Annotated in this window: 111 protein-coding genes and 1 tRNA gene (2 of these 112 only partly in view); 65 read left to right on the top strand and 47 right to left on the bottom strand. The window is 59.7% G+C overall.

Translation table 11 applies throughout. From position 1 onward, the window contains the following. From fabF to fabD, 4 genes are all read right to left on the bottom strand, one after another. Positions 1-1035: the 5' portion of a beta-ketoacyl-ACP synthase II gene (fabF, locus tag QD461_RS03890; RefSeq protein ID WP_414086549.1), read on the bottom strand. The gene continues 228 nt to the left of window position 1, outside the view; the window shows 1035 of its 1263 coding nt (coding positions 1-1035); the start codon lies at positions 1033-1035; its stop codon lies off the left edge, out of view. Positions 1036-1149: 114 nt separating this feature from the next. Next, positions 1150-1386 (bottom strand): acyl carrier protein, encoded by a 237-nt coding sequence (locus QD461_RS03885; RefSeq protein ID WP_004122114.1) that lies wholly within the window; start codon positions 1384-1386, stop codon positions 1150-1152. Between the two features lie 284 nt (positions 1387-1670). After that, positions 1671-2408, bottom strand: coding sequence for a 3-oxoacyl-[acyl-carrier-protein] reductase (gene fabG / locus QD461_RS03880; protein ID WP_184701529.1), 738 nt, complete (start codon positions 2406-2408; stop codon positions 1671-1673). Between the two features lie 23 nt (positions 2409-2431). Next, positions 2432-3376: an ACP S-malonyltransferase gene (gene fabD / locus QD461_RS03875; protein WP_414086548.1), complete on the bottom strand. Its 945-nt coding sequence runs from the start codon at positions 3374-3376 to the stop codon at positions 2432-2434. 195 nt (positions 3377-3571) lie between these two features. Here fabD and QD461_RS03870 point away from each other — a divergent pair, with 195 nt between their 5' ends. After that, positions 3572-4615 (top strand): aldo/keto reductase, encoded by a 1044-nt coding sequence (locus tag QD461_RS03870; RefSeq protein ID WP_184701525.1) that lies wholly within the window; start codon positions 3572-3574, stop codon positions 4613-4615. 81 nt (positions 4616-4696) lie between these two features. Here QD461_RS03870 and QD461_RS03865 read toward each other — a convergent pair whose 3' ends face one another. After that, positions 4697-5443 carry a histidine phosphatase family protein gene (locus QD461_RS03865; RefSeq protein WP_414086547.1) on the bottom strand — a complete coding sequence of 249 codons (747 nt, stop codon included), beginning with the start codon at positions 5441-5443 and terminating at the stop codon, positions 4697-4699. A gap of 239 nt (positions 5444-5682) precedes the next feature. Here QD461_RS03865 and QD461_RS03860 point away from each other — a divergent pair, with 239 nt between their 5' ends. From QD461_RS03860 to rplI, 5 genes are all read left to right on the top strand, one after another. Then, positions 5683-6771, top strand: a complete 1089-nt coding sequence (locus QD461_RS03860; protein WP_414086546.1) for a hypothetical protein — start codon at positions 5683-5685, stop codon at positions 6769-6771. Positions 6772-7075: 304 nt separating this feature from the next. Then, positions 7076-7522 (top strand): 30S ribosomal protein S6, encoded by a 447-nt coding sequence (gene rpsF, locus QD461_RS03855; RefSeq protein WP_028753379.1) that lies wholly within the window; start codon positions 7076-7078, stop codon positions 7520-7522. Between the two features lie 12 nt (positions 7523-7534). Then, a complete protein-coding gene (rpsR, locus tag QD461_RS03850; RefSeq protein ID WP_004122103.1) occupies positions 7535-7783 on the top strand; it encodes a 30S ribosomal protein S18 in 249 nt (82 codons plus the stop codon). A gap of 163 nt (positions 7784-7946) precedes the next feature. Continuing rightward, positions 7947-8927 carry a DUF2232 domain-containing protein gene (locus tag QD461_RS03845; RefSeq protein ID WP_414086545.1) on the top strand — a complete coding sequence of 327 codons (981 nt, stop codon included), beginning with the start codon at positions 7947-7949 and terminating at the stop codon, positions 8925-8927. A gap of 19 nt (positions 8928-8946) precedes the next feature. Beyond that, a complete protein-coding gene (gene rplI / locus QD461_RS03840) occupies positions 8947-9525 on the top strand; it encodes a 50S ribosomal protein L9 (RefSeq protein ID WP_184701516.1) in 579 nt (192 codons plus the stop codon). An 87-nt stretch (positions 9526-9612) separates the two neighbouring features. Here the strand turns inward: rplI and QD461_RS03835 are convergent, their stop codons facing one another. The 3 genes from QD461_RS03835 to QD461_RS03825 are packed head-to-tail and all read right to left on the bottom strand — an operon-like array spanning position 9613 to position 12796. After that, positions 9613-10680, bottom strand: a complete 1068-nt coding sequence (locus QD461_RS03835) for an HlyD family secretion protein (RefSeq protein WP_184701514.1) — start codon at positions 10678-10680, stop codon at positions 9613-9615. A gap of 17 nt (positions 10681-10697) precedes the next feature. Continuing rightward, the gene (locus QD461_RS03830) at positions 10698-12344 is read right to left on the bottom strand and encodes an MFS transporter (protein WP_414086544.1); all 1647 of its coding nucleotides are present in this window, start codon (positions 12342-12344) and stop codon (positions 10698-10700) included. An 8-nt stretch (positions 12345-12352) separates the two neighbouring features. Continuing rightward, the gene (locus QD461_RS03825) at positions 12353-12796 is read right to left on the bottom strand and encodes a MarR family winged helix-turn-helix transcriptional regulator (RefSeq protein ID WP_184702229.1); all 444 of its coding nucleotides are present in this window, start codon (positions 12794-12796) and stop codon (positions 12353-12355) included. Between the two features lie 349 nt (positions 12797-13145). Between QD461_RS03825 and QD461_RS03820 the strand changes: the two genes are divergently transcribed. Next, on the top strand, positions 13146-14642 hold the full coding sequence (locus QD461_RS03820; protein ID WP_184701510.1) for a replicative DNA helicase: 1497 nt from the start codon (positions 13146-13148) through the stop codon (positions 14640-14642). A gap of 112 nt (positions 14643-14754) precedes the next feature. Continuing rightward, on the top strand, positions 14755-15918 hold the full coding sequence (gene alr / locus QD461_RS03815; protein WP_414086543.1) for an alanine racemase: 1164 nt from the start codon (positions 14755-14757) through the stop codon (positions 15916-15918). A gap of 59 nt (positions 15919-15977) precedes the next feature. On the opposite strand, the gene QD461_RS03810 is transcribed toward alr, so the two are convergent. Then, positions 15978-16613 (bottom strand): LysE family translocator, encoded by a 636-nt coding sequence (locus tag QD461_RS03810; RefSeq protein ID WP_414086542.1) that lies wholly within the window; start codon positions 16611-16613, stop codon positions 15978-15980. Positions 16614-16767: 154 nt separating this feature from the next. Between QD461_RS03810 and radA the strand changes: the two genes are divergently transcribed. The 10 genes from radA (at position 16768) to rarD (ending at position 27295) form a co-directional block, all read left to right on the top strand. Beyond that, the gene (radA, locus tag QD461_RS03805; RefSeq protein ID WP_414086541.1) at positions 16768-18171 is read left to right on the top strand and encodes a DNA repair protein RadA; all 1404 of its coding nucleotides are present in this window, start codon (positions 16768-16770) and stop codon (positions 18169-18171) included. Positions 18172-18261: 90 nt separating this feature from the next. After that, entirely contained in the window at positions 18262-18885 is a 624-nt protein-coding gene (locus QD461_RS03800; protein ID WP_184701502.1) for a CvpA family protein, read from the top strand. Between the two features lie 177 nt (positions 18886-19062). Continuing rightward, complete coding sequence (gene purF / locus QD461_RS03795; protein ID WP_414086540.1) at positions 19063-20547, top strand: amidophosphoribosyltransferase; 1485 nt, start codon at positions 19063-19065, stop codon at positions 20545-20547. A gap of 81 nt (positions 20548-20628) precedes the next feature. Beyond that, positions 20629-21369 carry an SDR family NAD(P)-dependent oxidoreductase gene (locus QD461_RS03790; RefSeq protein ID WP_414086539.1) on the top strand — a complete coding sequence of 247 codons (741 nt, stop codon included), beginning with the start codon at positions 20629-20631 and terminating at the stop codon, positions 21367-21369. Positions 21370-21592: 223 nt separating this feature from the next. Further along, positions 21593-22984 carry a cysteine--tRNA ligase gene (gene cysS / locus QD461_RS03785; RefSeq protein WP_414086538.1) on the top strand — a complete coding sequence of 464 codons (1392 nt, stop codon included), beginning with the start codon at positions 21593-21595 and terminating at the stop codon, positions 22982-22984. Positions 22985-22986: 2 nt separating this feature from the next. Beyond that, entirely contained in the window at positions 22987-23460 is a 474-nt protein-coding gene (locus tag QD461_RS03780) for a GFA family protein (protein WP_414086700.1), read from the top strand. Then, a complete protein-coding gene (locus QD461_RS03775; protein ID WP_414086537.1) occupies positions 23457-23948 on the top strand; it encodes a GFA family protein in 492 nt (163 codons plus the stop codon). The genes QD461_RS03780 and QD461_RS03775 overlap by 4 nt, the downstream gene beginning before the upstream one ends. Continuing rightward, the gene (locus tag QD461_RS03770; RefSeq protein ID WP_184701492.1) at positions 23941-24417 is read left to right on the top strand and encodes a GFA family protein; all 477 of its coding nucleotides are present in this window, start codon (positions 23941-23943) and stop codon (positions 24415-24417) included. Before QD461_RS03775 ends, QD461_RS03770 begins: the two co-directional genes overlap by 8 nt. Before the next feature lie 137 nt (positions 24418-24554). Then, positions 24555-26171: a citramalate synthase gene (gene cimA, locus QD461_RS03765; RefSeq protein ID WP_414086536.1), complete on the top strand. Its 1617-nt coding sequence runs from the start codon at positions 24555-24557 to the stop codon at positions 26169-26171. Positions 26172-26383: 212 nt separating this feature from the next. Then, a complete protein-coding gene (gene rarD, locus QD461_RS03760) occupies positions 26384-27295 on the top strand; it encodes an EamA family transporter RarD (RefSeq protein ID WP_414086535.1) in 912 nt (303 codons plus the stop codon). Between the two features lie 137 nt (positions 27296-27432). On the opposite strand, the gene QD461_RS03755 is transcribed toward rarD, so the two are convergent. After that, positions 27433-28056, bottom strand: coding sequence for a TIGR00730 family Rossman fold protein (locus tag QD461_RS03755; RefSeq protein WP_414086534.1), 624 nt, complete (start codon positions 28054-28056; stop codon positions 27433-27435). A 155-nt stretch (positions 28057-28211) separates the two neighbouring features. On the opposite strand from QD461_RS03755, the gene QD461_RS03750 reads away from it, so the two are divergent. From QD461_RS03750 to QD461_RS03725, 6 genes are all read left to right on the top strand, one after another. Continuing rightward, positions 28212-30257, top strand: a complete 2046-nt coding sequence (locus QD461_RS03750; protein WP_414086699.1) for a LysM peptidoglycan-binding domain-containing protein — start codon at positions 28212-28214, stop codon at positions 30255-30257. A gap of 212 nt (positions 30258-30469) precedes the next feature. Further along, a complete protein-coding gene (locus QD461_RS03745) occupies positions 30470-32356 on the top strand; it encodes an ABCB family ABC transporter ATP-binding protein/permease (protein WP_414086533.1) in 1887 nt (628 codons plus the stop codon). 133 nt (positions 32357-32489) lie between these two features. Continuing rightward, positions 32490-33188, top strand: coding sequence for an acid phosphatase (locus QD461_RS03740; RefSeq protein ID WP_184701484.1), 699 nt, complete (start codon positions 32490-32492; stop codon positions 33186-33188). A gap of 307 nt (positions 33189-33495) precedes the next feature. Continuing rightward, positions 33496-34194, top strand: a complete 699-nt coding sequence (locus tag QD461_RS03735) for a phosphatidylserine decarboxylase (RefSeq protein ID WP_184701482.1) — start codon at positions 33496-33498, stop codon at positions 34192-34194. Between the two features lie 122 nt (positions 34195-34316). Beyond that, entirely contained in the window at positions 34317-35177 is an 861-nt protein-coding gene (gene pssA / locus QD461_RS03730; protein WP_414086532.1) for a CDP-diacylglycerol--serine O-phosphatidyltransferase, read from the top strand. A gap of 325 nt (positions 35178-35502) precedes the next feature. After that, positions 35503-35643, top strand: coding sequence for a hypothetical protein (locus tag QD461_RS03725; RefSeq protein WP_184701477.1), 141 nt, complete (start codon positions 35503-35505; stop codon positions 35641-35643). Between the two features lie 82 nt (positions 35644-35725). Here QD461_RS03725 and QD461_RS03720 read toward each other — a convergent pair whose 3' ends face one another. Continuing rightward, the gene (locus QD461_RS03720) at positions 35726-36490 is read right to left on the bottom strand and encodes an SOS response-associated peptidase (protein WP_414086531.1); all 765 of its coding nucleotides are present in this window, start codon (positions 36488-36490) and stop codon (positions 35726-35728) included. A 43-nt stretch (positions 36491-36533) separates the two neighbouring features. Continuing rightward, entirely contained in the window at positions 36534-36854 is a 321-nt protein-coding gene (locus tag QD461_RS03715; RefSeq protein ID WP_414086530.1) for a YnfA family protein, read from the bottom strand. A gap of 161 nt (positions 36855-37015) precedes the next feature. Between QD461_RS03715 and QD461_RS03710 the strand changes: the two genes are divergently transcribed. The 7 genes from QD461_RS03710 (at position 37016) to QD461_RS03680 (ending at position 41255) form a co-directional block, all read left to right on the top strand. Next, the gene (locus QD461_RS03710; RefSeq protein WP_414086529.1) at positions 37016-37450 is read left to right on the top strand and encodes an NUDIX hydrolase; all 435 of its coding nucleotides are present in this window, start codon (positions 37016-37018) and stop codon (positions 37448-37450) included. A gap of 77 nt (positions 37451-37527) precedes the next feature. Continuing rightward, positions 37528-37962: a TIGR02301 family protein gene (locus QD461_RS03705; protein ID WP_414086528.1), complete on the top strand. Its 435-nt coding sequence runs from the start codon at positions 37528-37530 to the stop codon at positions 37960-37962. Between the two features lie 104 nt (positions 37963-38066). Then, positions 38067-38324 (top strand): hypothetical protein, encoded by a 258-nt coding sequence (locus tag QD461_RS03700; RefSeq protein ID WP_034507811.1) that lies wholly within the window; start codon positions 38067-38069, stop codon positions 38322-38324. A 16-nt stretch (positions 38325-38340) separates the two neighbouring features. Next, positions 38341-39099, top strand: a complete 759-nt coding sequence (locus QD461_RS03695) for a hypothetical protein (protein WP_414086527.1) — start codon at positions 38341-38343, stop codon at positions 39097-39099. A 178-nt stretch (positions 39100-39277) separates the two neighbouring features. Beyond that, on the top strand, positions 39278-40117 hold the full coding sequence (locus QD461_RS03690; protein ID WP_414086698.1) for a YgfZ/GcvT domain-containing protein: 840 nt from the start codon (positions 39278-39280) through the stop codon (positions 40115-40117). Next, positions 40114-40731, top strand: coding sequence for a YfbR-like 5'-deoxynucleotidase (locus tag QD461_RS03685; RefSeq protein ID WP_414086526.1), 618 nt, complete (start codon positions 40114-40116; stop codon positions 40729-40731). Before QD461_RS03690 ends, QD461_RS03685 begins: the two co-directional genes overlap by 4 nt. Then, on the top strand, positions 40728-41255 hold the full coding sequence (locus tag QD461_RS03680) for a tyrosine phosphatase family protein (RefSeq protein ID WP_414086525.1): 528 nt from the start codon (positions 40728-40730) through the stop codon (positions 41253-41255). Before QD461_RS03685 ends, QD461_RS03680 begins: the two co-directional genes overlap by 4 nt. A 60-nt stretch (positions 41256-41315) precedes the next feature. Here the strand turns inward: QD461_RS03680 and QD461_RS03675 are convergent, their stop codons facing one another. The 4 genes from QD461_RS03675 to QD461_RS03660 all read right to left on the bottom strand — a co-directional run bounded on the left by QD461_RS03675 (position 41316) and on the right by QD461_RS03660 (position 43309). Then, entirely contained in the window at positions 41316-41969 is a 654-nt protein-coding gene (locus tag QD461_RS03675) for an EF-hand domain-containing protein (RefSeq protein WP_414086524.1), read from the bottom strand. A gap of 124 nt (positions 41970-42093) precedes the next feature. Further along, positions 42094-42237, bottom strand: coding sequence for a hypothetical protein (locus QD461_RS03670; RefSeq protein ID WP_414086523.1), 144 nt, complete (start codon positions 42235-42237; stop codon positions 42094-42096). A gap of 88 nt (positions 42238-42325) precedes the next feature. Next, positions 42326-42835 (bottom strand): superoxide dismutase family protein, encoded by a 510-nt coding sequence (locus QD461_RS03665; protein ID WP_184701454.1) that lies wholly within the window; start codon positions 42833-42835, stop codon positions 42326-42328. Positions 42836-42982: 147 nt separating this feature from the next. Beyond that, a complete protein-coding gene (locus tag QD461_RS03660; protein ID WP_414086522.1) occupies positions 42983-43309 on the bottom strand; it encodes a hypothetical protein in 327 nt (108 codons plus the stop codon). A gap of 293 nt (positions 43310-43602) precedes the next feature. On the opposite strand from QD461_RS03660, the gene QD461_RS03655 reads away from it, so the two are divergent. The 5 genes from QD461_RS03655 (at position 43603) to QD461_RS03635 (ending at position 52086) form a co-directional block, all read left to right on the top strand. Continuing rightward, positions 43603-46371, top strand: a complete 2769-nt coding sequence (locus QD461_RS03655; RefSeq protein ID WP_414086521.1) for a DUF2339 domain-containing protein — start codon at positions 43603-43605, stop codon at positions 46369-46371. A 69-nt stretch (positions 46372-46440) separates the two neighbouring features. Beyond that, positions 46441-47094 carry an HD domain-containing protein gene (locus QD461_RS03650; protein ID WP_414086520.1) on the top strand — a complete coding sequence of 218 codons (654 nt, stop codon included), beginning with the start codon at positions 46441-46443 and terminating at the stop codon, positions 47092-47094. A 9-nt stretch (positions 47095-47103) separates the two neighbouring features. Further along, positions 47104-47952 carry an MOSC domain-containing protein gene (locus QD461_RS03645; protein WP_184701449.1) on the top strand — a complete coding sequence of 283 codons (849 nt, stop codon included), beginning with the start codon at positions 47104-47106 and terminating at the stop codon, positions 47950-47952. A gap of 122 nt (positions 47953-48074) precedes the next feature. Next, positions 48075-51332 carry an adenylate/guanylate cyclase domain-containing protein gene (locus QD461_RS03640; RefSeq protein WP_414086697.1) on the top strand — a complete coding sequence of 1086 codons (3258 nt, stop codon included), beginning with the start codon at positions 48075-48077 and terminating at the stop codon, positions 51330-51332. Between the two features lie 73 nt (positions 51333-51405). Next, a complete protein-coding gene (locus tag QD461_RS03635) occupies positions 51406-52086 on the top strand; it encodes a peroxiredoxin-like family protein (protein ID WP_414086519.1) in 681 nt (226 codons plus the stop codon). A gap of 70 nt (positions 52087-52156) precedes the next feature. Here QD461_RS03635 and recO read toward each other — a convergent pair whose 3' ends face one another. From recO to rpoZ, 11 genes are all read right to left on the bottom strand, one after another. Further along, complete coding sequence (recO, locus tag QD461_RS03630; RefSeq protein WP_414086518.1) at positions 52157-52936, bottom strand: DNA repair protein RecO; 780 nt, start codon at positions 52934-52936, stop codon at positions 52157-52159. 59 nt (positions 52937-52995) lie between these two features. Continuing rightward, positions 52996-53451: a response regulator gene (locus QD461_RS03625; RefSeq protein ID WP_414086517.1), complete on the bottom strand. Its 456-nt coding sequence runs from the start codon at positions 53449-53451 to the stop codon at positions 52996-52998. A 249-nt stretch (positions 53452-53700) separates the two neighbouring features. Next, complete coding sequence (locus QD461_RS03620; RefSeq protein WP_414086516.1) at positions 53701-54453, bottom strand: Crp/Fnr family transcriptional regulator; 753 nt, start codon at positions 54451-54453, stop codon at positions 53701-53703. A gap of 85 nt (positions 54454-54538) precedes the next feature. After that, the gene (gene era / locus QD461_RS03615) at positions 54539-55483 is read right to left on the bottom strand and encodes a GTPase Era (protein WP_414086515.1); all 945 of its coding nucleotides are present in this window, start codon (positions 55481-55483) and stop codon (positions 54539-54541) included. A 184-nt stretch (positions 55484-55667) separates the two neighbouring features. After that, positions 55668-56387 carry a ribonuclease III gene (gene rnc / locus QD461_RS03610; protein ID WP_414086513.1) on the bottom strand — a complete coding sequence of 240 codons (720 nt, stop codon included), beginning with the start codon at positions 56385-56387 and terminating at the stop codon, positions 55668-55670. Continuing rightward, positions 56384-57130 (bottom strand): signal peptidase I, encoded by a 747-nt coding sequence (gene lepB / locus QD461_RS03605; protein WP_414086512.1) that lies wholly within the window; start codon positions 57128-57130, stop codon positions 56384-56386. Before lepB ends, rnc begins: the two co-directional genes overlap by 4 nt. Before the next feature lie 115 nt (positions 57131-57245). Beyond that, positions 57246-57650, bottom strand: a complete 405-nt coding sequence (gene acpS / locus QD461_RS03600) for a holo-ACP synthase (RefSeq protein ID WP_184701432.1) — start codon at positions 57648-57650, stop codon at positions 57246-57248. Positions 57651-57707: 57 nt separating this feature from the next. After that, entirely contained in the window at positions 57708-58295 is a 588-nt protein-coding gene (locus tag QD461_RS03595; protein ID WP_414086511.1) for a DUF2062 domain-containing protein, read from the bottom strand. Positions 58296-58514: 219 nt separating this feature from the next. Further along, positions 58515-58664 carry a DUF3563 family protein gene (locus tag QD461_RS03590; RefSeq protein ID WP_081615336.1) on the bottom strand — a complete coding sequence of 50 codons (150 nt, stop codon included), beginning with the start codon at positions 58662-58664 and terminating at the stop codon, positions 58515-58517. Positions 58665-58856: 192 nt separating this feature from the next. After that, complete coding sequence (locus QD461_RS03585; RefSeq protein WP_184701428.1) at positions 58857-61073, bottom strand: RelA/SpoT family protein; 2217 nt, start codon at positions 61071-61073, stop codon at positions 58857-58859. 100 nt (positions 61074-61173) lie between these two features. After that, a complete protein-coding gene (gene rpoZ / locus QD461_RS03580) occupies positions 61174-61575 on the bottom strand; it encodes a DNA-directed RNA polymerase subunit omega (protein WP_414086510.1) in 402 nt (133 codons plus the stop codon). A gap of 312 nt (positions 61576-61887) precedes the next feature. On the opposite strand from rpoZ, the gene QD461_RS03575 reads away from it, so the two are divergent. After that, the gene (locus tag QD461_RS03575; RefSeq protein ID WP_184701424.1) at positions 61888-62472 is read left to right on the top strand and encodes an NYN domain-containing protein; all 585 of its coding nucleotides are present in this window, start codon (positions 61888-61890) and stop codon (positions 62470-62472) included. Between the two features lie 119 nt (positions 62473-62591). Here the strand turns inward: QD461_RS03575 and smpB are convergent, their stop codons facing one another. Then, on the bottom strand, positions 62592-63071 hold the full coding sequence (smpB, locus tag QD461_RS03570; protein WP_004121827.1) for an SsrA-binding protein SmpB: 480 nt from the start codon (positions 63069-63071) through the stop codon (positions 62592-62594). A gap of 140 nt (positions 63072-63211) precedes the next feature. After that, on the bottom strand, positions 63212-64096 hold the full coding sequence (gene dapA, locus QD461_RS03565; RefSeq protein ID WP_414086509.1) for a 4-hydroxy-tetrahydrodipicolinate synthase: 885 nt from the start codon (positions 64094-64096) through the stop codon (positions 63212-63214). Positions 64097-64313: 217 nt separating this feature from the next. Here dapA and QD461_RS03560 point away from each other — a divergent pair, with 217 nt between their 5' ends. Both QD461_RS03560 and QD461_RS03555 read left to right on the top strand, forming a co-directional pair. Then, the gene (locus QD461_RS03560) at positions 64314-66362 is read left to right on the top strand and encodes a lytic transglycosylase domain-containing protein (RefSeq protein WP_414086508.1); all 2049 of its coding nucleotides are present in this window, start codon (positions 64314-64316) and stop codon (positions 66360-66362) included. Between the two features lie 86 nt (positions 66363-66448). Beyond that, complete coding sequence (locus tag QD461_RS03555) at positions 66449-67342, top strand: alpha/beta fold hydrolase (RefSeq protein WP_414086507.1); 894 nt, start codon at positions 66449-66451, stop codon at positions 67340-67342. A gap of 129 nt (positions 67343-67471) precedes the next feature. Here the strand turns inward: QD461_RS03555 and QD461_RS03550 are convergent, their stop codons facing one another. From QD461_RS03550 to QD461_RS03530, 5 genes are all read right to left on the bottom strand, one after another. Beyond that, on the bottom strand, positions 67472-68560 hold the full coding sequence (locus QD461_RS03550; protein WP_414086506.1) for a porin: 1089 nt from the start codon (positions 68558-68560) through the stop codon (positions 67472-67474). Between the two features lie 452 nt (positions 68561-69012). Further along, entirely contained in the window at positions 69013-70089 is a 1077-nt protein-coding gene (locus QD461_RS03545) for a porin (RefSeq protein ID WP_414086505.1), read from the bottom strand. Positions 70090-70719: 630 nt separating this feature from the next. After that, positions 70720-70809: transfer RNA gene (locus tag QD461_RS03540), tRNA-Ser, on the bottom strand. A gap of 125 nt (positions 70810-70934) precedes the next feature. Further along, on the bottom strand, positions 70935-72152 hold the full coding sequence (locus QD461_RS03535) for an NAD(P)/FAD-dependent oxidoreductase (RefSeq protein WP_414086504.1): 1218 nt from the start codon (positions 72150-72152) through the stop codon (positions 70935-70937). A 243-nt stretch (positions 72153-72395) separates the two neighbouring features. Beyond that, entirely contained in the window at positions 72396-73514 is a 1119-nt protein-coding gene (locus QD461_RS03530) for a Gfo/Idh/MocA family protein (RefSeq protein ID WP_414086503.1), read from the bottom strand. A 228-nt stretch (positions 73515-73742) separates the two neighbouring features. Here QD461_RS03530 and QD461_RS03525 point away from each other — a divergent pair, with 228 nt between their 5' ends. The 5 genes from QD461_RS03525 (at position 73743) to iolB (ending at position 80669) form a co-directional block, all read left to right on the top strand. Continuing rightward, the gene (locus tag QD461_RS03525; protein WP_414086502.1) at positions 73743-74615 is read left to right on the top strand and encodes a MurR/RpiR family transcriptional regulator; all 873 of its coding nucleotides are present in this window, start codon (positions 73743-73745) and stop codon (positions 74613-74615) included. Positions 74616-74793: 178 nt separating this feature from the next. Further along, entirely contained in the window at positions 74794-76728 is a 1935-nt protein-coding gene (locus tag QD461_RS03520) for a bifunctional 5-dehydro-2-deoxygluconokinase/5-dehydro-2-deoxyphosphogluconate aldolase (RefSeq protein ID WP_414086501.1), read from the top strand. Positions 76729-76854: 126 nt separating this feature from the next. Next, the gene (gene iolD / locus QD461_RS03515; protein ID WP_414086500.1) at positions 76855-78705 is read left to right on the top strand and encodes a 3D-(3,5/4)-trihydroxycyclohexane-1,2-dione acylhydrolase (decyclizing); all 1851 of its coding nucleotides are present in this window, start codon (positions 76855-76857) and stop codon (positions 78703-78705) included. A gap of 176 nt (positions 78706-78881) precedes the next feature. Next, positions 78882-79799, top strand: coding sequence for a myo-inosose-2 dehydratase (iolE, locus tag QD461_RS03510; RefSeq protein ID WP_414086499.1), 918 nt, complete (start codon positions 78882-78884; stop codon positions 79797-79799). 72 nt (positions 79800-79871) lie between these two features. Next, a complete protein-coding gene (gene iolB / locus QD461_RS03505; protein WP_414086498.1) occupies positions 79872-80669 on the top strand; it encodes a 5-deoxy-glucuronate isomerase in 798 nt (265 codons plus the stop codon). Positions 80670-80729: 60 nt separating this feature from the next. On the opposite strand, the gene QD461_RS03500 is transcribed toward iolB, so the two are convergent. Together QD461_RS03500 and QD461_RS03495 are read right to left on the bottom strand one after the other, a co-directional pair. After that, positions 80730-82097, bottom strand: coding sequence for an MATE family efflux transporter (locus tag QD461_RS03500; RefSeq protein ID WP_414086497.1), 1368 nt, complete (start codon positions 82095-82097; stop codon positions 80730-80732). A 65-nt stretch (positions 82098-82162) separates the two neighbouring features. Further along, a complete protein-coding gene (locus tag QD461_RS03495) occupies positions 82163-82597 on the bottom strand; it encodes a glyoxalase superfamily protein (RefSeq protein WP_414086496.1) in 435 nt (144 codons plus the stop codon). A gap of 310 nt (positions 82598-82907) precedes the next feature. On the opposite strand from QD461_RS03495, the gene QD461_RS03490 reads away from it, so the two are divergent. Then, positions 82908-83300 (top strand): PilZ domain-containing protein, encoded by a 393-nt coding sequence (locus QD461_RS03490; protein ID WP_414086495.1) that lies wholly within the window; start codon positions 82908-82910, stop codon positions 83298-83300. Between the two features lie 77 nt (positions 83301-83377). On the opposite strand, the gene QD461_RS03485 is transcribed toward QD461_RS03490, so the two are convergent. Next, complete coding sequence (locus QD461_RS03485) at positions 83378-83698, bottom strand: DoxX family protein (protein ID WP_414086494.1); 321 nt, start codon at positions 83696-83698, stop codon at positions 83378-83380. 1 nt (position 83699) lies between these two features. Continuing rightward, positions 83700-84080, bottom strand: coding sequence for a DUF4267 domain-containing protein (locus QD461_RS03480; RefSeq protein WP_414086493.1), 381 nt, complete (start codon positions 84078-84080; stop codon positions 83700-83702). 123 nt (positions 84081-84203) lie between these two features. Here QD461_RS03480 and QD461_RS03475 point away from each other — a divergent pair, with 123 nt between their 5' ends. Continuing rightward, positions 84204-84791 carry a TetR-like C-terminal domain-containing protein gene (locus QD461_RS03475; protein ID WP_414086492.1) on the top strand — a complete coding sequence of 196 codons (588 nt, stop codon included), beginning with the start codon at positions 84204-84206 and terminating at the stop codon, positions 84789-84791. A gap of 131 nt (positions 84792-84922) precedes the next feature. Further along, complete coding sequence (locus QD461_RS03470) at positions 84923-86035, top strand: pyridoxal phosphate-dependent aminotransferase (RefSeq protein WP_414086491.1); 1113 nt, start codon at positions 84923-84925, stop codon at positions 86033-86035. Between the two features lie 37 nt (positions 86036-86072). Here QD461_RS03470 and QD461_RS03465 read toward each other — a convergent pair whose 3' ends face one another. Then, the gene (locus QD461_RS03465) at positions 86073-86378 is read right to left on the bottom strand and encodes a hypothetical protein (protein ID WP_414086490.1); all 306 of its coding nucleotides are present in this window, start codon (positions 86376-86378) and stop codon (positions 86073-86075) included. Positions 86379-86659: 281 nt separating this feature from the next. Beyond that, the gene (locus QD461_RS03460) at positions 86660-86923 is read right to left on the bottom strand and encodes a sel1 repeat family protein (RefSeq protein WP_004121770.1); all 264 of its coding nucleotides are present in this window, start codon (positions 86921-86923) and stop codon (positions 86660-86662) included. A 461-nt stretch (positions 86924-87384) separates the two neighbouring features. Here QD461_RS03460 and QD461_RS03455 point away from each other — a divergent pair, with 461 nt between their 5' ends. From QD461_RS03455 to QD461_RS03445, 3 genes are all read left to right on the top strand, one after another. Next, positions 87385-87723, top strand: coding sequence for a DUF2147 domain-containing protein (locus QD461_RS03455; RefSeq protein ID WP_414086489.1), 339 nt, complete (start codon positions 87385-87387; stop codon positions 87721-87723). A 202-nt stretch (positions 87724-87925) separates the two neighbouring features. After that, complete coding sequence (locus QD461_RS03450; RefSeq protein ID WP_414086488.1) at positions 87926-88102, top strand: hypothetical protein; 177 nt, start codon at positions 87926-87928, stop codon at positions 88100-88102. Between the two features lie 124 nt (positions 88103-88226). Next, positions 88227-89729, top strand: a complete 1503-nt coding sequence (locus tag QD461_RS03445; protein WP_184701386.1) for an AMP nucleosidase — start codon at positions 88227-88229, stop codon at positions 89727-89729. 16 nt (positions 89730-89745) lie between these two features. Here QD461_RS03445 and QD461_RS03440 read toward each other — a convergent pair whose 3' ends face one another. Continuing rightward, entirely contained in the window at positions 89746-89976 is a 231-nt protein-coding gene (locus tag QD461_RS03440; protein ID WP_414086487.1) for a hypothetical protein, read from the bottom strand. A gap of 156 nt (positions 89977-90132) precedes the next feature. Between QD461_RS03440 and QD461_RS03435 the strand changes: the two genes are divergently transcribed. The 6 genes from QD461_RS03435 (at position 90133) to QD461_RS03410 (ending at position 95517) form a co-directional block, all read left to right on the top strand. Then, positions 90133-90492 (top strand): YciI family protein, encoded by a 360-nt coding sequence (locus QD461_RS03435; protein WP_414086486.1) that lies wholly within the window; start codon positions 90133-90135, stop codon positions 90490-90492. 80 nt (positions 90493-90572) lie between these two features. Beyond that, positions 90573-91733, top strand: coding sequence for an IS110 family transposase (locus QD461_RS03430; RefSeq protein WP_414086485.1), 1161 nt, complete (start codon positions 90573-90575; stop codon positions 91731-91733). A gap of 435 nt (positions 91734-92168) precedes the next feature. Further along, the gene (locus QD461_RS03425; RefSeq protein WP_414086484.1) at positions 92169-93236 is read left to right on the top strand and encodes an IS110 family transposase; all 1068 of its coding nucleotides are present in this window, start codon (positions 92169-92171) and stop codon (positions 93234-93236) included. Between the two features lie 275 nt (positions 93237-93511). Then, positions 93512-93874: a YciI family protein gene (locus QD461_RS03420; RefSeq protein WP_414086483.1), complete on the top strand. Its 363-nt coding sequence runs from the start codon at positions 93512-93514 to the stop codon at positions 93872-93874. Positions 93875-93890: 16 nt separating this feature from the next. Beyond that, a complete protein-coding gene (locus tag QD461_RS03415) occupies positions 93891-94268 on the top strand; it encodes a YciI family protein (protein WP_414086482.1) in 378 nt (125 codons plus the stop codon). Between the two features lie 4 nt (positions 94269-94272). After that, the gene (locus QD461_RS03410) at positions 94273-95517 is read left to right on the top strand and encodes an RNA polymerase sigma factor (protein WP_414086481.1); all 1245 of its coding nucleotides are present in this window, start codon (positions 94273-94275) and stop codon (positions 95515-95517) included. Between the two features lie 8 nt (positions 95518-95525). Here QD461_RS03410 and QD461_RS03405 read toward each other — a convergent pair whose 3' ends face one another. Continuing rightward, positions 95526-96485, bottom strand: a complete 960-nt coding sequence (locus QD461_RS03405; protein WP_414086480.1) for a lysylphosphatidylglycerol synthase domain-containing protein — start codon at positions 96483-96485, stop codon at positions 95526-95528. A 96-nt stretch (positions 96486-96581) separates the two neighbouring features. On the opposite strand from QD461_RS03405, the gene QD461_RS03400 reads away from it, so the two are divergent. Then, positions 96582-97601, top strand: coding sequence for a glycosyltransferase family 2 protein (locus QD461_RS03400; protein WP_414086479.1), 1020 nt, complete (start codon positions 96582-96584; stop codon positions 97599-97601). Between the two features lie 92 nt (positions 97602-97693). Here the strand turns inward: QD461_RS03400 and QD461_RS03395 are convergent, their stop codons facing one another. Further along, positions 97694-99061: an aspartate aminotransferase family protein gene (locus QD461_RS03395; RefSeq protein WP_414086478.1), complete on the bottom strand. Its 1368-nt coding sequence runs from the start codon at positions 99059-99061 to the stop codon at positions 97694-97696. Positions 99062-99140: 79 nt separating this feature from the next. On the opposite strand from QD461_RS03395, the gene QD461_RS03390 reads away from it, so the two are divergent. Then, positions 99141-100481 carry a glutamine synthetase family protein gene (locus tag QD461_RS03390; protein ID WP_414086477.1) on the top strand — a complete coding sequence of 447 codons (1341 nt, stop codon included), beginning with the start codon at positions 99141-99143 and terminating at the stop codon, positions 100479-100481. A 5-nt stretch (positions 100482-100486) separates the two neighbouring features. Here the strand turns inward: QD461_RS03390 and QD461_RS03385 are convergent, their stop codons facing one another. After that, a complete protein-coding gene (locus QD461_RS03385) occupies positions 100487-101434 on the bottom strand; it encodes a diacylglycerol kinase family protein (protein ID WP_184701364.1) in 948 nt (315 codons plus the stop codon). A gap of 328 nt (positions 101435-101762) precedes the next feature. Here QD461_RS03385 and QD461_RS03380 point away from each other — a divergent pair, with 328 nt between their 5' ends. Then, positions 101763-102980, top strand: coding sequence for an MFS transporter (locus tag QD461_RS03380; RefSeq protein WP_414086476.1), 1218 nt, complete (start codon positions 101763-101765; stop codon positions 102978-102980). Here the strand turns inward: QD461_RS03380 and QD461_RS03375 are convergent. After that, entirely contained in the window at positions 102945-103337 is a 393-nt protein-coding gene (locus QD461_RS03375; RefSeq protein WP_414086475.1) for a winged helix-turn-helix transcriptional regulator, read from the bottom strand. The genes QD461_RS03380 and QD461_RS03375 overlap by 36 nt on opposite strands. 104 nt (positions 103338-103441) lie before the next feature. Here QD461_RS03375 and QD461_RS03370 point away from each other — a divergent pair, with 104 nt between their 5' ends. Both QD461_RS03370 and mgtE read left to right on the top strand, forming a co-directional pair. Then, a complete protein-coding gene (locus QD461_RS03370) occupies positions 103442-104455 on the top strand; it encodes a zinc-binding alcohol dehydrogenase family protein (RefSeq protein WP_414086474.1) in 1014 nt (337 codons plus the stop codon). A gap of 355 nt (positions 104456-104810) precedes the next feature. Next, complete coding sequence (gene mgtE / locus QD461_RS03365) at positions 104811-106184, top strand: magnesium transporter (RefSeq protein WP_414086473.1); 1374 nt, start codon at positions 104811-104813, stop codon at positions 106182-106184. A 48-nt stretch (positions 106185-106232) separates the two neighbouring features. On the opposite strand, the gene QD461_RS03360 is transcribed toward mgtE, so the two are convergent. After that, entirely contained in the window at positions 106233-106706 is a 474-nt protein-coding gene (locus tag QD461_RS03360; protein WP_184701353.1) for an Lrp/AsnC family transcriptional regulator, read from the bottom strand. A 144-nt stretch (positions 106707-106850) separates the two neighbouring features. Between QD461_RS03360 and QD461_RS03355 the strand changes: the two genes are divergently transcribed. Next, on the top strand, positions 106851-107765 hold the full coding sequence (locus QD461_RS03355; protein WP_414086472.1) for a DMT family transporter: 915 nt from the start codon (positions 106851-106853) through the stop codon (positions 107763-107765). An 80-nt stretch (positions 107766-107845) separates the two neighbouring features. On the opposite strand, the gene QD461_RS03350 is transcribed toward QD461_RS03355, so the two are convergent. Then, positions 107846-109510, bottom strand: a complete 1665-nt coding sequence (locus QD461_RS03350) for a 4Fe-4S dicluster domain-containing protein (protein WP_414086471.1) — start codon at positions 109508-109510, stop codon at positions 107846-107848. A 293-nt stretch (positions 109511-109803) separates the two neighbouring features. On the opposite strand from QD461_RS03350, the gene QD461_RS03345 reads away from it, so the two are divergent. From QD461_RS03345 to QD461_RS03335, 3 genes are all read left to right on the top strand, one after another. Further along, on the top strand, positions 109804-110592 hold the full coding sequence (locus QD461_RS03345; protein WP_414086470.1) for an SDR family oxidoreductase: 789 nt from the start codon (positions 109804-109806) through the stop codon (positions 110590-110592). A gap of 431 nt (positions 110593-111023) precedes the next feature. Continuing rightward, on the top strand, positions 111024-112265 hold the full coding sequence (locus QD461_RS03340) for an efflux RND transporter periplasmic adaptor subunit (RefSeq protein WP_414086469.1): 1242 nt from the start codon (positions 111024-111026) through the stop codon (positions 112263-112265). Further along, positions 112262-113284, top strand: the beginning of a protein-coding gene (locus tag QD461_RS03335; RefSeq protein WP_414086468.1) for an efflux RND transporter permease subunit. 2097 nt of this gene lie beyond the right edge of the window; only the first 1023 of its 3120 coding nucleotides appear in the window; the start codon lies at positions 112262-112264; its stop codon lies off the right edge, out of view. The genes QD461_RS03340 and QD461_RS03335 overlap by 4 nt, the downstream gene beginning before the upstream one ends.

Here is a 113284-nt window from a genome sequence, read left to right as displayed (position 1 = left end):
CGTCGCCGACTTGGTGGACGACATCGAAATCCGCGATGCGGCATCGCCGACCAGCCGCTCGACGGCGCCGAGTTCGATCGTGTCGGCCATGGTGGAAGTGCCGTGGGCATTGATATAGTCGATATCAGCCGCGGCCAATCCAGCGCGCTTCAACGCCGAGGTCATGCAGCGGAATGCGCCTTCGCCATCTTCCGACGGAGCGGTGATGTGGTGGGCATCGCCGGAAAGGCCGTAGCCGACGACTTCGGCATAGATCTTTGCGCCGCGCGCCTTGGCATGCTCCAGTTCTTCCAGCACGACGATGCCAGCGCCCTCGCCCATAACGAAACCATCGCGGTCACGATCATAGGGGCGCGAAGCCTTCTGCGGCGTATCGTTGAAGTCCGTCGACAGGGCCTTGCAGGCGGCAAAGCCGGCGAGCGAGATGCGGCAGACCGGAGCTTCGGCACCGCCTGCCACCATGACATCGGCATCGCCAAGCATGATCAGACGGGCAGCGTCGCCGATCGCATGTGCGCCAGTCGAGCATGCGGTGACGACCGCATGGTTCGGACCGCGCAGCTTGTGGCGGATCGAGACCTGGCCGGAAACGAGATTGATGAGGCGCCCCGGAATGAAGAAGGGCGAGATGCGGCGCGGGCCCTTGTCGCGCAATGTGTAGCCGGCTTCGACAATGCCTTCGAGGCCGCCGATGCCCGAGCCGATCATGACGCCCGTGGCGATCTGATCTTCATCCGTTTGGGGATGCCAACCGGCGTCAGCCAGCGCCATGTCGGCGGCTGCCATGCCATAGATGATGAAAGGGTCGACCTTGCGCTGCTCTTTCGGCTCCATCCAATCGTCAGCATTGAAGGTGCCATCGGTGCCATCGCCGACCGGAATGCGGCAGGCGATCTTTGCGGCGAGATCTTCGACCTCGAATTCGGTTACGAGGCGAGCACCATTGTAGCCGGCAAGCAAGCGCGACCAAGACACTTCGGTGCCGCAGCCCAAAGGTGATACCATGCCGGTACCCGTGATAACGACACGTCTCATCGCCCGCAGACCCCCGTCTTTTTATGATGATATGCGTGTAAAAATGCTTCGTGCGGCTTTGCCGGACGAAATAGGGCGGACTCTTCAGCCCGCCCCTTCAAAAAGCGCAGAAGATTAGGCCTGAGCCTTCTCAATGAACTTTACCGCGTCACCGACCGTCAGGATCGAGTCAGCAGCGTCGTCCGGAATTTCAACGCCGAATTCTTCTTCGAAAGCCATGACCAGTTCGACCGTGTCGAGCGAGTCCGCACCCAGATCGTCGATGAAGCTTGCGCTTTCAACAACCTTGTCGGCGTCAACGCCAAGATGATCAACAACAATTTTCTTTACGCGTTCTGCGATATCGCTCATGTCGGTTTCCTCGACCTTATATCCTGATCAGAATGCCCTGTGACATCCCTACCTATTCAAACCTGCAGCATCTGTCCTGACGCCGCTGGCAAACCCGTTCAACCCGGCATTGAGATCCGGTCCAGCGCCTTGAATGCGGCCCAGTCCGTCTGCATTTTCCGGACGACTGTTCACAGTCATGGCCCGCTTAACACGGTTTAAGTCCGTCGCAAAGCCAGAAAATAGCCGGCTCCGGGTTGCTCAACATGCTATTGGAGGGAAAGTTCCCTCCAATAGCAATTCCTTTAGATCATCGCCATGCCGCCATTGACGTGGATCGTCTGACCCGTGACGTAGCTGGCTTCCGAGGAAGCGAGATAGGCGACGGCGGAAGCAACTTCCTGACCTGTGCCCATGCGCTTCATGGGAATGGCTCCCATGATGGCTTCCTTCTGCTTATCGTTCAGCTTGCCCGTCATCGCGCTTTCGATGAAGCCTGGAGCAACGCAGTTGACCGTGACGTTGCGGGTGGCGATTTCCTGCGCCAGCGACTTGGTGAAGCCGATCATGCCGGCCTTGGAGGCGCAGTAATTCGCCTGGCCGGGGTTACCCGTGACACCGACAACCGACGTGATGTTGATGATACGGCCATAGCGGCGGCGCATCATCGGATGGGTAAGTTCCCGCGTCAGGCGGAAGACGGCCGTCAGGTTGACTTCGAGAACCGCATCCCAGTCCTCGTCGCTCATGCGCACGAAGAGGCCGTCCTTGGTGATACCGGCATTGTTGACGAGGATATCGACGCCGCCGAGTTCCTCTTCCGCCTTGACGCCAAGCGCCTTCACCTCGTCGCGATCCGACAGGTTGGCCGGGAAGATCTTGACGCGATCGCCCAGTTCTGACGCCAGCGTTTCCAGCTTTTCGACGCGCGTGCCGTGCAAGCCGACAATGGCGCCCTGCTTGTGCAGGAGCCGGGCGATTTCTTCGCCGATGCCGCCGGATGCGCCGGTTACCAGGGCCTTGCGGCCGGTCAAATCAAGCATGTGTTTCCCTCGCTTCTAGATTTTCAGCCGAGCAGTGCTGCAAGCGCCGTGTCGATATCGGCAGCATTGTTGACGACAATACCGTTGACCGACTTGTCGATGCGGCGGGCCAGACCCGTCAGCACCTTGCCGGCGCCGATCTCATACAATGTCGTGACATTGTTGGCAGCGAACCATTCCACCGTCTCGCGCCAACGCACCTGGCCTGTGACCTGTTCGACCAGCAGCCTGGCGATCTCGTCGGCATCCATCACCGGAGCCGCCTTGACGTTGGCAATAACAGGCACGACCGGATTGGCCTTGGCGACGCCGGCAAGCGCTTCGCGCATGGCTTCGGCGGCCGGCGCCATCAGCGCCGAATGGAAGGGTGCGGAGACCGGCAGCAAGATGGCGCGCTTGGCGCCCTTGGCGGTCGCAAGCTCGGCCGCCTTTTCGACGGGAGCCTTCTCGCCGGAGATGACGATCTGGCCGCCACCATTGTCGTTGGCGATCTGGCAGGCGCCTAGCGCAGATGCTTCCGCACAGACGGCGATAACGTCAGCTTGTTCGAGGCCGATGATCGCGGCCATCGCGCCAACGCCGACCGGAACAGCCGCCTGCATGGCGTTGCCGCGGATGCGTAGCAGCCGCGCCGTGTCACCAAGCGAGAAGGTGCCGGCGGCACAGAGAGCGGAATATTCGCCAAGCGAATGACCGGCCACATAGGCGACCTTGCTCTTCAGATCGAGACCACGTGCCTGCAGAACGCGGATAACAGCCATCGAGACGGCCATCAGCGCCGGCTGTGCATTGGCCGTCAGCGTCAGCCTATCTTCCGGGCCGTTGAAGATGACTTCGGAGAGCTTTTCACCGAGCGCTTCATCGACTTCTTCGAAGACGGCACGCGCCTCGGCGAAATTGTCGGCAAGGTCTTTGCCCATGCCGACGGCTTGGCTGCCCTGGCCGGGAAATGTGAAAGCAACAGTCATTATAAAGCGTCCTTTTGGGGGTCGTTTTGCTTCCCAATGACATTGTTTGCGGTGGAGTCAATAGCGCAAGTCCCGGAGCCACAAGCTTTTGCGCATGCGAAACAGCGTGATTTTCTTCTTGCACTTGCTCAATTCGAGCCTAAATTCCCGCTATCCCCTCCCTCAGGTTTTTCCTTCGTCTTCCAAGGTTTTCTCATGAAATATAAGAATTTAGGCCGCACCGATATTTCCGTCTCGCAGATTTGTCTGGGCACAATGACCTGGGGAACGCAGAACAGCGAAGCCGAAGCGCATGAGCAGATGGATTACGCCATCAGCAAAGGCATCAATTTCTTCGATACGGCCGAAATGTACCCGACGACACCCGTGGGCCCGGAGACGCAAGGGCGCACGGAAGAGTACATCGGCACCTGGTTTGAGAAGACGGGCAAGCGGAAGGACGTGGTGCTCGCCACCAAGGTCGCCGGCCCCGGTCGCGAATATTTGCGCGGCGGACAAGGCCCCGACGCCGCCAATATCAATGCGGCTGTTGACGCCAGCCTGAAACGGTTGAAGACCGATTATATCGACCTCTATCAGGTTCACTGGCCGAACCGCGGACATTTCCATTTCCGCCAAAACTGGCGATATAATCCTTTCAATCAGGATCGCGCGAAGGCGGTCGCCGACATCACCGAGATCCTCGAAACGATGGGCGCATTGGTGAAGGCCGGCAAGATCCGCGCCATCGGCCTGTCAAACGAGACGACCTGGGGCATTCAGAAATATCTGACGATTGCCGAGCAGAAGAGCCTGCCGCGCGTGGCGACCACGCAGAACGAGTACAACCTGCTCTACCGGCATTTCGACCTCGATCTGGCCGAGCTATCGCATCACGAAGATGTCGGGCTGCTCGCTTACTCGCCGCTGGCCGGCGGTATCCTTACCGGCAAATATGTCGGCGGCGCACGGCCGGCCGGCTCGCGCGGCTCGATCAACCAGGATATCGGCGGCCGCCTGCAGCCGCTGCAGGAACCGCCGGTCAAGGCCTATCTGGAAATCGCCGCCAAGTACGGCATCGATCCTTCCAAGCAGGCGCTCGCTTACTGCCTCACCAAACCCTTCATGACGTCGGTCATCATCGGCGCGACAACGATGGCGCAGCTGGAGACCGATGTGGCCGCTGCTTATGTGACGCTGCCGACCGAGGCCTTGGCGGAGATCGAGCAGGTTCACCGGAAGTATCCGATGCCGATGTAAAGCTGGAGAGGCGCCCCCAATTTATCGCAGGGCGCCGCAGCCTATCTAAGAAGTGAGATTAGAAGGTACTCCGCCGATGCCTTACTCTTCAATATTGGACACAACGTCGGGCTCAGAACCATAGGCCCCACATAGCTCGTTCTGCCCTTGAGCCCTATCCACGGACTTATGAAGCAGGATCGAGCGATAGTCGTCAGAATGCCGCCCCTCGATCAAGGTGACATCGGCGTTGCCCGGATTGTCCGAGCGTTCGAACCAGTCGACCGGATGGTGTAGGAAGTTCATCTCGAATGCCCGGTTGGTCACGCCATGGCCGACGATGATGATATTGTTCTTCCCGTTTTCGGCATCGTGCATGACGGTCTGCAGGAACAGACGAACGCGCTGGGCGACATCGGCGCGGCTTTCTCCATCCGGCGGTCGCGCATAGAATTTGCCGTTATTGTTGCGAAGCCTCGCCCATTTCTCGAATTCGTCGGGGAATTTCCGTTTCTGTTCGGCATGATCATAGATTTCGGTGAAGAGCCCGAAATCCTGCTCGCGCAGCAGATAATCCTCCGTGACATCCTCGATCAGATCGGCCGGCAGGACCTCCAGCAGAGTATCTTTGCTCTGCCGCGTGCGCAGGAAAGGCGAATACCAGACGTTCAGCCTGCGCAGTTCGGCACCGGGTAGCTCTTTGAGATAGCTCGCGATCGCCTGACCCGCCCGCAGCACCTGCCGATGTCCCCACTCTGTCAGCGGAACGTTGTGATCACCGAACTGCCGGTAGGCGCTGTCGTCGATATTGCCGAGGGATTCGCCGTGCCGGACCAGAAAGATACGCATGAACAGACCGTGCTGCCGCCATTGATATCATCGCATCATGACCAAAGAGCCAGCCTCACGCAATGAGGCGACAAGATCGGCAGGCCTGCAAGTTGCCGCTTCCACAATCTCAACGCTAACGAGAGTCAAAAGTAAGCGCGGCCTTGTAGAAAATCAAAACCTATGAAAATCACAATTCGCGATGGGTGGGGGTGAGCGTGGTGAGGCCATTTCAAATAGGCTGCGCTTTAGTTTTCGGCATGATCTTCTTTGCAAGCAATGCGGTTGCCTGTCTCAGCTGCAGCCATCTGACGACTGACGACGGATTGCACTATGTCATTGTGGACGGCTCGTTCGAAGCGGACGACGACCTGAACAAATTTCGCAAGGCAGTGAAATCTTATCGTGCGAACGCGGTCACCTTCGATAGCCCTGGTGGAAATATCCGGAAGGCGATCGAACTTGGAAGACTGATCCGCTCGCTTGGAATGAACACGGTCACCGTGCGTGCACAAGAATGCGCATCCGCCTGCTCTCTGGCATTCCTTGGCGGCGTCGTTCGCATTGCGGATGCTGGATCGATCGGTGTCCACAAGGCTTCGTTCAACGACACAAAGGGTATGCGCGTTGAAGAGGCCGTCGCAGCGGTCCAGACGATAACCGCCGATGTCATATCCTACATGACCGATATGGGTGCCGATCCCGGATTGTTGAAGCTCTCCCTGCAATATGATTCCGATGACATACGCTATCTTTCTGCAAGTGAGATGAAGCTCTATCGTGTCACGACAACGGATGCAGATGAGCCGGCAGCGGCGGCGGAACCGCAAGCCCCCGAGAGCGCGGCTGTCGATCTTGAAATTCCTGTCGCGAAGAATGGAATTATCGAGCATCCGAAAGGCACGGCACCCTTAATGGCGAACGCCACGGAGAATTCAAAAACAATTGCCGATTTTGCGAGCGGAAGCGGGCTTGAGATCAAGGCCAGCAAGGGCGAATGGTATGAGGTCTCGATCGATGGATATAACGGATATATGCTGCAAACCTGGGTATGGGTTCGCGAATTCGACGAGGGACCATTCGGCCAAAGATATATTCAGATCAAGAGCGAGGATAATCTGGAGGCGGCGAAGTCGCTCGTTCTGACTTCCGCACTCACTTTGGCGGTGCATCTCACAACAAATGGCAGGTTCGCGGTCGCGGTCGGAGCGACGGGCAACAACGACACCCAAAAATCCCTGTATCAGATGCTGCGTGCCAGCAATGCCATTCCGAAGGCCGCATTTGTCACCTATGGCAATACATATGTCCGGGAAGTCTGCTGTGGCGATTTGCTGTCGAACAAGTAGGCGACATCTACTATAAGAACTCCGTGTCGATCTCTTCGAATTTCGTCGCTCCCCTTGCCTTTCTGAGAAAAATCCGTATAAGCCGCCCTGTTCGCAACCCGGTCTTCTGGCTGGTGGCTGAACGGAGGGCCGGTTTTCCGAGAGGGGAATCGTTCGGAACGGAAGCGTTCCAGCCTCCCGTGTCTCCGCTCTCGACCGTCTCGGAAACGCTTTTCTTGCTTGGGTTTACCCTCTCAGGAGCAGTCGTTGAGGCTTAGCCGCCGAATATCGGGTTCAGACCAACGCAAGAAAGGCAAAGCTATCCATGGCTCTTTACGAACATGTATTCCTTGCCCGGCAGGATATTTCCGCTCAGCAGGTCGACGCCCTCGTAGAACAGTACAAGGGTGTTATCGAAGCTAACGGCGGTAAAGTCGGGCGTATCGAGAACTGGGGCCTCAAGTCCCTCACCTACCGCATCAAGAAGAACCGCAAGGCTCACTACGCCCTGATGGACATTGATGCTCCGGCCGCTGCGATCCAGGAAATGGAACGCCAGATGCGCATCAGCGAAGACGTCCTGCGTTACATGACGATCGCTGTCGAAAAGCACGAAGAAGGCCCGTCTGCCATGATGCAGAAGCGCGACCGTGACGACCGTCCGCGTCGTGACGGCGACCGTCCGGAGCGCAGCTTCGGCGATCGTGGTCCGCGCCCGGATCGTGGTGACCGCGAAGACCGTCCGCGCCGTCCGCGCGAAGACCGCGTATAAGGAGATTTGAGAATGTCTGAAGTTTCCTCCGCACCGGTCCGCCGTCCGTTCCATCGCCGCCGCAAGACCTGCCCGTTCTCGGGTGCCAATGCGCCGCGCATCGACTACAAGGACGTTCGTCTCCTGCAGCGCTACATTTCCGAGCGCGGCAAGATCGTTCCTTCCCGCATCACGGCCGTTTCCCAGAAGAAGCAGCGCGAACTCGCCCAGGCGATCAAGCGCGCCCGTTTCCTCGGCCTGCTGCCCTACGTCGTCGCTTAATAGCGCCTGACGCAGAGTGAATAAGGGGAAGGCAGCAATGCCTTCCCTTCTCCCTTTCGCGATGGGCGCGGATCGGAACCTTGAAACCCCATGTTGGGGACGGCTTTCTGGCCCGAGTGCCGAGAGCATCCTCTAACTGCTCGATATGAAGCAGGACAGCGACGTGAAGAAATTGAACGCAAAAGAGCTTGGCATCGGCGCTCTCGCCGGTCTGACCGCCGCCTTACTCGTGTACGGCGCGACGCTTCAGCCATTGCTGTTCATTCTCTTCGGTGCGCTTTCAGCTCTTCCCATCCTGATCGTCGGCCTCGGCTGGGGCAATGTGGCCGTCATCACCGCCGTCGTGGCAGCCGGTATTGTCGGCACATTCGTGCAGTCGATGTATTTCGGGATATTTGCCGTCGTACTGGCGCTGATTCCGGCATGGCTGAGTCATCTTGCCAATCTGGCACGGCCTGCATCCGAGCTTGGCGGCCCGGATCACCTGATGGCCTGGTATCCGCTCTCCGACATTATGCTCCACCTCTGCGGCCTCGCCGCCGTCGTCATCATCATCGCCGGCGCGGTCATGGGCTATAATGCCGATCTCGTCAGCCAGGTGGTGGACGTCTACGTCAAGGTCATGAGCCAGCAGCAGCCGACGCTGGACGTCGATCCGGTGGCGATCGCAAAGACCAAGCTCCTCATGCTCTACGCCATCCCCATCGCCTGGGGCATGATCTGGGTCATGATGATGCTGGCAGCCTATTATGTGGCCACACGTATCGTTGCCGCCTCGAAACACAATCTTCGCCCGCGCGAGGACATCCCCTCGTCGCTGCGCATGAACCGCAACGCCATCTTCGTTTTCCTGGCGGCGATCGTGGTCATCTTCTTCGGTGGCGTGCTGGCGCTCATCGCAGCCGCCGTGCTCGGTGCCTTCGGCGCGGGCTTCATCGTTTCCGGCTTCGCGTCGTTGCATTACCGCACGCGTGGCAAGGACTGGCGTATTCCGGTGCTGGTGCTTTGTTACCTCGCGTCTTTCCTGCTGACGCTGCCGCTCCTCATCATCCTTGTTCTCGGCCTCTACGATATCCGCAAGGCGATATCACTGACCCCGCACAAGAATGCCGATACATCCAAACCAACCGACACGAAAATCTGACATCGAAAGGAACAAGAAAATGGAAGTCATTCTTCTCGAACGCATCTCCAAGCTCGGCCAGATGGGCGAAACCGTAAAGGTTCGCGACGGCTTTGCCCGTAACTACCTGCTGCCGCTCGGCAAGGCGCTGCGCGCCAACGCCGCCAACAAGGCCCGTTTCGAAGCTGAGCGTTCGACGCTCGAAGCCCGTAACCTCGAGCGCAAGAGCGAAGCCCAGAAGGTTGCCGACGTTCTCGCCGGCAAGTCCTTCATTGTCGTTCGCTCGGCTGGCGAAACCGGCCAACTCTACGGTTCGGTCGCTGCTCGTGACGTCGTCGAAATCCTCGCCGCAGAAGGCTTCAACATCGGCCGCAGCCAGGTTCACCTGAACACGCCGATCAAGGCTATCGGCCTGCACGACGTTGCCATCGCTCTTCACGCCGAAGTCGAAATCAAGGTCGAGCTGAACGTTGCCCGTTCCGCTGAAGAAGCCGAGCGTCAGTCCAAGGGCGAAACCCTCACCTCCGCCGACGCCATCTACGGCATCGACGAGGACGCCCTGCGTCCGGAAGACTTCTTCGATCCGGAAGCTGACCGCGACAACGAAGACGAAGCTTGATCTTCACGTCTTCGCAGCATTGCCTATGAAGAAGCCTGGGTCTCGCGACCCAGGCTTTTTGTTTGCGGCCGAAAGCAATTCCTTCTGTCAATCGCCAGCCTTGGCCTCCGGCAGCGGCGCCGAATCCTTGTCGATCGAGACGATAACCGACATGCCGGGCGCCAGTTCGCTCGCCAAAGGCTGACCATCCTCGATCTTCACCCGGACGCCGATGCGCTGAGCAACCTTGGTGAAATTACCTGTCGCATTGTCGGGCTTGATGACGGCGAATTCGGAACCGGCGGCCGGCGAGAAGCGCTGGATGCGGCCCTTGATTTCGCGATGGCCGAGTGCATCCACCGCAATCGTGGCCGGCTGATCGAGCTTCATGCCATTAAGCTGTGTTTCCTTGAAATTGGCGATGACCCAGACATCCTTCGGCACCAGCCCCATGAGCTGCGTGCCTGAAGTCACATACTGGCCAAGGCGAACGCCGACTTCGCCGACGCGGCCGTCCTGGGGCGCCCTGATCGTCGTGTTGTCCAGATCGATATCGGCGAGCTGCACTGCCGCCTCCGCGCCGCTGACACCGGCCTCCAGCGAAGCACGGTTGACGATGATGGTCGTCAGATTCTGCTGCGAGACGTCGAGGGCCGCCTTAGCCTGATTGACCGAGGCTTGGGCCTGCCGCAGCGTTGCCTGCGCCTGCTCGGCATCGCTTGTCGTCGACACGCCTCTGGCGACCAGCGTCGTCACGCGATCGGCGGCAAGCTGGGCACGTTTCAGCGCCGCATCGGCGCTGTCGATCTGCGCCTGACTGGAGACGATGCCGGCCTTGGCCGCCTGTTCCTGCTGCTGTGAATTGGCGAGTGCCGCCTTTTGCCCGGCAAGTGTCGCGCGCGCCTGCGCCACCTTCTGCTTGTAGATGCGGTCGTCGATCTGGGCGAGCACATCGCCTTCCTTGACGAGCTTGTAGTCCTTGATCGGCACGTCGGTAATGTAGCCACTCACCTGAGGACTGATGGTCGTGACATAGCCTTTGACATAGGCGTCGTCGGTGGTCTCCACCGAGGTTTTGAACGGTGGCAGATGCCAGGCATAGAGTACGAGCATGACACCGCCGATACCGGCGAGAACCGCGATGACTTCGATGGGGGAGCGAACGAGCCTCGGCATAGAGCTACTTCATTTCCTCATGGGTTGGATGTCACGACCCGCGACTGATCGTCCGCGAGCCGCGTCCGAACGAAGCGATAGAAAACATGGATTGTGAGGCCCGCCAGCGACAGCAAGGCAATCACGGCGGCAACGAGGAATGCATCGCCATAGGCGAGCATGTTGGCTTCGCGGCTCACCTGCGCGCCGAGTAGCGCCATCCCTTCCCCTTTCAGAAGGGCACTGTCGCCGATCACCTTGCCATAAGAGGCCGAAAGCCGGCTGACGCGATCGGCCACATGCGGATCGGTCAGCAATACGCGCTCGGTCAGGATCGCCGAATGGAACTTCTCGCGAATAATAATCAGCGTGCCGTAAAAGGCAGAGCCGATGAGGCCGCCGATACTCTGCGTGAAGGTGAAAACGACGAAGAAGGTCACGAGATAGGGCGGCCCCTTGGATATGGCCGCCCTGAAGCCTTCCGACATGGACGGCGGCAGGAACAATGCCGCTCCCGCAGCGACAAGCGCCTGGCTGAGGTACATCTGCTCCGGCCGCGTCAGGTTCGTGACCTGCGAGTCCATCAAGCAACCCGCCGCCATCAGGATGAGCGCGACGAACTGTATCTGCCAGGTGAAGCCATAGTTCATGAACACGGTGCAGATGAGACCGCCAATGATCGAGAACGCGAGGATGATCCAGTACAGCATGGAGAGCTGGTCGTAGAGCAGCCCGATCCCGTTTTGGTAGAAGGTCATGACGACATAGGTCTGCTCGGCAGCAATCAGGCGAAAGATCAGCAGGATCGCCGTCAGATGCAGGATTTCCGGCCGCAGAAGCCAGCGCACGTCGATGAGCGGTGTCGACCGTCGGAGATCGACGACGATAGCGGCGGTGATCGACGCGATGCCGAGCGCCAGCACGACGCCGAGCCAGGGCACTTCCAGCCACCAGTAAAGACGGCCGACCGAAAGCGCCACCGCAAGACAGCCGAAGCCGATCGCCACCAGCAGATAGCTGAAGATATCGCCGAGGACGATGACCTTGACGCGCGGAGGCGGCGTCAACGGCAGGAGATAGATGATCGGCATGACCAGCAATGCCAGCGCCATCTCGAGCGTGTAAAGCCCGCGCCACTCGCCGTAATCGAGAAGCGAGGGCGATACGAGGCGGGTGATGGGAGCGGCAAGCAGTGTGTTCATCATCGCCAGGCTGACGCCGACGGTCATCTTCTTGGCCGGCTCGAAGGCTTCCAGCATGTAGAGAAAGCCGAGCGTCGAGAGCGGCGCACCGGCAATGCCGCTCAGAAAGCGGACGACGATTGCCGAATGCAGATCGGAGACGAAGAGATTGAGCAGCGAGGCGAGCACGAAGCCGAGAATGCTGACCTCGGCAAAATTACGCACTCCATATTGCAGGCGGATTTTCACCAACGCAATGGCGAGACTGACATTGGGCGCCATATATGCGGCCGAGAGCCATGCGGATTCGGTGGTCGTTGCCGCGATCGTTCCCTGAATCTGGGTGAGATTGGCAAAAGCGAGATTGAGACCCAGGCCCTGGGTCAAAAAGAACATGACGGATGCCGCAATATAGAGCGGCACTTTCCAGCCCGGCATAGGCGGTGAAGCGGGGGGGACGGTGTTGGCTTCCGTGTTGGCGACCGAACCCGGATCACCGCTCATACACTACCTCATGATTTACCCACGTTCTGGACGTTGGCCGTCATCGCGCGGATAACCTTGAGCGCCACGCCGACGTCCTCGTCCGAAATTCCCTCCAAGATATCCGCACGCACACCGGTGGCAAGGGCTTCCACCTCGGCGGCGACGACTTTTCCGGATTCCGTCATGAATATCTGCTTGGCGCGGCGGTCGGACTGGGCCGGGCGGCGCTCAATGAAATTCTGCGCCTCCATCGCATCGAGGATACGCACGAGCGTCGGCGTCTCGAGCTCCAGCTCGTCGGCGAGCTCCCTTTGGTTGATCCCATCCCTGCGGGAGAGTTTGCGAAAAACCCTGGCGCGGGAAAGCGTCATGCCATGTTCGCGAACAAGCGCATCAAACGCAGCGCGAAGCTTGCGGTTGAAAGCAAAAAGGTCGTCGAAAAGTTCTTGTCTCGATGGAGTTCCGGACATCATTACAACTTTATACTATTAGCACCCTACCCTAACTCATAGGAAATAAACAGATTTTCGCAATTTTTCAAGCGTGATGGGAGCAACAGCTAATGCACACCTTGAAAGACCCCGCTAAAATGTTCCCCACGATTAATTCGCCTACGTGATTCGTGTGTCGATCCTTGCGTTGCAAAGTGGTCACAAGAGATTTTTTACGTGGCGGAAATCTGTCCCTGTGGACGAGTGGAACAACGTTGATAGACCCGACCGATTTGTGACGCTTCACATGCTCATGCGTTTGCGCTGTTGACCGTGACGGCGGAACGTCGCAAACCAGTCGACACCCTAAAGCACGAAGAGATGGAAAATGAACGAAGCTGCGCGCAAGCTTGCCGCCATTGCTCCCGCCGAGCAGCATTATCGCGAAGCGCCCAACAATATCGAGGCGGAGCAGGCTCTGCTCGGCGCCATCCTCGTCAATAATGATGCCTATTATCGCGTCTCCGACTTCCTGAAGCCGGTCCATCTCTATGAGCCGCTGCACCGGAAGATCTTCGAAGTCGCCGGCGACATTATCCGCATGGGCAAGACGGCCAATCCAGTCACGATCAAGAGCTTCGTACCGGCCGACGAGAAGGTCGGCGACATGACGGTCGCGCAATATCTCGCGCGTCTCGCAGTCGAAGCCGTGTCGATCATCAATGCCGAGGACTATGGACGCGCCATTTACGACCTGGCGCTGCGCCGGGCGCTGATCACCATCGGCGAAGACATGGTCAACATCGCCTATGACGCGCCGCTCGACATGCCGCCGCAGACGCAGATCGAAGACACCGAGCGCCGGCTGTTCGAGCTTGCCGAAAACGGCCGCTACGACGGCGGATTCCAGGCCTTCAACGATGCCGTGGCGCTGGCGATCGACATGGCGGCAGTCGCCAAGGAGCGCGATGGCGGTCTATCAGGTATCTCCACCGGCATCCACTCGCTGGACAGCAAAATGGGTGGCCTGCAGCGCTCCGACTTGATCGTCCTTGCAGGCCGTCCCGGCATGGGCAAGACCTCGCTCGCCACCAACATCGCCTATAATATCGCCGCCTCGTTCGAAGGCGAAGTACAGGCTGATGGTTCCACCAAGGCTAAGAACGGCGGTGTCGTCGGCTTCTACTCGCTCGAAATGTCGTCGGAACAGCTCGCCACCCGTATCATCTCCGAGCAGACGGAAGTCTCCTCGTCAAAGATTCGTCGCGGCGATATCAACGATGCGGACTTTGAGAAGCTGGTTGCCTGCTCGATGATGATGCAGAAGGTGCCGCTTTATATCGACCAGACCGGCGGTATCTCGATCGCGCAATTGTCGGCGCGCGCACGCCGCCTCAAGCGACAACGCGGCCTCGACGTTCTGGTGGTCGACTACGTCCAGCTGATGACCGGCTCGGGAAAATCGAACGAGAACCGCGTCCAGGAAATCACGCAGATCACCACCGGCCTGAAGGCGCTCGGCAAGGAACTGAACGTTCCGATCATCGCGCTCTCCCAGCTCTCGCGCGCCGTCGAAAGCCGTGAAGACAAGCGGCCGCAGCTTTCCGACCTTCGTGAATCCGGCTCTATCGAGCAGGACGCCGACGTCGTGCTTTTCGTGTTCCGCGAGGAATATTACGTTAAAAATTCCGAGCCGCGCGATATCAACGACCCCAAATATGCCGAATGGGAAGCCCAGTTCGAGCGCGTGAAGGGTACGGCCGACGTGATCATCGCCAAGCAGCGCCACGGACCGACCGGCACTGTGCGGCTCGCCTTCCAGTCGGAATTCACCCGCTTTGCGGATCTCGCCGACTCCTCGTTCATTCAATACGAAGAGCACTGACAAGAGGGCTTTGCGGGGCATAATGCGCCGCAGCACTTTTTCTTTTCATCGATGATCATTATCCTGGCCGGAGCGACATCACCTCCGGCCATTGCTTAGTTAAGGCGGCTCCATGACAGACAATTTCGATGACTACGACGCTTTCGCTTCCGCTGGCCTGCGGTTGACGGTGGATCTCGGTGCTCTCGTCGAAAACTGGCGCGAGATGGCCCGCCGTTCCGGCAGGGCCCGGACATCGGCCGTGGTCAAGGCCGATGCCTATGGGCTCGGAATCGAGGATGTCGGTGAGACGCTCTACGCGGCCGGCGCGCGCGACTTCTTCGTTGCCACCGCCGACGAAGGCGCGACTTTGCGACTCTATGCGCCGGAGGCACGCATCTTCGTGCTCTGCGGCATCTGGCCGGGCATGGAGCCGACGTTCTTCGAAAACGATCTCGTTCCGGTTATCGCCTCGGAAGAACAGCTGACCTTCTGGATGTCGGTCCTGTCGGAATACGGCGACTATCCTTGCGCATTGCAGGTCGATACCGGCTTCAACAGGCTGGGCCTGCCCATGGAGGATGCGATCGCACTTGCCGACGACGTCTCCCGCCCGGCAAGCTTTGCACCGGTGCTTGTCATGAGCCACCTTGCCTGCGGCGACGATCCCTCCAATGCAATGAACCGCCAGCAACTCGAGGCTTTCCGCAAAGTCAGCGCTGCCTTCGAAGGCATCGAGGCGAGCCTTGCCAACTCCGCCGGCATTTTTCTCGGGCCGGACTATCATTTCGACCTCACCCGCCCCGGTATCGCCACTTACGGCGGCGAGGCCGTTCCCGGTATTGCCAATCCGATGCGCCCGGTCGCGACGGCCGAGGCCAGGATTATCCAGACCCGTTCCGTCAAGGCGGGTGAAACGGTGGGCTACGGCCGTGCACTTCGGTTGACGCGAGACAGTAGGCTGGCGATCGTTTCGGCCGGCTATGCGGATGGCTATATGCGCAGCCTGTCGAGTGCCGGCGTGCCGCTGCGTCAGACCGATGTCGCCGCAGGCCACGGCTTCATTGCCGGGTACAAGGTGCCGGTTGCCGGCCGCATCACCATGGACCTCACCATCTTCGACGTGACCGACCTGCCGGAAAACCTGGCGCGCGCCGGCGACTATGTCGAACTCTTCGGCAACAATATCCTGGTCGATGACGCAGCCCGAGCCGCCGGCACGATCGGCTACGAGATGCTGACAAGCATGGGGCTCAGACACGAGCGCCGGTATATCTCGGAAGAGATCGAGGAATAGCCCGATATTGAAGTATCTCCGCGGCGGCGGAAACTGCCGCTCACTTTGCGGTCGGCGCTCTACCGAGCGCTGATTGCCAGACGCACGCCGAGCGCGACGAGCAAAGTGCCAAGGCCGCGGTCCAGCCAAAGCCCGAAGCTGCGATTTCGCCTGAGAGCCTCCTTCAGACGACCACCGAGCAGGATGAGCGGCGGCTCGATGAAGGCCGCCACGACGATGATCAGGCTGCCATGCAGCAAAAGCTGCGCCCAGACCGGCCCGGCACCCTCGACGACGAATTGCGGCAAGAAGGCGAGAAAGAAAATCTCGACCTTGGGGTTGAGGAGAGCGACGAAGATCCCCTGCCGATAGATCCGCCCCCAGGACAACGCGTTGCCTGCCTCCTTGATCCAGGCGCCGTCGCCCTTCGAGCGGAGCGCCTGTATCCCGAGCCAGATCAGATAGACGGCGCCGATCCACTTGATCGTCGAGAAGGCCAGAGCGGAGGCGGCAAGGATCGCCAACAGGCCGGCGGCAGCCATGAGCACATGCAGGCCGGCACCGCTCCAGATCCCGAACAGGGCGGCAAAACCCGAGCGCATGCCACTTCTAATCGTATGGCCGAGAATGAAGGCGATATCCGGCCCGGGCGATAGATTGAGAAGAATCGCTGCAGTCAGAAAGGCAATCCAGTGGGCAAGCGAATAGTCGAACATCGGCCACCATCCAGAAAAAGGCTGGCATAAAGGCTCGCACGATCGGCATTGATACGGAAATCATTAGTTTTGATGGGCTGCGAAAGACATTATCTGACTGCCCAAGCGATTCGTTGCGAAAAGCGAAGCAATTGAACTTTGAGAACAGCATTCTATGGCTAAAGCCCGGACACAATTCATCTGCCAGAACTGCGGTACGATCCATAACCGCTGGGCAGGCAAGTGCGATAGCTGCGGCGCGTGGAACACCATCGTCGAGGAAGATCCCATGGGCGGGATCGGCGGCGGTCCAGCCAGGACGCCGAAGAAGGGCAAGCCGGTGACGCTGACCTCGCTTTCCGGCGAGATCGAGGAAGCACCGCGCATCCATACCGGCGTATCCGAGCTAGATCGCGCTACGGGCGGCGGCTTTGTGCGCGGCTCGGCTGTTCTCGTCGGCGGCGATCCGGGCATCGGCAAGTCAACGCTGTTGATGCAAGCCGCCGCAGCACTGGCCCGACGCGGGCACAAGATCGTCTACGTCTCCGGCGAAGAAGCGGTGGCGCAGGTTCGCCTGCGCGCACAGCGGCTGCAGGCGGCCGATACCGATGTGATGCTGGCAGCCGAAACCAATGTCGAAGACATTCTGGCGACGCTTGCCGAGGGCAAGAGGCCTGATCTCGTCATCATCGATTCCATTCAGACCCTCTGGAGCGAACTAGCCGAATCCGCTCCCGGCACCGTGACGCAGGTACGCACCGGCGTGCAGGCCATGATCCGCTTTGCCAAGCAGACCGGCTCGGCGATGGTGCTGGTTGGCCACGTCACCAAGGACGGCCAGATCGCCGGTCCGCGCGTCGTCGAGCATATGGTCGACGCCGTTCTTTATTTCGAAGGCGATCGCGGCCATCACTATCGCATCCTCCGTACGGTCAAGAATCGTTTCGGCCCGACGGATGAGATCGGCGTCTTCGAAATGTCCGACAGGGGCCTGCGTGATGTGCCCAATCCGTCGGAGCTTTTCCTCGGCGAACGCAACTCAAAGTCGCCGGGCGCCGCCGTATTTGCCGGTATGGAAGGTACCCGTCCCGTTCTCGTCGAGGTGCAGGCGCTGGTGGCGGCGACCTCGCTTGGCACGCCGCGCCGCGCCGTCGTCGGCTGGGATTCGGCGCGGCTATCGATGATTCTTGCCGTACTGGAAGCGCATTGCGGCGTTCGCCTCGGCCAGCACGATGTTTACCTCAATGTTGCGGGTGGCTATCGCATTTCCGAGCCGGCGGCCGACCTCGCGGTCGCTTCTGCACTGGTTTCCTCCCTGGCCGGTCTTGCTCTGCCCGCCGATTGCGTCTATTTCGGCGAAGTCAGCCTGTCGGGCGCCGTCCGGCCGGTTGCGCACACCGCCCAGCGCCTCAAGGAAGCCGAGAAGCTGGGGTTTTCCACGGCCGTCTTACCTGCCGCTTCCGCCGACCTGCCAAAGGTCAATGGTGGACGCTGGAGCGAGATCGAAAGCCTGCCGGATCTGGTGGTGCGCATTGCCGGATCGAAGGCCGCGCTTAAGCGTGCGGAAGATGAAGACTGAGCCATACTTCAGCCGTCCTTGACGTAGAAGAGGCTCATACTGAGGCCGATGCCCGCCACATGGCGCGGCAAGTCTTGAAGTGGATTATACATGCCCATTACGATTTTCGACGGTATTGTTCTCGGCGTTCTTCTGTTTTCCGCCGTTTTGGCCATGGTTCGCGGCTTTTCGCGCGAAATTCTATCGATCGTCAGCTGGGGCGGTTCGGCCGTCGCTGCTTACTATCTCTATCCTCTGCTTCTTCCTTATGCGCTTCAGTACAAGGCCGATACCAAGATCGCGACAATCGCTTCGGCCGGCGTCATCTTCCTGCTGGCGCTGATCATCATTTCCTTCATCACCATCCGGATTGCCGACTTTATCATCGACAGCCGCATCGGTGCCCTCGACCGGACGCTCGGCTTCCTGTTCGGTGCGGCTCGCGGCCTGCTGCTCATGGTTGTCGTCGTCGCCTTCTGGAACTGGCTCGTCGCGCCAGCCGCGCGGCCGGACTGGGTCAACAACGCCAAGTCCAAGCCCTTCCTCGATTCGATGGTCGAAAAGCTGAAGTCGGCGCTTCCCGAAAACGTACAGGCGATGCTGCCGCCGGAGATCCTGAACAAGATCGCTCCGAACCAGCAGCAGCGGACGCAACCTCAGGAAGGCGGCGACAACGCGGCGCCGAACGATGCGGCACCGTCCGACGACGCACCGGCACCGCAGACAAACAATTGACAATGCGTTTACAGGCCTGGCGTTTACAGGCTTGACCCGCCGCGCGATAATCGCCATGTGAGCGGCAAGAAACATGAAGATCCGGCCCGATATGTTTTCCGGCCGGATTCTCAGCTATTTTAGTATCCTGCCGTGACGCCGCCCGATCCGCCACGTTGAGAGCAAAGGCCAGCAGCCATGAACCATTCCCTCTCCATCGAGAATGACATCGACGGCGACACGCTGCATGAAGAGTGCGGCGTGTTTGGCATTTTGGGGCACCCCGATGCTGCAACGCTGACGGCGCTTGGCCTGCACGCCCTGCAGCATCGCGGCCAGGAAGCGGCCGGCATCGTCTCCTTCGATGGTCAGCGCTTCCATTCGGAACGGCGGATGGGTCTCGTCGGCGATCACTATACCGATCCCGCCACGCTGGCGCGCCTGCCCGGCGACCGCTCCATCGGCCATGTACGCTATTCCACGACAGGCGAAACCATTCTGCGTAATGTCCAGCCGCTGTTTGCCGAACTAGAAGTCGGCGGCATCGCCATCGCCCACAACGGCAACTTCACCAACGGCCTGACGATGCGCCGGCAGCTGATCGCAGACGGCGCCATCTGTCAGTCGACCTCTGATACCGAAGTCGTCCTGCATCTCATCGCCCGCTCCAAGCATCCTTCCTCCTCAGACCGTTTCATCGATGCCATCAGGCAGATGGAAGGCGGCTATTCGATGCTCGCCATGACGCGCACGAAGCTGATCGCCGCGCGCGACCCGATCGGCATCCGGCCGCTTGTCATGGGGGAACTCGACGGCAAGCCGATCTTCTGTTCTGAGACCTGCGCTCTCGACATCATCGGCGCAAAATATGTCCGCGACGTCGAAAACGGCGAAGTTATCATCTGCGAGATCCAGCCGGATGGTTCGATCACCGTGGACGCCCGTAAGCCCGAGGTTTCCCAGCCCGAGCGCCTATGCCTGTTCGAATATGTCTATTTCGCTCGTCCCGACTCTGTCGTCGGCGGCCGTAACGTCTATGCAGCTCGCAAGAACATGGGGATCAACCTCGCCAAGGAGGCACCTGTTGCCGCCGACGTGGTCGTGCCGGTGCCGGACGGCGGTACGCCGGCCGCCATTGGCTACGCGCAGGCAAGCGGCATTCCTTTCGAGCTCGGCATCATCCGCAACCACTATGTTGGCCGAACCTTCATCGAGCCGACGCAGCAGATCCGCGCCTTCGGCGTGAAGCTCAAGCATTCCGCCAACCGCGCCATCATCGAGGGCAAGCGCGTCGTACTGGTCGACGATTCCATCGTGCGGGGCACGACGTCCGTCAAGATCGTGCAGATGATCCGCGATGCCGGCGCCAGCGAAGTACATATCCGCGTCGCCAGCCCAATGATCTTCCATCCGGACTTCTACGGCATCGACACGCCGGATGCCGACAAGCTGCTCGCCAACCAGTACGGCAGCCTGCAGGCCATGTGCGACTATATCGGTGCGGATTCGCTCCAATTCCTGTCGATCGACGGTCTTTACCGCGCCGTCGGCGGCGAGCCGCGCAACAATGCGCAGCCGCAGTTTACCGACCACTACTTCACCGGCGATTATCCGACGCGCCTGCTCGACAAGGAAAGCACCAGCAACGTGCGCAAGCTTTCCGTTCTCGCCAGCAACGGCTGAGCGCGATAACAGCCGACACAGCAACGATTGACAGGGGCGCCCTGCCCCTTTCTCTTTCCCAGGCATTCGGATCAAGGCAGCATGAGCGTCAATCTCAAGGATAAGATCGCCCTCGTCACGGGAGCGTCGCGCGGTATCGGTTACTTCACGGCACTGGAACTGGCCAAGGCCGGCGCGCACGTCATCGCCTGCGCTCGCACGGTGGGCGGCCTTGAGGAGCTGGACGATGCCATCAAGGCCGCCGGCGGTTCGGCAACGCTGGTTCCCTTCGACCTCGCCGACATGAACGCCATCGACGCACTTGGCGCCTCCATTTTCGAACGCTGGGGCAAGCTCGATATCCTCGTTGCCAATGCCGGCGTGCTCGGCGTGATCTCGCCGATCGGCCATGTCGAGGCCAAGGTGTTCGAGAAGGTGATGACCGTCAACGTGACGGCTACCTGGCGGCTGATCCGCTCCGTCGAGCCGCTGCTGATGCGCTCCGAGGCCGGCCGCGCCGTCATTCTTTCCTCGGCCGCTGCTCATCGCTGCCGGCCCTTCTGGGGTCCCTACTCCGCATCAAAGGCTGCCGTCGAGGCACTTGCCCGCACCTGGGCCGGAGAAACGCAGAGCACATCGCTGCGCATCACCAGCGTCGATCCGGGTGCTACCCGAACCGCGATGCGCGCTCAAGCCATGCCCGGCGAAGATCCGGATACGCTACCGCACCCCCGCGATGTCGCCCAGGCGATCCTGCCGCTCGTGGGCGCCGATGTCACCGAAACCGGTAAGCTTTTCGTCGTGCGCGAAAACAGGCTCGTCGACTATCGGATGCCTGAATAAAAAACCCCCTCTCCCCGTGCGGGAGAGGCCTACTCCCTACTTGACCAAATTCTTTCGGCGCGCGATAAAGCCGCCCATGAAAACGGTTATCTGCATTATCTGCCGGAAGATTATTCGCTAGCGTTTCGCTGGCCTGGCCGTTTTCGTCTCCCAAAATCCAAGATGACAAACGTCCGGCCTGCCGGTGACGGTATTTTTCGGATTTATGCCTTGGGAGAATGAAATGGGCACCGAGCTGCAACTGAAGTTCTACAACACGCTGACGCGCGAAAAGGTCGGTTTCCAGCCGATCGACCGCAACAACGTCCGCATGTATGTCTGCGGCCCCACGGTCTATGATTTCGCCCATATCGGCAATGCGCGCCCGGCCATCGTCTTCGACGTGCTCTTCCGGCTGTTACGGCACGTCTATGGCGAAAGCCACGTTACCTATGTTCGCAACATCACCGATCTCGACGACAAGATCAACGCGCGCGCCTTGCGCGACCATCCCGGCCTGCCGCTGAACGCGGCGATCCGGCTGGTAACGGAGAAGACGGAGCGGCAGTATCGCAAGGATACGACCGATCTCGGCTGCCTGGAGCCAACCGTGCAGCCGCGCGCAACCGATAGTATCGAGCAGATGATCACGATCATCGAAACGCTGATCGCCAAGGGTCATGCCTATCGGGCGGCCGGCGAAGTGCTGTTCGACACCAAGTCGATGGCCGATTACGGACAGCTTTCGAAGCGCAATCTCGATGAGCAGCAGGCCGGCGCACGCGTCGCGGTCGACGAGCATAAGAAGAGCCCAGGCGATTTCGTGTTGTGGAAGCTGTCGGATGAGAATGAGCCCGGTTGGGAAAGCCCTTGGGGTCGCGGCCGCCCGGGCTGGCATATCGAGTGCTCGGCCATGAGCGGCCGCTATCTCGGTGACGTCTTCGATATTCATGGCGGCGGTCTGGACCTGATCTTCCCGCATCATGAAAACGAACTTGCCCAGTCGCGTTGCGCCAATGGCACGCATGCCATGGCGAATGTCTGGATGCATAACGGCTTCGTGCAGGTTGAAGGCCGCAAAATGTCGAAATCGGAAGGCAATTTCGTCACGATCTACGAACTGCTGGAGACAGACAAGCTCGGCGGCCGAACATGGCCGGGCGACGTGCTGCGGCTTGCCATGCTGATGACGCATTACCGCGAGCCGATCGACTTCTCGGTGAAGCGCCTCGAGGAAGCAGAGCGGCTGATCGCCAAATGGCCGGCGGCTGACGTCAGCGACGCCTTCCCGGATCCTACGGTGCTTACCGCTCTCGGGGACGATCTCAACACCGTCGCGGCCATTCAGGCATTGCATGCCCTGGCGCAAGCCGCCAATGCCGATGCCAGCCTCCTGCCCACCTTCGCAGCCAGTGCTGATCTCCTCGGCCTGCTACCGAAGAAGGCGGAGGTCGACAACGCCGTCGTTGCGGAAATCGACGCCAAGGTGCGCCAGCGCCTGGAGTTGCTGAAGGCAAAGAACTTCGCCGAGGCCGACAAGCTTCGCGACGAACTGACGGCCATGGGCATCCAGCTCAAGGATGGCAAGGACACGGCGACGGGTGAGCGCATCACCACGTGGGAGATCAAGCGGTGAGCATGATCCACACCGGCGGCTGTCAGTGCGGCGCGGTTCGCTTCCGGGTACGGGGCGAGCTGAAGGATGCGTCGATCTGTCATTGCCGCATGTGTCAGAAGGCCTTCGGCGCCTATTATGCGCCATTGGTCTCGACACGCGGTGCGGAACTTATATGGACGCGCGGCGTGCGGAAGGTGTTTCAATCCTCCAACTATGTGAAGCGCGGCTTCTGCGGGGATTGCGGCACGCCGCTCACTTATGAGGCACCCGATGGCATTGCGGTCGCGGCTGGCGCCTTTGATGACCCCTCGCAGCTGCCGCCCGTCATCCAATATGGAACGGAAGGCAAAATTGACTTCGTCGACCGGCTGCATCTGCTGCCGGGATGCCGGACGGAGGACGATGTCGAGCAGGCGCCCTTCGTGCTGGAAATCGTGTCGTACCAGCATCCGGATCACGATACCGCGGCATGGCCGCCAGAGGTCGGAAAATGACAATGACGACGGGCCATAGCGGTGGATGCCAGTGCGGCGCGGTTCGCTATCGCACCGTTGGCGCGCTCGGCTACCCCCATCTATGCCATTGCCGCATGTGCCAGAAAGCATCCGGCAATTATGCCTTGCCATTGGGGAATGCCAAACGCGCCGATTTCGAGCTGACGCGTGGCGAACCGTCTTGGTTTCACTCGTCCGACCTTGTCCGGCGCGGCTTTTGTCGCACCTGCGGTACGCCCCTGTTCTATGATATTCCCGGTACGGATTCCATCAATGTGACGCTCGGCTCGTTGGATGAGCCGGCGGCAGTTCAACCCATCGCGCAATCGAACCCGGCGGGAAAAATGCCTTGGTTCCATGCGCTGGATGTCCTGCCTATGGAGCCCGATGAGGATAGCTCTGATCGTGCGGTCTCGATCAAGCACTCCAACCACCAACATCCCGATTACGATACCCAAAGCTGGCCAGAGGAGAAGAGCCATGAGTGAAGCCACTAGAAGCGGAGGATGCCAGTGCGGGGCGGTGCGGTTTCGCATTCGCGGCGAGCTCGGCCGGCCGTCGATCTGTCATTGCCGTATGTGCCAAAAGCAGTTCGGCAGCTTCTTCTCCGCGCTGGTGACGGCACCGGATGAGGGCCTGGAATGGACCCGGGGCGAACCGAGCTATTTCCAGTCCTCCGTCAACATCGAGCGGGGTTTCTGCAAAAACTGCGGCACGCCGCTGACCTATCGCCATCCGGGGGGCCTCGAAATCGCCATCGGCGCCTTCGACGAGCGCGACGATCTGGCGCCGCAGATTCAGGTCAACTACGCCTACCGCCTGCCCTGGGTGGACACAATCTTCGACAAGCCCGTTCATCAGGACCCGGATTTCTACGCCCGACAGGAACAGATCATCTCCTTCCAGCATCCGGACCACGATACCGAAATCTGGCCGGCGGAAGGGCTGAAGATTTGACATCGGCATCGCGTAGGGCCTTGCCGAAAGTGAGGTAAGGCCCCTCGCGCTGGCCGCTCCTCCCCCTCCCTGCAATGGGTTCGGACGTGGCCGATAAAAGCACACCACAATCAAGCCGGTTCGCCGGAGGAAACAGTATGACACGCGAAAAAATCTATCTCTTCGACACGACGCTCCGTGACGGTCAGCAGACGCCCGGCATAGATTTTTCGGTCGAGGACAAGATTGCCATCGCCACCATGCTGGACGAGTTCGGCCTCGATTATGTCGAGGGCGGCTATCCCGGCGCCAACCCGACGGACACGGCGTTCTTCGAGCAGAATCGCACGAAATCGGCCTCTTTCGTCGCCTTCGGCATGACAAAGCGCGCTGGCATCTCCGCCTCCAATGACCCCGGTCTTGCCAGCCTGCTGCAGGCAAAGGCCGACGCGATCTGTTTTGTGGCAAAGAGCTGGGACTATCACGTCAAAGTCGCTCTCGGCTGTACCAACGAAGAAAATCTCGAAAGCATCGGCGAGAGCGTCAAGGCGGCTGTGGGCGCCGGGAAAGAGGCGCTCGTCGACTGCGAGCACTTCTTCGACGGCTACAAGGCCAACCCGACCTATGCGCTCGCCTGCGCCAAGACGGCCTATGATGCGGGCGCGCGCTGGATCGTGCTCTGCGACACCAATGGCGGCACGCAACCGCCGGAGGTCCGCGCCATCGTCGAGGCTGTCATCGCCTGCGGCGTTCCCGGCCACTGTCTTGGCATCCACGCCCACAACGACACCGGCCAGGCTGTCGCCAATTCGCTTGCCGCCGTGGAAGCCGGCGTGCGGCAGATCCAGGGCACGCTGAACGGCATCGGCGAGCGCTGCGGCAATGCCAATCTGGTGACGCTGATCCCGACGTTGGCGCTGAAGCGCGCTTACAGCGAGCGCTTCGAAACGACGATCGATGCCGAGCGACTGGTGGGTCTCACCGAACTTTCGCATGCCTTCGACGAGCTGCTGAACCGTTCACCCGATCATCAGGCGCCTTATGTCGGCGCATCGGCCTTTGCGACCAAGGCCGGCATTCATGCTTCGGCATTGCTGAAGGATCCGCGCACCTACGAGCATGTGACGCCCGAAAGCGTCGGCAATTTCCGCAAGGTCATGGTTTCCGACCAGGGCGGAAAGTCGAATTTCATCAACGCCCTGAAGCGGCGCGGCATCGAGGTGGGTAAGGACGACCCGAAGCTCGACCGGCTGATCCAGATCGTCAAGGAGCGTGAAGCGACCGGCTATGCCTACGAAGGCGCGGATGCAAGTTTCGAGCTGCTCGCACGCCGGACACTCGGCACTACCCCGGAATTCTTCTCGATCGACGGCTTCCGCGTCATGGTCGAGCGCCGCTTTGATTCCCACGGCCGGGTGAAAATCGTCTCGGAAGCCGTGGTCAAGATCATCATCGATGGCGAAACCATCATGTCGGTTGCCGAAGGCGACGGCCCCGTCAACGCCCTCGACCTGGCACTGCGCAAGAACTTCGGCAAATACCAGCACGAGATCGACGATCTGGAACTGGCGGATTTCAAGGTGCGTATCCTCAATGGCGGCACCGAGGCCATCACCCGCGTCCTCATCGAATCCACCGACAGCGACGGCGTGCGGTGGTGGACGGTCGGCGTGTCCGAAAACATCATCGATGCGTCGTTCCAAGCTCTGATGGATTCCGTCATCTACAAGTTGATGAAGAACCGGCATATGGCAGGCAAGATCGCCGCGGAATGATGCGCCGCTCATCAAAAAGGTTGACGATGCCGTCAAGGAAATGAATTGGCCACACCGCGCGCCTTGGAGTAATCCCGTCTCAAATAACAGAGCATTTCCAGGAAAAGCGCGAAGCGGTTTTCCGTCCGGAATGCGTAGAGAAACAAGAAGAGAGAGCGTTTTCGCGATCTAATGAAAGGCGAAAATGCTCTCGGGAATGACGGGAAACGCTCATGGCCACCGATACGATCAAGCCGGAAATGAAAAGCAATGACGGTCTGCGCGGCTTCGGCTATGCGATGACGGCCTATCTCTTCTGGGGCATTCTGCCGCTCTATATGAAAGCCCTGGCGCATATCCCGGCGTTAGAAGTCATTGCTCACCGCATTTTCTGGTCAGTTCCGGTCGCGGGCGCCGTATTGCTGGCTCTGGGCGGCATGAAGGACGTGAGGGCCGCTTTCCGCAATCCACGCACCATTGCGATGGCGTCGCTGACCGCGACGCTCGTCACGATCAATTGGGGCACCTATGTCTGGGCGATCGGCGCCGGCCATTCGCTCGATGCGGCGCTCGGCTACTTCATCAACCCGCTGTTCAGTATCGCGCTTGGGGCACTGCTCCTGAAGGAAAGGCTGGCGCCCGTGCAGATCATTGCAATCTGTCTTGCTGCGATCGCGGTCGTCATCCTGACGATCAAGGCCGGCACCCTTCCCTGGGTTGCCCTGTCCCTGACCTTCTCCTGGGGCTTCTACGCCTTTTTCCGCAAGACGCTGCCTGTCGGCGCCAATCAGGGCTTCTTCATCGAGGTGCTGCTGCTCTGCGTTCCGGCAACGCTCTATATCATCTATCTCGAAGCGCGCGGCGAAGGTCACCTCTATCAGACCGGCCTAACGGATACAGCGCTTCTGCTGGGCTGCGGGCTGGTGACTGCGCTACCACTGATGATTTTTGCAAATGGCGCAAAGCTGCTGAGATTGTCGACGATCGGCATCATGCAGTACATCGTGCCGACGATGGTCTTCCTGATTGCCGTCTTCCTGTTCAAGGAACCATTCGGCTCGACACAGATGATCGCCTTTTCGCTGATCTGGGCAGGGCTCGTGCTCTACAGCTGGTCGATGCTGCGTCAGAGCAAAGACCGCTAACCCATAATTATAGTTAGCAAAACATAAAAGCGCACCGCGACTTCTCGGGTCGGCCGGTGCGCTTCGGCTATTTGGCTCTGCAGAAGTCTTTATCGCAAGACCGCTTCGCGGTTCCACGCGACGCGACCATGCATTGATCACAGCTTGGAGATGACCGCTTCTTCGCCGCCGCGGTCGCCGCGTGCCTCGGCGGCATGCTTGCGGATGGCCGGGATAATATCGTCGACCTTGTCGATGACAAGCGGCTGGACGCGATGGGCCGTGTGGACGAAGCCCTCTTCCGTCATGTGGCGGATCAACTCCATCATCGGATTCCAGAAGCCGTTGATATTGGCGAAAACCATCGGCTTTTCATGTCGGCCGAGCTGGCCCCACGTCATGATCTCGACGATCTCCTCCAGCGTGCCGATACCGCCCGGCAGCGCCACAAATGCATCGGCACGCTCAAACATGGTATGTTTGCGCGCATGCATGTCAGGCGTTATGATGAGCTCGTCCAATTGACCGAGCGAATGGCGGGTCGCTTCCATGTCGACGAGAAATTCCGGAATGATGCCGGTAACCTGACCGCCGTTTGAGAGCACGCCGCTTGCGACGGCGCCCATGATGCCCTTCGTTCCTCCGCCATAGACTAGGCGCAGGCCGTTTTCGGCTATACTTTTGCCCAGCGCGCGGCCGGCAGCCATGTAGGAAGAATCGCGGCCCGGCCTTGAGCCGCAATAGACGCAGATGGATCGGATTGGCACAGAATCGTCGGTCATGATTGCAAACAACTATGCTGCAAATGCTCAGTCAAGAATTTTCGACGGAAAACTTGTGTCGGAACATGCGAAAATGGCTGAGAAAGCTTGTAAAAACAGGCGAAATCGCTAGCAATTTCAGGAGTTGCGACGACTGCGCCGCGTGGAGATGAATGATGATGAAGAACCGTGCCGGGTGGCTGGCTCTGTTGGTGTTGGCAATTGCGACCCTCTTGATGGTCTTTTTCGTGATGCCCCGCATCAACGGCAACAAAAACCCGATCGGTGATGTCGTTAATCAGGCCGGCAGCACGGTGAAAAATACCATCGAGGAAAATGCGCAGAAGGCTGACGAAACCGCGCAGAACGTAAGCCAAGCGACGCAGAATGCCGTGTCGAAGGCAGTCAACACGGCGGATCTTGCCAAGAAGCTCACCGATCTGACCGTTGCCGCAACAACCTCGCTCGGCGAGCTCAAGGCACTGTTCAAGGATGGCAACACACCGGCCCAGGACGCGTTCGCAGCGGCGAAGACAAAGTCGATCACCGCATTGCAGTCGATCGTCGGCTTGGCGCTTCCGGAAGGCATGGATGCCACGACTGCAGGCCTCGCCAAGAAGGCCCAGGATGGGGCCGCCAAGGCGCTTGCCATCGTTCAATCCCTGCCTTCCAATGCCGCCGAGGCAAGCAGCGCAATCGACAAGGCGTTGGCTGCGCTGAGCGGTCAGCCGACACCCGAGCAGCAAGCTGCAGCGAAGTCTTCGGTCCCGTCCTTCGACGTGCTTCGCGTGGAGCCGGACGGCTCGACTGTGATCGCCGGTTCGGCCGAACCGAATGCCAAGCTTGAGATCGTCGATGGAGAAAAGGTCGTCACCACGACCAATGTCGGCCCCAGCGGCGACTTTGCCGCCGTACTCGACAATCCGCTGCCGCCCGGCGACCATGAGCTCGTGCTGCGCGCCACCGGCAAGGACGGCAAGCCCGTCAACTCGGACGAAGTCGCCACCGTCTCTGTGCCGAAGGACGATTCAACACAGCTTCTCGCAATGGTGTCGAAGCCCGGCACGGCAAGCCGCATCATTACCGCGCCATCTGCCAAGCAGGGCCGCGTAACGTCGACGGAAGAGAGCACAACGGCAACCAGCACTCAGGGCAATGCAGCGGCGACCCAGGCCGCCAAGCCGCAACAGCAGCAGGACACAACCATCGCATCCGCCAACCCGGCCGCGAGCTCCCCGAATGTGAAGGCGGACGAGCGGCCCGACGTCATGGTCAATGCAGTGGAGATCGAGGGCGACCATATTTTTGTTGCCGGCACCACGAAGCCGCATGCCAAGGTTCGCGCCTATGCCGACGACAAACTGATCGGCGAGAGTGCGGCTGGCGCTGACGGACATTTCGTCGTCGACGGCGCGATGCCGCTGGCCGTCGGCAATCACAAGATCCGTGTCGACGTACTCGATGAAGCAGGCAAGGTCGCAGTGCGCGGCAGCGTCGACTTCACCCGTCCGGAAGGCAACCAGATAACCGTCGCGGCACAGGCGCCGGCTGCCAACACACAGGCACAATCGGCTTCCGCAAGCCTGGTGCCGCTCGACCAGGGCGAGCTTACCAAACTCAAGGAGGGTGCCGGCAAGGCCTTTGCGCTTCTGAAAGGTCTTTTCACCGACGGCAGGCAGCCGAATGCGGAGCAGCTCGCCGCTGCTCGGTCCGGCACGGAAATCGCGCTGAAGTCGCTTTCCGAGTTCCGGCCGTCCGTCAACGCGACCGCCGACCTGAAGAAGACTGCCGCCGATGTTGCAGCGGCTGCCGGCAGGGCTCTGGGCGTACTGCAGGCTCTGCCGAAAGATGCAAAATCGGTCGGCGCGGCATTGCCCGGTCTCGAGCAGCTGATTGCGGTGATTACCGCACCCGTGCAGACGGCGCCGGCGAAGCCCAACGCCGAAATCTCCTCCAGTGAGAATGGTCCGAAGACGGTAGAACAGGCGCCATTGTCGCAGGATACCGGCGCCGTGATCATCCGTCGGGGCGACACGCTCTGGCAGATTTCACGTCGCATCTATGGCGCAGGAGTGCGCTACACGACGATCTACCTGGCGAACGAGGACAAGATCAACAATCCGGACAGGATCCTGCCCGGACAGGTGTTCGGCCTGCCGAAGGATGCGCTGCCGAATGCCGAGGAGCTACATCGCAAGCGGCTCTCGGGCGAACACCTTTAAAACCTCCCGCAGTATGCGGTAACAACATTCATCGGCCAGGCGCGAACAACGCCTGGCCGATGCTTTTATGCGGGATAAAAATGGTATAAGCGTCGCGCAACCCTCATCGCCTTCACGCAACGGCCATGCCCTTGCGTCTGAAGGTTTTTTTCAGCCGGGCCGACCCAATGGTTGCCAATACCCGGCTGTTTCAGTTTTCGCCGGAGACGGACATGGCAGACGGCAAGAAGACCATATCGGCGGATTCCAGCAATCCATTCAGCACGATCGTCAATCTCTGGCCCTATATGTGGCCCGCGGGCCGCATGGATTTGAAGATGCGCGTCGTCTGGGCGACCGTCTTTCTGCTGGTTTCGAAGTTCTTCCTGTTGCTGGTTCCCTATTTCTTCAAATGGTCGGTCGATGCGCTGAACGGCAAGATCGACATGCAAGGCATCCTGCCGGTTTTCATGCTCGGCGCCATTGCGCTGATCATCGCCACGAACCTCACACGCCTGATCCAGCTCGGCCTCAATCAGCTCCGCGACGCGCTGTTTGCGAGTGTCGGTCAGCATGCCGTTCGCCAACTCGCCTACCGGACCTTCGTGCACATGCACGAGCTGTCGCTACGCTTCCACCTGGAGCGCAAGACAGGCGGCCTTTCGCGCGTCATCGAGCGCGGCACCAAGGGCATCGAGACGATCGTCCGCTTCACGATCCTCAACACCTTTCCGACCTTCATCGAATTCCTGCTGACGGCCATCATCTTCTGGCGCGGCTACGGCTTTTCCTACCTCGCGGTGACGGCGGTCACCGTCTGGCTCTACATCTGGTTCACCGTCAAGGCGAGCGACTGGCGCATCTCGATCCGCCGCACGATGAACAACAGCGACACCGACGCCAATACCAAGGCGATCGATTCGCTGCTGAATTTCGAGACGGTTAAATATTTCGGCAACGAAGAGATGGAAGCCAAGCGCTTCGATCAATCGATGGAACGCTACGAGAAGGCCGCCACCAGCGTCTGGACATCGCTCGGTTGGCTGAACTTCGGCCAGGGCCTGATCTTTGGCCTCGGCACGACAGTCATGATGGTGATCTCGGGCCTGTCCGTTCTCAATGGCCACCAGACCGTGGGCGATTTCGTATTCATCAATGCCATGCTCTTGCAACTCTCTGTGCCGCTGAACTTCATCGGCTTCGTCTACCGCGAAATCCGTCAGGGTTTGACCGACATCGAGGAAATGTTCGACCTTCTGGAAGTGCAGCCCGAAGTCGTCGATGCCCCCGAGGCCAAAGAGCTGGTGATCGCCAATGGCGCCATCTCCTTCAAGGACGTGCATTTTGCCTATGATGCGGCACGGCCGATCCTGAAGGGCATTTCCTTCGAAGTGCCCGCGGGCAAGACGGTCGCCGTCGTCGGCCCATCAGGAGCGGGAAAATCGACCCTGTCCCGCCTGCTCTACCGGTTCTACGATGTGCAGAGCGGCACGATCACCATCGACGGCCAGGATCTTCGAACCGTGACGCAGAAGAGCCTGCGCAAGGTGATTGGCATGGTGCCTCAAGATACCGTGCTGTTCAACGACACCATCGCCTACAACATCCGCTATGGCCGGCCGGGTGCGAGCGAGGCAGAGGTGACGGCGGCGGCAGAGATCGCCCAGATCGGCGATTTCATCCGTCACCTGCCCGAGGGCTTCGAAACGAAGGTCGGCGAACGCGGCCTCAAATTATCCGGCGGCGAGAAGCAGCGAGTGGCCATCGCGCGCACCATTCTGAAAGCTCCGCCGGTTCTGATCCTCGATGAGGCAACTTCGGCGCTCGATACGACGACCGAACGGGAAATACAGGCAGCGCTCGACGTGGTCTCCAAGAACCGCACGACGCTGGTCATTGCCCACCGCCTTTCGACAGTCATCGGCGCGGACGAGATCATCGTGCTGAAAAGCGGCGTGATCGCCGAACGCGGCACGCATGCGGACCTGCTGGCCCAAGACGGGCTTTATGCGTCCATGTGGAGCCGCCAGCGCGAAGCAACACAGGCGGAAGAACATCTGAAGCAGGTGCGCGAAAACGACGATCTCGGCGTGGTCAACCGGCTTGCGCCGGCAAACTGAGCAGACTTGCGTCTTCGGCGCCGCTCTCAGCGGTCGCAGCGAGATTTCAGGCGAAGATTTTGTGCACTCCGACTGTCACGAACCTGAGATGACAGCTTGCTAGGTACGGGGCTCACTTAATAGGGAGCCCTCAATGCGTACTTTTGCCAAAGCCTTAACGTTGCTGCTCGTCGTCGGCGTCGCCTCGCCGGTTTTCGCCGACGATGCCAAGCCGTTTGCAGATGCCAAGGAGATCAACCTCCTCAATCTCCTGCCGCCTCCGCCCGCCAACGATTCGGCGAAGACGAAGGCTGAACTTGGCGAAATCCTGACGATCCAGGTTACCCGCACGCCGGAAATGGCAGCTCGCGCCGTAGCAGATGCCGAAGAAAATGTCTGGCGCTTCTCCGACGTCATCGACAGCCCAAAGTTCACCAAGGACAACCTGCCGAAGTTCTCGGCCTTCTTCGACCGCGTCGTCGAGACCGAAGGTGCCGTTGTCGATCCGGCCAAGGATGTCTGGAAGCGCCCGCGCCCGCATCTCTACAGCGATCTCGTAAAGCCGATCGTGCCGCTCTCCAAGTCCGGCTCCTATCCGTCGGGCCATACGACGGTCGGCACTCTGATGGGCATCGTGCTGGCGAACATGGTTCCGGAGAAGCGCGACGCCATCATGGCCCGCGCCTGGGAATACGGCCATAACCGCGTTGTCGGCGGCATCCACTACGCCTCCGACATCGAAGCCGGGCGCATCGCCGGCACCGTCATCGCCGAAACCATCACGACGCATGACGACTACAAGAGCGAATATGAAGGTGCCAAGGCCGAGCTGCGCGCCGCTCTGGGCCTCTGATCTTCCTCTGAGCATAAAAACATAGGTACGGCCGCCGGTTTCCACCGGCGGCCTTTTCATTGCGCCGCACGAGCAGACGTCAGCAAGGCTTTTCAGGGGTGGACAAGCATCGATGTGCTGCATTTGCTTGGATTGCGCCGTCGGCGAACGCGCGAAAGCATTGCCCATGACGGCGTTTGGCTGTAGTCACCGTCGACTGGTAGTCAGAGCAAGACCGCTTATCTTGTTCTCATCTTTTGATTGGCGTCCTCGCGCTCGGCAACCGGAATCGGTTGCCTCAGAGGTGCCCTAACGGAGTAGGCCGTAGATGAGCTTGTTCAACAGTGTGCGCAACGTCATCGTTCCGGTGCACAAGGAAGGCTATCCCTTCGTTGCGGGGTTCTTCGTCGCATCGCTGGTCCTCGGCTGGATCTTCAAGCCGCTCTTCTGGATCGGCCTGATCCTCACGCTCTGGTGCGCCTACTTCTTCCGTGACCCCGAGCGCATGACGCCGCAGGACGATGATCTGGCAATATCGCCGGCCGACGGCAAGGTTTCGGGCGTGCAGATGGTGACGCCACCGGCGGAACTCGATCTCGGCAACCAGCCGATGCTGCGCATCTCGATTTTCATGAACGTCTTCGATTGCCATGTGAACCGTTCTCCGATGCGCGGCCGCATCACCAGCATCGCCTACCGCCAGGGCAGCTTTCTCAATGCCGAACTGGATAAGGCAAGCGAGCAGAACGAACGCAACGGCCTCGTCATCGAAACCAAGCATGGCGCGATCGGCGTGGTACAGATTGCAGGCCTCGTCGCCCGCCGCATCCTTTGCTTCGTCAATCCTAATGAGCCGCTCGACGCCGGCGAGCGTATCGGCCTGATCCGCTTCGGTTCGCGCCTTGACATCTTCCTGCCCGAGGGAGCATCGCCGCGCGTCGCCATCGGCCAGCGGGCGGTTGCCGGCGAAACCGTGATTGCCGAATTCGGCTCCTCAAAGGGCCCGACCGTTAGCCGCCGCAGCTGAACCTGGAGCATTTCCGCATTTAAGCGGGACCGCAGAAATGCTCCATATCATTGTTTTCACGCAGTTCCTGGCGCAAACTTGCTTCGCATCTTTGCTGGAATTGCTCTAGGACCAAGAGTGAGATGAAAACGCCTTTTCCGCCTTTCGAGCCGCATGGGCCCAATGACGAAGCGCGCGGACCTCGCCTCCGGGAAATCCCCTTGCGGCTCATCGTGCCGAACATGATCACCGTACTGGCGATCTGCGCTGGCTTGACGGGCATTCGTCTCGCTTTTGAAAACCGTTACGAACTCGCAGTGGCTGCTGTGCTGGTCGCCGCCTTTCTCGACGGTATCGACGGGCGCGTCGCGCGGCTGATGAAGGCCACATCGAAGTTCGGCGCGCAGATGGATTCGCTCGCCGACATTGTCAACTTCGGTGTCGCTCCGGCTCTGGTGGTCTATATCTTCCTGCTCGATAAGGCCCATTCGCTGGGCTGGATCGCCGCACTCATCTATACGATTGCCGCAGGCCTTCGCCTTGCCCGCTTCAACGTGATGGCCGAGCGCGAGCACAAGGCCTCCTGGCAATCCGAGTATTTCGTCGGCGTGCCCGCTCCGGCGGGCGCCATGCTGGTATTGCTGCCAGTTTATCTCGGCTTCCTGGGGCTCACGCCGGATCGGACGTTTGCCTATTGGGGCGCCGCCTATACTGTCCTCATCGGCTTTCTGCTGGTCAGCCGGCTTCCCGTCTGGTCCGGCAAGACGGAGGGCAACGGCATCCGCCGCGACCTCGTATTGCCAATCATGCTCGCTCTCATGGTCTATGTGGCGCTGCTGATGAGCTACACATGGCATGTGATGGTGGTGACGGTCGTCGTCTACCTGCTGTCGCTGCCGCTCGGCGCTCGTTCATGGGCAAAGAAATACGGCACCTACACCATCAACGGACCGGGCGACCCTGACGTTGACGACGCCAACGACGATATCGGCAGGCATATCTAGCAGGCGTATGAAATGCTGCCGCGCCTGCCTCCCGCGACAATAGCGCGCGCAACCGCAAGTCGGCAAGCCTCCCTTATCATTCGAGAGGCTTAGCAGAGGCAGAAGGACGTCATGTTTCCCCATCAGCGTCGCTATCCTGCAGTATGGCGACCCGTGCGCCGACTGGCTTTTTGCACGAAGACTCTCTGCTAATCTCTCGAAATATGGTCATTGTTTACAAAAGCTGATTGGAAAACGCCTTCGATTTGTCATGATTTACGACGAGATAGCGAAGCACGACAGTGAATCGCGAAGTGCTCCGGGGGAGCATGGTGAGGAGTAAATCATGACGCAGAAAAAAGACGAACCAGCACAACCGCAGGCAAAGATCGATCCCAGCAAGCTTTACCGCCCGCTTGGCCTGAAAGCCGTTCTTGCAGCGCATCTGATGCTGAAGACCAAGCCGCTCAAGAAGAAAATCGCCTGAACTTGAGTGCCGTGAGCCGGCTGCCAAGCAGCCTAGGCACATGAACATCCTGTTGCGACGCCGGCCGCCGAATGGCGGTCGCTCAGAAGAAGCTCAGCTGGCCATCGTCGGGATCTGACTTCTTTGACGGCTTCTTGACGGGCTCAATCGCTACCGGTGTCTGCAGATCCGGCCCCATATTGGCGACCTTGTTGACTTGATCCGAAACCGGAATCGCTTCGAAAAAATCCTCCTGCACGGGTGCCATCAGATCAGCGACCTCTCGCGGCTCTTGCGTCTTGCAATCGAGCCAGCGCGCGAAATCCTCCGGCTGGATGACGACAGGCATGCGGTCATGGATCGGACGCATGGCGGCATTTGCTGCAGTCGTCAGGATAGCGCCGGTATCCACTTCCGAACCGTCGGCCGACGACCACGTCTCCATCAGTCCTGCGAAAGTGATGACGCCTCCCCTTCTTGGACGGATCCAGTAGGCCTGCGACTTCTCGCCACTTTCCTTCGACGGCCGATGCCATTCGTAAAAGCCGGAGGCCGGAATGAGGATGCGGCGGTGGCGCATGGCGGCCCGGAACGACGCCTTGCCGATTGCCGTTTCGGCGCGCGCATTGATCAGCAGCGGAAACTCTTTCGGATCCTTCACCCAGGAAGGCGTGAAACCCCAGCGCACAAGAAAGGCGCGACGATCCGGCAGGTTGCTGCCAGGCTGTTGCCTGTCGCCTGATATGACGACGAGGATCGGCTGTGTCGGGGCGATATTGTAACGGGCCGGAAAGCCGTCACGCAGCAACACGCCGAGCGCATCACCCACATATTCCGGCGTCGATGTCAAAGCGAAGCGTCCGCACATGAAGCTTGTGTTGCACCCGCAAGGCGCCGGGTCAAGCGCAAGCTCAGCCGCGCGGGCCGAAGAGGATGAGGCCTGCACCGGCAAGACAGATGGCAGCACCGGACATGTCCCACTGGTCCGGCAGCCGCCCCTCCACCAGCCAGAGCCAGAGAATGGAAGCGACGATATAGACACCGCCATAGGCCGCAAAGGTGCGACCGGCGGCTTCGCTCGGCACCAGCGCCAGCAGCCAGGCAAAGATCGCCAGCGACACCAGACCAGGCGCCAGCCACCAGATCGGCTTTGCCAGCCTCAGCCAGGCCCAGAAGGCGAAACAGCCAGTAATCTCTGCCAGGGCCGCAAGAGCATAGAGTGCGAAGATCATTCCGGGCGCCCGCCTATTCGGCGAATACGAATCGCCGGTCCAACGATGGCGAGTTAAGGAGCTTTCCCGCGGGACAGCAAGGGTCGTTTCCTATAGAGATCGTGAACCGATGGCATTGCGCCAGCGCCTTCAAGGCTCATCATGCGAATGCGAGCAGACCGATGAACTCTATTCCCCGCCCCGCCTCCTCCGCCATCCTCGAACGTGATGGCCGATTCCTTCTGGTGCTGCGTAGCAATCCGCCATCGGCCGATATGTATGCTTTTCCAGGCGGCAGGGCGGAAGTGGGCGAGACCCCTGCCGAGGCCGCGCTGCGCGAATTCGAGGAGGAGACGGGCATCAAGGCGCGCAATCCCCGGCTGTTCGAGACCTACGACCTGCGCTCCCATGCGTCGGACGGCACGCTCACAAGCCATTTCCTGCTGTCGGTCTTTCTTGTCGATGCCGACGAGGACGCAGTTGCCGTCGCGGCCGACGATGCAGCCGAGATCGGCTGGTATTCGATGGAAGAGATTCGCGCCCTGCCCGTGCCGGCGAGCGTGCTCGAATGCGTGGAAAGATTTGCAGCCGAGCGCAACACCGGCCACCGACATTAACGATATGGAGCAATAACGAGGTGAAAAGCGGGCATGATGCCTTGTTCACGTCATGCTTGTCCGGTCAACATGGTTACATGATTCATAACCGCCTTGGCCGACCGCTTCTGATTTGCATCGCGCTTGCCGCAGCGTTTCCCGCTGTGGCGCAGCCGGCAACAAGCGCGCTGCCGGCACAGGCATCCGACAATGCCGATGCCGAACGACCAACACCCTATGACGACCGGCTTTCGCGACTCGCCGAAATTCTCGGCTCCATCGATTACCTGCGCACTCTCTGCAGCACCAAACAGCAGGAAGGATGGCGCGGGGACATGCAGCAACTGCTCGATATCGAGACGAAAGGCGAACCGAGGCGCAAGGAGAGACTGACGGCCGCATTCAACCGTGGGTATCGGTCATTTGCCTCGGTTTACGCGAATTGCACGCCACAGGCCCTTGTGGCCGAGGAGCGATACCGTAACGAAGGTGCAACACTGGCTACAGAAATCACCGCCCGCTTTGGAAATTAACGCTTTATTAACCCCTTTTCATAGCGAGCCGTGTCGTTTTAGGAAAAGGCTGATAAAGTTATTAAGCAAGTGGTAAGGACATGAACGTCTCGAGGAAAGAAACAATGGAAACCAGCCTGAATGAAATCGACGACATGATCGTCCATGAAAAGATGCAGGCAGCGCTGGAATACCAGAATGAAGCTTGGGCCGACGGCATGGCCGACGGTATCGAGCCGGAAATCATTGCCGATGCAGCCATTGCGCATGCTATCCGCGAGACGATTCGCATTCAGGGTGAACAGGGTGCAGAGGCTTTGCTTGAATCGCTACGTGAGCGCATGCTCGCCGGCGAATTCTCTCCGAACCGTACCCTGCAATAACAATCAGAGATTGCTGATGCGTATTTTCCAAGGCAATGAGTCCCGTCGTTCCATTGCCTCCATTGCTGCTGCAACGCTGTTGTTGAGCAGCGCCGTCTTGCCGCTGCCGGCATTCGCCTTCTCCGGGCTTAATCCGCCTGCTCAGTTGCCGAGCGCGGCCAGCACCCCAGGCCAGCAGAAGACCGAAAAGCCTGTCGAGCAAGCGCTGGAAGCACCGGCCAACAATGCGCTGCCGGCGCCTGAGCCGTTGATCAATAAGCAGGCCGGCCAGAGCAATAACGACACTTCCGCGGCCAGCAAATCGGTCGAGTTCCTCTTCGATATCGACAAGGCGCCCGAGCCCGTCAAGAAGCTGCGCGCGGCGATCGTCGAGGCCGCCGCTTCGGGTGATCTCGAGCGTCTGCGGCCGCTGATGAATGTCGGCGGCGGCCTCAAGCAGACCCAGGTCACGGCTGACGATCCCGGCGAAGATCCGATCAAGACCCTGCATGACCTCTCCGGCGATCCGGATGGGATCGAAATCCTGTCGATCCTGCTGGATATCATGTCCACCGGCTTCGCCCATGTCGGCCAAGGAACGCCTGACGAAATGTATGTCTGGCCCTATTTCGCCCAGAAAGATATCAAGGCGCTGTCCACGCCCGAAAAGGTGGACCTGATGCGCATCGTAACAGCCGGCGACTACGCCGACATGCTCGAATTCGGCGGCTACAATTTCTATCGCGTCGGCATCACGCCGGACGGCCGCTGGAAATTCTTCACCTCGGGCGAATGATCCCACCGGGGAACTTGCGGTTCCCCGCCTAAGGCCCTACCTCTGAGTGGTGAATCATGTCGCGCCAAGCCGCGTAGCGGTTTTGCGGCAGCGACATGCGCGAAATCAAAAGCCTGAGGCGTGGATGGCGGATCTGGAAGATCGCGGCACGCGCAACGGCCAAATCAGCGGATCCAACATGCCAGCCGTGTTTCTGAAAGATCGTTCCTTCATCCGCGTCCTCGGCGCGGAGGCGGAATCGTTCCTGCACAACCTCATCACCACCGACCTTGTCTCGCTCGCAGCGGTTGAAGTGCGCCCCGGCGCGCTGTTGACGCCGCAGGGCAAGATCCTGTTCGACTTCATGATCCGGCGCGATGGTGCGGACTTTCTGATCGAAACGGATGCGACACAACGCGAAGGCCTGTTGAAGCGGCTTATGCTCTATCGTCTGCGCGCCAAGATCGAGTTTACTCCCCTCGACGTGGAGGGTGTCACTGTCGGCTGGGGCGACGCGGCAAGCGACGGTCCTCGTGACAGCCGTTTCCTAAAGGCTGGAATTTTGCTGACACGCACGCCCGGTCAGCACGGCCACGACGACCGAGCGATGTACGACGCACTGCGCATTGCCAATGGCATCGCCGTTTCCGATCGCGATTTCGCGCTGCAGGATGCGTTTCCGCATGATGTGCTGATGGACCTCAATGGCGGGCTCGGTTTCCGCAAAGGCTGCTATATCGGCCAGGAGGTTGTCTCGCGCATGCATCATCGCGGTACGACCCGCAGGCGCGTCGTCATCGTCGACGGTAGTGCGGACCTTCCCGCGTCGGGGACGGAATTGACTGCAGGCGGCAAGCCCATGGGTTCGCTGGGATCGGTCGACRGCAGCAAGGGTCTTGCGATTATCCGCATCGACCGCGCCGGTGAAGCGATCGCATCGGGAATTCCGACCCTGGCGGGAGATGTCGAAGTCTCGGTATCGCTTCCCACTTGGTCCGGCCTCACCTTCCCGGCGCCGGCCGACGAGGCTTCGGCATGAGCTCGGCCAAAACTCCGCGCGCCTGGCAGCGCATGCTATCCGGGCGGCGGCTCGATTTGCTGGACCCTTCGCCGCTCGACGTCGAAATCAGCGATATCGCGCACGGCCTTGCCCGCGTCGCGCGCTGGAACGGCCAGACCTCGGGCGACCACGCCTTCTCGGTCGCGCAGCATAGCCTTGTCGTTGAGGCTATCTTCCGGCACCTCAATCCGGCAAGCCCCGACGAGTGGCTGGCCGCGCTGCTGCACGACGCACCGGAATATGTGATCGGCGACATGATCTCGCCGTTCAAATCCGTCGTCGGCGGCGGTTACAAGGAAGTGGAGAAGCGGCTGGAAGCGGCGATATATCGTCGCTTTGCCTTGCCGCCCCATTGCGCGCCGCAACTGAAGGACAAAATCAAGAAGGCGGACACCATCTCAGCCTATTTCGAGGCGATATTGCTCGCCGGTTTCACGCCGGAAGAAGCCCGCAAATTCTTCGGACAACCCCGTGACATCACGCGGGAGATACTGCCGATCGAGCCGATGCCGGCGACCGAAGCGCAACGGAAGTTCCTGCAGCGCTTCGAGGAAATCGAGGCCGAACGCGTGGAAATGAGGATCGGCGCGTGACTGGCATTGTCGTTTCGCCGCTTGCCCGCATCGCGGAGATGGCCGTGCGTCATGGTGCGCGCGAGATGATCAGCCTCATGGCGAAGGAACAGAACTTTCATCGGCCGGCGGTCATCAAAGCGGACCGGCATCTGCTGCTCAGCATGAACGATATCAGCTTTGCCGGCACCGGCGACCTCATCGCTCCGCAGGAGGCGCATGTTCGCGCCATCGTCGACTTTGCGGGCGAATGGGATCGTGCATCACCCCTGCTCGTCCACTGCTGGATGGGCGTTTCACGCTCGCCCGCGGCGGCGCTGATCGCCGCTCTCGCCGTTCATCCGGACCAGGACGACATGGCGCTTGTCCGTCGCCTGCGCTCCGCCTCGCCTTTTGCGACGCCGAATACGCGTCTGGTCGCAATCGGCGACGATATGCTCGGGCGAAAAGGAAAGCTCGTTGCGGCGATCAAAGAGATCGGCCGCGGTGCGGATGCCGATGGTAATGCGCCATTCGTGCTGCCCGTGTCGGGGAACGTCGCATAGAAAACGAAGGCCGCGTCTGCGCAGCCTCCGTTCTCTTCATCCCCAAACCTTCTCTACGGTTCAGGCTGCAACACTGCCCGTCTCGGCAGCACTATTCGCCTGATCGGGGTCGTACTGACCGTAGGTATTCTGGTAAAGACTCGACGGATCCTGCATCTCGCTGAGAAAGGCGTTGAACGCCGCATTTTCAGCAATCGTCGCTGGACTTGTCTCCCTGCCGTCCGCTGCTGGTTCCAAAGACAGCATATCAGCGGCAGATGTGTCGGAAGACTTCAGCGCATCGAGACCTTCGGCAAACTGATCTTTCGTCAGCGAGCCCGTGTTCTGCGCGTCTATGCTCGCGAACAGGTTTTCGGCATCGCTTTCGCTCATGTCCTTCGGACGACCGGCGACGAATTCCTTTTGCGAGATCTTGCCATCCTGATCGGCGTCGAGGCTGGCGAATAGCTGATCCATCGGCGTTTGGGATGGCGAACCATCGCTCGATGTCGAGGAGTCGGACTGTCCAGCACTTGCCTGCTGCATTTGCAGCAGCATCGACGCCAGGTTTCCGGAGAAAATGTCCGTGGCGCTTGGATCGCTGCTGCCGTCACTGTCTTCATCGTTGAGAATGCTCGCCGACAGAAGGCCCGATTGGGCCGCCTGCTGCAATTCCTGAGCATCCACAACGCCGTCCTGGTTCTTATCAAGCGGACTATACGAGGCAGCCGTCATGCTGCTTCCAATTGAAGAAACGCCACTCATCCAAATCTCCTAAGCAAACGCCCTTGGCGTGTTCGACTGCCCCCCGGCACGCTTAGTCAACCGCACATAGGATAAGGGGATTTGCCAGGCTGGATCAGATGGGTGTTAACTCGTCATTAACCATAATTGACGGGCCGAGAATCATATTGCCGATGCGCATGCGCCGGCTGAAAACAACCAGCGCATGCGGAGCCTGGCGCAGGGTTTCGAATCGGATCTCGGCTGCTTTAAAGCGCATAGCAATCTATCGGATACGCTTGTTGCGCTTCAGGTCATCGATTTGGTGCGTGTCGCACAAACCGCTCGGCACTTTTGAGCGACAGGCTCTAGCGGATCACGGCACAAGCAAGACGTTTGCCGGCGCCGCCGACCGGCTGGCTGCGGTAGTCGTCCGATTCCTCGTGGATCATCAGCGTACGGCCACGGATGCCATTCTTGTTGTTCAGCGAGACCATGCCGTTGAAGACCTGCGCCCGCAGCTTGCCATCCTGATCGACATACTGGTTGGGCATATCACCCGCATGCGGCCCCTTGGCGGCAAGAAAGCCATGCTCCGCTTTCGCGGGATTGAAATGTCCGCCCGCAGAATCGAAGCCGTGGGTGTGGTCGCACTTGCTGCTTTCGTGAATATGAAAAGCGACCCAGCGATTGGCCGGCAGGCCGGAGACTTCCATCTCGATCAATACACCCGACCTTCCCTCGGTCAACGTCGCTCTCCCCGCCTGCTTGCCATCGAGTCCGACAAAATCGGCCGTGGCCGTTTGCTGGCTTTGGGCCGCCGCAGGCATGGCTGCGGCCAGTGCGAGAATTGCAGCCATCATCATAGTCCGTCTCATGGAGCGGTCTCCCTTTTGGTGGTTGCTGTCTAACGCATTGCGGATACGAGTGTTCCGCCGACAAGAAAGTGAATTGCATCAAACAAATAAAGCGGCCTACCGTCATCTGGCAGGCCGCTTCAAGCAATCAGACGAAAGCGGCTATTATCAGGCCGCCATGTTGTCGATGTCGTACTGGCCGTAGGTGTTGTTATAGGCATCCATCGGCGAAAACAGATCGATATGGGTTTCCGACTGCTTGGCCCTGGCGGTTACATCGGAATTCGGCAATTGCAGGAGTTTGGCCATCAGGTCGCTCATGGCGCTGCCGGAACTATCCGCTGAACTATTATCGGCATTCTGTTGGAAAATACCGGGGCGCTCGCCAGCTTCGCGTTCTTCGCCGCTGAGCATACCATCGCCATTGGTATCGAGACGCGCGAGCGTGCCGCGATAAGGATAAGAACTATTGGATACGGAAGATACATGGGACATTCGAATCTCCTGTGGTAGGAGCCGCCTCATGCGACGTCGTTCGCCCTCACAACATTCAGGGCCAGACTATGAGTCTTTGATAAGCTGCTTCGCTCTATCAGTAAATACGAATTATTAATGGGCATTAACTATAATTTTCAATTGGTAAATCGGAACCAACGCATATTCTCCCGACCGCTTTCGCCAAGCTTTCAGGTATAATCCACTGGAATCATAGACGAATTTGGCCGCAAATCCTTACTGTTCGGTCCAATTGGTATATTGTACGAGTGATTGCCCACGGAGAGGACCTGATGGAGCTGCTACCGTTTGTCGTCGTGATCGCCGGTTTTTTCATACTGCTCGGATACAACCGGCGGATAAAGAGACTGGAAATTCGCATCCAAGAGCTGCAGAACGCCATTGCTGGCAAGATGCTCCCCGCGGATCTGTCCGACTCAGCCGGAGCAGAGGAAACACAGACTGACGCTGCGCCGCTACCGAGCGAAGCCGGGCATATCCAGGCAACCGAAGCCGCGATCGAGACCTCGCCCACGGATGACACGGAAGAACCGGCCCTGGCGGCCCGGACCGCTGCCGACATGCTGACGGATGGCGGCGCGGAGATCACGTTTCCGGAAACGACGAAACCGAAGGAAAGCCTGGAAAGCACGATCGGTGCACGCTGGGCGGTCTGGGTCGGCGGTATCGCGCTCGCCCTCGGTGGCATCTTCATGGTCAAATATTCGATCGAGAGCGGTCTCCTCAGCCCGGGCGTCCGCCTCGTGCTTGCGGCGATCTTCGGTCTGATCCTCGTTGCAGCGGGCGAAGTCATCCGCCGCCGTTCCGCGCCGGTCCTTGGCGATGCGTTCCAGAATGCGATGGTGCCTGGCGTATTGACCGCAGCAGGCGTCGTGGCGCTATTCGGCTCTACCTATGCCGCACATGGCATCTACGGCTTTATCGGACCGGCAACGGCTTTTGTTCTCCTCGCACTGATCTCGCTTGCCACCCTTGCCCTGTCGCTGTTGCACGGACAGGCGCTGGCGGGCCTCGGTCTGCTCGCTTCGATGGTCACCCCTGCCCTTGTAGCGCCAACCGCGCCAAGACCCTGGGTCCTTTTCGGTTACCTCGTTCTAACCTGGCTCGCGACCCTTCTAGCGTCGCGGCTGCGCCGCTGGATGATCGCACCATCGCTTGCCAACGCGCTGCTCAGCCTTTGGCCCTTGGTCTATATCTCCAACAGCCCGGTTGTGGACTTCGCGCCTGCCACATTTTCTGTCCTCGCCATGCTCGGCGGCACCATCTTCCTCTGGCCCGGACGCTACCAGACTGCCGTGATGGCGATAAATGACGCAACGATAGAGACGGAATCCGATCCGCCGCAGCGGCGCGGCGGCGACGGCTGGGGCGCGTTCTTGGCCCGTCCACCACTCGGCATGACGCTGACGGCAACGATCGGCGCCCTGACGGTTGCTCTCTCGCTGCTGGGCGACAGCCTTGCCTACGGATATCCCATCGTCGATGCCGTGTTCATGTTCGCGGCGCTTGTCGCAGCGGTGGCCGCCTTCGGCGCCGGCCGGCTGCATGCGGCCTGGGCGGCAGTCCTGTCTGCGGCCGTTGCCATCCTGGGCGTGTTCGGCCTGCTGACGAACTGGATCTACGGCCTCGACCCCAGCATCGTCGATGCACTCGCGCGTATGCAAAACGTGGTGATCTACGAAGCACTCGGCCTCGGCGCGATCTTCGTGCTGATCGGCAGCTTCTTCCTGCGGCGTTTTGCGGAGAGCGAAAAACCGTTTGCCGCGCTCTGGAGCGGGATCATGGTCGTCGTGCCGCTCGCCATCGCCGCGATCAGCTTTGTCAATTTCGGCAACTGGATTGTTGACTGGCTGCATGGTCTCTATGGCATCGGGCTCGCCGTCGCGCTGCTGGCGCTCGCCGAATGGCAATATCGCCGCTCGGGCGACGGATGGAATCTGCCGACCAACGTTCTGGCTGCCGGCTCATTCGCTGCCGCAGTGTTTGCCTTGCATATGCTCACACATCACGCCGTGCCGACCATTCTGCTGCCGCTCCTCGGCATTGCCTATCTGCTCATCGGACGGGCGCGAGACTGGCCGGTCCTGCCATGGACGATGATCGCAGCCTTGATCGCTGCTATGGCGCGCATCGCCTGGCAGCCGACCATCGTCGATCCGGCCGAGCTTGGCACGACGCCGGTCTTCAATATGCTACTGGCGGGCTATGGCATCCCCGCGGCGCTCGCAGCCGTGGCTGCCTTCATGGTCCGCCGCACTCCCAACATCCGTCTGCGCAGCACGCTTCAGGCCTTGGCGTCGTTCCTCGTTCTGCTGACGATCGCCATCCTGGTGCGCCACGCCATGAACGGTGGCGTCCTGAACGACGCGGTTCCGACGCTCGGCGAACAGTCGATCTACACGCTGCTGGCGATTGGCGCTTCCGCGACGCTGATGGCCCTGGACCTTAGCACCGCAAGCCCTGTCTTCCGATACGGCAGCATGGCGCTGGGCACGCTGTCGGTCATCATGATCCTGACGCTGCACCTGCTCGGACTGAACCCGTTCATAACGGGCGAGAGCACCGGCCGCATCCCGTTGTTCAACCTGCTGCTGCTGGGCTACCTCCTCCCCGCCATCGCCTATGGCGGGTTGGCGCTGCTGGCACGAAACCGGCGGCCTCCGCCTTATGTTGCGATGCTGGCCGTTGCCGGGGCTGTGATGGCCTTTGCCTGGGCAACGCTGACGGTGCGCCGCTTCTGGCAGGGGGAGTACATTCCCTTCTGGAACGATTTCATCCAGGGCGAGCTCTATTCCTACTCGGTCGTCTGGTTGCTGATCGGCATCGCCCTTCTTGGGCTAGGCGCCCGCTTCGAAGCGCGGAGCCTGCGCATTGCATCGGCGGTGCTGGTCTTCATCGCCGTCGTCAAAGCCTTCCTTATCGACATGGCAAATCTTGAAGGCTTCCTGCGCGCCCTCTCCTTCATCGGCCTCGGCGCAGTGCTGATCGGCATCGGCCTGTTCTACCAGAAGATCCTGACACGGAAGAAAGCCACGGAGTGATTGCGGCGAATCCTTTCGCCCGTTAGGGAAGTGGCTCTGCCGACAGATCATTCCGGAGCGCTTGCCACAATGGACACCAACAGGATGGCGCGGGCCTTTGCCCCGTTCGAAACGCTGGCTGCGGATCTCATTCCACATGCTGCCGATGGGGACGATGGCTCGCATGATATCGCCCATATCCTGCGGGTTTTCCGCAACGCCATGGCGATCCAGGCTGAGGAAGGCGGCAATGCACGAATCCTTGCCGCCGCCGTGCTGCTGCATGATTGCGTTGCCGTGGAGAAGAATTCGCCGCATCGCGCACAGGCCTCACGGCTAGCCGCAGAGAAGGCATCGGGCATCCTGCGGGAAATCGGCTGGGCGGACGAGGATGTTGCAGCTGCCGCGCATGCGATCACCACCCACAGCTTCTCCGCCAATCTTCCGCCCGAAACCCTGGAAGCGAAGATGCTACAGGATGCCGACCGGCTGGATGCAATCGGCATGGTGGGCGCTGCACGCTGCTTCTACATCGCAGGGCGTCTCGGCTCGTCTCTCTACGATCCCTTCGACGCGCTTGCGACAGAACGACCACTCGACGATAAGCGCTTCGCCATTGACCATTTCGAGACAAAGCTGTTCAAACTTGCGGACGGTTTCCAGACCGAGACCGGACGCAAATTTGCCGAAGCGCGGCATGATCGGCTGAAAACCGTGCTCGCTATGTTCATCGACGAAATCTGAGGGCTATCCATGCGCGTCAGCGATCTTTTCATCTATCCGCTCAAGAGCGCACGCGGCATCGCCATCCCTTCGGCCGCCGTTGACGCTTTCGGTCTGGCAGGCGATCGCCGCGCCATGCTGGTCGACCCTTCCGGCCACTTCATCACCCAGCGCGAATTGCAGGCGCTGGCGCAGATCGATATCCAACCCGGCCCTTCCTATCTGCGCCTGAGGATGGAGGGAAAGCCCGATATCATCGTGCCGCCGCCACACCCGGACAATCGCATGGATGTCGTCGTCTGGAAATCAGCGGTCAGCGCATCCGTCGCGGATGAGGAGACCAACAAGGCTCTGTCAGGCTGGCTTGGCCGCGAGGTCAGGATGGTTTTCTTCGACAGGCTCGCCAAGCGCCTCGCCAGCCCGGAATGGGCGGGCGACGATTCAACCGTTACCTTCGTCGATGGCTATCAGATCCTTGTCACCACGACGGGCTCTCTGAAGGCGCTCAATGCCAATCTGGCCGCCCATGGGGAAGGTGCCGTCGGCATGGAGCGCTTTCGTCCGAACATCGTCATCGATATCGATGAAGAATGGCCGGAAGATCGCTGGGCAGCGATCGAGGTCGGCGGTATTCGCCTTGATCTCGTCAAGCCCTGCTCACGCTGCATCATGACGACCCAGGACCAGAAGACCGGCTCGCGTGACGTGCCGAACCCGATGCCTGCCATGGGCCGCATCCGCATGTCGGCCGACCGCCGCGTTCCCGGCCCGCTCTTCGGCTGGAATGCCGTGCCGCGCGGCGATGGCTCGGTGAAGATCGGCGATGCAGTGACGGTGCTCGAGGAACGGCCGGAGGGCTGGGCGCTCAAGCGGCGATAGTCGTTCCGCCGTTTGTTTAGCTTGCGGAGCTAACCCAGCAGGCGCATGCTTGTCGCTCGTTTTGAACCCGTCGGTTGCGGCTAAGCCAGCCGTGGCGTGCGGGCTTGCGCGAGGTGCGTCCGATGGAGTGCGCCGGCTGCGGTTTCGATATTCAGAGCGGCTTTGCTTTCTGTCCGCGATGCGGAGCAAGGCAACCTATCGCTTGTGCCGCTTGCGGCTATCCCTGCCAACCGGATTTCGTCTTCTGCCCCCGTTGCGGCGCCGCGACTTCCGACAAGAGATCCCCTCCTCCCACCGCCACTGCCAAATCGAACGTCGAGACGGTGCCGGCAAAATCCGATGGCGATGCCGACCGGCGGCCGGTGACCGTGCTTTTTGCGGATCTCTGCGGCTTCACGACGCTGAGCGAGCAGATCGACCCGGAAGTCATGCGGGTGTTGCAGAATGACTTGTTCGAAGAGATGACGCAGGCGGTCGAGGCCTATGGCGGCTTCGTCGACAAGTTCGTCGGCGATGCGCTGCTGGCCTTGTTCGGCGCGCCGGTCGCCCATGAAGACGACCCGGTGCGGGCACTGAACGCAGCACTTAACATGATCGAGCGGGCGACGCAGGTCGGCGAGCGCTGGCAGCCCCGCGCCGGCGTGCCGCTGCGTCTGCATATCGGCATCAATAGCGGTCCTGTCGTCACCGGCGGCTTCGGCGCCATCAGCGCAAAATCCTATTCCGTGACCGGCGATACGGTGAACACGGCCCAGCGCCTGCAATCGATGGCCGGCGAAAACGATATCCTCGTTGGACCGCTGACCTATCGCCTCACCCGCCATGCTTTCGCCTTCGACAATCTCGGTGCCCAAAGCTTGCGCGGCAAAAGCGGCAATGTGCTTGTGCATCGGCTGACGGGGCCACTGGAAGCGCCACATACGGCGCGCGGTCTCGAAAGTTTCGGCCTTCAGGCACCGATGATCGGGCGGGATACGGAGTTGTCTCGGCTGTTGACCTGCCTCGACCTTGCCTGCGGCGGTGCGGCACAACTCGTCCGTCTCATTGGCGATGCAGGCATCGGCAAATCGCGGCTGGCCAACGAGTTCATTGGAATTGCCGGCAATGCCGTCCGCTTTCAGGGCCTCGCCATCCGCAAAGCCACCTGCTCGCCTCTCGGCGAACAGTCCTATGGGACACTGGCCGCGGTCGTGCGCAGCGCCTACGGCATCGGCGAGCGGGACGATCTCGACAGGACGCGACAATTGCTAGCGAATGGATTCCGCGCACTTGACCTCACACAGGAGGATGTCGACGGGCTTCTACCGCTTTTCCTGCATGTGCTTGGTCTCGGCTATCCGAGCGGAGCGCTGCGGCACATCGAGCCGGAGCAATTGCGCCGGCAGATCTTCTATGCCGTGCGGACCGTCTTCGAGCGGCGCCTGGCGCAGGGTCCGCTGCTGCTTGTCATTGAGGACCTGCATTGGGCCGATGCCGCCTCGCTGGAAGTGCTTCGCTTCATGATGGATCGGCTGGAGCGCAGCCGGCTGATGCTGCTTGCGATCTACCGACCCACATCGCAGATCGATCCGCTGGATTCCAATCGTGTCAGCGTCACGGTGCAGCGTCTCGGTTCGCTCGTCGCGGCAGATGGGCAGAAGCTGCTTGCTGCTTTTTTCCGCGAGGATCATGGCAAGCTGCCGGCCGCAATGCGCAAACGCATTCTTGATCGTGCGGGTGGCAATCCACTTTTCATCGAAGAGATTCTTCGAGGATTGATCGACATGGGTGGGCTGCACAATGACGGTCAGCGCTGGGAACTTGCTGCGGAAGACACCGATGTCAATATTCCGGTCAATCTGCAGGCCCTGTTGCTCGCCCGTGTCGATCGTCTACCACCGGAGATCAGACGGCTGGCGCAGGAGGCGGCGGTGGTCGGCCCGAAGTTCGACACCCTTCTGCTGCGCAGCGTTGCCAGCGAACCTCATGTCATCGACGCGGCGTTGGACTATCTTTGCGATACCGATATGATCGAGGAGTTGCGCGGGCCGGATGCCGGTGCTTCTCCCACCTATCGTTTCAGCCAGTCGCTGCTGCACGACGTCATCTACCATAATCTCCTGCTGCAGCGGCGCATGGAGCTGCATCACCGGATCGGCCGTGTTCTGGAACGCCAATATGGCGCAACGCCGGATCGGCCCGAGCATCTGGCCCAGCTCGGCCATCATTTCAGCCTGACCACGGAAAAGGCGAAGGGCGCCGGCTATCTGATGGCAGCGGGCGATATGGCACGCAAGACCTACGCCAATGACGATGCCATGCGGCTCTATCGCCAGGCGCTCGCAACCTTCGAAAACGAGCCGGAGGTGGCGCCGGAGCAATCGGCGCTGCTGGAACGTCTGGCCGATCTCTGTGGCCCCGCCGGTCGCCGCGATGCCGCCTTGAGCCATTATCAACGGGCGCTCGCGATCCATCGCAACGGTGACGATCGAATTGCGGCCGCCAGGATATTGCGCAAGATCGGCCGGCTGCATCTCGAGGCGGGACGCCGCGATCAAGCGGAGGCACATTGCGCCGAGGCGGAAGCGATGATCGCGACGATCGACGCGCCAGTCGAACACGCGCATCTCCTGCAGGAGCGTGGCCATCTTGCCTTCCGCATGGGCGATCAGGCGGCAGCTGCCGAATGGGCGACGCAGGCCCTGCAACGGCTGCAGACGCTTCCCATCGACGGAACGACCGAAGCCGGACGAGAGGCGGCGCGCGCCATGGCGGAGGCCCTGAACACCAAGGGTGCAGCACTGGCGCGGCTTGGCCGCCGCCGCGATGCTGTGCAGGAGGTGGAGCGCAGCCTCACTGTCGCCGAAAAGGCCGATCTGCAAAGCGCTGCCTGTCGCGCCTATTCCAATCTCGGCGTGCTCTACACCATTGTAGATCCAGCCAACGCGATCAAGATCTGTCGGCGCGGGCTGGAGGTCGCGACCCGTATTGGCGATCTCGGCTTTCAGGCACGCCTTCTCGCGAACCTTGCCGTTTCCTGCTGTACCTTTACCGACCGCTGTGCCGCCGAGGGCGTGCCGGCAGCCGAGAAGGCCGTGGAAATCGACCGGGCGCTGGATCAGCGTGACCACTTGTCCGTGCCCTTGATCGTTCTGGGGCAGATCCATCAATGTCACGGAAAGCCGAAGCTCGCGCGCAAATATTACGAGGAAGCCCTTGAGGTTGCGAAGGAAATCGATGAGCCGCAATTGCTCTTTCCATGCTATGATGGCTTGGCGACACTAAGCCTGGAACATGACGACCTGGTCGAGGCGGAGCGTTTTTTCACGCTGGCTCAAGATGTATGTGCCCGCCACAACCTCGATCCGGGCACGCTTGTCGTATTGCCGTTTCTCGACTGACTGTCCTCGTTGTGACGGTCGCCGGAGATCTGTTGGGAGAACCTATTCAAGGAGATAAAGGGAGGAACGAGACATGCAGGAGAACCATACCGAAAGACCGTTACAGCCGGGAGATCGCGCGCCGAATGTCGTGCTGGATGCGATCACTCGCCAGGGCAAGATCGCGATCGACGATTTTCGCGGCCAGAGGCCTGTGCTTGTGGGACTATTCCGAGGACTGCATTGTCCCTTCTGCCGCCGTCAGATCGCCGCAATGTCCGAACTCACGGGTGCCCTTCAGGAGAAAGGCATCGACAGCCTGACAGTCGTCAACACGCCGATCGAACGCGCCCGGCTCTACTTCCGGTACCATCCGCTTCCCAATCTGCTGGCTGCTTCCGATCCGGAGCGGGTATCGCATAGAGCCTTCGGTTTGCCGAATGTCGAGTTCACCGAGGATGAGACGGACTGGCCGCGCAAGGTCGGCATAAGCGCGGTGCGGTCGATGCGCATCGAAATGCCGAGCGAACTTCCCCAGCCGATGGATCCGATGACGGCGATGGAGTTCCTCGACAAGGCGGATGGCTATGAAATCACCGAGGACGACAAACATATGGTTGCGACAGGCGAAGGCCAGCTCGTCGGCGAATTCCTGCTCGATCGGGATGGTGTCATTCGCTGGTGCTTCACCGAGGCCGAAGAGGCCGGTCGTCATATGTTCGGCATTCCCGCCCCGCGCGAGGTGATGTCGGCAGCGTCCAATATGGCTGTTTGACCGAGCGATCTTTCCGCTTGGAGCCATGCCCTGAGCATGATCCCACCCGCCTGCGCTTGGGGATCATGCTCTATATTTTGGTGGCGACGGCCGACCGCTCCTGCGGCGTTTCCAGGGATGCCGCGTTCAGTGCTTTCATCGCCGCCTGGATGAAGCCCTCGCGCGCCGCGGCGATCTGAATGCCGCGCGGCTCATAGACGTGGCGATGCAGAAAGAACCCGGTCAGACGAAAGGCAGCAGAGAGGCTGTCTCCATCCGCAGCGACCACGGCTCCGGTCGTCAGAAATGGCGGCAGGATCAACATCTTATCCGCCCATGGCATGCCAGCTGCGCGGCAGACGGCCCGCCCGCTTTTCGGCGAAACGAAGGCCAGATCCTCACGCCCGCCGGTGGCCGCGCATTCGGTCAAATCGAGACCGAAACCGAGATCGTTCAAGACGGCAAGTTCGAAGCGCACGAAAAGTTCGCCGGCGTCGGCGGGGTTCTGCAGGTTTTCCAGAATGACGTCGAGCGCATCGTAAAGATGCGGGTGCGGGTCGCGCTCGGGCAGCAGCCGAAGCAAGGCAGCCATCGCCTGCACGCCGTAGACGGCGGTGGCGGTTTCCATCAGCCGCGCCGCTCTCAACGTCACCGGTTCCATACGAAATTCGCCCAGATGCTCGTGCAGCCTCGCTCGCCAGGTCGCTTCTACGAGATTGCCGGCCTGCAACACTGGCTGCATGGAGCGAGACCTGCCACCTCGCACCATTCCCATATGACGACCCCGCGACCGCGTCATCACCTCGACGACGACGCTGGTCTCGCCGTGGCGCTTGACGCCCAAGATGATCGCGTGGTCTTGCCACTGCATCGGCCGGTTTATCCTAAAAGAATGTCTCGATTCGAGTTTAGGACAAATGACCCCTGATGTCACATGGCGGAGGGTTTGCCGATGGCCGACAGCGTTTGGACGAAAAGCCGCATGGCTTGCTCATCGAAAGGCTTGTTCAAAAGCGGCACATGCCGCAGGTCCGACGGAAAGTCCAGCGTATCGGAATAGCCGCTGACAAAACCGAAGGCGATGCCGCGCTCCAGCAGCAAACGCGCGAAGCCGAAGCTCGTCGTTTCCCCCAGATTGACGTCCAGCATCGCGAAATCATAGCTATCGGAGTGAATGGCGCTAACCGCCTGTTCCAAATTCGAGGCAATTTCAACTTGCCCAATCCCGACAAGGCGCAGTATTTCCTCCACCTCCATCGCAATAATGAGATTGTCTTCAAGAATAAGGACACGTTGAAGCATCATCTCAACGTCATCCCCAAATGCATGCACCAAGCCATACGGCCCGTTAAGAAATTCCACATCTATCCCTCCGGCGCCAATCATCGGCCCGTATTGAATGGAAGGTTTCCCATCCGTTCCTGGCTAGGTCTGTTGTGACATGACTTCGCCTGCAACCCGCTTCGCACTTTTTGCATTGCGGTACTATGGGCTCGTCGATGTGCTCCAATCGCTTTTGCCGCCGGGGTTAGTAAAGAATGAAACTGGTCGAAAAGTGACGGACGTATTAATCTAAGCTGATACAGTTGAGGCCGGCATTTAAAAAAGACATGTCGCTGATCACAATAAATATCGTCAAATGAAGGGTCGCTTGCCCGAATCAGGATTGTCCCAACCGGCTACATCTGCGAGGCCCTTCGCATCCAGAACGCTGCAGCCGCGATCCTGCCAGAGAATCAGTCCGCGCCCGGCCAGCTTTTTCAACGTCTTATTGGTATGGACTACGGAAAGGCCGAGCGTATCGGCGACATGCTGCTGCGTGATGGGAATGACTTTGCTGCCGTTGAAGAGACGAAGAGCGTGGGCGCGCTGATACAGATAGGCAATGAGATAGGCGGCTCGCTCAAGGGCTGATCGGCGTCCGATGCTGAGCAAATGTTCGTCCAGAATCCGCTCTTCGCGTGCCGCAATCCAGGTCAGATCGAAAGCAAGAGGCGGATGGGAGTTGTAAAGCGTCATCAGTTCCGTGCGCTCGAAGACACAAAGCGAGATCGGCGACAGCGCTTCCGTGGAATGCTGCATCTCCCCCATGATCGAGCCCTGCAGCCCGATAAGATCGCCCGGCATGACGTAGTTGAGGATCTGCCGTCGGCCATCCTCCAGCGTCTTGTAGCGAAAGCCCCAGCCGGACAGGATGGTGAAGAGATGCGCGCTATGGGCGCCTTCCAGAAAGATGGTAGCGCCCGCATCGACGAGCAACTCGCCTTTCTTGAAGCCGCTGATGAAATTCAGCTCGTCACGCTCGAATTCCCGAAAATGCGGCAGAGACCTCAGCGGACATTCCTGACATGGAGTTCGCTGTCCATGCATCGCCGCGGCCTTCGTCATGAAACGCTCCCCTGAGTTGCATCAGTTCAGGCGACGCGCCCGATAAACTGTTGCAATATAAAGCATTCAGGGGAGCAAAGTTCCATCAGTGCGGGAAGTCGAGGCCCATTTCCCGGAAGCGCTCCGGATCGTCGCCCCAATTCTCGCGCACCTTGACGAAGAGGAAGAGATGGACAGGCTGCTCCAGTATCTCGGAGAGCTCCTTGCGCGATGCAGTCGAGATCGACTTGATCGCCTCGCCGCCCTTACCGAGGGCAATCTTCTTCTGGCTCTCACGCTCGACATAGATCACCTGCTCGATGCGAACCGAGCCGTCCTTGCGCTCCTCCCACTTCTCCGTCTCGACATGCGAGGAATAGGGAAGCTCCTGATGCAGACGCAGGAACAGCTTTTCGCGGGTGATTTCGGCAGCGAGCTGGCGCATCGGCAGATCGGAGATCTGATCCTCGGGATAATACCAGGGGCCTTCCGGCAGTGTCTTTGCCAGATAGTCCATCACATCGTCGCAACCGGAGCCATTCTCAGCGGAGATCATGAAGGTCTGGTCGAAGGCGATCTTCTCATTGGCGGCGGCGGCAAGCGCCAGCAAGTCCTCGCGGCGGACGCGATCGATCTTGTTGAGCACGAGGATTTTCTGCTGCGGAACTTCTTTCAGCCCTTCCAGAATGGCTTCGGCGTCGCCGCGCAGACCGCGCTCGCTGTCGATCAGCAACATGATGAGATCGGCATCCTTGGCGCCGCCCCAGGCCGACGTCACCATGGCGCGGTCGAGGCGACGGCGCGGCTTGAAGATGCCGGGCGTATCCATGAATACGATCTGCGCATTATTGTGAATAGCGATGCCGCGAACGACGGCGCGCGTCGTCTGCACCTTGTGGCTGACGATCGAAACCTTGGCGCCAACGAGCCGGTTGAGCAGCGTCGACTTGCCGGCATTGGTCGGGCCGATGAGGGCCACGAAGCCGGAATGGGTCGGGCCGCCATGTTCAACCGTGCCGTCGTCGGCGGGCGCATCTTGTTGATTGGTCATCTTTTCCGTCGTTTCCACGGCCTCCCCGATCTCATTCCGACCACGGGAAGGCTCAATACTCTTGTTTCTTTCGGCATTCCCCACGGAAAACCGCTATGCACTTTTCCTGGAAATGCTGTCTTCTTGCTCTTCCGCATTCCAGACGGAAAACTGCAGCGCATTTTTCCCGAAATGCTCTCGGCAATCACTTCTCAGAGGGTTGAGACTGCCATACGCCTTCGCGCTCCAAAATCCGCGTTGCCGCCACCTGTTCGGCCGCGCGCTTGGAGCGATCAATTCCTGTTTCGGGCGCGGTTCCTGCCACTTCCACGGTCACTGTGAAGCGAGGATCATGATCCGGTCCGCTGCGATCATCAACCCTGTAGATCGGGGTTACACCGAATTTCGCGTGCGCCCATTCCTGCAGTTCCGTTTTTGCATCGCGTCTCGCCCCGTCGGGCCGAACCGCGCGGCGCTGCCAGTAGCGCAGAATGAAGGTGCGCGCCACTTCGAGGCCACCATCCAGATAAAGCGCCGCAATCAGGCTTTCGACGACATCGGCGCGCACGTTGAGCATGCGCTTGCCGGTCAGCTTCTTCACGTCGGCACCGGTGCGAATGTAGAGATGCAACTGCATCTCGTCGGCAACTTCGGCGCAGGTTTCGGCGCTCACCAACTGATTGAGGCGAACCGAAAGCTCGCCTTCTGTTGCCGTCCCGAAAGTACGGAACAGAAGCTCGGCGATGCATAGGCCGAGAACGCGGTCGCCGAGGAATTCCAGCCGCTCGTAATTGCCTGACTTGTGCGTGCGGGCGCTGGCATGTGTCAGCGCCCAATCGAGGCGATCCGTTTCGGCAAACTCGTAGCCTATCGCAGATTCAAGCTTGACGCGATCCGCCTGCGAGAGCGTTTGCACTTTCGTCATTCGACAACCTTGAAGAGGCGATCCCAACGCATGTTGGTCGGCCATTTCCAGATTTCGCGGAACGACGTGTCGTGGCCGAGCGAGAAGAAGATGACGCTGGCGCGACCAATCAGATTTTCGAACGGCACGTAACCGACATCGAAGCGGCTATCGTCGGAATTGTCGCGGTTGTCGCCCATCATGAAATAATGTCCGGCCGGAACGACGTATTCCTGCGTGTTGTCACCGCGTGAATTCGGCGAAAGATCGAGCGTATCGTAGACCTTGCCGGTATCCGGCATGCGCTCACTGTAGACGGGGATCTTGTCACCCGGCTCCTGGCTGTAATCAGACGCGAAGGTGCCGTGCGGCTCGCGCGGCACTGCCTGACCGTTGATATAGAGAACGTCGTTCTTCATCTGGATGCGATCGCCGGGCAGACCGACAACGCGCTTGATGTAGTCGACATCAGGATTGGGCGGGAAACGGAATACAACCACGTCACCGCGCTTTGGCTCGCTGGAGAAGATGCGGCCACTGAACAGGTTCGGCGAGAACGGCAGCGAATACTTCGAATAGCCATAGGCGAACTTGTTGACGAAGATGTAGTCGCCGACAAGAAGCGTCGGCATCATCGAGCCTGACGGAATGGTGAATGGCTGAAATAGAACCGTGCGGATGATCATGGCCAGGACAAGCGCCTGAACTATGACCTTGATGTTTTCCCACAGAGCATTCTGCTGTTTAACGGCTTTCTCGGACACGCAGTCTTGTTCCTTTTTCGCACCCCACCGGCGCATCTTGCATTCGGCTTCTCTCTACTCGCTTCAAATCACCGCGGCAATGCCGCTGGTGTCAAAAGCAGCATCCGACAGCGATTCAGCCTTCTATCGGCAATGCCTCGATGATCACGAAGGCCTGAGCAAGAGGAAAATCATCCGTTATCGTCAAATGAATGGCAGCGCGATGATTCTCAGGCAGCATGGAAGCCAGCCTTTCTGCCGCGCCTCCCGTCAATTGCATGGTCGGCTTGCCGCTTGGCAGATTGACGACGCCCATATCTCGCCAGAACACGCCCTGCGCCAGTCCGGTACCCAATGCCTTTGAGCAGGCTTCCTTGGCGGCAAAGCGCTTGGCGTAGGACGCGGCCTTGTTCTTGCGGCCTTCGGATTTGGCGCGCTCGATATCGGTGAAGCAGCGATCCGTGAAGCGGGCGCCGAAGCGCTCCATCGTCTTTTCGACACGACGAATGTCGATGAGATCGCTGCCAATGCCGATGATCATGATGCGGCCCTCCCGGCGGCCCAGACGACGTCAGTGTGATGTCAGGTCAGTTTGATGTCAGACGCTCGACGAATTCTCGGCAAGCTCCAGGCGCTCGCGGGCGCGCTCCATCAGCCTCTCCTTGCGGCGCGTCTTGAAGGTCTTCACGCCATAATAGGTCAGCGCATAGACGATCACGCCCGAGACGATCGCAGGCGGAATGCCGCCGATCAGCATCGGTTTCAGGACCGGATCCCAGATTTGAAGGAGATCTCCCTTGTGCCAAAGCGCGGGCAGATCGACGCCGCCACCCTGGTTATTGCTGTCGCGCGCCAGGATCAGATGGCCGATCTCCCAGGTCAAAGCCCAGATGAAGGGGTAGGTAATGGGATTGCCGGCGGCCAGACAGCCGAGCGCGGACGCGATCACGTTGCCGCCGATCAGATAGGCGATAATGATCGCCATCACGAAATGCACGCCGATGAACGGTGTCCAGGACACCACAATGCCTGCGGCAAAGCCGGCCGCAACCGAATGCGGCGACGCTGCAAGGCGAACGAGGCGCTTGCCAAAGTATTGAAAAGAACGAACGAAACCTTTGCGGGGCCAGATATGCTCCCGCAACTTTTCCTTCAGTGTCAGTGGTTTTCGGCGACGAAATAGCATGCGGCTTATCTAGTGCACTGCGGGCGGTCATGACAAGACCGGCCAAACATATCCAGTGCCCGTTAGAAGCCGAAAGTACGGCCCTTTTAGGAACGTCGTCCGCGCTAACGCAGAAAGAAAGACGTTCTTTCATTCTCAGGCAGCATTCCCGCAAGTTCGGGAAGCTCCAAGGGCGCAGCAGCAGCACGCCCTTCTTGGTCTTGGAAGTATTGGCAGCGGTTAACGCTGGCGGAACAGACCGCGATCGACCTGACGCTGACGATATTCAAGGTCAAAACGGTCGTGCGAGCCATTCAGATAAGCCATCTCGCGTTCTTCAACGCTCGGAACGCGCAGGGCGCGGGCGATTTTCTTGATCGGGCTAAACATTGTCTTCTCTCATCTCTGTTTCGTTTCTTCGATGACCAGAAGATAGGCCCGAGAGAGGTTAATTACCACCTCTCTAAAATAGACACAGCCATGCGATAAGCGCATAACTATCCGGAAAGCTGCTCATTTTTGGTCATAAAATGATCACAAAATATGCAGGCAGCATCAAATCGACCATGACGCCGGGCGGCGTCACTCATAAAGCCGCTTCACCGTGGCGATGCAATCGAGCTCCTTGAGCTGCACCAGAAGCTGGTTCAGCTGACGCAGATCCCAGACTTCGACGTCCAGCGCCATCTCGGTGAAGTCGGCGGCGACGCGAACCGTATTGAGAACGCGAATATTGACGTCGACATCGGCGACGGTCTGCGCGACCTTTGCCAGAGTGCCCGGCTCGTTCAGCGCGTTGATCAGGACGCGGGCAGCAAAGCGGGACTTGTTGGCTTCGTCCAGATCCCATCGCACATCGATCCAGCGCTCGGGTTCGTCATCGAACCGCTGAAGAACCGGCGACTGGATGGGATATATGGTGATGCCCTTGCCCTTTTCCATGATGCCGACGATGCGGTCACCGGGAACGGCACCCGTCGGTGCAAAATGCACTTCGACATTGGCCGCCAGACCACGGATCGGTGGCGCCTCCGCATCATCGGCCAGATCGGCCTTGTTCTTGCCGGGAATCTTGAAAATCATGCCGGAGGCGCTGTGGACGTTGAACCAGCCTTCATCCCCAGCCGGCTTGACGGTGACGCGCTCATCCTGATGGTCGGGATAGACTGCGCGCAGCACATCGAGCGACGACATCTCCCCTCGCCCGACGGCGGCGATGGCATCTTCCACGTCCTTCTGGCCGAGACGATGCAGGGCCGGCTTCAGGGCATCCCGCGAGAAGATCTTGCCGGCACGCTCGAAGGTGCGCTCCAGAATGCGGTGGCCGAGGCCGGCATATTGCTTGCGAATGGCAAGCCGGGTCGCACGGCGAATAGCCGCGCGTGCCTTGCCCGTCACGACGATCTCTTCCCAGGCCGCCGGCGGTACCTGGACGCCGGAACGGATGATCTCGACTTCGTCGCCGTTGGTCAGTCGCGTCACCAGCGGCATGATGCGGCCGTTGATCTTGGCTCCAACGGTGGTGTCGCCGATATTGGTGTGAACCGCATAGGCGAAATCGATCGGTGTCGCGCCACGCGGCAGGGCAATCAGCTTGCCCTTGGGGGTGAAGCAGAAGACCTGATCCTGGAACAACTCAAGCTTCGTATGCTCAAGGAACTCTTCGGGACTATCGCCCTCGGCCAGCGCCTCGATGGTGTGACGCAGCCAGGAATAGGCGCTGCTTTCCTTGGAAAGAACGTCGCCATCGCCATTGCCGTTTGCGCCGTCCTTGTAGAGCGTGTGAGCGGCGATACCGAACTCGGCGATCTCGTGCATGCGCTTGGTACGGATCTGCAGCTCGATACGCTGGCTGGAGGGGCCGACGATCGTGGTGTGCAGTGAGCGGTAGTCGTTCTGCTTCGGCGTCGAGATGTAGTCCTTGAATCGACCGGGAACGACGCGCCAGCGAGTGTGCACGATGCCGAGCGCCCGATAGCAGGACGGTATGTCGTCGACGAGAAGACGGAAGCCATAGATGTCCGAAAGCTGCTCGAAGGAGAGCGACTTCGACTGCATCTTGCGGAAGACCGAGTAAGGCTTCTTCAGCCGCCCCTTGACCATGGCATTGGCAAGGCCGTTGGCCACCAGCAGATCGCGCAGCTCGGTCTCGATCTTCTTGACGAGGCCTTCATTGCGTCGCGACAACTCCTCCAGTCGCTTGGTGACGGTGTCGTACGCCTCGGGGTTGATATGACGGAAGGAGAGCTCTTCAAGCTCTTCGCGCATGTCCTGCATGCCCATGCGGCCGGCAAGCGGCGCATAGATTTCCATCGTTTCTTCGGAAATGCGAGCACGCTTTTCCGGCGACATGTGATCGAGCGTGCGCATATTGTGCAGGCGATCGGCAAGCTTCACCAGAAGCACGCGAACGTCGTCGGAAATGGCGAGCAGCAGTTTGCGCAGGTTTTCGGCCTGCTTTGCCTTCTTGGTGACGAGATCGATCTTCTTGATCTTCGTCAGCCCCTCGACCAGGCGACCGATATCCTCGCCGAACAATTCGTCAATCTCGGCACGTGTCGCCGTCGTATCCTCGATCGTGTCGTGGAGGAGCGCGACCGCAATGGTCGATTCGTCCAGGCGCATATCGGTCAGGATGGCGGCAACTTCGAGGGGATGGGAGATGTAGGGATCGCCGCTTGCGCGTTTCTGTTGGCCATGCTTCTGCATCGCATAGACATAAGCCTTGTTGAGCAGCGCCTCGTTGGCATCGGGCTTGTACTTCTGCACCCGCTCAACAAGCTCATATTGCCGCATCATTCCAAGGCTACTCCCGCAAAAACAAAAGCGCGCCAGTCATATGACCGGCGCACGCATCCCCTCATCATATCGCTCCTGCCCGGAGCATCAAGATCGACGATCAGTAATCGTCGCTTTTTTCCGGCGGAACAAGGCCTTCGATGCCGGCCAGCAGTTCTTCTTCCGACATCTGGTCGAAAGTGACGGCTTCCGGAACGTCTTCTTCCTCGTCGCTGGCAGCCGAAGCACCACCGGCCGCAAGCAGGCTTGCCGGATCGGGCTCGGGCTCATCCACTTCGACATGCTTCTGCAGCGAGTGGATCAGATCTTCCTTGAGGTCGTCGGGCGACAGCGTCTCATCAGCGATTTCACGCAGCGCGACGACAGGGTTCTTGTCGTTATCGCGGTCTATGGTGATGGAGGAGCCCTGCGAGATCAGGCGGGCGCGATGGCTGGCAAGCAGCACGAGCTCGAACCGGTTCTCTACTTTATCAATGCAATCTTCTACTGTGACACGGGCCATTGCCTGTCCTTTGCGGTCGTGATGTCGTCATCATGTCTCGGAGTAGCACGCCGATACAAGCAAACGATGGCAAATTCAAGTTTTTCCTGTTTGAGCCCCTGCGCGCAATCCCATAAAGTGCTAAAATTCTCCTAGACAAATGGTGCATTCCACCTAAGATTGCTTGGAATATCGCGTAGCGTGCCCTAAATCTCGTCTATATGAATAATTCATAAAGTAATTCGAATTATTCTTCGGACGCTGTACAAGGCCTTGTTTTAGCTTACCTTTGAATAAAAAGATTACGTTTTTGTAACAGTGGATATGTAAGCGATGTTTGACCCACGCGAGAAAATCGCACTTTTTATAGACGGCGCCAATCTCTACGCTGCATCTAAGAGCCTCGGCTTTGACATAGACTATCGCAAACTCCTGAAGGCGTTTCAAAAACGTGGATATCTGCTGCGCGCCTATTACTACACCGCCCTCATTGAGGATCAGGAATATTCCTCCATTCGTCCGCTGATCGACTGGCTCGACTATAACGGCTACAAGGTCATCACCAAGCCGGCGAAGGAATTTACCGACTCCATGGGACGCCGCAAGATCAAGGGCAACATGGATATCGAGCTGGCGATCGACGCCATGGAGCAATCCGAGACCGTCGATCATCTGGTGATCTTCTCCGGTGACGGCGACTTCACGACGCTGGTGGAAGCTTTGCAGCGTCGCGGCCGCAAGGTTTCGGTGATTTCGACGATGGCGACCCAGCCGCCCATGATTGCCGACGACCTGCGCCGTCAGGCCGATCACTTCATCGACCTCGTATCGTTGAAGGCCGAAATCGGCCGCGAACCCTCGGAACGCGCTCACCGCACTGCAGATGTGGCTCATACGGAAGCCGACGCCGAACAATAAAGCCGAATTGATGGCTGCCTGCGGTCTTCGAAGCCAGACTTCTGTCGTTGCTTTACCTATGCTTGACGGAACCCAGCTGCTCGCCGGGAATCAAGGCAGTTCGGCCAATGCCGTAGGTTTTAGCCGTTGTCCTTGAGCAGCCGGCTCTTCTGGCGGTTCCAGTCGCGTTCCTTCTCGGACTCGCGCTTATCGTGCAGCTTCTTACCCTTGGCGAGCGCCAGCTCAAGTTTTGCTCGGCCGCTATCGTTGAAATAGATCTTCAACGGCACCAGCGTCATGCCCTCGCGGTTGACGGCGGAACGCAGCCTGCCGATTTCGCGGCCGGAGAGCAGCAGCTTACGGCGGCGACGCGGCTCATGATTGAAGCGGTTCGCCTGCAGATATTCCGGCAAATAGGAGTTGATGAGCCAGATCTCGCCGTCTTCATCGGAAGCGTAGGATTCTGCAATGTTGGCCTTGCCTTCACGCAGCGACTTGACCTCCGTGCCCTTCAACACGAGACCCGCTTCATATGTATCGATGATCTCATAGTTGAAGCGTGCCTTTCGGTTCTCCGCCACGATCTTGTTCACTACGCGCTGGCTACCTTTGGGGGCCATGATTGTTCTTCTTCTTTTCTGACGTCATTCCGGCTGCGGCTAACAGCGCGGCCCAGGTTTCAGCACTCTAAATAAGCGAGACCGCTCTCCTTGTGAAGAGAGCGGTCTCGCAGAGTTTGGCAATGAGTCTGCAATTGGCCTCAGTTCAGCAGGCCGGCATGGCGCATGGCCGCATCGATCGCAGCTTCCGTGCTAGGCTCAAGGGTCGACAATAGCGGCGAGCGGACATTGCGGCTCATCCGACCAAGACGGGAAAGGCCATACTTAGCACCGCAGAGACCAGGCTCAAGGAAGATCGCCTTGTGCAGAGGCATCAGACGGTCCTGATACTCCAGCGCCTTGGCATAGTCGCCGGCAAGCGTCGCCGCCTGAAACTCGGCGCAGAGGCGCGGCGCGATATTGGCCGTTACCGAAATGCAGCCGATGCCACCGTGAGCATTGAAGCCCAGCGCCGTCGCGTCTTCACCGGAAAGCTGGCGGAAGTCGCTGCCGCAGGTGATGCGCTGCTCGGAAACCCGTTCGATTTTGCCCGTCGCATCCTTCACGCCGACAATGTTGCCATAGGCATTGGCGAGTGCACCCATCGTCTCCGGCGTCATATCCACGACCGAACGGCCTGGAATGTTATAGATGTAGATCGGCAGCTTCACGGCTTCCGCAACGGCGGCGAAATGAGCGAAGAGCCCCTTCTGCGTCGGCTTGTTGTAATAGGGAGTGACGACGAGCACGGCGTTAGCGCCGACTTTTTCGGCATGCTGGGCAAGCTCGATCGCTTCACGCGTATTGTTCGAGCCTGCGCCCGCCATGACGGGAACGCGCTTGTTCGCCACGTCGATGCAAAGCTCGACGACACGCTTGTGCTCGTCATGCGACAAGGTCGGCGATTCGCCCGTTGTGCCCACGGGCACCAAGCCGCGGCTACCCTCTTTTATCTGCCACTCGACATGGGAGGCAAAGGACGCCTCATCAAACTTGCCAGCGTCAGTAAAGGGCGTAACGAGTGCGGGAATGGACCCCTGGAACATACAAGTCTCCTAGCGGCGCTGCCTTCATGCTTCAGCCGCAATCCATGGTTATGAATCCGCGCACCATAAAGCGCCGGCTTGACGGCGACAAGCGCGCTTTGATTGGTGTGGGGCAGTTTCCGATATGATAATTGATTGAAATTCGAACCGCCGGTAAGGTTTCGTTAATATAGCATTAGGCAAATGGAAAGGGCCTGATTGTTTTGTGAGTAGCCGGATGAAAAGACCTGTGATGATCTGGACCGCCATGGGCCTGGCGGTTGCGTGGGGCGCTTTTGCGTCTCAACCTTCCGGCCAGCCCACAGCGATCCGCGGCGATGTCGCGATGTCGACGCCGGATCCGATCAGCACGGCCGCCATACCGCGTGGCGGTGCCATTGCCCCGATCAATGGCGACTTGAAGGCCGGTCTCGATGCGCTCTCCAACAAGAACCCGATGCAGGCGCTTGCCGTCCGCAACAGCATGCGAGAAGGCACGCTCGACCGTCACATACTGACCTGGGCGATTGCGACCTCCGGCCAGCCGGGCATCCCATCCGGAGAAATTGCCGCGGCTGCGCGCGAACTTGTCGGTTGGCCGGGTCTTAGCAGCCTGCGTGCGAACTCGGAGCGGGCGCTCTACATCGAAAATCCGTCCACGGAACAGATTCTCGCGGCCTTCGGCAGCACCCAGCCGGAAACCGTGGAAGGCTCGGTGATCCTGTCTCGGGCGCTCGTTGCGCGCGGCTCCGCATCGCAAGCTGCGAAGCTGATCCGCAAGATCTGGCGTACCGAGGCGCTCGACAAGCCTTTCGAAGACAAGATCCTCGCCGAATTCGCCGCGCTGCTGTCGCCCGCCGATCATAAGGCTCGCATGGACTTTCTGCTTTATCGCGACCGTACCGCTCAGGCGAAACGCTTCGGCGACCTCGGGAAAGCACAGTCGCTCTACAAGGCCTGGGCTGCAGTCAACGATCGCTCGAGCAAGGCCGATGGGTTGATTGCGGCAATCGACGCCCAATGGCGCAAGGATCCTGCCTATCTCTACATGCGCATCAAGAACCTGCGCTGGCAGAACAAATATGACAATGCCGCCACCCTGCTTGGACAGATGCCCAAGGATCGCAGCGTACTCGTCAGCCCCGGCCAATGGTGGAACGAGCAGCGGATCGTCAGCCGCGGGTTGGTGGATCAGGGCGACTTCAAGGATGCCTATCGCGTCGTCGACGCCAGCGTCGCAGAGAGCCCGCAGGATGTCGGCGAAGCCGAATTCCATGCCGGGTGGTATGCCTTGCGCGGTCTGCAGGACGGAGCGAGCGCATCGGGCCATTTCCGCAAGATCCTGCAGGTGTCGAATGGGCCGATCTCGCAATCACGCGGCTGGTACTGGCTCGGACGCGCAGCCGAGGCGGGTGGCCCGGGCAAGGCAGCCGATTTCTATGCCAAGGCGGCGGCCTATCCCAGCACGTTCTACGGCCAGCTTGCCGCCGAGAAACTTGGCCGGCGGACGCTAGACGTCACCTATCCTTCCCCCTCGCCCACCGATCGCCAGCGCTTTCAGGCACGCGAGGCGGTGCAGGCGATTTCGCGGCTCGAAGCAGCGGGACATGGCTGGCGCGCCGAGGCAATCTACCGCGCATTGGCGAGGCAGCTGGACGGCCCTGGCGAAATCGCCTTGCTGGCGGCTCAGGCAGAGCGCTCCGGCAATCATCAGCTTTCGTTGCAGATCGGCAAGATCGCCTATGGCCGCGGGGTCGATGTCGCTGCGCTCGCCTTCCCGATCGGCGTCATTCCGCAGAACGCCAATATCTCGGGTTCCGGCAAAGCTTTGGCCTATGCCATCGCCCGACAGGAAAGCGCCTTCAATCCGGCTGCGGTCTCCTCGGCGAATGCGCGCGGCCTGCTGCAATTGCTGCCGAAGACGGCCAAGGCGGTCGCCGTTCGGCACGGCATAGCCTATTCCGCCGAAAAACTGACGCAGGATGCCGGCTATAACGCCACACTTGGCGCTCACTATCTCGGCGAACAGATCGACACGTTCGGCGGCTCCTACATTCTGACCTTCATTGCCTACAATGCCGGCCCGAACAAGGTTCCCGAGTGGATCACCCGTTACGGCGATCCGCGCGGCAAATCGCTCGACAACGTCATCGATTGGATAGAGCGCATCCCCTTCCCCGAGACGCGTAACTACGTCCAGCGTGTCATGGAGAACTATCAGGTCTACAAGGCCCGGCTTGGGCAGAAGACCGATATCGTCAGCGATCTCGTCAACGGCCGCACCTGATCGGGCCGGCGTGCTTGGGTGCGGTTGTGCAGACCGCGGGATTGACGCTACATTTCTCGTGATATCCCAAGCACGAGGCACGATGCATGCGCAGCGACGACGAAAGCGGCTTCCTTGTTCGAACGATAGCGGCCGAGGACGGCCTGAAGCTTTATGTTCGAGACTATATCGGTGACGCGCAGGCCACACAGGCACGGCCGCCCATCATCTGCCTGCCGGGTCTGACGCGCAATTCGCGCGACTTTCACCAATTGGCGATGCTCTTGGCGTATCATTCAGCTACGCCCTACAGAGTATTGACGCTCGACGCCCGCGGGCGCGGACAGTCCGAACGCGATGCCGACAAATCCCACTATAATCTCGTGGTTGAAACCCAGGACGTCGTTAGCCTCTGCTCCACATTCGACATCCCACAAGCCGTCTTCATCGGCACCTCGCGCGGCGGCCTCGTCATGCATCTGCTCGCGGCCAGCCGTCCGGATCTTCTGAAAGCGGCCATTCTCAACGATATCGGTCCTGCGATCGAAAAGCCCGGCCTGGTTGAAATTCGCGACTATCTCAATCGAGACAGAAAGCCGGCCGGCCGGGACGATGCCGTTAACATACTGCGAGAGAATCACGGCGCTGCATTCACGGCGCTTACTGACGGCGACTGGCAGGACATGGCCGGCGCGATCTATGACTTTCGTGATGGCAAACCCGTGGCCGATTATGACCCGGCCATCGCCCAACAGCTGCTAGCGCTTGATTTTGAAGTACCTCTTGCGGACCTTTGGCCGCAATTCGAGGCCTTCAACGACACTCCGCTGATGGTGATTCGCGGTGAAAACACCAAGCTGCTGAGCACGCGCACCATCGAAGACATGGCGCGCCGACATCCGGGCATGGTCATCAAGTCGGTGGCGGGCCAAGGTCATGCCCCTCTCCTGCATCTCGGCGATATCCCGGCAGTCATTCGAAGCTTTCTCTCTGCGCTTTGAGGCGAGCTGATCGGCTTTCGGGATTGTGCACAATAAAAAGGCCCGGTTGGGAAAACCGGGCCTGCCCTTTTCTGATCGGAGGTCAGATCAGAAAATCTGTCGATGTCGATGTCGATTCGGCGGACCGAATTAGAAGCTGCGCTGGAAGCGGAGGATACCTGCCCACTGATCCTGGTTCACAGAATCGAAGTTGGTGTAGGAAACTTCCGGCTCGATGAGCAGGTTCTTGACCGGGTTCCACTTCAGGTTCGTGGTCGCGGCAAAGATCTTCGAGTCGGTGTAGGCCAACTGCAGGTTCCACTTCAGCTTGTCATTGACCGGAACGCCAATGCCACCCCAAACTGCCCAGTCACCCCAGCCGCAGAGATCGCCACGGCCAACCGGGCAAGCAGACGCGTCGAGGTTCGAACCGGCATACTGGTTCAGCTTCTTACCGTCAGTGTTCCAGCCACCCATCAAGAAGGCCTTGAAGACGCCGAAGTCGGCATCGACGCGAGCCTTGATAGCGCCTTCTTCGACGATCGAGTCATAACCGCCGACGACCTTGAAGCCGAAGTTGCCAACCTTGTAGCCGATACCGGCAACAGCGTTCGGAGCATAGTGGTTTTGCTCGGACTTAACCCAGGCGCCGCCGAAGGAAGAGGCATCCGCACCGGAGTTGCTGTCTTCAACGGAAACCACAGCCGTGAAGCCGTTGCCGGCGTCGTAGTTGTAGGTCAACTGGTTCAGTTCGTACGGGCCGTCATAGACCACGTCGTCGTTGATGACGTCGCCGGCATAACCGGTAAAGGCGTTGTATTGCGAGTCAGCCTTACCGACGAGGAAGCCACCGAGGCTGATGTTCGCCCAGAGCAGCTTCGTGGTGGTGGTGTTGCCTTCCTGCCAGTCCCAACGCATGACAGTATTGGTCTTCAACGGACCGTATTCGGTGTCCGATGCAGTATCGAGGCTCAGCTGAGCGCGGGTATGCCAGATAGTGCCGTTGTGGGTATTCGGGTTGTAGGCATCGTACCACTTGCCTTCGGTACGAACCATGCCGCCGACCTTGAGGCAGGTTTCGGTGCCCGGAATGAAGAAGTAGCCTGCACCGTATGCGTCGCAGATGCGAACGTATTCCAGTGGCTCCGGCTCAGCAGCAACGATAGCGTCGGCTGCATGAGCACCGGATACTGCTGCCAGCGCAGCAGCGGAGCCGAGAAGAAGGCTCTTGATGTTCATTGGAAACTCCAGTTTCAATATCAATAAGGCGCAAGACATCACGCCGAAAAATCGGCGTTCCCCACCCTACCTAGTTTTTAAAGTTGACCCCTGATCTGGGAGAACCAAGACCGTAAGTCTTGCTTCTGATTTGGACCCTACAGATCGTTTTTTTCAGAGCAATATCAGATACAAACTGTCGGCATTTATGACGCGCGTTTCAAACGGTGCGTTGCACAAAAATCACGTCGCAAATTCGTCATATTTCTGCGGCGTCGAGAATAAGTTCAACTTAAGGTTACATGAAAAAACCTCCGCCCGGCAAGCGATATCCGTGGCGGAAAGCGTGCTGCGCCCGGATAGCCCGAATATCGGAGGGAAATGCAGGTATAGACAACGCAAAAAGCCCGGACTTTCGACCGGGCTTTTCCTCACCGAAGTGAAAAATCTCATATGACCGAAGTCATACTAGATTAGAAGCTGCGCTGGAAGCGAAGAACGCCAGCCCACTGGTCCTGATTGATGTTGTCCCAGTTGGTGTAGGTAACTTCCGGCATGACGAGCAGGTTCTTAACCGGATTCCACTTGACGTTCGTCGTAGCAGAGAAGGTCTTGTTGTCGGTGTAGGCGAGCTGCAGGTTCCACTTCAGCTTTTCGTTGATCGGAACGCTTGCACCGCCCCAAACAGCCCAATCACCCCAGCTCTGGCCAATTGAGTCGCCATTAGCATACTTGTTGACCTTGCTGCCATCGGTGTTCCAGCCGCCCATCAAGAAGGCCGAGAATACGCCGAAGTCAGCGTCTACGCGAGCCTTGATGGCGCCTTCTTCAACGATCGAGTCGTAACCGCCAACGAGCTTGAAGGCCCATGCGCCGGCCTTGTAGCCAACACCGGCTACAACGTCAGGAGCGTAGTGGTTGTGGCTGTCTTCGCCGTTGGGGCCCGTGACTGGTACAGTCACACCAGCAGCGTTCGTGGTGTAGCCCGAATTGCTGTCTTCAACCGAGATCACAGCCGTGAAGCCGTTGCCGGCGTCGTAGTTGTAGGTGATCTGGTTCAGTTCGTACGGGCCATCACCGATGACGTCGTCGTTGATGACGTCGCCGGCATAACCGGTGAAGACGTTGAACTGCGAGTCTTCCTTACCGATGGTGAAACCACCGAGGCTGATGCTGGCGTGCAGCAGGTTCGTCTTGGTCGAACCACCTTCCTGCCAGTCCCAACGCATTTCGGTGTTGGTCTTCAGCGGGCCGTATTCGGTGTCCGAAGCCGTCTGCAGCTGCAGCTCAGCGCGGGTGTGCCAAAGCGTACCGATGTGAGTGTTCGGGGTGTAAGCGTCGTACCACTTGCCTTCGGTACGAACCTTGCCGCCGATCTTGAGGCAGGTTTCGGTGCCCGGGATGAAGAAGTAGCCAGCGCCGTATGCATCGCAGATGCGGACGTATTCAAGCGGCTCCGGCTCAGCGGCAACGATAGCGTCTGCTGCGTGAGCACCGGATACTGCTGCCAGCGCAGCAGCGGAGCCGAGAAGAAGGCTCTTGATGTTCATATTGACCTCCAGTCAAAGTTTTTGTCGAGAATGAGAACTACCCGAAGGTATTCCCTGTCCCATCCTCGCGTTTCAAGAAGTGGACGATCAATCGCCCTCGCTTCCGAGAGTGAAAATACAAGACGCGCTCTGTCACGCAATCGACATCTTCTCGGAAAGGGTGATTTGCGTAAGCCTTCTGTAAGTCCTGTTGCCGAAAGGACACAAAACGACGGCGACGCGGTAATGTAGGTTTAGACTTCGTTAAGAAAATCCTTAATCTACGGGCACTTATGCGGCGGCTCCCAGTATAGCCCAAGACGCGGGATTCGGCCGTAACGCGGCCATTGCCCGACAAAACAAGGGGTTCAGTTGAGAATTGAACGCCAGTTGTACTCTTTGCCATACAGATCGCTGGTAGCAGAGGACCCAAAGTCCGTTCTCCCCACCGTCCCGAATCGATGCATGTACCCGGATGATTCTACCTTACCCCTTTCGAGGCGGCATGACGGACCGCGCATAAAGGCGACCATGGCGCCAGCACAATAAGGGAATTTGGGGGAACCAGCGAAGCTGAAGGCGGCGGTCGCAGGAAGCGACCAGACCACGCGAACCTAAGTTCGATGCTAGACGTTGGGCCACAAGATCAAATGGCGGAGAAGATGGGATTCGAACCCACGATACCATTTCTGGTATACTCCCTTAGCAGGGGAGCGCCTTCGACCACTCGGCCACCTCTCCGGTGCGGCCCTGATAGGGCCATTCATTTATCGACGCAAGCGCTTTTTCGCCTTCACCCACGTTCTTTCCGAGATTCGGCAATAGCCGGCTGCCGAATCTCGTGTGCTTGGAAGATATGAGGCGTATCAGGCCAGCAGCTGCTTGAGGTCCGCCGCGGGATCCGAGAGAATCGCTCTGGAGGGATTGGCACCCGCTTCTAAAAGCTTCTTGCCGGCAACATAGGCCTTTGCATCGTTTACAGCGTCGACGGCGATGAAGCGGCCCTGCTTGAAATACCAGACGGACGCGGCTCCCTCACGCGCGCCGGGCCGCAGCAGCGTCTCGTCATAGCCGAGATTGAAGCCGGCAATCTGCAGCTTCACGTCATATTGATCCGACCAGAACCAAGGCTTTGGATCGTAGGCCTTATCGCCACCGGCAATGATCTCTGCGGCGGCGTCCGCCTGGTCGACTGCGTTCTGCACCGATTCGAGGCGGATTCGCGTGCCCTCCCATGGCAGCTCGACGCAATCGCCCATGGCGAAGATCGAGGGGTCGGAGGTACGGGCGAACGAATCAACGACAATGCCATTGCCGACCTCCAGGCCTGCTTCCTTGGCAAGCCTGTCATTCGGAGCAACCCCGATACCCACCACGACGAAATCGACCTCGATGGTGGTTCCATCGGAAAGCTCGGCAGCGACGACATGACCATTGCGGCCGACAAGCTGCTTCAACCCCGTCTTCTCGCGAATGACGACATCATGTTTCTGATGGATCGCTCGGAATATATCGGCCGTTTCCTTGGCCGCGACCCGCTGCAGGATCCGGTCGCTCATTTCGATGAGAGTAACCTCAAGGCCGCGATGGCGTGCAACGGCTGCCGCTTCCAAACCGATATAGCCGCCGCCGATAATAAGGACGCGGCGGCCTGGGCGCATCTCTTCCGCCAGAAAATCCGCATCGCGCTTGTCGCGGGCGACGTAGACGCCCTCGAGCGCACCGCCGACGGAGGGCGGAAGGCGACGCGGTGTGGAACCGGTGGTCAGCGCCAGCGTCTCGTAATCCAACCGCGAGCCATCCTGCATGACAATCTGCTTTGCGGCACGATCGATCTGCTCGACCCAGGTGGACAGACGGATCTCGACATTGTTGTCGGCGTACCATTGTTCCGGGCGGAACAGCAGGCGATCGAAACTCATTTCGCCGAGGAGATATTTTTTCGTCAGGGGCGGTCGCTGATAGGGAAGATTTTCTTCGGCGCCTGCGATGGTAATAGGCCTTGAATCACCAAGTGCCCGCAACTTGGCTGCGAGCGCGAAGCCCGCCTGCCCGGCTCCAATAATGACCAATCTGCCCGTCACGATCCGTTCTCCATATCGTTATTATATGGTGTGCCGCCGGCATGAGACAGGCAGGCGCACCTATGGCCTCAGGGGTAACGCCTACCTCCGCAAGCGTCAATCACGACTGACCCTGCGCCCGGGATCGGGAGAAAATTGGGCCGAATACCGAGCGGTTCCCTTTTCTTTAATTGGAGGACCGCCCATCTTCTTGGTTTTTTTGCATTCGGGGCGGAGAACTGCCGCACATTTTCGCGGCACGTTTTAGAGAGCGATCTCGACCCAGCGCTGCTCATGGAACGACCGCGCCATGGCATGGACGGATTTCTCGATGCGCAAACCGTCTGCGAAACCGACGACTGACGCAGTCTCGCCGGAAATGGCACGGATCAACTCGCGGCATTCGATGATCTTGAGGTCGTTGAAACCAAGGCCGTGACCAGGCGCCGGAATGAAGCGGTCGTAGGGATTATGAGCCGGTGCGGCCAGCACCTTGCGGAAACCCTGTTCGCTATCCCTGCCCTCGGCCTGATAGAGCTCGAATTCGTTCATGCGCTCCTGATCGTAGGAAATCGAGCCCTTGGAGCCGAAGATCTGTAAGGCGATCCTTCCCTTTCGGCCCCAGGCCGAGCGATTGGCCATCAGCACAGCAGAAATGCCACCGCCAAGTCGCATCAGCACATTGGCGAGATCGTGATTCTCGACCGCGCGGCTGCCGCCCTCCTTCAATGGCCGCTCGGCATAGGGCTTCACCATATCGGTGATCACGGCCTCTACATGCCCAAACAGGAACCAGAGCAGCGAGAGCGGGTGCACGGCGAAATCGTCCAGGGCGCCGTAGCCGGAGGCAAGCTCGCTCTTCCAATAGAAGAGACCGTGCGGATCGGCCATGAAATCTTCGTCCATCTCGACGCGGACATGGTTGACGGCACCGATCGCGCCATCTTCGATCAACGACTTGATGTGCCGCATGATGGGGTTCTGGATATAGTTGTAACCCAGAATGGCGACCTTGCCGGAGGCTTTCGCCGCAGCGAGCATACGCTCGGCGTCATCATAGGCCGGCGCCATCGGCTTTTCGCACCAGACATGTTTGCCGGCCTCAAGCGCTGCAATCGCCATTTCCGGGTGGAACTGATTGGGTGTCGTGACAGAGACGACATCGACCTCGGGATCGGCAATAAGGTCACGCCAGTTGGCCGTCGTTCTCTCGAAGCCGAATTCATCGCCCCTCGCCTTTGCCAGATCGGCATTGGCTTCGGCCAGATGGACTAGCCGAGGCCGTGCCACGTCGCCGAATACGGTCTTGACCGCATTCCATGCCAGCGCATGGCACTTGCCCATATAGCCTGTACCGATCAGTCCAACGCCCAATGGCTTCATTTGCCCGTTCTCCTCCGCTTCCACCCGAAGCGAAGTCATTTTTGGAATGTTTAGACCGTTTTGGCAAGCACACTCTCTTGACCTCCCAAGCCAAACCTCAATAATTCTCCATATTTTCACTTTAAAATTAGATACTTAAAAATATTCGTGCCGAACAAATCGAAATCCGCTATCGTTGCAAATATGGAATAATTATTCCATCACAGGGGCAAGATGGCGGAAACGGGCATGGATAACGGTATCGGTACGCAGACAAAGGTGCCGCGCGACTTCGAAAGTCTGCGCAGCAACATCATAGAGCGCAAGAACGCCATGCCGAAGCGTTTGGCGCAGGTTGCCGCCTTCGCACTTGGCAATCCCGATGAAATTGCCTTCGGCACGACGGCGAGTATCGCAGCTGCCGCCGAAGTCCAGCCTTCGACGCTGGTCCGTCTTGCGCACCACCTCGGCTATGAGGGATTTTCCGACCTGCAGAGCATCTTTCGCGAAAGATTGCGCGACCGGACACTGAGCTATGAAGAGCGCTTGGTGACCCTCGAACGCTCCGGCGTTGAAAACGAGGATGCCAGCATTCTCTCCGGCTTTCTGTCCGCGGCAAGTCAGTCGGTCAACAAGCTCGCTGCAACCATTGAGACGGAGGCGTTCGCCAAGGCCGTCGATGTGCTCGCCGCCGCCGAGACAATCTATCTCATCGCCAAGCGCCGGTCCTATCCGCTCACCGCACACATGGCCTACGCCTTCTCCAAGCTGAATATACGCCATCAGATCGTCGCGTCCCCGAACGGCATCGACAGCGAGATCGCCCGCTTCGCCACGGAAAAAGATGCCGCGATCGCTGCGAGCTTCTCCCCCTATGCCGCCGAAAGCCTGTCGCAGGCGCAGGATCTGGCGTCACGCAACGTGCCGGTCATTGCGATTACCGATTCGGCCTTCTCGCCGCTCACTGCCTGTGCGACCCACTGGTTCGAAGTGGCCGAGACCGACTTCGCCGGTTTCCGCTCCATGTCGGCTTCGATGGCGCTGGTCATGGCCCTCCCCGTCGCCATTGCCGAGCGGCGGCGAAAAGCTGCTGCAAAAGCCGATAAAACGAAAATGGAATAAATATTCCGAATTGACAAAAAATCGGAACCGATGTTTCATTGCGTTCAGGATAACGGCAGGAAAAACGGCCGGCCAATCCGCCGCAACCGGGACGACACGAATACCGGCACTTTCAATGACGCATGATCTCGGCGCACGCTGAAGAGCAAAAGAGGTCATGCATGGACGGGAGGACATCATGGCACACGACAATTCTGGCGCCGAGCCGGAGACGAAACTCGATGTGATCACCATCGGACGATCTTCCGTCGATCTCTACGGTCAGCAAATCGGCTCGCGACTGGAAGACATTGCCTCGTTTGCCAAATCAGTCGGCGGCTGCCCGGCCAATATCGCCATCGGCACGGCGCGGCTCGGCCTGAAATCCGGCCTAATCACCCGCGTCGGCGACGAGCAGATGGGCCGCTTCATCCGCGAGCAGGCCGCCCGCGAAGGTGTTGCCGTCGATGGGATCGCCACCGACAGGGAACGGCTAACCGCACTGGTACTGCTCGCGGTCGAGGCCGAAGGCGTCTCGCCGATGATCTTCTACCGCTCCGACTGCGCCGACATGGCGCTGAACGAAGACGATATGGACGAAGGCTTCATCAAGTCCTCCGGCGCAGTTCTGGTCTCAGGCACGCATTTCTCCAAGCCCAATACCGAGGCGGCGCAGCGCAAAGCGATACGCATCGCCAAGGCGAACGGCCGAAAGGTGATCTTCGACATAGACTACCGGCCGAACCTCTGGGGCCTTGCCGGCCACGCCGAGGGTTTCGAGCGCTATGTGAAGTCGGATCGCGTTTCCGCCAAGATGAAGGAGACGCTGCCGCATTGCGATCTGATCGTCGGCACCGAAGAAGAGATCATGATCGCCTCGGGTGCGGATGACGTGCTCGGCGCCTTGAAGGAAATCCGCCGCCTCTCGTCCGCGGTTATCGTGCTGAAGCGCGGCGCCATGGGCTGCATCGTTTATGAGGGACCGATTTCTGACGATCTCGAAGCAGGCATTGTCGGCCAGGGTTTCCCGATCGAGGTGTTCAACGTTCTCGGCGCCGGCGACGCCTTCATGTCTGGCTTCCTGCGCGGCTATTTGCGCGGCGAGCCGCTGAAGACCTGCGCCACCTGGGCCAACGCCTGCGGCGCCTTCGCCGTTTCCCGCCTGCTCTGCTCGCCGGAATATCCGACCTGGGCGGAACTCGACTTCTTCCTGAAGACCGGCAGCAAGCACCGCGCGCTGCGCAAGGATGAGGCGATCAACCATATCCATTGGGCAACAACCCGCCGCAGCGACGAGATCCCGCTACTGATGGCGCTTGCGATCGATCATCGTTCGCAGCTCGTCAGCGTCTGTGATGAATTGGGCCTTGGTCACGACAAGATCGTCGCCTTCAAGCGGCTTGCCGTCGAGGCGGCGGCGCGGGTAGCGGATGGCCGACCTGGCTATGGGATGCTGATCGACGAGCGCTTCGGGCGTGATGCCTTCTTCGATGCCGCAACCAAGAATTTCTCCTGGATTGGGCGTCCCGTCGAGCTACCGGGCTCGAAGCCGCTCAGATTCGAATTCAGCCAGGACATCGGCTCGCAGCTCGTCGAATGGCCGCTCAATCATTGTATCAAGTGCCTATGCTTCTACCATCCTGACGATCCGAAGGAATTGAAGACGGAACAGCAAGAGAAACTAAGGACGCTGTTCGAAGCCGCACGCAAGGTCGGCCGCGAGCTTCTGGTCGAAATCATCGCCAGCAAGAATGGTCCGCTGACTGACGATACGATCCCGACGGCCTTGGAAGAGCTCTATGCGCTCGGCATCAAGCCGGACTGGTGGAAGCTGGAGCCACAGGAATCGACAACAGCCTGGAAAAAAATCGATGCCGTGATCGCCAAAAATGATCCATTGTGCCGTGGTATCGTGCTGCTCGGCCTGGAGGCGCCGGCGGAGGAACTGATGCGCAGCTTCGAGGCGACGCTGGCAGCGCCTTCGGTGAAGGGTTTCGCCGTCGGCCGGACCATCTTCGCCGATCCCGCCCGGGCCTGGCTCTCAGGCGCCATGAACGACGAGGAAGCGATTGCCGACATGGCCGGCCGCTTCCGGCAATTGACGGCAGCGTGGCTCAAAACTCGCGGCCTGTGAAATTCTGGAGCGGCTCGGCTTTCTAAGAAGCTCTGAGCCGCTCTATCTCTTTGTTTTCTGGCAATTCCGGACGGAAAACCGTTAGGCGTTTTTCCTGGAACTGCTCTGGTATTTGGGAGGCGCCCGATGGGCAAGACGATTCGATTGACGATGGCACAGGCCGTCGCGCATTTCCTCAAGAAGCAGATGACCATCATCGACGGGCAAAAGCAGCCGATCTTCGGCGGCGTCTGGGCGATCTTCGGCCATGGCAACGTCGCCGGCATCGGCGAAGCGCTTTATCAGGTGCGCGAGGAACTGCCGACCTTCCGTGCTCACAATGAACAGGGCATGGCCCATGCCGCCATCGCTTTTGCAAAAGCGAGCTTCCGTCAGCGTTTCATGGCCTGCACGACGTCGATCGGCCCCGGCGCGCTCAACATGGTGACAGCTGCCGGCGTGGCGCATGTCAATCGCATCCCCGTTCTCTTCCTGCCTGGCGACGTCTTTGCCAACCGTGCACCCGATCCGGTCTTGCAGCAGATCGAGGACTTCGGCGACGGTACCGTTTCCGCCAATGACGCCTTCCGCCCGGTCTCGCGCTATTTCGACCGCATCACCCGTCCCGAGCAGATCATGTCGGCGCTAAAGCGCGCCATGCAGGTGCTGACCGATCCGCTTGACTGCGGGCCAGTGACGCTTTCGCTCTGCCAGGATGTGCAGGCCGAAGCCTATGATTATCCGGAAAGCTTCTTTGACGAGCATGTCTGGACCCAGCGTCGCCCGCAGCCGGATGCCGGCGAACTTGCCAACGCGATCGCATTGATCCGCCGATCCGAAAAGCCGGTCATTCTCGCCGGCGGCGGTGTGCTTTACTCGCAGGCCACCAAGGAACTGACGGCTTTCGCGGAAGCGCACGACATCCCTGTCGTCGTCACGCAGGCGGGCAAGTCGGCCATCGACGAAAGGCATCCGCTGGCGCTCGGCTCGGTCGGGGTAACAGGCACGTCGGCGGCCAATGCTATTGCCGAGGATACCGATCTGGTGATCGCTGTGGGCACGCGCTGCCAAGACTTCACGACAGGCTCCTGGGCATTGTTCAAGAATGAGAAGCTGGCGATGGTCAGCCTCAACATCGCAGCCTACGACGCGCTCAAGCACAATAGTCACCCACTGGTGACGGACGCGCGCGAGGGGCTGAAGGCGCTTTCCGCCGGCCTTGCCGGCTGGCGCGCTCCGGCAGCGCTTGCCGAGAGGGCAACGCAGGAAAAGAAGATCTGGATGGAAGCAGCCGCTCGGGCAATGGCGACCACGAACGCCGCCCTGCCCTCCGACGCCCAGGTGATCGGTGCAGTTACGCGGACCATCGGCGGCGAGAAGACCATCGTGCTTTGCGCGGCAGGCGGCCTGCCCGGCGAAATGCACAAGCTCTGGCCGGCGACGGTGCCCGGCAGCTATCACATGGAATATGGCTTCTCCTGCATGGGTTACGAGATTGCCGGCGGGCTCGGCGCGAAGATGGCCCATCCGGAAAAGGAAGTCGTCGTCATGGTCGGCGATGGCTCCTACATGATGCTGAATTCCGAACTGGCGACCTCGGTCATGCTCGGCTTGAAGATCACCGTCGTCCTGCTCGATAACCGCGGCTATGGCTGCATCAATCGCCTGCAGATGGCAACCGGCGGTGCAAACTTCAACAATCTGCTGAAGGACTCGCGCTTCGAAGTGATGCCGGAGATCGACTTCCGGGCGCATGCGGCCAGCATGGGCGCTATTGCGATCAAGGTTTCCTCCATCGCCGAGCTGGAACAGGCGATAGAAGCGTCCAAGAAGAACGACCGCAGCTCGGTCATCGTCATCGACACCGACCCGTTGATCACCACAAATGAAGGCGGCCACTGGTGGGATGTCGCGGTTCCCGAGGTCAGCCCGCGCGCCGAGGTCAACAAGGCCCGCGCCGCCTACGAGAAAGCCCGCGCATCCCAGCGTATCGGCTGATCGATTTCCGACACTTTTCCGGAGGAGCTGAGACGCACCTCCAACACTAGGCCGGATGATTTTCGGTCCATTCGACCTAAAATCACCCGGCCGAGAATTAAAGAATTAGAGCATGATGTTGTCCGAAAACCGCTCACACTTTTCGGCATCATGCTCGGTTTTCAAGGAGACTACTGATGAAGGCCAAACTCGGCATGTCGCCCATCGCCTGGTGGAACGACGATCTTCCTGAGCTCAGCGACGACGTATCGCTGGAAGAATGCCTGCGCCAGTCGCGTGGCGCAGGCTTTACCGGCATGGAACAGGGCCGGCGCTTCCCGAGCAATCCCGATGAGATGCTGCCGATCCTGCGCGCCGCCGACGTGACGCTTTGCGGCGGCTGGTTTTCCGGCACGCTCGTCAACGAGGAGCTTGCGGCCAACAAGGATCGCATCGCGCCGATGATCGAGCTGTTCAAGGCCGTCAACGCGCCTTGCATCGTCTATGGCGAAGTCGGCCGCTCCATCCAGGGCGACCGCTCGAAGCCGCTCGCCACCAAGCCGCGCCTTTCGGATGACGAGATGAAGGCCTATGCCCGCCGCGTCACTGAATTCGGCGAATGGTGCGCTGAACAGGGCATGCCGCTCTCCTACCATCATCATATGGCCGCCGTCGTCGAAACCGAGCCGGAACTCGACGCCTTCATGCGCAATTCCGGCGCAGGCATTCCGCTGCTGCTCGATGCCGGCCATCTCGCCTTTGCCGGCGGCGACGTGCTGCGCGCCATCGACAACCATCACGCCCGTATCAACCACGTCCACGTCAAGGATATCCGCCAGTCCGTCGTCAATGGGCTGGACCGCAGCCGTCAATCCTTCCTCGATGCGGTCGCGCTCGGCGCATTTACTGTGCCGGGGGACGGCTCGCTCGATTTCGGTGCGATCGTCAAGCGCTTCGCCGATTACGGCTATGAGGGCTGGTTCGTGGTTGAGGCCGAACAGGACCCGCGTAAGGCGCCGCCCCAGAAGATGGCAGAGATCGGCCATGCCGAACTAATGCGCGTCATGACGGCGGCGGGCTACACCGTGGAAACCGAAGGTTTTCCCAAGGGATAGCCAGAGATAAGCACCCCTCACCAGTCTAAGGATGGCGAGGGGTGTTTTCCAAAAGCAATGGAGGACCAACCCATGCCCAATCTCAAGGTCAAACCTGACGGCTCTCATGGCCGCGTCACCCATGTCACGCCGGAAAGCGCCGGCTGGACCTATGTCGGCTTCGATCTCCACCGCCTGAAGCCGGGTGAGACAGCCTCGGCCGAAACCGGCGATCGCGAGGTCTGCCTCGTCTGGGTCAGCGGCAAGGGAAGCGCCAAGGCAGGCACGAAGGATTTCGGCTCGCTCGGCGGCCGCCTGAGTCCCTTCGAGGGCGCTCCCCACGCACTCTATATTCCAGCCGGCTCGAACTGGTCGGTAACCGCCGAGACCGATTTGGAGCTGGCCGTATGTTCGGCACCGGGCGGCGGCTCCCATGAGGCGCGTGCCATTCCGCCGGGCACCCATCCGGCCCTGACGCGCGGCAAGGGCACGAATGTCCGCCACGTCAACAACATCATGCCGGAAGACGATGGCGCGGCGCATTCGCTGCTCGTCGTGGAGGTGATCACACCGGGTGGACACACCTCGTCCTATCCGCCGCACAAGCACGATCAGGATGATCTCCCGAACGAGAGCTTCCTGGAGGAGACCTACTATCATCGCATTAACCCGCCGCAGGGTTTTGGTTTCCAGCGCGTCTATACGGATGATCGTTCGCTGGACGAAGTCATGGTGCTGGAGGATGGCGACGTGACGCTGGTGCCGAAGGGTTACCATCCCTGCGCCGCCTGCCACGGCTACGATCTCTACTATCTCAACGTCATGGCTGGACCGAAGCGCATTTGGAAATTCCACAATGCCGTTGAGCACGAATGGCTGCTTAAGTCCTGAGTGACCCCGAACATAAGCGCATACAAAAAGGCCGCGCCCGAAACGCGGCCCTTCTTCTTTCTATGCAGGCAACAAGCCGTAGCGCCAGCCCTTATCCCTGGCATTGCGCGACAACACCAACCACGTGAGCAGGATCATTCCCGCCTCCGCGAAGATGGGCGTCATCCAGATCCCGCGTTCGCCGAAGGCGAAGGGCAGAACGAATGTCAACGGCAGGGTGAACAGATAGGACCGCGACAGGCCGAAGATCGCACCGCGTTTCGCATCGCCGATCGATTGGAAATAGGACGACAGGATGATCGCCTGGCCGAAGATGAAATAAGCGCCGATTGTCCAGGGCAGGATGCGGCCAACCTCTTCGACGATCAGGGGATCGGCGACAAAGATCGAGCCCAGATGCCCCGCCAGCAGTTCGACGACAAGTTCGACGGCGGCGCAATAAACCAGGGCCGAGATCATGGCGATGAGAACGCTATGACCGACGCGAGCCGGAAGCGCCGCACCGTGATTATGGCCCGAGATGGTCTGCAGCGCGATGCTCAAGCCGAGCAGCGGCAGATAGGCGAAGGTCATGATCCGCGTGACAATCCCGTAGGCGCCAACGGTCGCCACGTAATCGCCCTGATGCCAGATCGACAGGTTGAAGAGGATCGCTGCCGAACTCAGCGAAATCCCGATGAAGCCGAGGCTCATCGGTGCGCCAAAAGCAAAGATGCCGCGCCACTCGCGAACATGCGATGCCATGTCGACCCAAAGGCCGCCCGGGCGACGCAGGCGATAGACGATCACGATCGACAGGCAGATGAACTGCGCCAGGATCGAGCCGCCGGCGGAACCGACCACGCCCCAATGGGCGACGGCTATCAGCAGCCAGTTTGCCAGGATGTTGAGCAGCGTCGAGGCGAGCGTCACCAGCGTCATGAAGCCGAGCTTTCCTTCGCAACGCAGCCCATCGAGATGCAGCGAGAGGAAGAAGCTGATCGGCGCGAAAGCAACCATGACGCCCATGAAAGCCTCGCCGGAACGGGCAACCTCCGCGTTTCCTGCCGCGGCGACGGAAATGAACTGCCGGGCCGCGAGCCAGTAGACGAGGTTTACGATGACAACGACGGCGATCGCCAGCGTATGGGCGCCCGTAAACACGGACTTCGCCCCTTCGCGGTCTCCGGCTCCGAGACGGCGGGCAAGAATGCTCGCCATGCCATTCGAAACCAGCGTCTGCAGCGCGACTAGCAGCATGAGCGCTGGAAAGATGAGGCTGACAGCCGAGAGCGCGTCGGCTCCGACATAGACGCCGAGGAAATAGGCGTCAACGACGGCGAAGAGGCCACTGACGGTGGTGATGATGATGATCGGCGCTGCTGTCTTGGCAAAGACGCCTGGCAGCCAGCCGGTCAGGAACATATTGGTTTCAGTATGACGTGTCATGGTGGTACCCACACAGAATCGCTCGTTATTGGCGAAGATAGCGGTCTATCGATAGAAGATGAATGTCAGATGTCGAGAACGAGATGCGGTATGCCGTTCGACGTCTTGCGTGGCGAAATGCCATCGGCATCGACCTGGGCGTTGATGCGCTGGCGGAATGCCGAGAAGCTCTCGAACTCCACCACATCAACCGGTTCGTCGAAGTGAATGGTGATCCGGTAGAGCCCGCCTGACTTCGCCGACATCGCGAGAACCTTGCCGGTGAACGGCTTGTTCAGGTAGCGCCCGCGAACGGCCGAGCCGACATCGAAGGGCGCATCAGGCCCATCATTGGGTTTGGCCGCAAGCGCCGAGAGTGTGTTCCAGTCGCGCAGCCCATGTTGCTTCGCGATCAGTTCCAGCGCCGTCGAGTGGCTCATGTCGTTGCCGCGCTCGGCCATGGCCTGACGCAGACGTCGAGCCTGAGCCTTCAATTCATCTATGGACGGATACGTCATCATAGGATCAGCCTTTGCTAAGGCACGCAATTACGACCGTGAAACGGAGCTCGCATTACCGCCAGTCAGCATGCCTCAAATGGCTGTGACCAAGAACAGCGAGGACTTCACCTTGGATTTTCATCCGCGAGCGGCAGGCGCCTCGAACCGACAGGTCGTATGATCCAAGCCGATCCCGCTGTCAAGATGCACCCAAATCGGCACAAATGGCGAACCCGTTAAAATTCTATCAATGGAATTGACGCTTCGGCAAAATCTCCGTGCAAGGTTGATGCGGTAACCGAGATGAATTCGGTCTGTTCTTCAACAGGGAATGACAATGCTTCGCGCAACGCATCTGGCGAAAGTCAAATCCGAAGTCTATGAGCGCAGCTGGGAACGTTTCTTCGTCCAGCGGCCTGCACGGCTCGTGGCCGTGCGTCCTTGCCTTACCGGCATCTCCGTGCGCAGCGCCGAGATCGTCGATATCTCGCGTGGAGGCGCCAGCTTTGTCGTCGGCACGACCGTCGGCCTGCCGACTCACTACTATCTGAACATCCTCGGCCTCGCCTATCGCATCGCCTGTGCCGAAGTCAGCCGCAACGGCAATCGCGTCCATGTCCGCTTCATCAACCTGATCGAACCGGAAACATTGCGACGTGTCGTGCGCGCCGACTTCATGATCGGCAATGTCGAAGCGCTGGCTGCACGCGGCATGAGGCAGTAGGCGTATTGGCGAGAACTGGGAACGCAGCTAGGGCTGCGTTCGGGTTTCTGTCTGACAAGCGGCCCTGCTGGCGGCGCCTAGGATGATACAGCGGCGAGAGCGATCAATGTGACAAAGACGCTCAAAGGCGCAAGGTGCGAATATTCGCGGTGACGTAGGACGCTTAGCAGCGCGGCGGCGACGATTGCAGCCCCAAGCACTATCCCGGCTGTGCGGCTAACAGGAAACGCTATCATTGCGGCGCTGACTATCTCCAACCCACCGGCGACAATGCCCCACCAGGGCGGGTAGCCCCAGCGAACGAAATCGTTTCGCGTCGCGGAGCTGCGGATCACATTTGCAAGACCTGCGCCGGAGAATGCGACAACCAAAAACCAGATTGAAAGAATATGAACCATCTCAGTGCACACCGATGAGCATGGGGATGGCAGCCAGGACCATAATCACCGCCGTAAGGCCGTGAATGCCGAAGGCACTTTTGCTGGAGCCTTTCGCTGCGAGAATGAGCAGCATGTCGCCGATCGGGATGATCGCTTCGACCAGAAGGACGATGCCGATCTCCCTCTGAGTGCCCCACACCATAAATGCAAGCACGAGCAGTCCCGCCACGATGTCGCGAACTCCCTTGAGGCGCAGCCACCAAGGGATATTGGGGCCATCGTCAGGAAGCGGCAGGCCAAAACCGCGCATCATGGTCATTGGGCTCGCGATATAGCCGGTGCCAATCGCAATAATCGCGAGAGCCACAAGCAGCGCGATCCCGTTAACAAGCCAGTCCATCTTCAATACTCCTAGCGTAGCAATATAATCTATCATCGCTAGATGATGACTTAGCATTGCTAGTTAGTCAAGCGATGCTATAATTCAAGTGCGCATTTGCCGTGCGGACATGGAGCTTTTGGGATGACTGTCACAGACCGGAAAATTCGGGAACGAGCCGAGCGCGAAGATCGCATCGTTGCTGCAGCACGCGCGATCGCGGAAAGCGAAGGATGGGAGGCCGTCACCATTCGCCGGCTGGCTAACGAAATCGAATATAGCCAGCCCGTCCTTTATTCACATTTCGCGAGCAGGGATGCCATCGTTGCGGCGGTTGCCGTGGRAGGTTTCAAGGAGCTCGCAACCGTTCTTCGTGCGGCAGCGCATGCGGCAGACAGACAACGCGACGCCCTCATGAGGGTTGCCACGGGCTATTTTGCCTTCGCACTCAGTCGCCCGGCACTCTACGATGCCATGTTCATCCTGCCGACCCAATTGCTATTTGCCGAAGCGGAAACGCGAGCAGAACTTAGGGACGGCTTCGAAGCGATTACAGCAGTGGTGTCGCCGTTCTGCACGGATGTGGAGATTGCAACCGAGACTTTCTGGGCAGCCCTTCACGGGCTTGCCGAGCTCGAACGATCAGGCCGCGTGAGGCCCGGCATGCATGAGAAGCGCATCGCGCTTGTCGTTCAGGCCATCATCAACGCTGAAAACGCCGCACCGAACTAAAGAGCTCATGCCATTCGGTCGCGGCGTGCCAAATGCCGCTATCCGGAAGCGGCGCTTTTCTGCTCTTGCAACCACCCGCCAAGCGCCTATTCTGCCGCACCTTGCAACTGAATTCGGGAAACAAAGCCAGCATGTCCGCCTTCTCGCGCTTCACGCCGCTGATCAGCGCCCTGCCCTCCACCGTCCCTTTCGTCGGCCCCGAAGCGCTGGAGCGTCAGCGTGGACTGGCGGTCAAGGCCCGTATCGGCGCCAATGAAAACGGCTTCGGGCCTGCGCCCTCCGTCATCGCGGCCATGCGTGAACGTGCTGGCGATATCTGGATGTACAACGATCCGGAGAATTTCGAACTGAAGCATGCGCTCGCAACGCATCTCGACATCCAGCCGGCCAATATCGCCGCCGGCGAAGGCATCGATAGCCTGCTCGGCCTGATCGCGCGCATGGTTATCGAGCCCGGCACGCCTGTCGTCACCTCGCTCGGCGGCTATCCCACCTTCAACTTCCATGTCGCCGGCTTTGGCGGGCGTCTCGTCACCGTGCCCTATGTCAATGATCGCGAAGATCTCGACGGGCTGCTCGAGGCTGTGAAGCGCGAGAACGCGCCGCTCGTCTATTTCGCCAATCCCGACAATCCGATGGGAAGCTGGTGGGAAGTCGAAAAGGTCGTCGGCTTTGCCCGCGCACTGCCGGAAAACTGCCTGCTGATCCTAGACGAAGCCTATAGCGAAACCGGACCTGCAAGCTCGCTGCCTGCTATTTCGGCCCTGATCGATCTGCCAAACGTGCTGCGCACCCGCACCTTCTCCAAGGCTTACGGTCTTGCCGGCGCCCGCATCGGCTATGCCATCGGCGCGCCCGAGACGGTGCTGACCTTCGACAAGATCCGCAACCATTTCGGCATGAACCGGCTGGCGACCGCTGCCGCCCTCGCCGCGATAAAGGATCAAGCCTATCTCACCGAGGTGGTCGGCAAGATCCAGACAGCGCGCGACGTTATAGGGACGATAGCTCGCGACAACGGCTTGCTACCTCTCGCCTCCGCCACCAACTTCGTCGCCATCGATTGCGGCCGCGACGGCGTCTATGCCCGTGCCATCGTCGACGGGTTGATCCAGCATGGCGTCTTCATCCGCATGCCGGGGGTAGCCCCGCTCAACCGGTGCATCCGCGTCAGCGTCGGACCGAAGCAGGATCTGGATCTCTTGGCTGAAGCGCTGCCCAAGGTGCTGAAGGCGATCGGCTGATCTTCTGAGCGATTCTGGGCCTTGCTGAATTGCGAAGTTATAAGTCGCTCATGTCGTCTTGCCAGAACCGCTCTCCGCAAGCGTCAAAATGCGCGGGGATTATTCCGTCGTCCGCGTCGTAGATATACAGCGTTATCGGACACCGCTGCTGGTTCGCCCACTGGATTGCTTCGTGAACGGACACGTCGTCCCGGCTCGCGTAGTCGATGGTCAAGCCGGGTGGCGACTCATCCGCCACATCTGCGTCTGCGCAGCTATTGTCATGCTCTACGGCTTCGATGATTGCGTTCACACGCTTCCAACGATAGCGCCGCTTTCGTCGATCGATGACATTCCAGATCATTGGATTTGCGCGTCGTGTCGCGCTGATAATTTGGCTAAAACCGTCAATGCCTTAGCGACTTTGAAGCACGAGCGATAGTCTCCACCGCCATATTGCCCAACACATCGACGTCGTACGCCGGCGGCATGAATGGAGTGGGGCCTGCATAGTCCAAAACGACGAAACCGCGCCAGCCTTATGCCGGCTGATCGCGGTTTTCATCATTCGGCTGGCGTCTCCGTCGTCCGCCGACATCCCCTCCGTCGAGGTCAGTCTTCATGTCGCACTTTATGCGGCACGCTTCAGTGCGTCGTCATCCACTCGCGAGCGGCGCGGAGGGCGGTTGCGAGCTGCATCTTAGTCAAGGTTGCCGCGACGTCGGCACGAAGCTCGGCAGCCCGCGCGCTGCCACGAATGGCAGCGATATTCAACCATTTATGGGCGGCAACGAGGTCTGCGGAGCAGCCCCGGCCAGTCGCATAGTTCACGCCCAGTTCGCAAAGGGCATCGGCGCTATTGCCACCCAACATGGCCATTTCAGACATCGGTGTTTCGAAGCGTGCCATCGGTTTTGTCCCTGTTTACTTACGTTTGCATCAGCCCTGTTTTCCGTCCGAACCTTGCCGTCATTCGCGGCTTTCCGGTTCTTCCGGTCGGCGGGTTTGCCCCGCTCGTTTGATGGCTTCACTATCGCAGACGGCTTTCAAAAAACGGCTAAAATGCATGCTTAATTCGATGCAAACAAAGTACAAATGCTTGGTAAACTTCGGTTTTTGTTAAACATCGCTTCCCTTGCAAATTAAGGACTTTTGCGCGAGCTTTACCTTTCGTTAAGATCCGGATTTAAACCCTTCATTCACCACGAAAAGAGCTGCAATAATCAGATGCGGTGTTTTTTCGCGCCTTGCCGAGGCCCTGCAACAGGGCATTTGCGCCTGAAATCAGTATTTACCTTTACGTTAGCGTCAGATAACTTCGCCCTATTCCCGGCGTTCGAGCCGGGCGGCGTCCGGGGAGGAACATCACTATGATCCGTGCCACCATTCTTGCTACGGCATTGCTCGCAAGCGCCAGTGCGGCTCTTGCCGAAGAGCCGATCATCGGCAACTGGAAAACCGTAGCGGGCGACACCGCCGCCATCGCGCCCTGCGGCGACAGCTACTGCGTGACGCTGAAGACCGGCAAATATGCCGGCAAGCAGATCGGCAAGATGCAGGGCAAAGGCGGAAGCTATACGGGTGAGTTGACCGATCCATCCGAAGACAAGACCTATAGCGGCTCCGGCACCGTGAGCGGCAATACCGTCAGGATGAAGGGTTGCGTTTTGAAGGTATTCTGCAAATCGCAAACATGGACAAGGCTTTAAAGACCTTCGGCTCCAAGAAGAAGCCCGGCCTTATGCCTGCCCGCCACCTTTCGGGCAGGATTTTTGCTGCGTGTTGCTAGCGGTAAACGCACCCTCAAGTCCGGTAATATTTCTGAACGCCGGATGAACCGGCATCTCAGCACCTGTTCAGCCTGACCATGGCAAAACAGTGTCCAGTATGGGGCACGGTAGGGCCAGGAACATGGATTCGATCATCATCGCACGGCGCTTTGTAGTTATTATGCTGTTTGCGGCCGTCTTCGCATTCAGCTTTTCGGTTGCGGTCGAACATGCCGGCCGCAGCGGCGCACAATCGCATTTTGGGGCAAGCTTCACCTGCGTGCAGACCGGCACGCCCTACTGCACGACAGTACAATAAACAAGTGCTGACGCACCTCGGATGACCGGGGTGCGAATCCCGCAAGAACAAAATAGCTGAGAAAATCCAGAGCCGCCTCTTGCAACGTCGTTTGCTTGTTAACAACGACACTCTATAATGGCTCATGAGCAACCGAATCTCTCCTTTTTCGCCCCTCGACATCTCCTCCCCCAGCCCGTTCCAGCCGCGGACATTCGATGATCCGGCCAAGGCGGTCGAAGCGCTGACGGAGCTATACGAACGCAATACGGCGTTCCTGATCGACAATTTCACCAAGCTCGCCAAGGGTGCGCCGATCACGGCGCGCTATCGCGCCTTCTATCCGCAGGTCAGCATCGAGACGACAAGCTTCGGCCATGTCGATTCCCGCCTCTCCTACGGCCATGTCACGGCGCCCGGCGTCTACACGACGACGATCACGCGGCCGCATCTCTTCAAGCATTACCTGAAGGAGCAACTGACGCTGCTGATGCGCAGCCACAACGTTCCGGTTGTCGTGTCCGAGTCGACCACACCGATCCCGCTGCATTTCGCCTTTGGTGAAGGAGCGCATGTCGAGGCATCCGCCAGCGTGTTCGAGGATATCCCGCTGCGCGATCTCTTCGATACGCCTGACCTCAACACCACCGATGACGAGATTGCCAACGGCGAATATATCCCGCCGCCGGGCCAGCCCTCGCCGCTTGCCCCGTTCACGGCACAGCGTATCGACTATTCGCTGGCCCGTCTGGTCCACTACACGGCGACCAGCGCCGCGCACTTCCAGAATTTCGTGCTGTTCACGAACTACCAGTTCTATATCGACGAATTCTGCCAATGGGCCCGCGATCTGATGGCGAGCGGCGGCGACGGCTATACCGAATTCGTCGAACCCGGCAACATTATCACCAAGGCCGGCTCCAGCCAGCCCGAAGGCGATGTGACCACACCGCGGCTGCCGCAGATGCCGGCCTACCATTTGAAGAGGAAGGGCCATGCCGGCATCACCATGATCAATATTGGCGTTGGCCCGTCCAACGCCAAGACGATCACCGACCACGTTGCGGTGCTGCGCCCGCATGCCTGGCTGATGCTCGGCCATTGCGCCGGTCTGCGCAACAGCCAGCGGCTGGGCGACTATGTGCTTGCTCATGCCTACATGCGCGAGGACCATGTTCTCGACGACGACCTGCCGGTCTGGGTGCCGATCCCGGCGCTCGCCGAAGTGCAGGTCGCGCTGGAAGCAGCCGTTGCCGAAATCACCGGCTACGAAGGTTTCGAGCTGAAGCGCATCATGCGCACGGGCACCGTCGGCACGATCGACAACCGCAACTGGGAGCTGCGCGATCAGGCAGGCCCCGTGAAGCGGCTATCTCAGGCCCGCGCGGTCGCGCTCGATATGGAATCAGCCACGATCGCCGCCAACGGCTTCCGCTTCCGCGTTCCCTACGGCACGCTGCTCTGCGTTTCGGACAAGCCTTTGCATGGCGAACTGAAGCTGCCAGGCATGGCGACCGCCTTCTACCGTACTCAGGTGAACCAGCATCTGCAGATCGGCATCCGCGCCATCCAGAAGCTGGCCGCCATGCCGCCGGAAACACTGCATTCACGCAAGCTGCGCAGTTTCTTCGAAACGGCCTTCCAATAGGGCCAGAGCTTCTGCCCTACCGCCCGTCTGTAGGCACCGAAACTACCTTTGCAACGGCCGCGACTTGCGGCCGTTCGTCGTTTGGCTGCGCACCCAAACTCAAGCACAGGATCAAGAAGGCAAAGCCTACAAATCCGATCCAGATGCGGTACACGACTCTGCCGGCATCGGCCGCCTCCAGCAGCTCTTCTTCCTTCAGCGTCTTCCTTTGCCAATAATGAACGATTGCGGCTTCCAGACTGTACATCTCCGTCACTCCTTGTCGTGATGACGGAACTGGTCGACCGACGTCGGGCTTTTTCGACAGCGGCGGAAATTTTTGCCATGCTGCCAATCTGGGTGTCGATTTGCGCGAAAGCCGCTCGTCTAGAGCCGTCAGCAAATTGAAAGAGGAGACGCTGCGATGAAATATCTCTGCCAGGTCTGGTTCGATGGCACGGCGCTCGACGTCATGACCAAGGAGGAAAAGCACAAGCTCGATTCGGATTCGCTCGGCTATGACCGCGATCTGATGGCAAGCGGCAACATGATCCACGCCGAAGCGCTGCAATCGCCGCGATCAGCGGTGACGGTGCGGGTCCGCAATGGCAAGGCCGCGGTGACGGATGGTCCCTTCATCGAAACCAAGGAGTATCTTGGCGGGTTTATTCTGATCGACGCGAAGGACCTGAACGATGCAATCCGCATTGCCGCCGGCATTCCGCTCGCCAAGCTTGGCGCAATCGAGGTACGCCCGATCTATTCTTTCGGCCCGGACGTTTGAGGAGATCCCATGGGTGCGCGGCGGCCTCCATTTTTGCAGAATGAATGGCTGTAAATTAACGCCCATATTGTGAGGCCCCGATGTTCAAGACCGAAAAAGCCGCGATCGCCATTCATACCAATCTTGGCGCGATCTTCGTTTCACTGGAACTGAGCCGTTCGACCTGGCTGATCACGTCGCTGTCGCCGGGGAATGGCGAGAAGATGTCCAAGCACGCTTTGAAGGCAGGAGACGTCGCCGGATTGTTCAATCTGCTTTCGAAATTGCGGGATAGATGCCGGGCCAGAACCGGGGACGCCTATCCTATCGTCACCATTCAGGAAGCCGGACTCGACGGCTTCTGGATCCATCGCGTGTTAGAGAAGGAGGGGATCGAAAGTCATGTCGTGGACGCGGCTTCGATCGCAACATCGCGGCGCCAGCGGCGGGTGAAAACGGATCGTATCGATGGTGAGGCGCTGCTTCGGGTCCTGATGGCGTATAAGAGGGGAGAACCCCGCGTGTGCTCTATGGCGCGGGCACCATCGCCTGACGAAGAAGACCGGCGGCGGATTGGCCGGGAGCGCAAAGCGTTAACAGCCGAGCGTGTCTCCCATATCAACCGGATAAAGGGACTGCTGTTCTCACAAGGCATCACCAATTACGAGCCAATGAACAAGGACCGGCGGCAGCAGTTGGAAGTACTGCAGACTGGCGACGGGCATGCCTTGCCGACGCATATGAAAGCGCAGATTGCTCGGGAGCTGGATCGGCTGGAACTTCTGCTTGAACAGATCAGGACAGTCGAGGACGAGCGCGACGCGCTCATCGCTGCGCAGACTGCGGAGATGAAGCCTTCACCGGTCACGATGCTACTTGAGCTCAAGGGGATCGGCACCGAGTTTGCAAACATCTTATGGGCGGAGGGTCTGTTCCGGCATTTTGACAACCGCCGCCAGGTCGCCGCCTATGCTGGACTGGCTCCAACACCCTGGCAAAGCGGAACTATTGATCGGGAACAGGGCGTTTCGAAAGCAGGTAATCCCCGGCTGCGGGTGACATTGATACAGCTGTCCTGGCTGTGGTTACGGCACCAGCCGGATTCGGCGCTGAGCCAATGGTTCAATGCACGCGTCCATCGCAACGGTGGACGTATGAAGAAGTCGACCATTGTCGCACTGGCGCGCAAGTTGCTGGTCGCAATCTGGAAATACGTTGCCTCGGGTGTCGTCATTGAAGGGGCAATCATGAAGAGAGCTTGATTGTCACCACACATCACCCATTACGAAATCTACCGGGATTCTCATCAATCCTGGCGGATCCGGGTCGGCGAACCGCATGCCACCAGGGCGAAATGCCGGTAGTGGAGAATGGTCTCGTCGTCCTAAGCCCTACCCGCCGCAAGCGGGATCCTGGTGCGGCCGCAACAGCGCCGACCGAATGTGAGGTTGATCAGGCTCAGCTAACCGAGCCGTGTCATGCAGTCGGGCTTGGAACCTGGAGCCGATACCGTGAAGAGGAGAATAGAAGTGAATGACTTGACGCAGGCTTTCCCATGTGAGGTGGCATGAAAGAGGCCCCGCCCGTTGAGAGAACGGATCAGTGAGATGCAGGTAATGATCGAGGGACAGTCACGCTTCCAGCCTTTCGGCCTAGCTTATTGGGGTTCGCAAAATCTCAACAAGGGAGTTGGAAGCATGACTGCCTCTTATGATTACCATATCGGCGTCGACTACCACAAATCCTATAGCCACCTTGTGGTGCAGGACAGCAGTGGCAAGACGCTGCGATCCGGCCGCGTGAAGAACGATCGCCAGTCGCTCGGTGGATTTCTGGAACGCTATCGCGAGAACAGCCACGCGGTTGTCGAGGCGACGCGCAACTGGATGGTGATGTACGACTGGCTCGACGACATTTGTGATGATGTCATTCTCGCCCATCCGTTGAAGGTCAAGGCGATCGCCGACGCCAAGATCAAGACCGACAAGATCGACGCGACGGTGCTGGCGCATCTGCTGCGAGCCGATCTGGTGCCTGAAGCCTGGGCGCCGAGCGAGAGAGCGCGAGACCTTCGCGTCGCGCTGCGCGAGCGGATGTTTTACGTGCGGCTGCGCACGATGACGAAGAACCGCATCGTCACGGTGTTTGATCGTTATCCGGAGCAGACGGCGCAGTTGAGGAAGCTCGGTGATCTGTTCGGCAAGGCCGGCCGCATCCAGTTGGCGCAGGTCAACGTCTCAGAGATCGACCGCATCCAGATCGATCGTGGCCTCGCCTTCATCGGCGACATCAATGAACGCATCAAGCAGTCGGAAGCGACGATCCGAGCGATGACGAAAGCGAACGCCAATGTGAAGCGGTTGAAGACGATCCCCGGCATTGGTGAGTTCTTCGCCCGGCTGATCGATGCGGAGATCGATGACATCAACCGGTTCCGTAACCCGAAGAAGCTTGCCGCTTATGCCGGGCTTGTGCCGTCCACCTATTCGAGCGGCGGCAAGACCTTCCACGGCAAGATCATCAAACAGGGCAACAAGTGGCTGCGCTGGGCTTTCGTGGAAGCTGTCGCGCCGGCCATCGCTACCGATCCGCAGCTTCGAGCTCAATACGACCACCTGAAGATCAGAGGAACAAACAAGGCGCGAGTGGCGATTGCGCGCAAGCTTTTGACGATTGCCTTCCAGATCCTGCGTGACCAGCGCGCCTATGAGCCGCGCGACACTAGCACCACGGAAGACGCGTCGACGATATCCCGGTTGTCCTGATGGTTGCCTAGCGAGCCCGGCAGGACTGGGCTGCGCTCATAATGGAGAATGGGAAACCGGGAGCCGAACGCCACTCTGTGACCGAAGCCGAAAAGCAGACCGGCGTTAGGGTCACGAATTGGAGAATGGTTGAAGGACCGAAGGACATCTTTGTCCTGCGGAAGTGAGACGTTTAGCCGATCGGCCAAAATGCCGGTCAAATAACAACTGAACCCAAGGAAAAGCCCGCAAATGCTGGTGTTTTTGCCCCTTGTGTTCTTTCATTGGAGGCAACCATGAAATTTCTTTGCCAGGTCTGGTTCGAGAGCGCAGAAATCGCCAAGCTTTCCGAAGAGGAAGGGCGAAAGCTGACGCAAGATTCGATCGACAACGACAATCGGTTGCGCAACAGCGGCCATATCATCGTCGCCAATGCGCTGCATGAACCGAAGGCTGCCAAAACGGTTCGGGTGCGCCAAGGCCAGGCCGCTGTCACCGACGGCCCCTTCGCGGAAATGAAGGAGCATCTCGGCGGCTTCGTGCTGATCGAGGCGAGAGACATCGAGGAAGCGACTGAAATCGCCGCGACCTTCCCCGTTGCCCGCTACGGCATGATCGAGGTTCGCGGCGCCTACGACATCCGCTTTCCGGACGAATAGCTGGAAGGGAGAACACATGCGGTTTCTATGTCTAATCTACACATCCATTGACGTCGACGGACGTCTGAATCAAAGCGAGATGAACCATCTGATCGGAGAGCATTTCGTTTATGACGAAGGCCTGCGACGGGACGGCAGCCTGCTTCTTTCGGATGCGTTGGAACTTCGAAACAAATCGATCGTCATCCGGCCGCATGGCAAGACCTTTTCGGTGACGGACGGGCCATTTGTGGAAACCAAGGAATATCTGGCCGGCTTCTATGTCATCGACGCGCCGGATATGGAGAGCGCAGCGGAGATTGCCAAACACATCCCATCGGCGCGCTACGGCGCCATCGAGATCCGGCCAGTGCGGACCCTGACCCTTAAGGGAGACCTTGCGGAGATATCCTGACGCCGTGCCAACGAACCAAACCATCGACAGCATCTATCGCAGCCACTCGCGCCGCGTGCTGGCAACGCTGATCCGTCTGCTCGGCGATTTTGACCGGGCCGAAGAAGCGCTTCACGATGCCTTTGCGGCGGCGGCGCAGCAATGGACGCAGGAGACGATCCCGGCCAATCCCTATGCCTGGCTTGTTTCGGCCGGCCGCTTTCGCGCCATCGACCACATCAGGCGCCGGACACGCTTCGATGCCGCGCGCTCGGACATTGCCGACAGCCTTTACCCGGAGGGAGAGGCGATGGAGACCACGGAACCCGAAGAGATCGAAGACGACATGCTGCGGCTGATCTTCACCTGTTGCCATCCCCTGGTGCCCGCCGAGGCGCGCATGGCGATGGCGCTGCGCGAGGTTTGCGGGCTGACCACGGAAGAGATTGCCCATGCCTTCCTAATTCCGGCGCCGACCGTTGCCCAACGCATCGTCCGCGCCAAGAACCGCATTCGTTCCGCCCGCATTCCTTATGAGGTGCCAGGCAAAACCGAATTGCCGGAACGGTTGGCCCAGGTACTGCACGTCATCTATCTCGTCTTCAACGAGGGCTATTCGGCATCGTCAGGCTCAGCGATCGTCCGCGCCGGTCTCGCCGCGGAAGCCATTCGGCTCTGCAGGCTTTTGCTGCAGCTATTGCCGGATCCGGAGATCGAAGGGCTTCTTGCGATCATGCTGCTGCAGGATTCGCGGCGGCTTGCCCGCACGGATGCCTCAGGCGATCTGGTGCTGCTGGTCGATCAGGATCGCGCGCTCTGGAATCGCAGCCAGATCCGCGAGGGTCTGCTATTGTCGGCAAGAGCCATGTCGGCTGAGAGCGTCGGCAGCTATGCGCTGCAGGCCGCGATCGCGGCAGAACATGCTCGCGCAGTAACCGCTGGCGATACCGACTGGCAGCAGCTCGTCACGCTCTACGATCTGTTGTTGATGGCCAGTCCCTCACCCGTGATCGAACTCAATCGGGCCGTGGCAATCTCCATGCGCGATGGGCCGGCTACGGCGCTTTTCATCGTCGACGGCCTGCTGCACGAAGAGCGCATGGCCCGTTATCATCTGACTCATGCCGCGAGGGCCGATTTCCTGAGACAGCTTGGACGATTGGACGAGGCGCGGCAGGCCTACGAAACTGCGCTTTCGCTTTGCCAGCAGGCACCGGAACAAGCGTTCCTGCGCAAGCGATTGTCCGAGCTGGATGACATTGCACGGTGACAATCGCGTCAGCTGCGCTTGCGCCCGACCAGCAATCCGATTGCAGTTCCCGTCAGCGCCGACACGATGATCAGCAGATGCGCATTGATGCTGGCCTGCGCGAGATTTTCGATTGCTTCCTTCGCGCTTGAAGCACCGAAGGCCATGGCGCCGGCGGTGATACCGGCAGGATAGGTGCCGACGCCTCCCGGCGCATGCACCGGAAGCACTGATGATAATTCGCCGCCGAGCGCACCACCGAAGCTTGCTGAGAGCGGAGTGACGTTCATGAGGCGGAGCGCCCAGGCGAGCACGACGACCTTGACCAGCCAGTTGACGGCGGTCGTCAGCCAGGCGCGCGCAAAGGCCCGGGCGTTGACCGGCAGGCCACGCTCCAGCTCGTGCACCAGGCCCTGCGCCTTCTTCGGCAGGATGCGGGCGGCAAGACGGATCAGCGGCCGGCGGGAGATAAACCCAGCGACGGGCAGAAGCAGAAAGGCTGCCCACACAATCCAGGCCAGGACATGATAAGACGAGGCAAGAGCAAGACCGACACCGGCTGCGGCCAGCAGCGCATGCAGATCGAGCAGACGCATGACGAACAGAGCCGATGTGCCCCGCGCCAGCGGAATGCCGAATTCCGAGCGCATCAGCACCGGGAAGCTGGTCTCGCCGGTGCGGAAAGGCATCATGATATTCAGCAGGTTATGGACTTGCGTGACACGGAACAGCGCCGTGAAACGGCCCGATGTTTCCTTTGGAAAGTAATCGTAGATGCGCCAGGTTCGCAGGAAATAGGTGCCGGTCAGAAGCGCGAGTGCCAGAAGGATCGGCAGCGCGCCGACCTTACCCCATTGCGCCAGAATGGAGCCCCAGCCCCAGAACCATTCGATGAAGGCGGCGTAGACCACGACAACGGCGAGGGTCAGCAGCGTCATTCGGTTGCGAATAAACCAATTCTGTCGACTGGCCACCATTGGAGTCTTCATGTAGTTAGGGCACCCAAATGCGAGCGGAGGCTGAGCCCGGACGTTTCGCTCGTTTCCGTCCGGCAGGTTCTGCCGGTCTTTTAGGAGAAAGAAGAGTTGCAGACAACGGCAGAGTCGACCCTCCCCCAGGCCGATGCGGCAGACCAGCTGGAGCTTTCGCTGGTTGTGCCCGTCTTCAACGAGGAAGAAAGCGTCGGTCCGCTGATCGAGCGTATCTGTACGGCAATGACCGGCTTTACCAAGCCCTGGGAACTGATCCTGGTCGATGACGGCAGCACGGATGCGACGCTTGCCAATGCGCGCCGGTCGCTGACACGCGAAGGGCTGATCCTGCGCATCGTCGAACTGCAGCGCAATTTCGGCCAGACGGCCGCCATGCAAGCAGGCATCGATGCCGCCAATGGCCGCCTCATCGCCACCATGGACGGCGACTTGCAGAACGACCCGAAAGATATTCCTTCGATGGTCGAGGAACTGGAACGGCGGCAGCTCGACCTGCTCGTCGGCTGGCGCAAGAACCGCCAGGACGGCCTCCTCCTGCGCAAGATCCCCTCCTGGTGCGCCAACTACCTGATCGGCCGCATCACCGGCGTCAAGCTGCACGACTATGGCTGCAGCCTGAAAATCTATCGTGCCTCGATCATCAAGCAAGTCAAGCTGATGGGCGAGATGCACCGCTTCATTCCGGCCTGGGTCGCAGGCGTCGTGCCGAGCTCGCGCATCGGCGAAGTTCCCGTCACGCACCATGCCCGCCAGCACGGCACGTCGAAATATGGAATTTCGCGCACCTTCCGCGTCATTCTCGATCTGCTCTCGGTGATGTTCTTCATGCGCTACAAGGCGCGGCCGGGACATTTCTTCGGTTCGCTCGGCCTCGGTCTTGGCGCGCTTGCAGCGATTATCCTGTTCTGGCTGTTCATCGACAAGTTCATCTTCGGCGACGATATCGGCAGCCGCCCACTGCTGATGGTCGGCGTCGTGCTGCTGCTGTCGTCGGTGCAGATGATCACGACAGGCATTCTCGCCGAAATGATCGCCCGCATCTATTATCGCGACGATCTCTCACCGAACTACATCGTGCGCAAGATCTTCGACCGCGAGCATCAGGACGTTTAAGTTTCCGATCGGAAGCTGGACTGCTGACTTCGTGATCATGCCCTCCGTGCGCCGTCCGTTGGCGCACGGCCGTCGTTGAAGCGAAGTGCCGCTTACGAGCGCGTGTCAGCCCAGACGACATCGAGCGCTTGCCGCGCGATCCGTACCATCGTATCCACTTCCTCATGACTGATGATAAGCGGCGGCGAGGCAAGCATTCTGTCGCCGGTCGCGCGCAGCACCAGACCGTTTGCCAGGGCATGGTTGCGCACGGCCGAACCGACCGCATCCGGTTTTTCGAACCGACGGCGGGTGGATTTGTCCGCGGCAAGCTGCAAGGCGCCCATCAGGCCGACGCTGATGGCTTCGCCGACCATATCGTGATCCGCAAGACTGCCCCACGCCTTGGCGAAATAAGGACCGATATCGTCGCGGACGCGCTCCACCAGCCTTTCCTCCTCGATAATCCTCAGATTCTCGATAGCGGCAGCCGCGCAGACGGGATGGCCCGAATAGGTGAAGCCGTGGTTGAACTCACCGACCTCGTTGATGAAAACATCGGCGATGCGATCGCTGACGAGCACGCCGCCGATCGGCAGGTATCCGGAGGAAAGTCCCTTGGCGATTGGTGCAAGATCGGGCTCGACGCCGAAATGCTGAAAGCCGAACCACGAGCCCAAGCGGCCGAAGCCGCAGATGACCTCGTCCGAAACGAGCAGGATATTCCGCGCCTTGCAGATGCGCCCGATCTCGGGCCAATAGGTTGATGGCGGGATGATCACCCCGCCGGCTCCCTGGACAGGCTCGGCAACGAAGGCGGCGACATTGTCCTCGCCCAGTTCGTCGATCTTCTCTTCCAGTTCGCGGGCGGCCTTCAAGCCAAATTCTTCCGGCGAAAGATCGCCGCCCTCGGCGTACCAGTAGGGCTGGCCGATGTGGACGACGCCCTGGATCGGCAGATCGCCCTGCTCGTGCATGTATTTCATGCCGCCCATGCTGGCGCCCGCGACGGTGGAGCCGTGATAGCCGTTCCTGCGAGCAATGACGGTCTTCTTCGCCGGCTTGCCGACAGCAGCCCAATAGACGCGCGCCATGCGGAACCAGGTGTCACTGGCTTCCGAGCCGGAATTGGTGAAGAAGACATGGTTGAAATGCGGCCCGGCATGGGCGCAGACCTTCTCGGACAACAATGTCGTCGGTGTCGTCGTCGTGCCGAAAAACGTATTGTAATAAGGCAGCTCGTTCATCTGCCGCATGGCGGCTTCGGCAATCTCGGTGCGGCCATAGCCGATATTTACGCACCAGAGGCCGGCGAAACCGTCGAGATACTTCTCGCCGTTGCTGTCAAAGATATGTGCGCCCTCGCCGCGCTGGATGATCCGTGTGCCATCGGCATTCAGCTTCTTCATATCCGTGAAGGGATGGAGGTGGTGGGCAGCATCGACGGCGGCGAGATTGGAACGGCTTGGCGTGTCGGACATCTGCAAGATTCCTGTCGGATTGAAAGGCTGGCTTTGATCAGTTACGACCATGCCGTGAGCATTGGGGATTTACAAGAGCATGGCTGCCGACACCGCAACCGAAGGTAACGCGCGCATCGAGGTGCTGATAGCGGACATGAACGGCCGGCTGCGCGGCAAGCAAATTCCAATCTCAGCCGAGAAAAAAGTGTGGTCCGGCGCCGTGCGGCTGCCGACCTCGACGCAATCGCTCGACATCTGGGGCGACGACAATGACGATATCACCGGCCTGTCGCTGACGATCGGCGATCCCGACGGGACCTGCATTGCCGACAAGCGCACGCTGACCGACATGCCCTGGGCTCCGGCTGGATCGAAGCAGGTGCTGGCCACCGTGCATGAACTCGACGGCAGCCCGAGCTTTCAGGACCCGCGCGCCATCCTCGCAGCCGTTCTCGATCGCTACAAATCGCTTGGCCTGACGCCCGTCGTTGCGACCGAGCTGGAATTCTATCTGCTCGCCGGAGACTGGCGCGAAAGAGGCGTTCCCTCGCCACCGGCGGCCTTGACCTACCGGGGCGAGCCGAACGGCTTTCAGGGTTACGATATGGACGCCGTCGACCTGCTCGGCGACTATCTTGAGACGCTGCGCGGCTATGCGAGGGCGCAACGGTTGCCGGTAGACGCGACGACTGCCGAATTCGGAGCCGGGCAGTTCGAGATCAACCTGCTGCATCGCCCGGATGCACTGGCGGCCGCCGACGACTGCATCATGCTGAAGCGTGTGGCCGAGCAGGCGGCCCGCAAGCATGGCCTGAAATCGACCTGCATGGCCAAGCCCTATACCGATGAGGCCGGCTCCGGGCTGCATGTTCATGCGAGCATCATCGACGCTCAGGGTCGCAATATCCTCGATGCGGCCGGCGTCGAGCCGAAAAAGCTGAAGTCGATCTGCGCCGGGCTGCTGCAGACGCTGCAGGATGCGCAGCTGGTCTTTGCGCCTTACGCCAATTCCTATCGCCGTTTCCAGCCGGGCTCGTTTGCACCGGTCGATCTCACCTGGGGCTTCGGCCATCGCGGTACGGCCGTGCGGATTCCCGAGAAAGACGGACCGGCCGCCCGCATCGAGCACCGCGTCGCCGGGGCAGACGCCAATCCCTATCTGATGCTGGCGGCAATCCTCGGCGGCATGCTGCTTGGGCTGGAGAACGACCTCGATCCCGGCGAGGAATCAACGCCCGCCTACGTGCCGGCCGATGCGCCCAAGCTGACCCATGATTTCCTCACCGCCGTCGAGCGCTTCCGCGCCTCGCCGTTCATCGCCGATGTCTTCGGCGAGCGATATCAGAAGCTCTATGGCGATACGAAGCACAAGGAAGCGATTCGCTACCTGCGCACGGTTTCCGATTTCGATTACCGCACCTATCTGCCCCGCCTCTGACCGCCTCAGACGGCGAGGCTGTCGATCGCCCCCTCGCGCTCGACACGGGCGGCAGTTCCTTGTCGCACCATCACCCTGAGTTCGCCGGGATGCACCCTGAGCGTCACATCGCGCTCGAGCGGCAAAAGCTCGCCATCCATGACGCAGTTGGCCAGCTGGCGTAGCTTCGGAAAATGCAGGCGCACCTCGGGCGTATGCATGACCATGACATCCGTGTTGTCGCGCACCCGGCCGCGCAGCATGTCGATCGCAAGGCGGGCGACACCGAGCGGCCGCAAGGGCTTTGCCATATAGAAGCCCAGCTCGCCGCTGCGCAGACTATCGGCATAGAGCAGCGCGTTGGTGCCGAAGGGATTGTTGGAGACGGAGATCGCCGAGACATGCCGGCGTTCACTGATACCGCCGGCTTCGAAATCAACATCGAATTCAGGAGGATTGGCGATGACGCCGAAAGCAGCCCGGGTGCTGGCCGACATCTTTCCGATGCGCGAGCGATAGGTGTAGCTGTTGCGGTAGCGCACCATGCGCGCATGCAGACCCGCCGAAAACTGATGCACGAAAGCGCGGCCATTGGCGCTGCCGATATCGACATTGTCGACCTCGCCGGTCGCCAGCACGCTCAGCGTCTGCCAGATATCGAGCGGCAATCTGAGAGAGCGGGCAAAGAGGTTCATGGTGCCGGCCGGAACGACGCCAAGGGCGACGCCGTTTCTCCAGGCAATCGCAGCGGCTGCCGAAATCGTGCCGTCGCCGCCGCCGGCGATGATGCCGTCTATATCATCGCGGCGGGCCGCCCGTTCCATCGCCGAAACGATATTGCGTCCCTCCACGATCACAGCTTCGAAATCGTGACCGGCGTCACGGAAGATCTGCTCCGCCCTCTTCTCATAGGCAGCCATGTCGGTCGTTCGGAACGTGCCGCCATCACGATTGAAAAAGCCGATCAGCTTCATCGGGGCTCTTGGTCTTCTCTCAAATTCTATCTAAAAAAAGGGGCTGACGCCCCCGTGCGCTTTCACAGAGATGGTTTCGGACAAGGCGATTTCAAGCATTGCGCCGCCTGCACAGGAAGCAGAACCGGCCGGCACTTATGCGCGAATGGATATGCTGCGCTGCAAAAAATGCACAGGACAGGAATGGTACGATCATTGATATTGTTGTTTGTGGCATGTCCATGCCGTCCCAGTCCATTTATTTTCCCATGATGCGCCGAGTACCTGGTTTCAGCGTCCGCCGCACGATTCGCGGTGCTTCGACCCGATTACCGCCCAAGGAGTTTTCGTGAGCGATATTGCCGTCGAGGTTCTCGATACCCAAACCTCCCTGGAAACGCCGTCGCGCACCGCCATTGCGCTGGTGACTTTGGCACTGGCCGTCGGCAGTTTCGGCATCGGCACGGGCGAATTCGTCATCATGGGGCTTCTGCCCGAGGTCGCCGATACCTTCGGCGTCACCACGCCACAGGCGGGCCATGTCATCAGCGCCTATGCGCTCGGCGTCGTCGTCGGCGCGCCAATCATTGCCGTGCTCGCCGCCAAGATGGCGCGCCGCACGCTGCTCCTGCTGATGATGGCGCTCTTTGCCGCCGGCAATATTTCCAGCGCGTTTGCGCCGACCTTCGAAAGCTTCACGGTGCTGCGCTTCATCACCGGCCTGCCGCATGGCGCCTATTTCGGCGTTGCAGCGCTCGTTGCCGCCTCCATGGTGCCGGTTCATCGTCGCGTGCGGGCAGTCGGCCAAGTCATGCTCGGCCTGACGATCGCGACGCTGATCGGCACGCCGATCGCCACCTATCTCGGCCAGCTTCTCGAATGGCGCGCAGCGTTCATGATGGTCGGCGGCGTCGGCCTCGTCACCATGCTTCTCATCGCCCTGTTCCTGCCGAAGGACAAGGCCGAAGAAGGCGCCAGCATCACCCGCGAACTGGGTGCACTCAAGCGCATTCAAGTTTGGCTGACGCTTGGTGTCGCGGCCATCGGCTTCGGCGGCATGTTTTCGATCTTCAGCTATGTCGCCACGACGACGACCCAGGTCACCGGCCTTGGCGCCGCCATGGTGCCGGTCGTACTTGCGCTATTCGGCATCGGCATGAATGTCGGTAACATCGTCGGCTCGCGCCTCGGCGACATCTCGATCAAGGGAACGATCGGAGGCATGATGATCTTCAATGTCGTCATCATGACGTTGTTTGCACTCACCGCCGCCAACCCCGTCATGCTCTGCATCTGCGTCTTCCTGATCGGCTGCGGTTTTGCCGCCTGCCCCGCAGTACAGACCCGCCTGATGGACGTGGCAGCCGATGCGCAGACGCTGGCCGCAGCCTCCAATCACTCCGCCTTCAACATCGCCAACGCGCTCGGCGCCTGGCTCGGCGGACTGGTGATCTTCTGGGGCTTCACCGCGGCAGCGACCGGCTATGTCGGCGCGGTCCTCTCCGTCGGCGGTCTTGCCGTCTTCGCGCTGTCAGTTGCTCTGGAGCGCCGTACCGGTCACGCATGACGCCAGTTGCTGGCGGCCGTCATGGCAGAACACATTCTCTTCGCCCCATACGGCCATGGCCTTGATGATCGGCCCAAGGCTGGCGCCTAGCGGCGTCAGCGCATAATCGACACGCGGCGGCACCACCGGAAAGACGGTGCGTGAAGCCAGCCCGGATTCCTCCAGCTCCCGCAATTGCTTCGTCAGCATGCGCTGCGTCACCGACGGCAGTTTGCGGCGGATCTCGTTGAAGCGCAGCGTTCCCTCCATCAGGTGAAACAGGATCACGCCCTTCCATTTGCCGTCGAGCAGGCTGAGCGTCGCCTCGACCGGACAACCCGGAAAATTCCTGACAAGTTTGGAGCGGGGAACCGACATCGACAGTATCCTTTTTGTACCTACGTACAGAAATTGTGCATTCTTGCGTCATTTGAGGATAATGCGCATCTAGCCTCTGTGCAACGAACCGAGGAGCTTCTCCCATGCGCGCAGTCGCCTACAAGCAACCGCAACCCATCTCCGCAGAGACATCCCTGATCGACGTCGAACTGCCGACGCCCGAGGCAAAGGGCCGCGATCTGCTCGTCGAGGTGAAGGCTGTTTCCGTCAATCCGGTCGACGTCAAAGTCCGTGCCAATGTCGCTCCGAGCGACGACGCGTATAAGATCCTCGGCTGGGATGCGGCCGGGATCGTCAAGACGGTCGGCCCCGACGTCACCATGTTCAAGCCGGGGGACGAGGTCTTCTATGCGGGCGCCATCAACCGCGATGGATCGAATGCCGAATTCCATCTGGTCGACGAACGTATTGTCGGCGCCAAGCCGAAGAGCCTGGATTTTCCTGCGGCGGCAGCACTGCCTCTGACTTCGATCACCGCTTATGAGGCACTGTTCGATCGTCTGAAGGTGCAAGACTCCGTTTCCGGTGTTGCCAATGCCATCCTCATCATCGGCGGTGCGGGCGGCGTCGGATCGGTTGCCATCCAGATCGCACGGGCTCTAACCGATATCACCATCATCGCCACGGCATCCCGGCCGGAAACACAGGCCTGGGTGAAAGAGCTCGGCGCTCACCACGTCATCGATCATTCGAAGCCGCTTGCCCCGCAGATCGAGGCCCTTGGCATCGGCGCGCCGGCTTTCGTCTTCTCCACGACGAATACTGCCGACCACATCACCTCAATCGTCGACGCCATCGCGCCGCAAGGCCGGTTCGCGCTGATCGACGACCCGAAGACGCTCGATGTCGTGCCCTTCAAGCGCAAGGCAGTATCAATACACTGGGAGCTGATGTTCACACGCCCGCTCTTCAGCACCGCCGACATGATCGAGCAGCACAAGCTGCTGACCAAGGTCGCGGAGCTGGTGGATGCCGGCAAGATCCGCTCGACCCTGACCGAGACTGCGGGCACGATCAACGCCGCCAATCTGAAGACGGCGCACGCCCTCGTCGAGACCGGCAAGATGAAGGGTAAGATCGTTCTAGCGGGCTTCTGAGCGATCGGATTTCACAGCAATTCGGGCCGGGCGCATGTCGTCCGGCCGCATTGTTTTAACGCGTTTGCATCAGGCTTTATTGCGTCGCAAAAATTTGCAGCCGCCTAACCAAAATTTTCTCGCAGGATCGTACGTTTAGGCACGTCCGCCTCTTGACTTTTTATGCCTTCGGCGCGACTTCTCCGCACATGGGGAACACCGTTTTTCCATGCCGATTAACCGGAGCCATCTTTAGATGCCTAGCGACAGTAGTAGTCGATTGCCTTTGCCGTCAGTAGCATTCGTGCACTAACCGACTCCTGTCGGCTCGCCACGATCCGCTACGACGGCGGATCGACCGGAAAGGCGAGCTATAATGAACATCAACAGCTTTCCCGCGCGGGCTGGCAATGCCGCTCGTGCATTCATCAATAACAATCGCGGCGCCACCATCGCCGAACGCGTTGAGTCGCTGAACGTACTTGATGTGGCCGAAGCCGCACGCATCCTCGCCAAAATGCCGGAAGAGCGCGCCGTGCGCATTCTCGATCGGCCCGAACTGCGCAACGCTCCTGCCATCCTCGAAGTCATGGGCAATGCAGACGCTTCCCGGCTGCTGCACGGCATGTCCAACGACCGCGTCGCCGACGTGCTGCTCGACATGGATGCCGACACCCGCGCCCGGCTCTTTGCCACTTTCGACGAGCATGCACGCCAGGCTATCCAGGGCCTGATGGGTTATCCGCCGCGCACAGCCGGCGGCATCATGACGACGGAGTTCGTCAGCGTTCTCACAAGCTGGACCGTGGCCCAGACGCTCGATCACGTTCGCCAGGTCGAGCGCTCCCGCGAAACCGTCTACGCCATCTATGTGCTTGATGACGAAACGCATGTGCTGCTGCATGTCGTGACGCTGCGTCGCCTGATCACCGGCGAGCCCGATGCCTGTATCCTCACCGTCGCGCAAAAGGGCACGCCAGTCACGGCACCGCCGCTGATGAAGCAAGAGGATGTCGCCCGTCTGATCCGCCGGCACGATCTGCTGGCGCTTCCTGTCGTCGAAGACAAGGGCCACATGCTCGGCATCGTCACCGTCGACGACGTCATCGACACGATGATCGCCGATACGACCGAGGACGCTCAGAAGTTCGGCGGTATGGAAGCTCTCGGCCAGCCCTATATGAAGATCAGCTTTGCCGGCATGATCCGCAAGCGCGCCGGCTGGCTCGCAGCCCTGTTCCTCGGCGAAATGCTGACGGCAAGCGCCATGCAGCATTTCGAGGGCGAGTTGGAGAAGGCGGTCGTGCTGACGCTCTTCATCCCACTGATCATGAGCTCTGGCGGCAATTCCGGTTCGCAGGCGACATCGCTGATCATCCGCGCGCTGGCACTCGGCGAACTCAAACTCTCCGATTGGTGGCGCGTGGCGCTGCGCGAACTGCCGACCGGCATCGTGCTCGGCGCAATCCTCGGCCTTGTCGGTTTCACCCGCATCATCGCCTGGCAGAGTCTTGGCCTGTTCGACTACGGCCCGCACTGGCAACTCGTCGCCCTGACTGTCTTTGCAGCCCTCATCGGCATCGTCACCTTCGGTTCGCTTGCCGGCTCGATGCTGCCATTCGTTCTGCAAAAGCTGCGGCTCGATCCGGCCAGCGCATCGGCTCCCTTCGTCGCGACGCTCGTCGATGTCACCGGTCTGGTGATCTACTTCTCGGTGGCTTTGCTGATCCTCAGCGGGACGATGCTCTAACGGCATCATAACCTCGTCAAAAAAGGGCCGGCAACGGCCCTTTTCTTTTCATTCCGGCATCGGCAGCTTCAGTGCACCATTGGCCTTGATCGTCCGTATCGCGAAGTTCGAGCGCAGATCGACCACACCGGGAAGAGCCAGCAGCTTTTCCGACATCACCTTTTCATAGGCGGCAAGGTCTGCCACGACGACTTCCGCCAGGAAATCGGCGGATCCCGAAATCAGGTGGCATGCAACGATCTCGGGAATAGCGAGCAGCGCCGCCTGCTGCACTTCGGAATTTTCCTTTGAATGATGACCGACCTTGAGTTCGACGAAGACGGTCAGGCCGAGACCGGCCTCCTTGCGGTCGATATCAGCGCGATAGCCGCGCAGCAGCCCGGACTTTTCCAGATTGCGAATGCGCCTGAGGCAGGGCGATGGCGAGAGATTCACCCGTTCGGCGATCTCGACATTGGTGGCGCGCGCGTCCTCCTGCAGGCAGTTGAGGATCGCAATATCGAACTTATCCAATTTTGGCATGATCGAGAAGTCTATGAATCCCAATTGGCAGATTATTGCTCATAGCATTGTTTCTGCGCCATAACTAGCAAGGACATGCCTTGGCCTTCGGCGCTATCTTTTCCTCATTCAATGATGATCCGCATGGATGGAAAGGATATGTCGATGACCGCTTTGTCTCTCTCCACACGCAAGGCAACGCCCACCGCGATGGGCTACGCGGGCGCTATCGTGACCGTATTGATCTGGGCGAATTGGATTCTCGCGACGCGCCATACCGCCGAGACGCAGATGAGCACCATCGACCTCGGCCTGATCCGCTATGGCGTGCCGGCAGCAGTCTTGGCCCCCGTCTGGCTGCGAACCGGCCTGCTGCCGAAGGGCGTATCGTTGAAGCTGCTCGCGCTGATGGTCTGCGGCTCCGGCGCCCTCTTCTTTCAGCTGACCACCTTCGCCATCCAATTCACGCCCGCCTCCTCCGCCGGCATTCTGCTCGGCGGCTCCATGCCTCTTGCCGCCGCCGTGATCGGCGTCCTGCTATTTCGCGAACGGCTGGATCTGACGCGCTGGCTCGGCCTTGGCGGCATCGTCATCGGCGTTGCGATCCTGCTGGTTCGCAGCCTGTACGGCGTACAGATCTCCTGGGTCGGCTTCACCCTGCTGCCGCTCGCCGCGCTGCTGTGGGCAGCTTATACGCATGCCTTCCGCCGCTCGGGCCTGACTGCGATGCAATCAAGCGCGATCATCGCCGTCTGGTCTTTCTTGGTCCATGTCGGCCTGGCCGCCATTTTCGGAAGCTCGCTGACTTCGGTGCCCTTGCCGGAAATCGGCCTGCAGATCGTCAGCCAGGGCCTGCTGTCCGGCCTTGCCGCCACGCTCGCCTATGGTCTTGCCGTCCAGGCTCTTGGTGGCACGCAGGCCGCAGCCTTCACCGCGATTACGCCCGTCCTTGCCACGATTGGTGGCGGCTTCCTACTCGGCGAAGAAATCGGAATAGCCGGCGTTGCGGCAGCGATCGTGACTGGTGCCGGTGTGGCGCTTTCCACCGGCCTGCTCGCTCGCAAGCCCGCCCAGCATTAATTTCCACCCTGCACAGGGATGGAGCTTCGACAGGGCCAAACGCTTCATTGCAGCGTTTGGCCCTATATTCGTGATGTCACTCACATATTCGGATAGACCGGCCCCTCGCCGCCCTGCGGCGGAACCCAGTTGATGTTCTGGTTGGGATCCTTGATGTCGCAGGTCTTGCAGTGGACACAATTCTGGGCGTTGATGACGAAGGTTTCCTTGCCGTCCTTCTCCACCCATTCATAGACGCCCGCCGGACAGTAGCGCGTCGAAGGTCCCGCAAAGACGTCATGCTCGGAATTCTTCTGCAGCGCCATGTCTCCGACCTTCAGATGCACCGGCTGGTCTTCCTCGTGGTTGGTGTTCGACAGGAACACCGAGGACAGACGGTCGAAAGTCAGCACGCCATCGGGCTTCGGATAGTCGATCTTCTGGTGCTTGGCGGCAGGCTCCAGTGAGGCGGCATCCGTCTTGCCATGCTTCAGCGTTCCAAAGACGGAGAGGCCGAACAGCTGGTTCGTCCACATGTCGAGGGCGCCGAGCACCACGCCGACCGCCGTGCCGAACTTCGACCACAGCGGCTTGACGTTTCTGACGCGCTTCAGATCCTTGCCGATATCCGTCTGGCGCCATTCGTTCTCGATCTCGATCACTTCGTCATTGGCACGACCGGCGGCGATCGCCCCGGCAATCTTGTCCGCTGCCAGCATGCCCGACAGCACCGCATTGTGGCTGCCCTTGATGCGGGGAACGTTGACGAAACCTGCCGAGCAGCCGATCAGCGCGCCGCCCGGGAAGGTCAGCTTCGGCACCGACTGATATCCACCCTCGGTGATGGCGCGGGCGCCATAAGAGATGCGCTTGCCGCCTTCGAAGGTGCCGCGAATGGCGGGGTGGGTCTTGAAGCGCTGAAACTCCTCGAAGGGGAAGAGATAGGGATTCTTGTAGTTGAGGTGCACGACAAAGCCGACGGCGACCAGATTGTCTTCCAGATGATAGAGGAATGAGCCGCCGCCCGTCTTCATGTCCAGCGGCCAGCCGAAGGAGTGCTGCACGAGACCCGGCTTATGGTTCTCGCGCTTGACCTCCCAGAGTTCCTTGATGCCGATGCCGAATTTCTGCGGTTCGCGGTCTCTCGACAGATCGAACTTGGCGATGAGCTGCTTGGCGAGCGAGCCGCGCACGCCCTCGCCGATCAGCACATATTTGCCCATCAGCGCCATGCCGCGCGTGTAGTTCGGACCGGGCTCGCCGTTCTTCTCGATGCCCATGTCGCCGGTGGCGACCCCGATGACGGCGCCCTGGTCGTCGTAAAGCACTTCGCTTGCCGCAAAGCCCGGATAGATCTCGACACCAAGCGCTTCCGCCTTCTCGGCCAGCCAACGACAGACATTGCCGAGCGAGACGATATAATTGCCGTGATTGTTCATCAGCGGCGGCATGAGGAAATTCGGCAGACGTATGGAGCCGGCCGGGCCAAGGAACAGGAAATGATCTTCCTTGACCTCGGTCTTGAAGGGATGTCCCTCCTCGTCGCGCCAACCCGGCAGCAAGCGGTCGATGCCGATCGGATCGACGACAGCGCCCGAGAGGATATGCGCGCCGACCTCAGCTCCTTTTTCGAGCACGACGACGGTCAGATCCGGATTGATCTGCTTCAGCCGGATTGCAGCCGACAGGCCAGCAGGCCCCGCCCCGACAATCACGACGTCGAATTCCATGCTCTCGCGTTCCGGCAGCTCGCTCGCGTCAGTCATTCACTCTCTCCGCTTGGCCGGCATCCTTGATATCGGATCGCAGCCTTATCCCCTTTTGGGCATCTTCCCCGCTTCATTTATCTCTTGTCAAAATGGAAAGGAATTGTCGAGCCGGGAAGCGACAGGCAGTCTCCCAATTCCCCCACCGCACCATGCAAGTTAAATTACTCTTACGTTAACGTCAATATTTTGCCTGCCCTTGCGACCTTCTCATCAGGCACGGCTTTCAAAGTCGATCGAGAGCACTCTATAAATAGGGTTCAGCGGTTCCATAGCATGAAGGGGTAATCGACATGGATCTTCGTATCGAGGGAAAACGCGCGCTGGTGCTCGCCTCTTCCAAAGGGCTTGGCCACGGCATCGCCGTCGCTTTGGCGCGCGAGAGGGTAAACGTTCTGCTTTGTGGCCGTAGCGGCGAACGGCTCGAGAGCAATTGCAAGGCCATCAATGCCGAAGGCAAAGGCCGCGCGGACTGGGTCTGGGCGGATCTCGGCGACGAGAACTTCGTCGAGATCGTCAGCAAGGCCGTGACCGAGAAGCTCGGAGGAATCGATATTCTCGTCAACAATAGCGGTGGCCCGACGCCGGGCACCACCGAAGACATGACCGCCGACAGGTTGGAGACCTACTTCGTCACCATGGTGTCGCGGATCATAACGCTCACCAATGCGCTTGTGCCCGCAATGAAAGCGCAAGGCTGGGGCCGCATTCTCACCGTCGCCTCTTCCGGCGTCGTCGAGCCGATCCCTAATCTGGCGCTCTCCAATACGCTACGCCCCGCGCTCGTTGGCTGGAGCAAGACCCTTGCCAGCGAAGTGGCGGCCGATGGAATTACCGTCAATTTGCTTTTGCCGGGCAGCATCGCGACCGACCGGCTGGCCGAACTCGATACGGCTGCGGCCAAACGTGGCGGCAGGAGCCTGGAAGACGTCAGCGCCGAGCGTCAGCAGCGCATCCCGGCCGGTCGCTACGGCCGCGTCGAGGAGTTCGCCGCCACTGCCGCCTTCCTCTGCAGCGAGCCGGCAAGTTATGTGACTGGAACGATGGTTCGTTGCGACGGAGGAGCGGCGCGTTCTCTGTGAGACGGATCATCTGCCAAAGGGAGACGGGCCTCTTGTAAAGAAGGCCCGTCAACACAATTACGTGAGCATAGGCTAGAGCCGCTATGAAGATTTCGGCCCGCTTCTCACTATAAATGCCGGAAAAGAACGTATGGCTGTCCAATTATTACATGGCGGCAATCAAAAAATAGTCATTTGACTATTTGCTGCACCGCACAACCGGCAGCGGCTTCAAAGCTTTCCAAGCTTTAATTTTTCGTCCCGCCGAACTGTGGTAAATTGCACAGGATGAGCGTTCATGAATTCACGTTATTGGGACAGAATTACCGAACGTTAGCAGTGACGGCGATGTGATGGATTGCGGCGAAGCCCGTCTTTGTTGTGCGACGCAATAGATACACCTCGATGTCATCGCGTTTTTTTTGCAACTCGCTTCGACCGGTTCTTTAAATATGAAAAAATTCTGGCTTCCCCTCGGTCTCTTCGTCGTTGCAGCCCTTGCAGCCTGGGGCTACCGCGACCGCATTCCTTTTCTTTCCGCATTTGTCGACAAGGCCTCAGCAGAAACCAAAGATACCAGCAAGACCGCAGCGGCTGGCGGCAAAAAGCATCAGGCCGGGCCTTCGGTCGTCAAGACGGTAGCGGTGGAGAATAGAACGCTGCCGAGCGACATCACGGCCACCGGTTCGGCCGTGGCGCAAAATGCGACAACGATCGCCGCGCAGGAATCCGGCATCATTACCTCAATCGAGGCGCAGGACGGCGCGATGGTGAAGGCTGGCGACCTCATCGCCAAGCTGGATTCGCGGACGGCACAGGCCGCCGTCGACAAGGATCAGGCTAATATAGTCAAGGACCAGGCGGCGCTCGTGGCGGCGGAATCAGCCCTCAACCGCGCCAAGAGCCTGCTTGCCAATGCCGGCACGCAACAGACAGTCGATCAGGCGGTCGCGGCGCGCGATACAGCAGCAGCCGACGTCAACGCCGACAAAGCCCAACTTGCAGCCGACCATGTTCTGTTGGAAAACACGCAAATCCGTGCGCCTTACGACGGTCGCCTCGGAAATGTCGTCCCCAGCCCCGGCGCTTATGTCACGCCCGGCACTGCGATCGTGACGATCACGCAGTACAATCCGATCTACGTGCAATTCCACATGCAGGAAAATCAGCTCCGGCAACTGGAAGAAGCCATGAAGGCCGGCACCGTGCCGGTCAGCACCGTGCCGAACTCGACCAAGGGCAAGTCCCGCCAGGGCGCAGTCAGCTTCTTCGACAACACCGTCGACCCCTCTTCCGGCACTATTCTTGTCAAGGCGAAGTTCGATAATGCCAATGGCGCGATCTGGCCCGGCCGATCGGTCAACGTCGTCATGCATCTGACCGACAATCAGCCCGCGATTGTTGCGCCGACGGTTGCGATCAGCCCAGGCCCCGAGGGCTTCTATGCCTATGTCGTCAAGGACAGCAAAGTGCATCTGACGCCTGTTACCGTAGAGCGGCAGAACGGCGGCTACTCGGCCATTGCCAAGGGGCTGACGGAGGGAGACCATGTCGTCATCGAAGGACAGGTTCAGTTGATCGACGGCCAGAATATCGTCGAGCAGTTCAACGACGAAAAGCCTGAGAAGGTGGCTGCAGCCAACGACCAGTCGAGCCAGAAGAGCGAAACGATTTCCGTTGGAGCGCAGCGATGATACCACAATTCTGTATCCAACGACCGGTCGCGACGACGCTTCTGGCGCTGGGTGTGGTCATGGCCGGCCTCGCCGGCTATCAGCTCCTCCCCGTCGCCGCCCTGCCCCAGGTGGATTTTCCGACCATCAACGTTTCGGCCCAGCTGACGGGCGCCTCGCCACAGACGATGGCGACCTCGGTTTCCACACCGCTGATCAAGCAGTTCGAAACCATTCCCGGCATCAGTGAAATCTCCGCAACGAATTCGCTCGGCAACACCAGCATCGTCCTGCAGTTCGATCTCAACCGCAGCATCGATGCCGCTGCCGCCGACGTTCAGGCCGCGATCTCGAATGCAACGCGGCAATTGCCCAACAATCTGACGACGCCGCCTGGCTATAGAAAGACCAACCCGGCAGACGCGCCGATCATGCTGCTTGCGGTGCAGAGCGATACGATGCCGCGCAGCAAGCTAGACGAAATCGCCGAAGACATCATCTCGCCCTCGCTGTCGACCCTTCCCGGCGTTGCGGAAGTGACCGTCTACGGCGCGCAGACCTATGCCGTGCGCGTCGAGGTCGATCCGAGCAGGCTGCAGGCTCGCGGTATCGGCATCGAAACAGTCAACTCCGCCATCGTCAACGCAAACAGCCAGGTTCCGGTCGGCACTCTGCAGAATAGCAAGCAGAGCATGACCCTTAACGCCAACACGCAGAAGACCAATGCAGCACAGTTCAAGTCGCTGGTCATCGCAAATCCCAAAGGCGCACCGATCCACCTAAGCGATGTCGCCGATGTGCAGGACAGCGTGCAGAACGTCAATGCCGGCTCGTGGTACGACGGCAAACAGGCGATCATTCTTGCCATCCAGCGTCAACCGGATGCCAACACCGTCGACGTGGTCGATGCGATCAAAGCCAAGCTGCCGCAGCTCCATGCGGAAATCCCGGCCTCGGTGCAGACCCATGTCATGAACGACTCGTCGCAGCCTATCCGCGATGCGATATCGGACGTGAAGTTTACCCTGCTCCTGACGATC

The sequence above is a fragment of the Rhizobium sp. BR 314 genome (assembly GCF_047445805.1).
Taxonomy (GTDB): Bacteria; Pseudomonadota; Alphaproteobacteria; order Rhizobiales; family Rhizobiaceae; genus Rhizobium; species Rhizobium lusitanum_B.
The sequence above is the reverse complement of the archived record's forward strand: the minus strand, read 5'-3'. Positions and strand labels throughout refer to the sequence as shown.

Excerpts from the sequence above, each read along its gene's own strand:
- QD461_RS03885 (WP_004122114.1), bottom strand. The coding sequence starts at position 1,386 with ATGAGCGATATCGCAGAACGCGTAAAGAAAATTGTTGTTGATCATCTT.
- fabG (WP_184701529.1), bottom strand. The coding sequence starts at position 2,408 with ATGCTTGATTTGACCGGCCGCAAGGCCCTGGTAACCGGCGCATCCGGC.
- fabD (WP_414086548.1), bottom strand. The coding sequence starts at position 3,376 with ATGACTGTTGCTTTCACATTTCCCGGCCAGGGCAGCCAAGCCGTCGGC.
- QD461_RS03870 (WP_184701525.1), top strand. The coding sequence starts at position 3,572 with ATGAAATATAAGAATTTAGGCCGCACCGATATTTCCGTCTCGCAGATT.
- QD461_RS03865 (WP_414086547.1), bottom strand. The coding sequence starts at position 5,443 with ATGCGTATCTTTCTGGTCCGGCACGGCGAATCCCTCGGCAATATCGAC.
- QD461_RS03860 (WP_414086546.1), top strand. The coding sequence starts at position 5,683 with ATGATCTTCTTTGCAAGCAATGCGGTTGCCTGTCTCAGCTGCAGCCAT.
- rpsF (WP_028753379.1), top strand. The coding sequence starts at position 7,076 with ATGGCTCTTTACGAACATGTATTCCTTGCCCGGCAGGATATTTCCGCT.
- rpsR (WP_004122103.1), top strand. The coding sequence starts at position 7,535 with ATGTCTGAAGTTTCCTCCGCACCGGTCCGCCGTCCGTTCCATCGCCGC.
- rplI (WP_184701516.1), top strand. The coding sequence starts at position 8,947 with ATGGAAGTCATTCTTCTCGAACGCATCTCCAAGCTCGGCCAGATGGGC.
- QD461_RS03835 (WP_184701514.1), bottom strand. The coding sequence starts at position 10,680 with ATGCCGAGGCTCGTTCGCTCCCCCATCGAAGTCATCGCGGTTCTCGCC.
- QD461_RS03830 (WP_414086544.1), bottom strand. The coding sequence starts at position 12,344 with ATGAGCGGTGATCCGGGTTCGGTCGCCAACACGGAAGCCAACACCGTC.
- QD461_RS03825 (WP_184702229.1), bottom strand. The coding sequence starts at position 12,796 with ATGTCCGGAACTCCATCGAGACAAGAACTTTTCGACGACCTTTTTGCT.
- QD461_RS03820 (WP_184701510.1), top strand. The coding sequence starts at position 13,146 with ATGAACGAAGCTGCGCGCAAGCTTGCCGCCATTGCTCCCGCCGAGCAG.
- alr (WP_414086543.1), top strand. The coding sequence starts at position 14,755 with ATGACAGACAATTTCGATGACTACGACGCTTTCGCTTCCGCTGGCCTG.
- QD461_RS03810 (WP_414086542.1), bottom strand. The coding sequence starts at position 16,613 with ATGTTCGACTATTCGCTTGCCCACTGGATTGCCTTTCTGACTGCAGCG.
- radA (WP_414086541.1), top strand. The coding sequence starts at position 16,768 with ATGGCTAAAGCCCGGACACAATTCATCTGCCAGAACTGCGGTACGATC.
- QD461_RS03800 (WP_184701502.1), top strand. The coding sequence starts at position 18,262 with ATGCCCATTACGATTTTCGACGGTATTGTTCTCGGCGTTCTTCTGTTT.
- purF (WP_414086540.1), top strand. The coding sequence starts at position 19,063 with ATGAACCATTCCCTCTCCATCGAGAATGACATCGACGGCGACACGCTG.
- QD461_RS03790 (WP_414086539.1), top strand. The coding sequence starts at position 20,629 with ATGAGCGTCAATCTCAAGGATAAGATCGCCCTCGTCACGGGAGCGTCG.
- cysS (WP_414086538.1), top strand. The coding sequence starts at position 21,593 with ATGGGCACCGAGCTGCAACTGAAGTTCTACAACACGCTGACGCGCGAA.
- QD461_RS03780 (WP_414086700.1), top strand. The coding sequence starts at position 22,987 with ATGATCCACACCGGCGGCTGTCAGTGCGGCGCGGTTCGCTTCCGGGTA.
- QD461_RS03775 (WP_414086537.1), top strand. The coding sequence starts at position 23,457 with ATGACAATGACGACGGGCCATAGCGGTGGATGCCAGTGCGGCGCGGTT.
- QD461_RS03770 (WP_184701492.1), top strand. The coding sequence starts at position 23,941 with ATGAGTGAAGCCACTAGAAGCGGAGGATGCCAGTGCGGGGCGGTGCGG.
- cimA (WP_414086536.1), top strand. The coding sequence starts at position 24,555 with ATGACACGCGAAAAAATCTATCTCTTCGACACGACGCTCCGTGACGGT.
- rarD (WP_414086535.1), top strand. The coding sequence starts at position 26,384 with ATGGCCACCGATACGATCAAGCCGGAAATGAAAAGCAATGACGGTCTG.
- QD461_RS03755 (WP_414086534.1), bottom strand. The coding sequence starts at position 28,056 with ATGACCGACGATTCTGTGCCAATCCGATCCATCTGCGTCTATTGCGGC.
- QD461_RS03750 (WP_414086699.1), top strand. The coding sequence starts at position 28,212 with ATGATGAAGAACCGTGCCGGGTGGCTGGCTCTGTTGGTGTTGGCAATT.
- QD461_RS03745 (WP_414086533.1), top strand. The coding sequence starts at position 30,470 with ATGGCAGACGGCAAGAAGACCATATCGGCGGATTCCAGCAATCCATTC.
- QD461_RS03740 (WP_184701484.1), top strand. The coding sequence starts at position 32,490 with ATGCGTACTTTTGCCAAAGCCTTAACGTTGCTGCTCGTCGTCGGCGTC.
- QD461_RS03735 (WP_184701482.1), top strand. The coding sequence starts at position 33,496 with ATGAGCTTGTTCAACAGTGTGCGCAACGTCATCGTTCCGGTGCACAAG.
- pssA (WP_414086532.1), top strand. The coding sequence starts at position 34,317 with ATGAAAACGCCTTTTCCGCCTTTCGAGCCGCATGGGCCCAATGACGAA.
- QD461_RS03725 (WP_184701477.1), top strand. The coding sequence starts at position 35,503 with ATGACGCAGAAAAAAGACGAACCAGCACAACCGCAGGCAAAGATCGAT.
- QD461_RS03720 (WP_414086531.1), bottom strand. The coding sequence starts at position 36,490 with ATGTGCGGACGCTTCGCTTTGACATCGACGCCGGAATATGTGGGTGAT.
- QD461_RS03715 (WP_414086530.1), bottom strand. The coding sequence starts at position 36,854 with ATGATCTTCGCACTCTATGCTCTTGCGGCCCTGGCAGAGATTACTGGC.
- QD461_RS03710 (WP_414086529.1), top strand. The coding sequence starts at position 37,016 with ATGAACTCTATTCCCCGCCCCGCCTCCTCCGCCATCCTCGAACGTGAT.
- QD461_RS03705 (WP_414086528.1), top strand. The coding sequence starts at position 37,528 with ATGATTCATAACCGCCTTGGCCGACCGCTTCTGATTTGCATCGCGCTT.
- QD461_RS03700 (WP_034507811.1), top strand. The coding sequence starts at position 38,067 with ATGGAAACCAGCCTGAATGAAATCGACGACATGATCGTCCATGAAAAG.
- QD461_RS03695 (WP_414086527.1), top strand. The coding sequence starts at position 38,341 with ATGCGTATTTTCCAAGGCAATGAGTCCCGTCGTTCCATTGCCTCCATT.
- QD461_RS03685 (WP_414086526.1), top strand. The coding sequence starts at position 40,114 with ATGAGCTCGGCCAAAACTCCGCGCGCCTGGCAGCGCATGCTATCCGGG.
- QD461_RS03675 (WP_414086524.1), bottom strand. The coding sequence starts at position 41,969 with ATGACGGCTGCCTCGTATAGTCCGCTTGATAAGAACCAGGACGGCGTT.
- QD461_RS03670 (WP_414086523.1), bottom strand. The coding sequence starts at position 42,237 with ATGCGCTTTAAAGCAGCCGAGATCCGATTCGAAACCCTGCGCCAGGCT.
- QD461_RS03665 (WP_184701454.1), bottom strand. The coding sequence starts at position 42,835 with ATGAGACGGACTATGATGATGGCTGCAATTCTCGCACTGGCCGCAGCC.
- QD461_RS03660 (WP_414086522.1), bottom strand. The coding sequence starts at position 43,309 with ATGTCCCATGTATCTTCCGTATCCAATAGTTCTTATCCTTATCGCGGC.
- QD461_RS03655 (WP_414086521.1), top strand. The coding sequence starts at position 43,603 with ATGGAGCTGCTACCGTTTGTCGTCGTGATCGCCGGTTTTTTCATACTG.
- QD461_RS03650 (WP_414086520.1), top strand. The coding sequence starts at position 46,441 with ATGGACACCAACAGGATGGCGCGGGCCTTTGCCCCGTTCGAAACGCTG.
- QD461_RS03645 (WP_184701449.1), top strand. The coding sequence starts at position 47,104 with ATGCGCGTCAGCGATCTTTTCATCTATCCGCTCAAGAGCGCACGCGGC.
- QD461_RS03640 (WP_414086697.1), top strand. The coding sequence starts at position 48,075 with ATGGAGTGCGCCGGCTGCGGTTTCGATATTCAGAGCGGCTTTGCTTTC.
- QD461_RS03635 (WP_414086519.1), top strand. The coding sequence starts at position 51,406 with ATGCAGGAGAACCATACCGAAAGACCGTTACAGCCGGGAGATCGCGCG.
- recO (WP_414086518.1), bottom strand. The coding sequence starts at position 52,936 with ATGCAGTGGCAAGACCACGCGATCATCTTGGGCGTCAAGCGCCACGGC.
- QD461_RS03625 (WP_414086517.1), bottom strand. The coding sequence starts at position 53,451 with ATGATTGGCGCCGGAGGGATAGATGTGGAATTTCTTAACGGGCCGTAT.
- QD461_RS03620 (WP_414086516.1), bottom strand. The coding sequence starts at position 54,453 with ATGACGAAGGCCGCGGCGATGCATGGACAGCGAACTCCATGTCAGGAA.
- era (WP_414086515.1), bottom strand. The coding sequence starts at position 55,483 with ATGACCAATCAACAAGATGCGCCCGCCGACGACGGCACGGTTGAACAT.
- rnc (WP_414086513.1), bottom strand. The coding sequence starts at position 56,387 with ATGACGAAAGTGCAAACGCTCTCGCAGGCGGATCGCGTCAAGCTTGAA.
- acpS (WP_184701432.1), bottom strand. The coding sequence starts at position 57,650 with ATGATCATCGGCATTGGCAGCGATCTCATCGACATTCGTCGTGTCGAA.
- QD461_RS03595 (WP_414086511.1), bottom strand. The coding sequence starts at position 58,295 with ATGCTATTTCGTCGCCGAAAACCACTGACACTGAAGGAAAAGTTGCGG.
- QD461_RS03590 (WP_081615336.1), bottom strand. The coding sequence starts at position 58,664 with ATGTTTAGCCCGATCAAGAAAATCGCCCGCGCCCTGCGCGTTCCGAGC.
- QD461_RS03585 (WP_184701428.1), bottom strand. The coding sequence starts at position 61,073 with ATGATGCGGCAATATGAGCTTGTTGAGCGGGTGCAGAAGTACAAGCCC.
- rpoZ (WP_414086510.1), bottom strand. The coding sequence starts at position 61,575 with ATGGCCCGTGTCACAGTAGAAGATTGCATTGATAAAGTAGAGAACCGG.
- QD461_RS03575 (WP_184701424.1), top strand. The coding sequence starts at position 61,888 with ATGTTTGACCCACGCGAGAAAATCGCACTTTTTATAGACGGCGCCAAT.
- smpB (WP_004121827.1), bottom strand. The coding sequence starts at position 63,071 with ATGGCCCCCAAAGGTAGCCAGCGCGTAGTGAACAAGATCGTGGCGGAG.
- dapA (WP_414086509.1), bottom strand. The coding sequence starts at position 64,096 with ATGTTCCAGGGGTCCATTCCCGCACTCGTTACGCCCTTTACTGACGCT.
- QD461_RS03560 (WP_414086508.1), top strand. The coding sequence starts at position 64,314 with ATGAAAAGACCTGTGATGATCTGGACCGCCATGGGCCTGGCGGTTGCG.
- QD461_RS03555 (WP_414086507.1), top strand. The coding sequence starts at position 66,449 with ATGCGCAGCGACGACGAAAGCGGCTTCCTTGTTCGAACGATAGCGGCC.
- QD461_RS03550 (WP_414086506.1), bottom strand. The coding sequence starts at position 68,560 with ATGAACATCAAGAGCCTTCTTCTCGGCTCCGCTGCTGCGCTGGCAGCA.
- QD461_RS03545 (WP_414086505.1), bottom strand. The coding sequence starts at position 70,089 with ATGAACATCAAGAGCCTTCTTCTCGGCTCCGCTGCTGCGCTGGCAGCA.
- QD461_RS03530 (WP_414086503.1), bottom strand. The coding sequence starts at position 73,514 with ATGAAGCCATTGGGCGTTGGACTGATCGGTACAGGCTATATGGGCAAG.
- QD461_RS03525 (WP_414086502.1), top strand. The coding sequence starts at position 73,743 with ATGGATAACGGTATCGGTACGCAGACAAAGGTGCCGCGCGACTTCGAA.
- QD461_RS03520 (WP_414086501.1), top strand. The coding sequence starts at position 74,794 with ATGGCACACGACAATTCTGGCGCCGAGCCGGAGACGAAACTCGATGTG.
- iolD (WP_414086500.1), top strand. The coding sequence starts at position 76,855 with ATGGGCAAGACGATTCGATTGACGATGGCACAGGCCGTCGCGCATTTC.
- iolE (WP_414086499.1), top strand. The coding sequence starts at position 78,882 with ATGAAGGCCAAACTCGGCATGTCGCCCATCGCCTGGTGGAACGACGAT.
- iolB (WP_414086498.1), top strand. The coding sequence starts at position 79,872 with ATGCCCAATCTCAAGGTCAAACCTGACGGCTCTCATGGCCGCGTCACC.
- QD461_RS03500 (WP_414086497.1), bottom strand. The coding sequence starts at position 82,097 with ATGACACGTCATACTGAAACCAATATGTTCCTGACCGGCTGGCTGCCA.
- QD461_RS03495 (WP_414086496.1), bottom strand. The coding sequence starts at position 82,597 with ATGATGACGTATCCGTCCATAGATGAATTGAAGGCTCAGGCTCGACGT.
- QD461_RS03490 (WP_414086495.1), top strand. The coding sequence starts at position 82,908 with ATGACAATGCTTCGCGCAACGCATCTGGCGAAAGTCAAATCCGAAGTC.
- QD461_RS03485 (WP_414086494.1), bottom strand. The coding sequence starts at position 83,698 with ATGGTTCATATTCTTTCAATCTGGTTTTTGGTTGTCGCATTCTCCGGC.
- QD461_RS03480 (WP_414086493.1), bottom strand. The coding sequence starts at position 84,080 with ATGGACTGGCTTGTTAACGGGATCGCGCTGCTTGTGGCTCTCGCGATT.
- QD461_RS03470 (WP_414086491.1), top strand. The coding sequence starts at position 84,923 with ATGTCCGCCTTCTCGCGCTTCACGCCGCTGATCAGCGCCCTGCCCTCC.
- QD461_RS03465 (WP_414086490.1), bottom strand. The coding sequence starts at position 86,378 with ATGATCTGGAATGTCATCGATCGACGAAAGCGGCGCTATCGTTGGAAG.
- QD461_RS03460 (WP_004121770.1), bottom strand. The coding sequence starts at position 86,923 with ATGGCACGCTTCGAAACACCGATGTCTGAAATGGCCATGTTGGGTGGC.
- QD461_RS03455 (WP_414086489.1), top strand. The coding sequence starts at position 87,385 with ATGATCCGTGCCACCATTCTTGCTACGGCATTGCTCGCAAGCGCCAGT.
- QD461_RS03450 (WP_414086488.1), top strand. The coding sequence starts at position 87,926 with ATGGATTCGATCATCATCGCACGGCGCTTTGTAGTTATTATGCTGTTT.
- QD461_RS03445 (WP_184701386.1), top strand. The coding sequence starts at position 88,227 with ATGAGCAACCGAATCTCTCCTTTTTCGCCCCTCGACATCTCCTCCCCC.
- QD461_RS03440 (WP_414086487.1), bottom strand. The coding sequence starts at position 89,976 with ATGTACAGTCTGGAAGCCGCAATCGTTCATTATTGGCAAAGGAAGACG.
- QD461_RS03435 (WP_414086486.1), top strand. The coding sequence starts at position 90,133 with ATGAAATATCTCTGCCAGGTCTGGTTCGATGGCACGGCGCTCGACGTC.
- QD461_RS03430 (WP_414086485.1), top strand. The coding sequence starts at position 90,573 with ATGTTCAAGACCGAAAAAGCCGCGATCGCCATTCATACCAATCTTGGC.
- QD461_RS03425 (WP_414086484.1), top strand. The coding sequence starts at position 92,169 with ATGACTGCCTCTTATGATTACCATATCGGCGTCGACTACCACAAATCC.
- QD461_RS03420 (WP_414086483.1), top strand. The coding sequence starts at position 93,512 with ATGAAATTTCTTTGCCAGGTCTGGTTCGAGAGCGCAGAAATCGCCAAG.
- QD461_RS03415 (WP_414086482.1), top strand. The coding sequence starts at position 93,891 with ATGCGGTTTCTATGTCTAATCTACACATCCATTGACGTCGACGGACGT.
- QD461_RS03405 (WP_414086480.1), bottom strand. The coding sequence starts at position 96,485 with ATGAAGACTCCAATGGTGGCCAGTCGACAGAATTGGTTTATTCGCAAC.
- QD461_RS03395 (WP_414086478.1), bottom strand. The coding sequence starts at position 99,061 with ATGTCCGACACGCCAAGCCGTTCCAATCTCGCCGCCGTCGATGCTGCC.
- QD461_RS03390 (WP_414086477.1), top strand. The coding sequence starts at position 99,141 with ATGGCTGCCGACACCGCAACCGAAGGTAACGCGCGCATCGAGGTGCTG.
- QD461_RS03385 (WP_184701364.1), bottom strand. The coding sequence starts at position 101,434 with ATGAAGCTGATCGGCTTTTTCAATCGTGATGGCGGCACGTTCCGAACG.
- QD461_RS03375 (WP_414086475.1), bottom strand. The coding sequence starts at position 103,337 with ATGTCGGTTCCCCGCTCCAAACTTGTCAGGAATTTTCCGGGTTGTCCG.
- QD461_RS03370 (WP_414086474.1), top strand. The coding sequence starts at position 103,442 with ATGCGCGCAGTCGCCTACAAGCAACCGCAACCCATCTCCGCAGAGACA.
- mgtE (WP_414086473.1), top strand. The coding sequence starts at position 104,811 with ATGAACATCAACAGCTTTCCCGCGCGGGCTGGCAATGCCGCTCGTGCA.
- QD461_RS03360 (WP_184701353.1), bottom strand. The coding sequence starts at position 106,706 with ATGCCAAAATTGGATAAGTTCGATATTGCGATCCTCAACTGCCTGCAG.
- QD461_RS03355 (WP_414086472.1), top strand. The coding sequence starts at position 106,851 with ATGACCGCTTTGTCTCTCTCCACACGCAAGGCAACGCCCACCGCGATG.
- QD461_RS03350 (WP_414086471.1), bottom strand. The coding sequence starts at position 109,510 with ATGACTGACGCGAGCGAGCTGCCGGAACGCGAGAGCATGGAATTCGAC.
- QD461_RS03345 (WP_414086470.1), top strand. The coding sequence starts at position 109,804 with ATGGATCTTCGTATCGAGGGAAAACGCGCGCTGGTGCTCGCCTCTTCC.
- QD461_RS03340 (WP_414086469.1), top strand. The coding sequence starts at position 111,024 with ATGAAAAAATTCTGGCTTCCCCTCGGTCTCTTCGTCGTTGCAGCCCTT.